109 protein-coding genes and 1 riboswitch (2 of these 110 running past the window's edge) are annotated in these 112,686 nt (G+C 62.8%); of the genes, 49 read left to right on the top strand and 60 right to left on the bottom strand.

Annotation, left to right across the window (positions count from 1 at the left end; genetic code table 11):
* On the bottom strand, positions 1-1,000 hold the 5' portion of the coding sequence (locus BKX98_RS14890; protein ID WP_066141561.1) for a LacI family DNA-binding transcriptional regulator. 35 nt of this gene lie to the left of the window's left edge; the window shows 1,000 of its 1,035 coding nt (coding positions 1-1,000); its start codon is at positions 998-1,000; its stop codon lies beyond the left edge, outside the window.
* Positions 1,001-1,239: 239 nt separating this feature from the next.
* On the opposite strand from BKX98_RS14890, the gene BKX98_RS14885 reads away from it, so the two are divergent.
* Positions 1,240-1,920 carry a metal-dependent transcriptional regulator gene (locus tag BKX98_RS14885; protein ID WP_038990933.1) on the top strand — a complete coding sequence of 227 codons (681 nt, stop codon included), beginning with the start codon at positions 1,240-1,242 and terminating at the stop codon, positions 1,918-1,920.
* Between the two features lie 310 nt (positions 1,921-2,230).
* A complete protein-coding gene (locus tag BKX98_RS14880) occupies positions 2,231-3,076 on the top strand; it encodes an HNH endonuclease family protein (RefSeq protein ID WP_233125398.1) in 846 nt (281 codons plus the stop codon).
* 97 nt (positions 3,077-3,173) lie between these two features.
* Here the strand turns inward: BKX98_RS14880 and BKX98_RS14875 are convergent, their stop codons facing one another.
* From BKX98_RS14875 to BKX98_RS14840, 8 genes are all read right to left on the bottom strand, one after another.
* Positions 3,174-4,049, bottom strand: coding sequence for a metal ABC transporter permease (locus BKX98_RS14875; protein WP_073707835.1), 876 nt, complete (start codon positions 4,047-4,049; stop codon positions 3,174-3,176).
* Complete coding sequence (locus BKX98_RS14870) at positions 4,046-4,801, bottom strand: metal ABC transporter ATP-binding protein (protein ID WP_066141569.1); 756 nt, start codon at positions 4,799-4,801, stop codon at positions 4,046-4,048. The genes BKX98_RS14875 and BKX98_RS14870 overlap by 4 nt, the downstream gene beginning before the upstream one ends.
* On the bottom strand, positions 4,798-5,754 hold the full coding sequence (locus tag BKX98_RS14865) for a metal ABC transporter substrate-binding protein (protein ID WP_073707834.1): 957 nt from the start codon (positions 5,752-5,754) through the stop codon (positions 4,798-4,800). Before BKX98_RS14865 ends, BKX98_RS14870 begins: the two co-directional genes overlap by 4 nt.
* 112 nt (positions 5,755-5,866) lie before the next feature.
* Positions 5,867-6,832 carry a formimidoylglutamase gene (gene hutG, locus BKX98_RS14860; RefSeq protein WP_073707833.1) on the bottom strand — a complete coding sequence of 322 codons (966 nt, stop codon included), beginning with the start codon at positions 6,830-6,832 and terminating at the stop codon, positions 5,867-5,869.
* Positions 6,833-6,910: 78 nt separating this feature from the next.
* Positions 6,911-8,866: an SH3 domain-containing protein gene (locus BKX98_RS14855; RefSeq protein WP_073707832.1), complete on the bottom strand. Its 1,956-nt coding sequence runs from the start codon at positions 8,864-8,866 to the stop codon at positions 6,911-6,913.
* Positions 8,867-9,011: 145 nt separating this feature from the next.
* The gene (locus BKX98_RS14850; protein WP_073707831.1) at positions 9,012-9,665 is read right to left on the bottom strand and encodes a peptidyl-tRNA hydrolase; all 654 of its coding nucleotides are present in this window, start codon (positions 9,663-9,665) and stop codon (positions 9,012-9,014) included.
* Positions 9,666-9,735: 70 nt separating this feature from the next.
* A complete protein-coding gene (locus tag BKX98_RS14845; RefSeq protein WP_143181148.1) occupies positions 9,736-10,083 on the bottom strand; it encodes a cupin domain-containing protein in 348 nt (115 codons plus the stop codon).
* A gap of 512 nt (positions 10,084-10,595) precedes the next feature.
* Positions 10,596-11,405 (bottom strand): hypothetical protein, encoded by an 810-nt coding sequence (locus BKX98_RS14840; protein WP_143181147.1) that lies wholly within the window; start codon positions 11,403-11,405, stop codon positions 10,596-10,598.
* Between the two features lie 503 nt (positions 11,406-11,908).
* Here BKX98_RS14840 and BKX98_RS14835 point away from each other — a divergent pair.
* Complete coding sequence (locus tag BKX98_RS14835) at positions 11,909-12,700, top strand: MerR family transcriptional regulator (protein WP_073707828.1); 792 nt, start codon at positions 11,909-11,911, stop codon at positions 12,698-12,700.
* A 47-nt stretch (positions 12,701-12,747) separates the two neighbouring features.
* Here BKX98_RS14835 and BKX98_RS14830 read toward each other — a convergent pair whose 3' ends face one another.
* Positions 12,748-12,954 carry a helix-turn-helix domain-containing protein gene (locus BKX98_RS14830; protein ID WP_038993340.1) on the bottom strand — a complete coding sequence of 69 codons (207 nt, stop codon included), beginning with the start codon at positions 12,952-12,954 and terminating at the stop codon, positions 12,748-12,750.
* Between the two features lie 227 nt (positions 12,955-13,181).
* Here BKX98_RS14830 and BKX98_RS14825 point away from each other — a divergent pair, with 227 nt between their 5' ends.
* Positions 13,182-13,664: an Lrp/AsnC family transcriptional regulator gene (locus tag BKX98_RS14825; protein WP_073707827.1), complete on the top strand. Its 483-nt coding sequence runs from the start codon at positions 13,182-13,184 to the stop codon at positions 13,662-13,664.
* A 74-nt stretch (positions 13,665-13,738) separates the two neighbouring features.
* On the opposite strand, the gene BKX98_RS14820 is transcribed toward BKX98_RS14825, so the two are convergent.
* Both BKX98_RS14820 and BKX98_RS14815 read right to left on the bottom strand, forming a co-directional pair.
* Positions 13,739-14,884, bottom strand: coding sequence for an MFS transporter (locus BKX98_RS14820; RefSeq protein ID WP_158024708.1), 1,146 nt, complete (start codon positions 14,882-14,884; stop codon positions 13,739-13,741).
* Between the two features lie 62 nt (positions 14,885-14,946).
* Positions 14,947-15,351, bottom strand: coding sequence for a low molecular weight phosphatase family protein (locus BKX98_RS14815; RefSeq protein WP_038993337.1), 405 nt, complete (start codon positions 15,349-15,351; stop codon positions 14,947-14,949).
* Positions 15,352-15,519: 168 nt separating this feature from the next.
* Between BKX98_RS14815 and BKX98_RS14810 the strand changes: the two genes are divergently transcribed.
* Positions 15,520-15,768, top strand: a complete 249-nt coding sequence (locus BKX98_RS14810; protein WP_073707825.1) for a hypothetical protein — start codon at positions 15,520-15,522, stop codon at positions 15,766-15,768.
* 123 nt (positions 15,769-15,891) lie between these two features.
* On the opposite strand, the gene BKX98_RS14805 is transcribed toward BKX98_RS14810, so the two are convergent.
* The 3 genes from BKX98_RS14805 to BKX98_RS14795 all read right to left on the bottom strand — a co-directional run bounded on the left by BKX98_RS14805 (position 15,892) and on the right by BKX98_RS14795 (position 19,872).
* Positions 15,892-17,415 carry an APC family permease gene (locus tag BKX98_RS14805; protein ID WP_073707824.1) on the bottom strand — a complete coding sequence of 508 codons (1,524 nt, stop codon included), beginning with the start codon at positions 17,413-17,415 and terminating at the stop codon, positions 15,892-15,894.
* Between the two features lie 153 nt (positions 17,416-17,568).
* On the bottom strand, positions 17,569-18,441 hold the full coding sequence (locus BKX98_RS14800) for a universal stress protein (protein WP_073707823.1): 873 nt from the start codon (positions 18,439-18,441) through the stop codon (positions 17,569-17,571).
* A gap of 3 nt (positions 18,442-18,444) precedes the next feature.
* A complete protein-coding gene (locus BKX98_RS14795) occupies positions 18,445-19,872 on the bottom strand; it encodes an NAD(P)/FAD-dependent oxidoreductase (protein WP_073707822.1) in 1,428 nt (475 codons plus the stop codon).
* Positions 19,873-19,977: 105 nt separating this feature from the next.
* Between BKX98_RS14795 and BKX98_RS14790 the strand changes: the two genes are divergently transcribed.
* Positions 19,978-20,625 carry a TetR/AcrR family transcriptional regulator gene (locus BKX98_RS14790; protein WP_038993333.1) on the top strand — a complete coding sequence of 216 codons (648 nt, stop codon included), beginning with the start codon at positions 19,978-19,980 and terminating at the stop codon, positions 20,623-20,625.
* 2 nt (positions 20,626-20,627) lie between these two features.
* Positions 20,628-20,837, top strand: a complete 210-nt coding sequence (locus BKX98_RS14785) for a hypothetical protein (protein WP_083586954.1) — start codon at positions 20,628-20,630, stop codon at positions 20,835-20,837.
* Here BKX98_RS14785 and BKX98_RS14780 read toward each other — a convergent pair.
* The 8 genes from BKX98_RS14780 to BKX98_RS14745 all read right to left on the bottom strand — a co-directional run bounded on the left by BKX98_RS14780 (position 20,834) and on the right by BKX98_RS14745 (position 26,745).
* Complete coding sequence (locus BKX98_RS14780) at positions 20,834-21,022, bottom strand: hypothetical protein (RefSeq protein ID WP_038993331.1); 189 nt, start codon at positions 21,020-21,022, stop codon at positions 20,834-20,836. The genes BKX98_RS14785 and BKX98_RS14780 overlap by 4 nt on opposite strands.
* 164 nt (positions 21,023-21,186) lie before the next feature.
* Positions 21,187-21,558, bottom strand: coding sequence for a hypothetical protein (locus BKX98_RS14775; protein ID WP_073707820.1), 372 nt, complete (start codon positions 21,556-21,558; stop codon positions 21,187-21,189).
* Between the two features lie 359 nt (positions 21,559-21,917).
* A complete protein-coding gene (locus BKX98_RS14770) occupies positions 21,918-22,163 on the bottom strand; it encodes a hypothetical protein (RefSeq protein WP_073707819.1) in 246 nt (81 codons plus the stop codon).
* A gap of 199 nt (positions 22,164-22,362) precedes the next feature.
* Entirely contained in the window at positions 22,363-22,851 is a 489-nt protein-coding gene (locus tag BKX98_RS14765; RefSeq protein WP_052254055.1) for an Lrp/AsnC family transcriptional regulator, read from the bottom strand.
* 152 nt (positions 22,852-23,003) lie between these two features.
* Positions 23,004-24,260 (bottom strand): MFS transporter, encoded by a 1,257-nt coding sequence (locus tag BKX98_RS14760; RefSeq protein WP_073707818.1) that lies wholly within the window; start codon positions 24,258-24,260, stop codon positions 23,004-23,006.
* A gap of 7 nt (positions 24,261-24,267) precedes the next feature.
* Positions 24,268-25,401, bottom strand: a complete 1,134-nt coding sequence (locus tag BKX98_RS14755) for an NAD(P)/FAD-dependent oxidoreductase (RefSeq protein ID WP_073707817.1) — start codon at positions 25,399-25,401, stop codon at positions 24,268-24,270.
* Positions 25,402-25,719: a bifunctional 3-phenylpropionate/cinnamic acid dioxygenase ferredoxin subunit gene (locus BKX98_RS14750; protein WP_038993327.1), complete on the bottom strand. Its 318-nt coding sequence runs from the start codon at positions 25,717-25,719 to the stop codon at positions 25,402-25,404.
* A 96-nt stretch (positions 25,720-25,815) separates the two neighbouring features.
* Positions 25,816-26,745: an N-acetylglucosamine kinase gene (locus BKX98_RS14745; protein ID WP_073707816.1), complete on the bottom strand. Its 930-nt coding sequence runs from the start codon at positions 26,743-26,745 to the stop codon at positions 25,816-25,818.
* Between the two features lie 171 nt (positions 26,746-26,916).
* On the opposite strand from BKX98_RS14745, the gene BKX98_RS14740 reads away from it, so the two are divergent.
* Entirely contained in the window at positions 26,917-28,050 is a 1,134-nt protein-coding gene (locus BKX98_RS14740; RefSeq protein WP_038993325.1) for a mandelate racemase/muconate lactonizing enzyme family protein, read from the top strand.
* A 60-nt stretch (positions 28,051-28,110) separates the two neighbouring features.
* Positions 28,111-28,809 carry a FadR/GntR family transcriptional regulator gene (locus BKX98_RS14735; RefSeq protein ID WP_073707815.1) on the top strand — a complete coding sequence of 233 codons (699 nt, stop codon included), beginning with the start codon at positions 28,111-28,113 and terminating at the stop codon, positions 28,807-28,809.
* A gap of 88 nt (positions 28,810-28,897) precedes the next feature.
* Here the strand turns inward: BKX98_RS14735 and BKX98_RS14730 are convergent, their stop codons facing one another.
* From BKX98_RS14730 to BKX98_RS14715, 4 genes are read right to left on the bottom strand one after another with little or no spacing between them, the layout of a single operon-like run.
* Complete coding sequence (locus BKX98_RS14730) at positions 28,898-29,290, bottom strand: universal stress protein (RefSeq protein ID WP_073707814.1); 393 nt, start codon at positions 29,288-29,290, stop codon at positions 28,898-28,900.
* The gene (locus BKX98_RS14725) at positions 29,287-30,816 is read right to left on the bottom strand and encodes a tripartite tricarboxylate transporter permease (RefSeq protein ID WP_038993322.1); all 1,530 of its coding nucleotides are present in this window, start codon (positions 30,814-30,816) and stop codon (positions 29,287-29,289) included. Before BKX98_RS14725 ends, BKX98_RS14730 begins: the two co-directional genes overlap by 4 nt.
* A 24-nt stretch (positions 30,817-30,840) precedes the next feature.
* Positions 30,841-31,419, bottom strand: coding sequence for a tripartite tricarboxylate transporter TctB family protein (locus BKX98_RS14720; RefSeq protein WP_233125397.1), 579 nt, complete (start codon positions 31,417-31,419; stop codon positions 30,841-30,843).
* Between the two features lie 37 nt (positions 31,420-31,456).
* Positions 31,457-32,455, bottom strand: coding sequence for a tripartite tricarboxylate transporter substrate binding protein (locus BKX98_RS14715; RefSeq protein WP_073707813.1), 999 nt, complete (start codon positions 32,453-32,455; stop codon positions 31,457-31,459).
* A gap of 150 nt (positions 32,456-32,605) precedes the next feature.
* Here BKX98_RS14715 and BKX98_RS14710 point away from each other — a divergent pair, with 150 nt between their 5' ends.
* The 6 genes from BKX98_RS14710 to BKX98_RS14685 all read left to right on the top strand — a co-directional run bounded on the left by BKX98_RS14710 (position 32,606) and on the right by BKX98_RS14685 (position 41,020).
* Positions 32,606-33,496 (top strand): LysR family transcriptional regulator, encoded by an 891-nt coding sequence (locus BKX98_RS14710; protein WP_038993320.1) that lies wholly within the window; start codon positions 32,606-32,608, stop codon positions 33,494-33,496.
* A 138-nt stretch (positions 33,497-33,634) separates the two neighbouring features.
* A complete protein-coding gene (kdgD, locus tag BKX98_RS14705) occupies positions 33,635-34,573 on the top strand; it encodes a 5-dehydro-4-deoxyglucarate dehydratase (protein ID WP_073707812.1) in 939 nt (312 codons plus the stop codon).
* Between the two features lie 49 nt (positions 34,574-34,622).
* Positions 34,623-36,224, top strand: a complete 1,602-nt coding sequence (locus tag BKX98_RS14700; protein ID WP_073707811.1) for an aldehyde dehydrogenase (NADP(+)) — start codon at positions 34,623-34,625, stop codon at positions 36,222-36,224.
* A 3-nt stretch (positions 36,225-36,227) separates the two neighbouring features.
* Positions 36,228-37,556 (top strand): enolase C-terminal domain-like protein, encoded by a 1,329-nt coding sequence (locus tag BKX98_RS14695; protein WP_073707810.1) that lies wholly within the window; start codon positions 36,228-36,230, stop codon positions 37,554-37,556.
* A 122-nt stretch (positions 37,557-37,678) separates the two neighbouring features.
* Complete coding sequence (locus tag BKX98_RS14690; protein ID WP_073707809.1) at positions 37,679-38,620, top strand: AEC family transporter; 942 nt, start codon at positions 37,679-37,681, stop codon at positions 38,618-38,620.
* 450 nt (positions 38,621-39,070) lie between these two features.
* Positions 39,071-41,020, top strand: a complete 1,950-nt coding sequence (locus BKX98_RS14685; protein ID WP_073707808.1) for a S8 family peptidase — start codon at positions 39,071-39,073, stop codon at positions 41,018-41,020.
* Between the two features lie 95 nt (positions 41,021-41,115).
* Here the strand turns inward: BKX98_RS14685 and BKX98_RS14680 are convergent, their stop codons facing one another.
* The 7 genes from BKX98_RS14680 to BKX98_RS14650 all read right to left on the bottom strand — a co-directional run bounded on the left by BKX98_RS14680 (position 41,116) and on the right by BKX98_RS14650 (position 49,939).
* A complete protein-coding gene (locus tag BKX98_RS14680; protein ID WP_143181146.1) occupies positions 41,116-42,903 on the bottom strand; it encodes an L-lactate permease in 1,788 nt (595 codons plus the stop codon).
* A 370-nt stretch (positions 42,904-43,273) separates the two neighbouring features.
* Positions 43,274-44,071: a dioxygenase gene (locus BKX98_RS14675; RefSeq protein WP_073707806.1), complete on the bottom strand. Its 798-nt coding sequence runs from the start codon at positions 44,069-44,071 to the stop codon at positions 43,274-43,276.
* A 129-nt stretch (positions 44,072-44,200) separates the two neighbouring features.
* Positions 44,201-45,274: an ABC transporter ATP-binding protein gene (locus BKX98_RS14670; RefSeq protein WP_073707805.1), complete on the bottom strand. Its 1,074-nt coding sequence runs from the start codon at positions 45,272-45,274 to the stop codon at positions 44,201-44,203.
* Complete coding sequence (locus tag BKX98_RS14665) at positions 45,271-46,305, bottom strand: ABC transporter ATP-binding protein (protein WP_073707804.1); 1,035 nt, start codon at positions 46,303-46,305, stop codon at positions 45,271-45,273. The genes BKX98_RS14670 and BKX98_RS14665 overlap by 4 nt, the downstream gene beginning before the upstream one ends.
* Entirely contained in the window at positions 46,302-47,291 is a 990-nt protein-coding gene (locus tag BKX98_RS14660; RefSeq protein ID WP_073707803.1) for an ABC transporter permease, read from the bottom strand. Before BKX98_RS14660 ends, BKX98_RS14665 begins: the two co-directional genes overlap by 4 nt.
* A complete protein-coding gene (locus tag BKX98_RS14655; protein WP_083586952.1) occupies positions 47,288-48,331 on the bottom strand; it encodes an ABC transporter permease in 1,044 nt (347 codons plus the stop codon). The genes BKX98_RS14660 and BKX98_RS14655 overlap by 4 nt, the downstream gene beginning before the upstream one ends.
* Positions 48,332-48,361: 30 nt before the next feature.
* Positions 48,362-49,939, bottom strand: coding sequence for an ABC transporter substrate-binding protein (locus BKX98_RS14650; protein ID WP_198934386.1), 1,578 nt, complete (start codon positions 49,937-49,939; stop codon positions 48,362-48,364).
* A gap of 280 nt (positions 49,940-50,219) precedes the next feature.
* Between BKX98_RS14650 and BKX98_RS14645 the strand changes: the two genes are divergently transcribed.
* Positions 50,220-51,212 (top strand): 2-hydroxyacid dehydrogenase, encoded by a 993-nt coding sequence (locus BKX98_RS14645; protein WP_073707801.1) that lies wholly within the window; start codon positions 50,220-50,222, stop codon positions 51,210-51,212.
* 275 nt (positions 51,213-51,487) lie between these two features.
* Here BKX98_RS14645 and BKX98_RS14640 read toward each other — a convergent pair whose 3' ends face one another.
* On the bottom strand, positions 51,488-52,438 hold the full coding sequence (locus BKX98_RS14640) for a LysR family transcriptional regulator (protein ID WP_073707800.1): 951 nt from the start codon (positions 52,436-52,438) through the stop codon (positions 51,488-51,490).
* Positions 52,439-52,541: 103 nt separating this feature from the next.
* On the opposite strand from BKX98_RS14640, the gene BKX98_RS14635 reads away from it, so the two are divergent.
* Genes BKX98_RS14635 through BKX98_RS14625 form a run of 3 tightly spaced genes read left to right on the top strand, consistent with a single transcriptional unit; the run spans position 52,542 to position 55,241 of the window.
* A complete protein-coding gene (locus BKX98_RS14635) occupies positions 52,542-53,822 on the top strand; it encodes a glucarate dehydratase family protein (protein ID WP_073707799.1) in 1,281 nt (426 codons plus the stop codon).
* Positions 53,816-54,787, top strand: coding sequence for a 2-hydroxyacid dehydrogenase (locus BKX98_RS14630; RefSeq protein WP_073707798.1), 972 nt, complete (start codon positions 53,816-53,818; stop codon positions 54,785-54,787). The genes BKX98_RS14635 and BKX98_RS14630 overlap by 7 nt, the downstream gene beginning before the upstream one ends.
* Before the next feature lie 10 nt (positions 54,788-54,797).
* The gene (locus BKX98_RS14625) at positions 54,798-55,241 is read left to right on the top strand and encodes a MarR family winged helix-turn-helix transcriptional regulator (RefSeq protein WP_073707797.1); all 444 of its coding nucleotides are present in this window, start codon (positions 54,798-54,800) and stop codon (positions 55,239-55,241) included.
* Between the two features lie 62 nt (positions 55,242-55,303).
* On the opposite strand, the gene BKX98_RS14620 is transcribed toward BKX98_RS14625, so the two are convergent.
* The gene (locus tag BKX98_RS14620; RefSeq protein ID WP_083586948.1) at positions 55,304-58,519 is read right to left on the bottom strand and encodes a DEAD/DEAH box helicase; all 3,216 of its coding nucleotides are present in this window, start codon (positions 58,517-58,519) and stop codon (positions 55,304-55,306) included.
* A 140-nt stretch (positions 58,520-58,659) separates the two neighbouring features.
* Positions 58,660-58,781: riboswitch (SAM riboswitch) on the top strand.
* 31 nt (positions 58,782-58,812) lie between these two features.
* Between BKX98_RS14620 and BKX98_RS14615 the strand changes: the two genes are divergently transcribed.
* Positions 58,813-59,358, top strand: coding sequence for an OsmC family protein (locus BKX98_RS14615; protein ID WP_066141679.1), 546 nt, complete (start codon positions 58,813-58,815; stop codon positions 59,356-59,358).
* A gap of 90 nt (positions 59,359-59,448) precedes the next feature.
* Here BKX98_RS14615 and BKX98_RS14610 read toward each other — a convergent pair whose 3' ends face one another.
* On the bottom strand, positions 59,449-60,156 hold the full coding sequence (locus BKX98_RS14610; protein ID WP_073707796.1) for a FadR/GntR family transcriptional regulator: 708 nt from the start codon (positions 60,154-60,156) through the stop codon (positions 59,449-59,451).
* A gap of 24 nt (positions 60,157-60,180) precedes the next feature.
* A complete protein-coding gene (locus BKX98_RS14605) occupies positions 60,181-61,857 on the bottom strand; it encodes an L-lactate permease (protein ID WP_073707795.1) in 1,677 nt (558 codons plus the stop codon).
* Positions 61,858-62,003: 146 nt separating this feature from the next.
* Here BKX98_RS14605 and BKX98_RS14600 point away from each other — a divergent pair, with 146 nt between their 5' ends.
* The 3 genes from BKX98_RS14600 to BKX98_RS14590 are packed head-to-tail and all read left to right on the top strand — an operon-like array spanning position 62,004 to position 64,866.
* Positions 62,004-62,768, top strand: a complete 765-nt coding sequence (locus tag BKX98_RS14600; RefSeq protein WP_073707794.1) for a (Fe-S)-binding protein — start codon at positions 62,004-62,006, stop codon at positions 62,766-62,768.
* A gap of 17 nt (positions 62,769-62,785) precedes the next feature.
* Complete coding sequence (locus tag BKX98_RS14595; protein WP_083586969.1) at positions 62,786-64,237, top strand: LutB/LldF family L-lactate oxidation iron-sulfur protein; 1,452 nt, start codon at positions 62,786-62,788, stop codon at positions 64,235-64,237.
* Positions 64,234-64,866 (top strand): LUD domain-containing protein, encoded by a 633-nt coding sequence (locus tag BKX98_RS14590; RefSeq protein ID WP_038993305.1) that lies wholly within the window; start codon positions 64,234-64,236, stop codon positions 64,864-64,866. Before BKX98_RS14595 ends, BKX98_RS14590 begins: the two co-directional genes overlap by 4 nt.
* 93 nt (positions 64,867-64,959) lie before the next feature.
* Here the strand turns inward: BKX98_RS14590 and BKX98_RS14585 are convergent, their stop codons facing one another.
* Positions 64,960-65,754, bottom strand: a complete 795-nt coding sequence (locus BKX98_RS14585) for an IclR family transcriptional regulator (protein WP_073707792.1) — start codon at positions 65,752-65,754, stop codon at positions 64,960-64,962.
* 170 nt (positions 65,755-65,924) lie between these two features.
* Here BKX98_RS14585 and BKX98_RS14580 point away from each other — a divergent pair, with 170 nt between their 5' ends.
* From BKX98_RS14580 to BKX98_RS14570, 3 genes are all read left to right on the top strand, one after another.
* Positions 65,925-67,838: an FAD-dependent monooxygenase gene (locus BKX98_RS14580; RefSeq protein ID WP_073707791.1), complete on the top strand. Its 1,914-nt coding sequence runs from the start codon at positions 65,925-65,927 to the stop codon at positions 67,836-67,838.
* A gap of 162 nt (positions 67,839-68,000) precedes the next feature.
* Positions 68,001-69,119 carry an MFS transporter gene (locus BKX98_RS14575; protein WP_233125396.1) on the top strand — a complete coding sequence of 373 codons (1,119 nt, stop codon included), beginning with the start codon at positions 68,001-68,003 and terminating at the stop codon, positions 69,117-69,119.
* A 125-nt stretch (positions 69,120-69,244) separates the two neighbouring features.
* Positions 69,245-69,688, top strand: a complete 444-nt coding sequence (locus tag BKX98_RS14570) for a DUF4190 domain-containing protein (protein WP_141357255.1) — start codon at positions 69,245-69,247, stop codon at positions 69,686-69,688.
* Positions 69,689-69,799: 111 nt separating this feature from the next.
* Here BKX98_RS14570 and BKX98_RS14565 read toward each other — a convergent pair whose 3' ends face one another.
* Positions 69,800-70,348 carry a YceI family protein gene (locus BKX98_RS14565; protein ID WP_073707789.1) on the bottom strand — a complete coding sequence of 183 codons (549 nt, stop codon included), beginning with the start codon at positions 70,346-70,348 and terminating at the stop codon, positions 69,800-69,802.
* A 222-nt stretch (positions 70,349-70,570) separates the two neighbouring features.
* Here BKX98_RS14565 and BKX98_RS17075 point away from each other — a divergent pair, with 222 nt between their 5' ends.
* Positions 70,571-70,729: a hypothetical protein gene (locus BKX98_RS17075; protein WP_158024707.1), complete on the top strand. Its 159-nt coding sequence runs from the start codon at positions 70,571-70,573 to the stop codon at positions 70,727-70,729.
* A gap of 149 nt (positions 70,730-70,878) precedes the next feature.
* On the opposite strand, the gene BKX98_RS14560 is transcribed toward BKX98_RS17075, so the two are convergent.
* Genes BKX98_RS14560 through BKX98_RS14545 form a run of 4 tightly spaced genes read right to left on the bottom strand, consistent with a single transcriptional unit; the run spans position 70,879 to position 74,474 of the window.
* Positions 70,879-71,856, bottom strand: a complete 978-nt coding sequence (locus BKX98_RS14560) for a glycine betaine ABC transporter substrate-binding protein (RefSeq protein WP_038993303.1) — start codon at positions 71,854-71,856, stop codon at positions 70,879-70,881.
* The gene (locus BKX98_RS14555) at positions 71,853-72,581 is read right to left on the bottom strand and encodes an ABC transporter permease (RefSeq protein ID WP_073707788.1); all 729 of its coding nucleotides are present in this window, start codon (positions 72,579-72,581) and stop codon (positions 71,853-71,855) included. Before BKX98_RS14555 ends, BKX98_RS14560 begins: the two co-directional genes overlap by 4 nt.
* Positions 72,578-73,840: an ABC transporter ATP-binding protein gene (locus BKX98_RS14550; protein ID WP_083586946.1), complete on the bottom strand. Its 1,263-nt coding sequence runs from the start codon at positions 73,838-73,840 to the stop codon at positions 72,578-72,580. Before BKX98_RS14550 ends, BKX98_RS14555 begins: the two co-directional genes overlap by 4 nt.
* Positions 73,833-74,474, bottom strand: coding sequence for an ABC transporter permease (locus BKX98_RS14545; protein ID WP_073707787.1), 642 nt, complete (start codon positions 74,472-74,474; stop codon positions 73,833-73,835). The genes BKX98_RS14550 and BKX98_RS14545 overlap by 8 nt, the downstream gene beginning before the upstream one ends.
* Positions 74,475-74,693: 219 nt before the next feature.
* Here BKX98_RS14545 and BKX98_RS14540 point away from each other — a divergent pair, with 219 nt between their 5' ends.
* From BKX98_RS14540 to BKX98_RS14525, 4 genes are all read left to right on the top strand, one after another.
* On the top strand, positions 74,694-75,551 hold the full coding sequence (locus tag BKX98_RS14540) for a fumarylacetoacetate hydrolase family protein (protein ID WP_038993298.1): 858 nt from the start codon (positions 74,694-74,696) through the stop codon (positions 75,549-75,551).
* Positions 75,552-75,660: 109 nt separating this feature from the next.
* Positions 75,661-76,722: a GTP-binding protein gene (locus BKX98_RS14535; RefSeq protein WP_073707786.1), complete on the top strand. Its 1,062-nt coding sequence runs from the start codon at positions 75,661-75,663 to the stop codon at positions 76,720-76,722.
* On the top strand, positions 76,712-76,834 hold the full coding sequence (ykgO, locus tag BKX98_RS14530; RefSeq protein WP_073707785.1) for a type B 50S ribosomal protein L36: 123 nt from the start codon (positions 76,712-76,714) through the stop codon (positions 76,832-76,834). Before BKX98_RS14535 ends, ykgO begins: the two co-directional genes overlap by 11 nt.
* Positions 76,835-77,062: 228 nt before the next feature.
* Positions 77,063-78,553, top strand: coding sequence for a sodium:alanine symporter family protein (locus BKX98_RS14525; RefSeq protein WP_066141715.1), 1,491 nt, complete (start codon positions 77,063-77,065; stop codon positions 78,551-78,553).
* Between the two features lie 86 nt (positions 78,554-78,639).
* Here BKX98_RS14525 and BKX98_RS14520 read toward each other — a convergent pair whose 3' ends face one another.
* Positions 78,640-79,485 carry a CoA ester lyase gene (locus BKX98_RS14520; RefSeq protein WP_073707784.1) on the bottom strand — a complete coding sequence of 282 codons (846 nt, stop codon included), beginning with the start codon at positions 79,483-79,485 and terminating at the stop codon, positions 78,640-78,642.
* 608 nt (positions 79,486-80,093) lie between these two features.
* Between BKX98_RS14520 and BKX98_RS14515 the strand changes: the two genes are divergently transcribed.
* On the top strand, positions 80,094-81,575 hold the full coding sequence (locus BKX98_RS14515) for an amino acid permease (RefSeq protein ID WP_121867362.1): 1,482 nt from the start codon (positions 80,094-80,096) through the stop codon (positions 81,573-81,575).
* Positions 81,576-81,792: 217 nt separating this feature from the next.
* On the opposite strand, the gene BKX98_RS14510 is transcribed toward BKX98_RS14515, so the two are convergent.
* Together BKX98_RS14510 and BKX98_RS14505 are read right to left on the bottom strand one after the other, a co-directional pair.
* Entirely contained in the window at positions 81,793-82,257 is a 465-nt protein-coding gene (locus tag BKX98_RS14510) for a DUF4262 domain-containing protein (RefSeq protein WP_158024706.1), read from the bottom strand.
* Between the two features lie 167 nt (positions 82,258-82,424).
* Positions 82,425-83,600, bottom strand: coding sequence for an NADP-dependent malic enzyme (locus BKX98_RS14505; RefSeq protein ID WP_073707782.1), 1,176 nt, complete (start codon positions 83,598-83,600; stop codon positions 82,425-82,427).
* 380 nt (positions 83,601-83,980) lie between these two features.
* Between BKX98_RS14505 and BKX98_RS14500 the strand changes: the two genes are divergently transcribed.
* The 4 genes from BKX98_RS14500 (at position 83,981) to BKX98_RS14485 (ending at position 87,682) form a co-directional block, all read left to right on the top strand.
* Entirely contained in the window at positions 83,981-84,370 is a 390-nt protein-coding gene (locus BKX98_RS14500; RefSeq protein ID WP_066141726.1) for a helix-turn-helix domain-containing protein, read from the top strand.
* Positions 84,367-85,224: a hypothetical protein gene (locus BKX98_RS14495; RefSeq protein ID WP_073707781.1), complete on the top strand. Its 858-nt coding sequence runs from the start codon at positions 84,367-84,369 to the stop codon at positions 85,222-85,224. Before BKX98_RS14500 ends, BKX98_RS14495 begins: the two co-directional genes overlap by 4 nt.
* A gap of 151 nt (positions 85,225-85,375) precedes the next feature.
* Entirely contained in the window at positions 85,376-86,617 is a 1,242-nt protein-coding gene (locus BKX98_RS14490; RefSeq protein ID WP_073707780.1) for a PLP-dependent aminotransferase family protein, read from the top strand.
* Positions 86,618-86,731: 114 nt separating this feature from the next.
* A complete protein-coding gene (locus BKX98_RS14485; RefSeq protein ID WP_073707779.1) occupies positions 86,732-87,682 on the top strand; it encodes an intradiol ring-cleavage dioxygenase in 951 nt (316 codons plus the stop codon).
* A 108-nt stretch (positions 87,683-87,790) separates the two neighbouring features.
* On the opposite strand, the gene BKX98_RS14480 is transcribed toward BKX98_RS14485, so the two are convergent.
* Genes BKX98_RS14480 through BKX98_RS14470 form a run of 3 tightly spaced genes read right to left on the bottom strand, consistent with a single transcriptional unit; the run spans position 87,791 to position 91,303 of the window.
* Complete coding sequence (locus tag BKX98_RS14480) at positions 87,791-88,561, bottom strand: IclR family transcriptional regulator C-terminal domain-containing protein (RefSeq protein ID WP_073707778.1); 771 nt, start codon at positions 88,559-88,561, stop codon at positions 87,791-87,793.
* 19 nt (positions 88,562-88,580) lie between these two features.
* Positions 88,581-90,431 (bottom strand): bifunctional sugar phosphate isomerase/epimerase/4-hydroxyphenylpyruvate dioxygenase family protein, encoded by a 1,851-nt coding sequence (locus tag BKX98_RS14475; RefSeq protein WP_073707777.1) that lies wholly within the window; start codon positions 90,429-90,431, stop codon positions 88,581-88,583.
* Positions 90,431-91,303 carry a shikimate dehydrogenase gene (locus BKX98_RS14470; RefSeq protein WP_073707776.1) on the bottom strand — a complete coding sequence of 291 codons (873 nt, stop codon included), beginning with the start codon at positions 91,301-91,303 and terminating at the stop codon, positions 90,431-90,433. Before BKX98_RS14470 ends, BKX98_RS14475 begins: the two co-directional genes overlap by 1 nt.
* A 152-nt stretch (positions 91,304-91,455) precedes the next feature.
* On the opposite strand from BKX98_RS14470, the gene BKX98_RS14465 reads away from it, so the two are divergent.
* On the top strand, positions 91,456-92,796 hold the full coding sequence (locus BKX98_RS14465; protein ID WP_073707775.1) for an MFS transporter: 1,341 nt from the start codon (positions 91,456-91,458) through the stop codon (positions 92,794-92,796).
* 70 nt (positions 92,797-92,866) lie between these two features.
* Here BKX98_RS14465 and BKX98_RS14460 read toward each other — a convergent pair whose 3' ends face one another.
* Positions 92,867-93,799 carry a LysR family transcriptional regulator gene (locus BKX98_RS14460; RefSeq protein WP_073707774.1) on the bottom strand — a complete coding sequence of 311 codons (933 nt, stop codon included), beginning with the start codon at positions 93,797-93,799 and terminating at the stop codon, positions 92,867-92,869.
* Between the two features lie 64 nt (positions 93,800-93,863).
* Complete coding sequence (locus BKX98_RS14455; protein ID WP_038993273.1) at positions 93,864-94,634, bottom strand: 3-hydroxybutyrate dehydrogenase; 771 nt, start codon at positions 94,632-94,634, stop codon at positions 93,864-93,866.
* A gap of 248 nt (positions 94,635-94,882) precedes the next feature.
* Between BKX98_RS14455 and BKX98_RS14450 the strand changes: the two genes are divergently transcribed.
* On the top strand, positions 94,883-95,587 hold the full coding sequence (locus tag BKX98_RS14450) for an NUDIX domain-containing protein (protein ID WP_052254047.1): 705 nt from the start codon (positions 94,883-94,885) through the stop codon (positions 95,585-95,587).
* Positions 95,588-95,600: 13 nt separating this feature from the next.
* Here the strand turns inward: BKX98_RS14450 and BKX98_RS14445 are convergent, their stop codons facing one another.
* On the bottom strand, positions 95,601-96,737 hold the full coding sequence (locus BKX98_RS14445; protein WP_073707773.1) for an acyl-CoA dehydrogenase family protein: 1,137 nt from the start codon (positions 96,735-96,737) through the stop codon (positions 95,601-95,603).
* A 118-nt stretch (positions 96,738-96,855) separates the two neighbouring features.
* Between BKX98_RS14445 and BKX98_RS14440 the strand changes: the two genes are divergently transcribed.
* Complete coding sequence (locus tag BKX98_RS14440; RefSeq protein ID WP_073707772.1) at positions 96,856-97,365, top strand: GNAT family N-acetyltransferase; 510 nt, start codon at positions 96,856-96,858, stop codon at positions 97,363-97,365.
* Here BKX98_RS14440 and BKX98_RS14435 read toward each other — a convergent pair.
* Positions 97,362-97,730, bottom strand: a complete 369-nt coding sequence (locus BKX98_RS14435) for a helix-turn-helix domain-containing protein (protein ID WP_038993270.1) — start codon at positions 97,728-97,730, stop codon at positions 97,362-97,364. The genes BKX98_RS14440 and BKX98_RS14435 overlap by 4 nt on opposite strands.
* 84 nt (positions 97,731-97,814) lie before the next feature.
* Here BKX98_RS14435 and BKX98_RS14430 point away from each other — a divergent pair, with 84 nt between their 5' ends.
* The 5 genes from BKX98_RS14430 (at position 97,815) to BKX98_RS14410 (ending at position 103,544) form a co-directional block, all read left to right on the top strand.
* Complete coding sequence (locus tag BKX98_RS14430) at positions 97,815-98,423, top strand: NAD(P)-dependent oxidoreductase (protein WP_073707771.1); 609 nt, start codon at positions 97,815-97,817, stop codon at positions 98,421-98,423.
* A 131-nt stretch (positions 98,424-98,554) separates the two neighbouring features.
* Positions 98,555-100,219, top strand: coding sequence for an ABC transporter substrate-binding protein (locus BKX98_RS14425; RefSeq protein WP_073707770.1), 1,665 nt, complete (start codon positions 98,555-98,557; stop codon positions 100,217-100,219).
* Positions 100,220-100,225: 6 nt separating this feature from the next.
* On the top strand, positions 100,226-101,158 hold the full coding sequence (locus BKX98_RS14420) for an ABC transporter permease (RefSeq protein ID WP_073707769.1): 933 nt from the start codon (positions 100,226-100,228) through the stop codon (positions 101,156-101,158).
* The gene (locus BKX98_RS14415; RefSeq protein WP_073707768.1) at positions 101,155-101,952 is read left to right on the top strand and encodes an ABC transporter permease; all 798 of its coding nucleotides are present in this window, start codon (positions 101,155-101,157) and stop codon (positions 101,950-101,952) included. The genes BKX98_RS14420 and BKX98_RS14415 overlap by 4 nt, the downstream gene beginning before the upstream one ends.
* Positions 101,949-103,544, top strand: coding sequence for an ABC transporter ATP-binding protein (locus BKX98_RS14410; protein ID WP_073707767.1), 1,596 nt, complete (start codon positions 101,949-101,951; stop codon positions 103,542-103,544). The genes BKX98_RS14415 and BKX98_RS14410 overlap by 4 nt, the downstream gene beginning before the upstream one ends.
* 205 nt (positions 103,545-103,749) lie before the next feature.
* On the opposite strand, the gene BKX98_RS14405 is transcribed toward BKX98_RS14410, so the two are convergent.
* On the bottom strand, positions 103,750-104,370 hold the full coding sequence (locus tag BKX98_RS14405; RefSeq protein WP_073707766.1) for a M23 family metallopeptidase: 621 nt from the start codon (positions 104,368-104,370) through the stop codon (positions 103,750-103,752).
* A gap of 59 nt (positions 104,371-104,429) precedes the next feature.
* On the opposite strand from BKX98_RS14405, the gene BKX98_RS14400 reads away from it, so the two are divergent.
* Positions 104,430-104,675 carry a type II toxin-antitoxin system prevent-host-death family antitoxin gene (locus BKX98_RS14400; RefSeq protein WP_073707765.1) on the top strand — a complete coding sequence of 82 codons (246 nt, stop codon included), beginning with the start codon at positions 104,430-104,432 and terminating at the stop codon, positions 104,673-104,675.
* A 535-nt stretch (positions 104,676-105,210) separates the two neighbouring features.
* Here BKX98_RS14400 and BKX98_RS14390 read toward each other — a convergent pair.
* The 3 genes from BKX98_RS14390 to BKX98_RS14380 all read right to left on the bottom strand — a co-directional run bounded on the left by BKX98_RS14390 (position 105,211) and on the right by BKX98_RS14380 (position 107,575).
* Positions 105,211-105,525, bottom strand: a complete 315-nt coding sequence (locus BKX98_RS14390) for a HigA family addiction module antitoxin (protein ID WP_038993262.1) — start codon at positions 105,523-105,525, stop codon at positions 105,211-105,213.
* Positions 105,500-105,781 carry a type II toxin-antitoxin system RelE/ParE family toxin gene (locus BKX98_RS14385; protein ID WP_038993261.1) on the bottom strand — a complete coding sequence of 94 codons (282 nt, stop codon included), beginning with the start codon at positions 105,779-105,781 and terminating at the stop codon, positions 105,500-105,502. Before BKX98_RS14385 ends, BKX98_RS14390 begins: the two co-directional genes overlap by 26 nt.
* A gap of 105 nt (positions 105,782-105,886) precedes the next feature.
* Positions 105,887-107,575, bottom strand: a complete 1,689-nt coding sequence (locus BKX98_RS14380; RefSeq protein ID WP_073707764.1) for a long-chain-fatty-acid--CoA ligase — start codon at positions 107,573-107,575, stop codon at positions 105,887-105,889.
* Between the two features lie 15 nt (positions 107,576-107,590).
* Between BKX98_RS14380 and BKX98_RS14375 the strand changes: the two genes are divergently transcribed.
* Positions 107,591-108,781 carry a DNA topoisomerase IB gene (locus tag BKX98_RS14375; protein WP_158024705.1) on the top strand — a complete coding sequence of 397 codons (1,191 nt, stop codon included), beginning with the start codon at positions 107,591-107,593 and terminating at the stop codon, positions 108,779-108,781.
* 51 nt (positions 108,782-108,832) lie between these two features.
* On the opposite strand, the gene BKX98_RS14370 is transcribed toward BKX98_RS14375, so the two are convergent.
* Together BKX98_RS14370 and BKX98_RS14365 are read right to left on the bottom strand one after the other, a co-directional pair.
* Entirely contained in the window at positions 108,833-109,933 is a 1,101-nt protein-coding gene (locus tag BKX98_RS14370; RefSeq protein WP_073707762.1) for an alanine racemase, read from the bottom strand.
* Positions 109,934-110,041: 108 nt separating this feature from the next.
* On the bottom strand, positions 110,042-110,830 hold the full coding sequence (locus tag BKX98_RS14365) for an IclR family transcriptional regulator (RefSeq protein ID WP_073707761.1): 789 nt from the start codon (positions 110,828-110,830) through the stop codon (positions 110,042-110,044).
* A gap of 104 nt (positions 110,831-110,934) precedes the next feature.
* Here BKX98_RS14365 and BKX98_RS14360 point away from each other — a divergent pair, with 104 nt between their 5' ends.
* The 3 genes from BKX98_RS14360 to BKX98_RS14350 all read left to right on the top strand — a co-directional run.
* Positions 110,935-111,390, top strand: a complete 456-nt coding sequence (locus BKX98_RS14360) for a VOC family protein (RefSeq protein WP_073707760.1) — start codon at positions 110,935-110,937, stop codon at positions 111,388-111,390.
* Positions 111,391-111,553: 163 nt separating this feature from the next.
* A complete protein-coding gene (locus tag BKX98_RS14355) occupies positions 111,554-112,258 on the top strand; it encodes a CoA transferase subunit A (protein WP_038993256.1) in 705 nt (234 codons plus the stop codon).
* A 2-nt stretch (positions 112,259-112,260) separates the two neighbouring features.
* A protein-coding gene (locus BKX98_RS14350) for a CoA transferase subunit B (protein WP_073707759.1) crosses the window boundary here: on the top strand, positions 112,261-112,686 show its 5' portion. Its footprint extends 225 nt past the window's final position; only the first 426 of its 651 coding nucleotides appear in the window; the start codon lies at positions 112,261-112,263; the stop codon falls past the right edge of the window.

Genomic DNA, 112,686 nt, shown 5'->3' with positions numbered 1-112,686 from the left:
ACTCACGCGCGGTGAATCGGCTGATGAATTCTTGCGGCTCCGGGCTCTTGCCGGCCATCACTTCCTGCAGCGCAGTGACCGCGGCGCGGCCCATGCTGGTCAGGTCGTGGCTGATCGTGGCAATCGGCGGATCGTGCATGAGCATCGCATCCACCTCGTCGAAAGAGATCACCGAGAGCTGCTTTCCGATCCGGATGCCGGCTTCGCGCCACACGGTCAGCGCGCCAATGGCCATCGGCGCATCAGCGATGACCACCGCGGTGGGCTGCAGTTCATGCTCCAGCAGCCAGCGGGCGCCGTCCGCACCGGAGGCGGCACGGAAGTCGCCGGCAAAATGCAGGGCGGGATTGATGCTCAGGCCGTTGGCCGCCATCGCCGAATCGAAGGCACTGTGGCGTTCGCGGGCGGTGGAGGCGTGGTCCGGGCCGCCGAGGAAGGCGATGCTGGTGTGGCCCAGGAGCTTGAGCTGCGCGATGGCTTCTTCCAGGGCGCCGGTGCTGGAGGCGGTGATCGAGGGGATGCGCTGCTCTGGAAGGGTCCGGTCCACGAAGACCAGCGGGGTTCCCGAGGCGATGATGCGCTGCATCATCGGGCTGGGCCGGTCGGCGTCTTCGTCGAGGCCCTGGGGCACGACAATCAGCCCGTCGACGCGGCGCGAGAGCATCGCTGCGAGAAATTGGTCCTGCTGCTCGGTGTCTTCGTTGGCGTTGCCGATGAAGGTCATCATTCCCGCGGCGTGCGCCTGCTGCTCGACAGCGTGGGCAAGATCGGAGAAGTAGGGGTTGCGCACATCGGAGATCAGCAGCGCGATGGTGTCGGTTTTAGTGGAGCGCAGGGAGCGGGCCTGGGCGTTGGGAACGAATCCCAGTTCCTTGGCGACGGCTGCCACCTTTTCCCGGGAAGCGGCCGAAGTGGCGGGGTGGCCTGAGAGAACGCGCGAGGCAGTAGCGGAGGAAACTCCGGCTGCAAGCGCCACATCTTTGATGGTGACAGCGTTCATGGCGATAAGCCCCTTTGCTTATTGTGTAATCGATTCCATGGAATCGATTACACAGTTTTCCGCACAAAGAAAATTAAGTCAATACACTGCGCTTGCCTATCAATAATCCCTACCCAGCGACTATATTTTTTCGGGCTGGTGACTAGTTGCTTTAAGTTGCCTCGGGAGTTCAAGGCCAAACGTCCCATAACCAAAGTCACGTCGAGCCAGCAGGCGCAGCGGTCGCTAAGATGGTTCTTGTGTCGGTCAACCAGCTTTCAGATAGCGCGCAGAATTACCTCAAGATCATTTTCGGCCTCACCGAGTGGTCCAGTGATCCGGTCACCGCGAGCATCATTGCCAGCAAATCGGGAATGAAGCTCTCCACGGTGTCCGGCGCCTTGAGCAAATTGCGCCAGCAGGGCCTGCTCGACCATGCGCCCTATGGAGCCGTGACGCTCACCAAGCTGGGACGCGAGTATGCGCTGACCATGGTCCGCCGCCACCGCCTGATCGAAACATTCCTGGTGCAAATGCTTGGCTACCGCTGGGACCAGGTGCATGACGAGGCCGAGAGCCTGGAACATGCCGTATCCGACTTCATGATCGAACGCATCGACAGCCTGCTGGAGCATCCCACCCGCGATCCGCATGGCGACCCCATCCCGACCGCCGAAGGCCGCATTTCCATTCCCCAGGCTTTCAACTTGGGCGAAGCCGTCGATGACGCCCGGGTGGAGGTCGAGCGCATTGCCGATGATGATTCGCAGCTGCTGCAGCATTTCTCCGATCACCGGATCGTTGTCGGCGCGCAGCTGCAGGTAACGCCCGGCGAGCAGTTCTCCGAGACGGTGAATGTCCAGGTCTGCGCGACTGGGGAAACCTTGCGCTTGGGCTCGCGTGCGGCTGCCGCGGTGTGGGTCTCGCGTTCCTCCGAATAGCCTTTCCGTTCAATGCCCTCGGCTCATTGAACTGGCGGCGTCGTCACCTTTCAACGCCAACAGATAATTTGTCCGTTTCATGGATTACAGTGTTGACTAGCCCGGGATACTGCAATGTACAAGTTTTACATGGGGGTGCATTGCGGCATCCTTGGCCATCCATCACTTCGCGTTTCATTTGAAAGACTCCGCCTTGCCTAAAAAACTTTTCGCTGCGCTCTGCGCTGCAATATTGGTGCTTGCTGGATGCAGCGCACCGGCAGATCCTTCTGCACTTCAGATCAATCAGCTCGCACAGGCCGACAACCTGTTGGCAACAGACCAGCCGTTGCAGGTGGAACGGGTTGCCACCAGCAGCAAGAAGGTCAAGCCCGGGGCGAAGCTCAATGGTCCCAAAGCCACCGCAATGCTGGCGACCTTGCCGGTGAAGGGCAAGGCAGCAGCCACCGGATACAACCGGAACAAGAAATTCGGCAATGGCTGGAAGGACTTCGACAAGGACAAGTGCGACGAGCGCCAGGACACCTTGTCCCGGGACATGTCCAAGGTGAAGTTCAAGGACCGCAAGAAGTGCACCGTAGCTTCGGGCACGTTGCATGACAGCTACACCGGCAAGAAGATCAATTGGAAGGTCAAGTCAGGCAGCGTCGACATCGACCATGTGGTTTCCCTGAAGAACGCGTGGATTTCCGGCGGCCAGAAACTGTCGCAGGCCCAGCGCCAGGCCCTGGCCAATGACCCGCTGAACTTGATGGCGTCCAGCGCCTCAGCCAATCGCCAGAAGGGCGACAAGAACACCGCCGAATGGCTCCCGAAGAACAAGTCCTTCCGGTGCCAGTACGTGGCAACCCAGATCAGCGTCAAGAAGAAGTACGCGCTGTCGGTGACCAAGGCGGAAAAGAATGCGATGGCCAAGGTGCTGAAGACGTGCCGCAACCAGAAGGCCGCAAAGGTCACCCCGATCAAGCCAGCCGGTTCCAAGCCCAAGGCTTCGCCGAAGAAGGACGTGAAGAAGGCGCCTTCGGTGGTCAAGGGCACCGTGCATCCGGGCGCCTACTGCAAGAAGACGGATCAGGGTAAGCGCGGCAAGTCCAAGGCTGGCAAGTACTACACCTGCAAAACCGATGCCAACGGCAAGCTGCGCTGGCGAGTCTAGCGACCGATTTCAGGTTCTCGTCTAGTCTGCTGATCCACCAGCCAGTGCGGCCCCACGGGCGGATCCTTTCCCGTCCGTGGGGCCTTCTGCATTTCGCCTACACTCGGGCGGCCAGCGCTTTGCGCCGTCCCTTGCGGGCCAGGCGGGTGGCGATGAGCCCCTGCTTCGGGCTGAAGAGATAGGCGATTGCGAAGATCATTGCCTGGGCCAGCACCACCATTCCACCGGTTGATGCATCGAGGTAGTAGCTCACGTAGACGCCCAGGATTCCGGCACAGGTTGCCAGTACCGGTGCGATCACCAGCATCTTCCCGAAGCGGTCGGTCAGCAGGTAGGCCGTGGCGCCGGGAATGATCAGCATGGCGACGACCAGGATGACGCCGACAGCCTGCAGCGCCACCACTGAGGTCATGGCCAACAGCCCCAAGAGCACGGCACCGATCAGCCGCGGGCTCATTCCCAAGGCATGCGCGTGCGTCTGGTCGAAGGTAAAGAGCGTGAAGTCCTTGCGCTTGAGCACCAGGATGGCGAAGGTGATCGCGCCAAGCAGCACTACCTGCCACAGGTCGCTGGCCGAGACACCCAGCAGATTGCCGAAGATGATGTGATTCAGATCCACATGGCTCGGGGTGACCGAGATCAGCACCAGCCCGATGGAGAAGAGCGTGGTGAAGACGATGCCGATGGCCGCATCTTCCTTCAGTTTCGTCGTGTCGCGCACTCCCCCGATCAATGCCACCGCGAGGAATCCGAAGACTAGGGCGCCCAGGGCAAAGGGAGCGCCGGCGATGTAGGCCAGCACTACCCCGGGCAAGACGGCATGCGAGACCGCGTCGCCCATCAGCGACCAGCCGATGAGCACCAGCCAGCAGGACAGCACCGCGCACAGGGCAGCGGCGATGATGGTCACCAGCAGGGCGCGCACCATGAAGGTGTAGCCCAAGGGCTCGGCCAGCAATTCAATGAGGTTCATTTCCCGCCTCGTTTCATGGGATCCAGGCCAAAGGCCAGGGCCAGGTTCTCCGCTTGCAGCACCACGTCCGGATCTCCGTGCATCAGGACCTTGCGCATCAGCAGCACCGCTTCATCGGCCAGTTCCGGCAGCGCATGCAGGTCATGGGTGGAGATCAGCACGCTGCCGCCGTCATCGGCTACCTCTCTCAAGAGCTTGGTGATGGTCGCTTCGCTGCGCTTGTCCACGCCGGCAAAAGGCTCATCGAGCAGCATGATGCTGGCGCCCTGGGCGATGCATCGGGCCACGAATGCGCGTTTCTTCTGGCCTCCGGAGAGCTGGCCGATCTGCCGATCGGCGAAGTTGGCCAGCTCCACCCGTTCGAGGGCCTCGTCCACGGCGGCGTGGTCCTTCTTCTTGGCTCGCCGGGTCCATCCCATCTGCCCGTAGCGTCCGGTCATCACGACCTCGCGCACCGAGATCGGGAAGCTCCAATCCACGGCCTCGCTCTGCGGCACATAGGCCAACTGGCCGCTTTTCCGTGCCTGCAGCGGGTCGGTGCCGTTGATGCGCACGCTGCCGGTGTCTGGCTTGATCTGCCCCATGATGGTCTTGAACAGTGTCGACTTGCCCGAGCCGTTCATCCCGACCAGTCCGCAGACCCGTCCGCGGCCCAGCTGCAATGAGGCGTGGTCCAGGGCCAGCACGGGGCCGTAGTGGACGGTCGCGCCCGTTACGTCGATGGCCAGGGCGGTGCTTTGCTTCGCATTCATGGTGTTTCGCCTTTCAAAGCACGGGCAATGGTTCTGGTGTCATGCGTGATCAGGTCCAGGTAGCTGGGCACCGGACCGCCAGGTTCGGAGAGCGAGTCAACATAGAGAGTTCCGCCGTAGACGGCATCGGTGGATTCCACGACTCGTTGCATGGCTGCATCGGAGACCGTGGATTCGCAGAAGACCGCGGGAACATCGTTGCCCCTGACATAGTCGATGGCCGCGGCGACCTTGCGCGGCGTGGCCTGCGATTCCGCGTTGACCGCCCACAGGTACTTTTCGGCCATGCTGGCATCGCGCGCCAGGTAGCTGAAGGCTCCCTCGCAGGTCACCAGCACACGCTGGCGTTGGGGGATTTCCTCCAGCGCCGCCTCGAGCTCGTCATGCACGTCTTGAAGCTTGGCCTGGTAGGCCCTGGCGTTCTCCCGATAGCTGGATGCATTGGCCGGATCCAGTTCGCTGAAGGCCTCAGCGATGCGCTCTACATAGATCTTGACGTTCAGCGGGCTCATCCAGGCATGCGGGTTGGGCTTTCCGGCCCCTTCTTCCTGGACGATATCGATCGGCTCAATCCCCCGGCTGGCGGTTACGTGCGGGGCGTCATTGTCTTCGACGAATTGCTGGAACCAGGCTTCGAGGTTCAAGCCGTTATCGAGGATGAGGTCTGCATGGGAGGCGCGGCGCAAGTCATCCGGTGTCGGCTCGTATCCGTGGATCTCTGCGCCAAGTCGGGTAATTGATTCAACGCGCAAATGCTCGCCCGCGACGTTCTGGGCGATGTCCTGCAAGACCGTGAAGGTTGTCAGCACCACCGGCCGGTCGTCCGGGCTGGCTGCGGGCTCAGTGCTGGGCTTGGACGCGCAACCAGCGAGGGCGAGCAGGCAGGCTAGGACGGCGGCCAGCAGCCCCACACGTTGCCCCGCGCCTGATCGACGTTTCGCCGTTTGCACCATTGCACACCATTCCGATTCTCGCACTGGCGATTAGTTCGCCCCCCTCAATCATAATGTTTGATGGGTCGAACATTGCAAATTCGCGTCGGCAGATTTCGCTGTGGGTGCTGTCTCAGACCCCCAGCAGGGTATTGACAAGACGGGCGGCAGTGCGTGCGGTACGCCCGTCAATATCCAATCCCGGGTTCAGCTCCACCACGTCAATCAATGCCAATTTGCCGCTGCCCGCCAGCATTGCGCAAAGCTCGTGTATCACTTCCAGGGGCACCCCGAAACCGGCAGGGGCACTGACCCCCGGAGCCACCGACGCAGGCAGCACATCGAGATCGATGGTCAGATACAGCTTGTCGATGCCCGCCAGGAAGTCCTCGACGAATCCCAGGACGGCAGGTAATTGACCTGCCGTGCACTGCTCGTCAAGCAGGTAGCGCACGCCCAAGCTGCGAGCCCGTTCGAAGAGCACCGGTGTGTTGCTCGGCTTGCTGATTCCCACTACCGCGTAGTTGAAATCGCGCCCTTCGGCCTGCAGATCCCGGGCGATGTCCAAGAACGGCGTGCCGCTGGTCCGGCGCGGTGCGCTGCGCAAATCGAAATGCGCGTCCAGGTTCAAGATGCCCAACCGGGTTTCCGGCTCGTCCCTGAAGTGCTTGAACAGACCGGTGAATGAACCATAGGCCGTTTCGTGGCCGCCGCCGAGCACCACTGGCAGCATTTCTCCAGCGAGCAATGCGCTCACCGACTGCGCCAGTCGCTCCTGCCCCGATTCGAGCTCGTCACCAAGCACCTCGATATCGCCAGCATCCACCAGCGGGCGCGGCTCGTGAATGGCCAGCGAGCCCAGGGCGGCGCGCAGCGCCTGCGGACCCTGAGCGGCACCAACCCGGCCCTCGTTGCGCAGCACGCCCGCATCAGATGCGAAACCGAGCAACGCAGCAGGCCGCCGCCCATTGGGGGTGCCAGCAGGCTGGCGGTTCACCTGCTGGTGCCATCTCAAATGCTGCTCGCCGGTGCCGTCATTGCGTCCAATCCAGATAGCAGGTGCCCGGTCAACCGCCAGCTGCGGCTCGAAATTCTCCATGCTTCCAGCTGACCAGATGCACCCCGAGCGCGCCATGCCTTCTGCGGTTCTCCGTCTGAAACACCGGACAGAAGACGTTTATCGGGCACTCAGCGCGCGGTAGTCCAGCGGCCCTTTCGTGGCCGCATTGCCGTAGACCTCAACATGGATGTGATCCATGTGCCGGGTGGTGTCATTCCAGTTGCCGGTGAACTGGTTTCCGTACTTCCCGGAATCGGAATACGGGGTCCAGCCAGTGGTGGGAAGCCAGATCCGGTCCTGCCAGATCAGGTAATAGATCCCCAGCTGGATGCGGTTATCCAGCAGGAACTGGGCCAATTTATCGCCTTGGGCGACGCGCGCCCGGTTCTTGTAATCGCGGATCATCAGGTCCACGGCCTTTCCGGAGCTATGCCCGGACGAACCGCTTCGAATGGTGTGGATGGCGCTGACGGTATCGCCGGTTCTCCCCTTCAGCGCGGCAATGACCCGTTGCGCATCAGGCTGCAAGACGCCCGGCTGGCTCTTGGAGAGGTAGGTTTCTCTGACCCAACCGCGTCCTTGAGGCGCGGAAACTTCGGCCCAGCCGGCATCGCTGCGCATGAAGGTGACCTTCTGCCCGGCTGGCAGCACGGCTTTGCTCCGGTGGCTGACTCCCGAGCCGGCCCGCAGATTGACGTTGGCCGTGGTCCAGCGGTATTCGGTGGTCGGGGCCGGTGCCGGTCGCGGCGCCTGGGGCTTGCTGGTAGCCAGATAGCCATTGCTGATCCATCCGGTGCCCTTCGTCGTGGATACGCGTGCCCAACCGTTGGCCGTACCCAGGATGCTGACCTGCTGCCCCTTGGAGATAACCGCCAGCGATTTATAGCCGGTGGAGTACCCGGAGCGAAGGTGCACATTGGAAGTTGTCCAGCGCTTGGCAGCCTTCAGCGGCGTGTAGGCCTTGGCCACCAATGCGCTGGATGGAACCCACCCAGTCGTCTTGGAGGTTTTCACCCTAGCCCAGCCGTTCGATGTTCCGTGCAGGGTGAGCGTGGATCCGGCGGCTACCGTTCCAAAGGACCTGGACGTTCCCGAAGCGCTGGCGCGCACGGCGGTGCTGGACAGAATCCAGCGTGGTGCTGGGTCGGCAGGCTTATAGGCGGTGCTGGACAGGATGGCGGTTGGCACCCAGCCGATGCCACGGGTGGACTTGATCTGGGACCAGGAACCTCTGGTTGTGTACAAGCCGACTTTCTCGCCCGGCGCGAGGCGTCCGAGGGAAGCCGAGGAGCTGTGATTCGATCGGCGCAGGACGCTGCTGCTGAGCAGCCAACGGTTCCCTATCGTCTTTTGGGTTGCTACAGGCTGGGTAGACAGTTGCTTGGCAGGGAGCCATCCGCGTTTCCCGGCGGTAACTACATAGCTCCACGAGCCTGAGGTGCGCAGCCACTCGACTTTGGCTCCCGCCGGAACACTTGCCACGCGTGCCGCTTTGGCCGAGGTGGACTTCCGCAGGACCTGGGCGCTTTTTGAATACCGGTGCACGGGTGCCGGCAGTGAGCTGGACAGCTGGCTTGTTGGCACGAAACCGGTGACCTTGCCGATCTTGATCCGGCTCCAGGAGCCAGTTGCGCCCAGACGCTGCACCTTGGCTTTGCGCATGGCTCCGGCCAGGGCCGGAGAGACGGACGTTGCCTTCTTGCGGACCGGCTGGAAGGAAAGCAGATAGCGGGTGGCTGAGCTCTTGGGCTTGGCCGGCGCTGCGGGCGAGGTCAGGTACTTGGCCGAGACCCAGCCGGACTTCTTCTTGTAGGTTGCTTGCACCCAGCCGGAAGAACCCCCGGAGACGAGAACCTTGGCGCCCTTGGGAATGACCAGCAGCGACGCGGAGTGGACCGATGGCGATTTGCGCAGATTCAAGTTGGCGGTGGTCTGCTTGGCGACTGCCGCCGGAGCCGCAGCAAGCTGGGCGACACCGGCTGGAGCCTGCATTGATGCGCTGGCGCCAGCTGCGGTGCCAAAGGCCAGGAGCAGGGCCAGCAGCAGGCCCAGGACGCGATTCGTATATTTCAATGTGGGTGCTTTCGAGCAAGGGCAAACTGCCGATTCCTGCGGTCAGCAGAAGTCCAAGGCATTCCGCTGTGGGCGGCGATATTGCGATCGCCAAGAAAATAATGACACAGCAATGGCGATTTCGCCCTGCCGTGATCCGAAGAAGCTAGCTCGCCTTGGACATGACGAAAGCAGTCACGGAACCCGGCTCGATTTCGGTTCGTCCGGCGTCCTGGATGACAGGCCCGGCAGCCTGCCGAGACAATTGCTCGAAGTCCTTGCGTGGCAGGTGCCTGATGCCTACCGGTGCATGGGATTGCAGCCACGCTTCGACAGATTCGGCGGGGGCCTCGGTCAGCCATGCGAACAGCGCGTGTGCTGCCTGCGCGGCAGCCTTTCCGGTGGACATCTCCAAGGACTTGTTCAGCACGATGTTGATCTTCGCGTCCAGGACTTCATCGGCCTTTGGCAACTGCGTGCCGGAGACCTGGAGCTTGGCGATCAGCTTCGGCAAGTCGGCGGCCGGCAATGGGGGCAGGCCGACAGCTTGCGCCTTGCCCACTTCGCTGACCATTTGCTCGGGGAACATCTCCAGCACCTTGGCGAACATCTTGGGATTGGCCCGGCGCACCGACTTGGCGAATGCCTGTGAAGCCCACTGCTGCCAATCCGGGTTCTGCGGATCTTGCAGGTAGGCAATCACGGCTGCGCGGGCCACCGCCGAGAGGCCCTCATCCTCGCTCGACGGATCCTCCTTGTCGATTCGCAGGATGATGGGCTGTACCAATTCCCCGGGGTCACGATCGCGCAGTTCAGTCATGGTTTTATTCTATGGCGAATGAGAGAACCGAATTTTCGGACTGCAAAGCTTCAGCTTGCAACTCTAACTACTATGCGCTGAGGAAGGTCACCGTAATGCGCGCCGGGATCTGCGCGTACACCGCGTGAAGGACGTTGGCTTCAACGAAGATGCTACCCCCAACAGCCAACGGGTAATTGCATCCCTCCACCGTGAACTCGATTTCCCCTTCAATTACAGAAACGATGATCGGGGTGCGCGCTACGTGCTCTTTCAGCTCAACATTTGAGTCGAAAGCTATTTCCGTAACCTGTGCTTTCTCGCCGGCAAAAATTCTCTTGGCCGAATACTTTCCTGGCTTGATTGGATTGCGTTCGGCATTGCCCGCAGCTGACAACGAAATCAGCTCGAATTCTCCGCCCATAATATTTTCAGTCAAGGCAATTCCCGTCTTTCGGTGTGATTGAATCCACGTCGAATTAACTACCAGCATGCTCCTTTTTCGATCCGGGAGCCAACTGCCGCTTGATTCCTATCGCCCTTTGCGTTGCTGCCCGTCGTGTCGACAGCCGCCAATAGAAGCAACGTATTGATCTCGACGCAGTGACACTCATTCAAGGCCCACGGCGTGCCGGGTTCCTGCCAAGATCCACGCTCGAATCAAGACGCTGCTTCACCTTCTCGCATTGCAGAGTCGCTCACTTTGGTTCGCAGTCTAGAGATTCTCGTCTTGGCCTTGGAAGCTGCCGTCGGGCTCTCTCCTGCCAAGGTAACTGCAGTGTCAGGCGCGCATCATGCCTCGGCGTTGCTCCTGGCATGCGTAGCAAATTTCGAGACTTCGCTAGCGTCAGTATTTCAGTATTCCCGTCATAGAACACACATGCTTGCCACTTCCGAGGGATCGCAACACCCAATTACTCAGCGACCGCATCGTCGTTTGCCGGGAGCCTCCTAGCGTCGCCGAACTTTGCGCACGATCAGCAGCACGACGCTGGTCAGCATGGCAGTGGCCAAACTGACCAGAAGAGGAGTCTGCCACGGAACATCCAGAACGCTCCCGGTGAATTCTTTCCAAAAGGAGCCAATAGAATCCCAGCCTGTTGCCTTCGATTCGATAACTCGAGCGGTGCTTTCCACAACGGCCGGCATGACCCATTGGATCGCCAGCGCGAAGACCCACATCAGCAGGTTCATGATTCTCAAGAATCCGACGAAGCCCAAAATGAGGCCGAGGAGCAGCGGCCCGGCATACCAGAGGTAGACATAGTAGGACTGGGCGCCGGCAACGAGCGAAGCGATGATCTGCAGCCAATAGCTCACACCCACCGTTAGCGTCGCATAAAACAGCACCGCTACGGGCAGCCGCAATTTAGTAGCCAGGAAGTACCAGGCTTGGCTGATCAGCAGCAGGCCCCCGAATACCCAAAGATGCCGGATGGATGCTGAGGACAGTTTCCCGCCCAAGAGCCCGGGCTCCACTGCGAGAAGGCCTTGGAATCCGAGACCCAAAAGCCCCAGGATCATGCCCACGGCTGTCACGACAGTGAACGCTGTACGCCCATACCCAATGCGCCGGGCAAACCAGCTGCCCCAGAGGGTTATGACGGAGAAAACTACCAACAGCCCTTGGGCGTCGTCGCTGGCATGCGGGAGAATCGACCGGTCTTCTTCCCCAATCCACAACCACGGCAACACAACGATCGCAGTGATCAGCAATCCAGCGACCAATTGCATCCACCAGTTGTGCCAGATGCGTCTCATTGAACCCACTCTTACTCCTCAGTGTTCCTACGCGCTCATTGTTCCAGAGCCAGCGCGGAGCATCGCGAATGCCGGCAGGCGTTTCCCCCAAGTTGCTCCAGACAGCAGACTCCCGCACCGGGAACTGTGCCGGGAACGCCAGATGGCCCGTGCGCATTCCACCCAACTGGAATGCCCACGAGCCATCTGGACTACTGCTTTCACCGTGCCTTGGCGTGGGTGGCCACTGCTCCTGGATTGCGTAAATGCAGGTGGTTTACGTCATCAGGCGGTCTTCGTTGAATTCGGCGGTAACCCGTTCAACTTTCTCTACTTTCAGTGAACAACACATAGATCACCGTGTGCAATAGGCAAGAATGCAATTAGTCAATATGATCAACTGGACAAGAAATATATCGCGATTATTCGCCAATTTGCCGTGAGAGCTGAATCACAAAAATCAGTTTGAACCTGCCAGCAAAGCACTTGACCTTGACGTAACGTCAACCAGTAGCGTGGTAGCCATGAACGATTCAACTGGCCGTCGGAAACAAGTCCACCACTCGATCGCACAGGTCTCGAAATCCGCTGGAGTCAGCAGCCGCACTTTGCGGCACTACGACCAGATCGGCTTGCTGGAACCTGATCACGTGGCCGCCAACGGGTATCGCTTCTATACCGACAGGCAGCTGGTGCGGCTCCAGCGGATTCTCTTGCTGAAGCAGTTGGGCATGAAGCTGGAAACCATCGCTGAAATCCTGGACGAGCAACGCACTGAATTAGCCGCGCTGCGCACCCACAAGGAACAGCTCCACAGGCAACGTGAGGCGCTGGACCGGCAAATCGCGGCCCTGGATCACAGCATTTCAACACTAATTACAGGAGGAACAATGGAACCGGAAAAGAGCTTTGACGGCTTCAACGAGCAGTACAAGCACGAGGTATCCGCACGCTGGGGCGCCGACGCCTACGAAACATCTAATCGCTGGTGGCGCTCCGAATCAGGAGACGAGCAAAGCGCATTCATGGAAGAGGTCAAAATCATAAACCAGGCCTGGATCGAGGCAGGCAAGAATTCCGTCCCAGCAGACAGCGTCGAAGCCCAGGAACTAGCCGCTCGCCATGTGCGCTGGCTTCAGAGCGCCAAGGGCACCCCGCTGGATTCCGGTGATCCGGCCCAGCGCAAGGCATATATCTGCAATCTCGGCGAGATGTATGTGGCTGATCCGCGGTTTGCAAAGAACTACGGCGGATATGCCGAACTCGTTCGCGATGCGTTGCAGATTTTTGCCGAACGCACTATCCAGCTCGACTAGCCCGTGGCTGTTTCCGATGCGCTCGGGAACAGCCGCGGCCAGCGCTGTCAGCTATGGGTTTCGTTCGCAATATCCTCGCGGGCCTGCGCGTACCGCTCCTGGATATAGTTCTCCAAGGCGACGCGTTCCACGCGCCACATGCCGCGCCCGCCTATTTGGATGGCCGGCAGCTCGCCACTTTTCACGAGAGCCCGAACCTGCGGCAGCTTCACATTCAGTTCCTCTGCCACGTCTTCCAACCGCAAAAACCTCATATCAACAGGTTACTGTGATTAGCGTCCATTTGATCCCAGCCTGCTGAATTTGTGGATAAAGGATGGCATTCCGCCCGGCCATTCGCCCTAGTGGCCGCAGTAGCCGAGTCGCGCGCAACAATATCAGCCAATCCGCGCAACACATTTGGGATCCACTGGTCATTTTGACTAAAATCTAGGTTGGCACCTATGCACGCGCAACACAACCTGTCCCAGGAGACCACCACATGAATTCGGATACGTATCAGCTCGATGAAACCGACCGGCGTATCCTTACGGCACTCGATGCAGATCCGCGCGTGCCCATCATGATGCTGGCCCAGCAGCTGGGACTTGCCCGCGGCACCGTGCAGACCCGTTTGGAACGTCTGGCCCATTCAGGCGCCCTGCGTCCGAACACCTCGCGAATCCTTCCAGCGGCCATGGGCCGAGGCGTCAGCGCTTTCGTGAGCGCCGAGTTGAACCAGGCCAGCTTGAATGAGGCCATCGCCGCGCTGCGCCAGATCCCTGAAGTTCTCGAGTGCGTCGCTCCTGCCGGCGATACCGACCTCTTGATTCGCGTGGCCGCGACCGACCCGGATGACCTCTACCGTGTTAGCGAAGAGATCCGCTTGTGCCCGGGCATAACCCGCACTTCGACCTCGATGATCCTGCGCGATGTCATCCCGTTCCGCACCACCGAGCTGCTCAAGAAGCTGAGCAAGGACTGAATCCAAGCGAGTAACGGGCAGAATCGCCAATCCCGTTGCCGGCACCGAAAGGTCGCCGGCAACGGCGTTTGTTTTTATGAGCTGGATGGCACTTCCTGGAGCTTGGCAGCGGGCAGGTATTTCGCCGAGCGGAGCACCTGCAGCATTGACAGCACGCAGAGCACAGCAAGCATCGAGATGAATAACGCCGGGTGCGCGACCGTCCGCCAGAGTGCAAAGAATGTCGGGAAAGTGAAACCGATGAAACAGCACATGTAGAACCTGCCGGTGAGCTTGCCAACGTCCGCGCTGCCGGCAAGATCCAGGACCTGGCTCAGCCCAGCAACCAGCAAGATGCCATTGGCAGAACCGGCCACGGCGAAGGCAATGATTCCCAGGATTTCTGAACCGCTGAGCGACACGGCGATCATCAACAGCAGCGCCGCCAGCGAGGTAGCCAGCCCAGCCATGATCAGCCTGATCTTGCCCAGGTCCTTGAATCTCTTGACGAATGGCTGGATCACTGTGCCCATGCCCATGGTGACCGCGACAGCCAAGGTGGTGTAGAACAGGCTGGACTCGCCCGCACCACTGCTCAGCGCGGGGACTACCGCAAAGCCTGTCGCTGCCATGCCGAAGACCCATGGGGCTGCGGGCAGGACAACACGGTAGAACCGCTGGAGGTTTGCCGGGGTTGTCGCTTCACCCCGCGAACTGCGCCCTGCTGGTTCAAGCGCAGGAGCTTCACGGGTTGTGAACATCAGCAGCAGCCAGGCATAAGCAGTGGCGGCATGAACGATATACGCCAGTTCCGGGCTGCCGCTGGCTCCGACGATGGCCCCTGAAATGACCGGGCCAAGGGCGAATCCAAGCGATGTGCACAGCGCGGCGCGCGTTGCACCGGCGGCGCCGGGACTGAGCAATTTCACCCAGCTGGTGATGGCGACCATGGCCAAGCCCATGCCGAAGCCGGTGAAGATGCGGCCCGCATAGAGGCCGGACTCGTGAAGCGATCCGACCATGAGCCCGAAGGATCCCAGAATCGAGCAGGCCAGGGCGAGCAGCGAGAAAGGCTTGCGTCCGTATTTGTCGGCCCAGGGGCCGCCGAATGCCAAGGCAGGGATCATGCCTGCCAGGTAGCTGCCCATGACCAGCATCGCCTCGAACTCGCTGAGTTCGCGGAATTGCTGATACCAGCTGATCAGCGAAACGTACTGGTTGGCGCACCATCCGGTAAGCACCAGGCACACGCCGGGAAGCCACCACGGAGTTGTCTTACGGGCAGCATCGAGAACAGTAATTTCTACCGCTCCAGCTCGTGGAACAGTTCACGCACGCGGTCGGCGATCTCATCGCGGATCATGTTCATCCGTTCCGCACCGGTGATGCCGTCTTCGCTGGGTTCATAGGTGACCCAGCGTTCGGTCTTAATCGACGGATCGAATTGCGGATTCGCGTCGGTTCCAAGGATCACCACGCGGTCGACTTGCTCGACAACGCGCGGATCAATGGCCTTGGGCGTGCCCTGGGACATGTCGGCGCCGGCCTGCGAGAGCGATTCAACCGCTTCCTGGTTGATGCCCGAACCTGGGTTGGTTCCAGCCGAGTAGCTGGTCACCTTCCCCTCAGAAATGTAGTCCATCAATGCGGCGGCCATTTGCGATTTGCCGGCATTGCGGGAGCAGATGAAAAGTACCGAGTTAGCCATGAACCTATTGAACCATTGACCCGCAGGTTGGTGGCCTTTCAACGGAAAGGTTGCGAAATGTGCCGTGCCGCGCCCCATTACGCAAGATCGTTGTCCTGCCGCTATGGCTAAAAGCTGTGGATGTGGCTACGGTTATGACTACTCAGCCCACGGCAACAGGAGGAAAAGGTGCTCGCAGCGCATAAGAAGATCATTGTCACCGGCGTAGTCGTGATGCTGATTGGTGTTCTCCTCAGCAGCTTCATTCCGGCCTTGATGTCGTGGGGCCTGAATTCCGGCTATGGCGGAACCCTATTGGCCAGCGTCCCGCTGAGTTTCATTAACGCATTGATCAGTAACGCGCTCACCCCGTTTGGCGCCGTGCTGGCAGCCATCGGAGTAGCCCTGCACATGGCCGGGGCCAAATCCAACGTCTAGTCCCGTTGCTGGCCTGAGCTCGCGGAACCTAGAACTGCGGTAGTTTGCTGCCCTCAAGCAGCAACCCCAATGACCGGCCCATGATCTGCTCATGGGCGGGCCATTGGGTTTGCGGCTCTTGTGCTACTTCAGCAGCTTGCGGGTCCTGATGGTTTCACCCCTGAAGAATGCAGGGTTGCGCAGGCGCATCCACAGCATGATGGCCACGCCGAGCAGCAGCACGCCAACCCCGAGGATGAACACCATGCCTACTCCCCCGATTTCGGAGCCCGAGCCGTACTCCGGATTCATGGATTCAATGGCAGTGGCAAAGAACATCACCAGCAGCACGATGCCGCCGATCAACGGCGCCAAGAACTTGCAGAAGAAATTCCGGGCATTATCGAACAGCTCACCGCGGAAGTACCAGACGCAGGCCAACGCGGTCAGCCCGTAGTAGAAGCAGATCATCAGGCCCAGTGCGGTGATGGTATCCCATAGCGCGTTCTCCGAAAGCAGCCGGGTGATCACATAGAAGCCGGCAGCTGCCGCGGCGGCAGCGAAGGTCGCCACCGACGGGGACATGAAGCGCGCGGAGATCTTCGCGAAACTGGAGGGCAGCGCCTTGTAGTAGCCCATGGCCAGCAAGGTGCGCGCCGGCGAGACCATAGTGGACTGCAGCGAGGCAGCCGAGGAAGACAAGATGGCCAGGGACATCAGCATGGCCAGCGGGCCCATGATCGGACCGGAAAGCACAGCGAAAATCGATTCCTGGTTCTCCGGGTTGCCTGCGCCCAAACCGGTGGTGCCCACGCCGGCCCAGTAGATCACCCCGAGCGACACGGCCAGGTATAGCGCGATGATCACCAGCACTGTCCAGGTGGCACCGCGTCCGGGAACCTTCTTCGGATCGGTGGTTTCCTCGTTCATGGTCAGCGTGACATCCCAGCCCCAGAAGACGAAGATGGACAGCGAGATGCCCGCGGCGAAGGCCGAGAAGGTATCGATGCCGGCGGGGTTGAACATCTGCCAGGTAATCGGCGTCGGATCATTGGGCTGGCTGGAGGTCAGCGCCATGATGGCAAAGAGCAGCAGCACCGCGACCTGGAACCCGACCAGCACGTACTGGAAGACCTTGGTGGCGTTCATGCCCCGATAGGAAATCCAGGCGGCCACCGCAATGAACACCAGCGTGGTGGGAATGTTGATCCACAAGTTCGTGGTCAGCTCGGCAATCCAATCCTGCCCGGTGAGCTGGGCAAGGAGGATGTAGAAGAAGTCCACGGCCACGGCCGCCAGATTGGAGAGCACAATCACCGTCGCGGCGATCAGGCCCCAGCCGCCCATCCAGCCGATCATCGGCCCGAAGGCACGTGTCGCCCAGGTGAAGGAGGTGCCCGAATCCGGCATGGCGCTGTTCAGCTCGCGGTAGCCCAGGGCCACCAGCAGCATCGGCAGGAAGCCGGCCAGCAGGATCGCCGGCAGGCTGGTGCCGACTTCGGCCACGGTGGCGCCGAGCCCCGCGGTGAGGGTGTAGGCCGGGGCGATGCAGGAGATGCCGATAACGACAAGTCCCAGAACGCCCACGGTGCCCTTGGGCAGTCCTTTTTCGTGCAGTCCGCTCTCGGAGCGTGCAGGCGGCGATGCCTGCCTCAGGTCTTGCGACATGGTGGTTGCCTTCAAACTTTCAGCGGGGTGTGCGTGCGTCGGCTACAAGTACCGAGCCACCTTCCGTCAGGGGTCAGTGAGGCGCCGTCCGCGCAGTTTCGCGGCAGGCGTCCGGGGAATATAAGGGGTGGTGCAGGATTTTTGCGGTGTTTCCTAGCGGGCCGCATCAAGGGTCGGGATGACGCCGATGGGCACGTTGAGCTGGCCGAGTATCCGCTGGGCCTTGGGCCCGATGAATAGACGGCGCGGAGCGGCCAGCCGGGCGGAACCGAGCAGCGCCAGGTCCCCGTCCTGCCAGGACAGCTGGGCCGTGGCTTCATCCAGTCCCTGCCCGGAGACCACCTCGATGGCCGCATCCAGGCCCAGGGACTCGGTCAGTTCCTCCAGATAGCTGCGGGTCTTGGCCAGGTGGTCGCCCAGCTCTTGCTCGGAGTTGGCCAGCTCCGCCTGGGAGATGAGCGTGGCCACGCGCAGCGGCAAAGCGCAGGCGGCGGCGATCCGCGCCGAGAGGCCGATGACCTCGCGTGCGCCGGGCCGGTCCCCGACGAAGGCGGTCAGCCGGGTGATCTTCCCGTTGGCCGCGCGCAGCGTGGCCAACGACGCCGGCGAGGACATGAATACTGCCATCGGCGATGAATGCAGCAGCGCGTTGGCAATCGCCCCGGGGCTGAAGAAGCCGGCGCGGTGGCGCTTGCGCCCGCCCAGCACAATCCCGTGAGCCCCGAATTCCTCGCCCAGGGCGATGAGCCCCTCGGCCACCGAGGGCACCGAGCGGGCTACCGCCGAGGCGGCGATGCCCTCCGGCACCAGGGCCAGGGCTTCGGCCGCCCAGCGGTCCACCTGGGCGGAGAGGATGGTGGAGAATCCATGATCCCCGCCGGGGTAGACCGCATTGAACGGGGTGGAGGCTGGCAGCACGATGGCGATCTTCAAGGATGCATCGCGGGTGCCAGCCACCAGGGCGCTGGCCAGTTCGATGGCTTCGGCACCGCGCTGGTCAGCGGTGTAGCCTACAAGCAATTTCATGGCTTAGGCGTTCGCCTCTTCCTTGGCACCGGTCAGCGTGGCCACCCCGTCATAGCTCTGGTCGTAATCGGTGCCGTCCAGTGCGGCAATGATGCGTGCGGCCGAGCGCCGGCCCATGCGCACCGCGCCGTCCACGTGCTGGAACCCTTCGCCGGCCAGGTCGGAGGAGGAGAAGTAGATCGGTCCGACATTCTCGTTCTGCGCCGGGCCGAAGCGGTGCAGGCCGCCCAAATCGTAGCTGGTGGCGTAGGCTCCGCGAGTCCATTCCTCGGCGGCGAAGTCCGAGAGGTAGAAGACCTTGGGATCCAGGGCCTTCTCCCCCAAGTAGCCGGCCATGGACTTGAGGATCTCCGCGCGGCGCTGCTGCTCGTCCAGTTCCCACATGGCGTCGGCCTTCAGATCCGAGATGAAGCCGACCAGGGTGCCGGTCTCTTCGCCGATGTAGGTGTTGTCGTAGATTTCCTGGACCAGGTTGGCCGGACCGAAGCAGGTGCCGGAGAGCCCCTCTTCGCGCCAGAACGGGGTGCCGTAGACGGCGTGCACCTTGATCACCAGGCCCATGGACTGGTGCTGGTGGGTGACCTGCTGCTTGCGCGGCAGCGCCGGAACGTAGGAGATGCGCGAGTACAGGTTCGGCGGCACCGCCAGCACGGCCTTCTTGGCCGAGACGGTTACGCTGCTTCCGTGGGCCACCACGCCGCCGTCGAACCATTCGAGCTTGAGCACCGGGTTGCCCAGGAAGACGATGTCCTCGCCCAGCTTTTCGGCCAGGGTCTTGGAGACGCCCTGCATGGTGCCCACGATGCGCCGGTCCAGGATGAAGTCCTCGTCGACCAGGTTGTCGAAGGAGCCGGCCGAGGACGCCATGAGCACCGCCTGCAGCGCGGAGAAGGTGTGCGCCGGCTTGGTGAGCATGCCCCCGGCGATGAACAGTCCCACGTTGTTGCAGGCCAGTTCGTCGGCGGAGTGCTGGCGCAGGAAGTGGTGGAAGGAGATCTTGTCCAGTTCTTCGGCCTGCGGGTGCTCCCATGGCCTGTCCGGATCCATGCCAGCGGCCAGTTCGTTCATCAGCGCTACCAGCTTGTCCATTTCGGCTACGGTGCTGGCGGCTACCGGGAAGTCCTCCCCTTCGTAGGCGATCCGTTCGCCGTCCTCGGTGAGGTAGACGCTCTTGCCGGCCTTGTAGCGTTCGAAGGTCTCGATGCCCAGCTCGTTGATCAGCGAGTAGAGTCCGGTCTGGTCGGGGCTGATCCACTGGCCGCCGATTTCGATGGTCGCCCCGTCCATCTGCTCGGTCCAGGTGCGGCCGCCCACGCGGTCGCGGGCTTCGAGCACGGCAACGGACTTGCCTGCCTTGCTCAACTCATAGGCCGCTGTCAGCCCCGAGGGTCCCGCACCGATGACGACGACGTCGCGTTCGAGATGTTCCATGATCGCTCCCTTGCACAATTAAATGAATATGGTTCATTTACCTGTCATATAGCATAGGGTACGAACATCCAGTTGTGAAGCACCCCACGTCAGGAAGAGGTCCGCATGAGCGAAACGGAAGCGAGACGAGCCGGGCGCCCACGCAAGGCGGTGCTGAACCGGGAGCGCATCACCGAGCATGCGCTGGAACTGGTTTCCGGGGACGGCTACGAGTCGCTGACCATGCAGCGGCTGGCAAAGTCCCTCGGCGTCTCGCCCTCGGCGCTCTACAACCACGTCGATTCGAAGCACGACCTGCTGCAGTGGATCCAGGAATGGGTCATGGCCGATATCGACACGTCGGTCTTCGATGAGGCGGGCATCAAGGAAGCGCTGCTGAAGTGGGCTACGAGCTACCGCAACGTCTTCGCCCGGCACATTCCGTTGATCCCGGTCATTGCGGTCCTGCCGGTCACCGATTCACCGCGCACCCTGGGCATGTACGAGCGCGTGGCCGAAGCACTGGCGGACTTCGGCATGGCGGAGAACGAGATCGTGCCGACGATTGTCGCACTGGAGTCGTTCATTTTCGGCTCGGCCATGGACACCGCCGCGCCCCATGACATTTTCGATACCAGCAACCACCAGGATCTGACTCCGCATTTCACCAGGGCCGTGGCGGCGCAACGCCGCTCGAAGCTCGATACCAGCGATGATTCGTTCCAGCGCGGGCTCGCGGCTCTGGTATCCGGCCTGCTGGCCAACGGAAGCTGATCATGGATAAAGAGCCGAAGCCGCGGATCACCGGCAAGCAGTGGGCTTCCATTGCACTGGTGGCTATTGCACTGGTCTTCATCCTGCAGAACCTGACCTATGTGCGCGTGGAATTCTTCCTCTTCCACACCGCCGCGCCGTTGTGGCTGATCCTGCTGATCACCTTGGCGGCAGGCTACGCCATCGGGCGGTTCTCCAAGCGACGGAACTAGTCGTCGAGGATGGCCCACTCCCCTACTTGCTCGTTGTCGGAGTCGTAGACGTCCTCCTGGGCGCCGGCAACGATCGGATACATCGTGATGTTCGTCGACCAGTCCCGCAGAATCTTCTGCAGCTCTTCCAACGGTTTGAGCTGCATGTTCTCGGTATCGAAGTTGACTTCCAAAACAAAACGCATGGCCTGCTCCCATCCTTGTCGGTTGCCGCCATCCTATGCCCGCAAGGCCAGAAATACGAGACTTGCCGCAAGTCCCAAGGCAGAACCGATGCCAATCGGGGACGCACGAAAAACGGGACCCCGAGTTGCCCCGGGATCCCGTCTTCTGAAAATGCTTGGGAAAGCTACTGTACAGCGCTCATGTAGCTCAGCGACTGGAGCGCTTCGTTGCCGCCGACCTTGTACAACGCCAGGACCAGGCCGCCGAACACGACGCCCATCAGGGCAGAAAAGCCAAGGGAGATCTTGACCAGCGAACGGACCTCGCCGCGGCTGATCTCGGCTTCATCGTTCAGGTAGCGAGCTGCGCCTTCGGTGAAGCTGGCTGCCGGGGTCAATGCGGGAACCGGAGCGGTGAGCAGATTCGAGGCAGTGTCGATTGCCCCGCTGCGCAAATAGGCAACAGTCATGCGGTTCTTGCGATCCTGGCGAAGCTTGACGATGTTGGCGCCGTGGCGTGCCAAGAGGATGTCTTCACCGAGTGGGATCGAGGCCATTGCTGCTGCTCCTAAAGAATTATCATTTTGCGCATTTCCAGTCATATCCATCATTTCCGACCATTTATCTATTGAGAAGTGGTTTGTTCAGAAGCCCACACGACCTTGTGATGCAATCCGCATGATTCTGGGGCTAAATCGACTTTTCTGGTGACGGGGAGCATAGTTTCCAATAATTGTTCCGGGTTAGTTATTGGCTGGTATTTCGTAGGTCACAGGGAATTGCGACTGATGACATTTCATGGATTATTCGTCGTCGATAAATGCGCAGACCAGCGCGTGAAATGGTTGGCGGCACGGCAGAGCCCCAGTCCAAAAGTGGACTGGGGCTCGGCACGATCAGCGCAAAGGGCCAAACCCTATGCGGTCTTCAGATCCTTGCCGTCCTGCTTGCGCTGGCGCTTCGCTGCGCGGATCTGCAATGCCAGGTCGTGGTTCGACAGGTCTTCCGGCGAGGCAACGCCGCGCTTGCGGGCCTTGGCAATCAGCGCCTGGCGGATTTCCGCCTGATGAGTGCGCTTGTACCGGATGACCAGCACAGCAGTTGCAACGGCCAGAACAATCAACGTCACCACTGCGGTGATCAGAGTTGCGTCAAAATTCATGGACTTCTCAACCTCCCCATTCATTCAGTCGCAGCTGCGGCAGGTTCCACTGCCGTGCTGGAGAACCGGTCCCCAGCAGCCAACGGGCCGCAGCCATGCTAAGAGAAGAACATCAAGTTTAGCATGTTTCTTCGAGCAATGCCGTGAGGCAGACCGCTCCTGCGAACATCGAACGGTCGAGAAACGGCAAGAATGCGGGTCAGAACTCTCCGCTGCCGTGTCCGTGTTCGAACACCAGCGAGGTCTGCGTCGTCGCGACTGCGGGATTCGCAGAAAGGTTGTCGAGCACGAACTGGCGCACGTCCGAGGAGTTGCGCACCGCGACGTGCAGGACGAAGTCGTCGGCACCACCGAGGAAGAACAGTTGCCGCACCCCGGGCTTGCTTCGCATGTCATTGGCGAAGTTCGACATCAGGTGACGGGCTCCGGGCCGGATCTTCACGAAGATCAGCGCTTCCAATTCGCGGCCCAGCACCGCCGGGTCCACTTCAATGGTGAAGCGCGAGATGACTCCCGAATCACGCAAGGCGTTCAAGCGCGCCAGGCAGGTCGACGGCGCGATGCCCAGCTCTTCGGCCAGGGAGTTGTTGGTCCGCCGCGAGTTCTTCGCAAGCAGCGCCAGCAACTTGCGGTCAATGCCGTCAAGCTGCGTCGCACGGCTTTCCCGTCCTGGTTCGTTCAGTGGCATTCGGCCGCACCTGCTCCTCGTTATTGCGGATCGCTGGATTCATCATACGACCTCGGATGGCGCCCCTTGGCGCTTTTCCCCACCAGTTCCCGGCGACGCGCAGCTTCCTTGCCGGCGGGCTGCACGATGCCGCAAGCTGGTTGGCCCAGGATTTACGGAACGCTCTTGATCTGGCGTACCAGCACGGCGCCGAGGAGGCTGATCACCACCGAGCACAGGAACAGGGTCGGGTAGCCGCCAAACCAGGTCACCGTCAGCCAGGCGATCAGCGGCGCGACCACCTGAGGCAGGGAGTTGGCAATGTTGATCATGCCCAGGTCCTTGCCGCGAGAATCGGCATTCGGCAAAACCTGGGTCAGCAGCGCGAAGTCCACCGCCAGATACGCGCCGAAGCCGATGCCCAGGAGCACTGCGGCGATGATGGCGGTGGTGAACGAGGTAGCGAAGGTGAGCACGCCTGCCGCGGCGGCCACGATCACCGAGGAGAGGATGACGTATTTCTTGCGCTTGCCATCCTTGTCCGACAGCTTGCCGGAAATCACCGAGGAGAAGATGACGCAGAAGGCGTAGATCGCCGTCAGCACCAGCACTCCCTGAGCCGGCTCCGGATGCTTGATGGCGTCCTGCAGGAAGAACAGCAGGTAGACCAGGCAGAGCTGGCAGCCCAGATACAGCAGGAAGCGGGTCAGCCAGGCCCAGCCGAAATCGCTGTGCTTGACCGGGTTGATCCAGAAGCTGCGCAGGAATTCCAGCGGCTTCAGCGGCTCCAGCGCGCCCTTGGGCAGCGCGACGTCTTGGCGCATCAGCACGAAAGGGATGGAGCAAAGCGCCACGGCGGTTGCGACAATCGCGTAGCCGAAGACCAGATTGCTGGCAGCGACCATGCCGATCACTGCACCGATCAGCGAACCGCAGGTTTGGCCTAGGGCCACCAGCCCGCCAACCATGCCGCGCTGCTCCACCGGCACCTTGTCCGGGATGGCCGCGAAGATGGCTGCCAATGCTGCATTGCCGGCCGCTTGCATCAGCGCCCAGCCGATGACCAGCGTGCTGACGGTGTGCGCCGTCGACATCAGCAGCAGGGCCAGTGCAGCGCAGATTGTTCCGAAGAACACCCACGGAATGCGCCGCCCGAATTTCGAGGTGCTGCGGTCGCTCAGGGCGCCGAACAGCGGGTTGGCTACCAGCGAGACGGCCGCGCCGACACCGGTGACCAGCGAAAGAATCGCATTCTTCTGGCTGGCGTCCAGCTGTTCGGCGTGCAAGCCGAGCAGCACCTGGATCGGTGCGAAGAAGCCGACATTGATGCCGATGTGGACAATGACCACCGCGGCGATCCAGCCGGGGCCAACTCGTTTGATGGGCGTCCGCAGGGCCGCGGGAACGTCCATCGGTTCGGCTGCACTCATAAGTTTCCTACCGGCCTAACTCGCGCGGACCCACGGTTGGGTCCTTCAATTGTTCAATGCTTGGAGTGGCTGACTTGGCGATCAGCCGTTTCACTGCCTTGGCCATCAGGCCTCCATCGATCATCGAGGCTGACACCAATGAGCCATTGGCATCGAGACCGAAGACCATCTGGATCTTGCCTCGCCGGTTCAGGCGGGTCACGGTGCTGGCGGCCTGGCTGAAGTCGCCGACCGTTTCCACGTGCATTTCGTGGCGGTCGCTCCAGAACCACGGTACCGATCGCTGCACAGCGGCAGTGCCCATGATCGTCGCCGCCGCCTGGGCTGCATCTTCCATCGCGGCTTCCCAATGCACGGTGCGCGGCTGGTTTTCTTCCCGGGCGGCGTCGCCGATGGCCAGCACCTGCGGGCAGCTGAGCGACCGCTGCTGCGCATCCACCAGGATCCCGTCATCCACCTCCAGGCCCAGCTGCTCGGCGAGCGCGGTTTCAGGTTCGACTCCGATGGCCGCCACGATCAGCTCTGCCTCATGGCGCTGGCCGTTGACCAGGACATGGTTCGGACCGAGCTCCGTGAGCGCACCGGTCACGGTGGTGATGCCGTGGTTGGCATGGTCTGCGTGCAGCTGTTCGGCAAGCTCCTGGCCCAGCACATGGGCCAGCGGCGCGTTGGAGTTGGAAACCAGGGTGACCTGCGCGCCGAGCATCTTGGCGGTGGAAGCGAATTCGGCCCCGACCAGTCCCGCTCCGATGACCAGCACTCTCTGGCCGAACATCCCGGATTCCAGGACCTCGGAGATCCAGGCCGCGTCGGCCGCGCTGTGCAGGCTGCGCGCGTGGTGCCCGCCGGGGATCTCCAATGCCTTGGGCCGGGTGCCGGTCGCCAGCACCACCCAGTCATCGGCCGCCTGAGGCAGCTGCAGGCGCTCCACCTCTTCCTGGATCAGCCCGACATTATTGCCCTGGTACCAGGACACCGGCGCGAAGGGTTCTGCCTGCAGGGACTTGCTCAATGGCGGGCGGTCGTACGGCAGGCCCTGGGCATCGCTGATCTTGATGGATCCGGAGTAGTTCTGCTGCACCAGGTGGCGGGCCAGAGCGTATCCTGCGACCCCGCCCCCGATGATGTGCACGGAAGGCATTTAGACTTCAAGCTCCAAGAAGCCATCCACAACGTTCACCGTGTAGGTCCGGGCATCTACGGTAGCTGGCATGCACAGCACCTTGCCGGTCTTCAAGTCGAAGCTCGATGAGTGCAATGGGCACTCCACCGTGCAGTCTTCGATCCAGCCATCGGAGAGCGACGCGACTTCGTGAGTGCATTCATCCTGCAGGGCATAGAAGTTGCCGTCTTCGGCGTGGAAGATCGCGATGTCTTCGCTTGCGCCGCTGTCTTTGGCTTCAACCAGCAGCGATTCGCCTTCTGGGACAAGATCTACGGGACCAACTCGGAAACTCACGATGACTCCTTAATAATCACTAGGTTCTGAGCTAATCTTGTCACTTATTGTTTGCCAGCACCTATTTGATGGCCCGTGTTCACCGCTGTCCACGACTTACTGTTGCGCACGAAAGCGCGATACGAGCTGATGCAATGGGTGGTCCTCCGGCAAGAGCGCCAGACCTTGGGCCCCATCCAGCCCATTGCCCGTCGAGTCCTGGACGCTTGCAGCCGGGATGAGCAGCTGCAGCTGCTGCTCGAAGCTGTTCCTGACGTATTCCCCGGCGAGCACTCCCCCGATGGCCGCGATTGGAAGCGGTCCTGCGCCCCGTTCCAATCCCGCGCGGCGCACTGCCGCCGCGGCGGAACAGGCCAATTCCTCTCCAGCCCGCGCGCAGATTTCGGCGGCTACGTCATCGGCGGCCGCCAGCCGGGCAACATTCTGCGCGAAGGCGGCTACGGTTGCCACCTTGTTGGGCATGGCCTGCAGCTCGATGTACGCCTCGGTCAGGTCGGGCCAGAGCTGAGCGAGCTCTTCGGTCAGCGCGGTGGCTGGCCCCCTACTGTCGAAGCCCCGCATGGCGGCGCTCATTGCCTGCTGGCCAATCCAGTAGCCGCTGCCGGCATCTCCCATGATGTAGCCCCAGCCATCGACTCGCGCAACCGAGCCAGGGCCCACCGCCAGGGTGACAACACCGGTTCCGGCGGCAACGACCGCACCTTGGCGGTCGCCCAGTGCTCCGAGATAGCTGGTCACCGAATCATGCGCCAGCGCAATATCAGTGATCTCTGGGGATCCAATGAGTTCAAAGAGCTGCCGTGCGTCGTGTTCGGCTTTCACCAGACCGGTAGTGCCGACACTGATGGTCGTGAATGCCCTGGGGTTCTCCGCTATCGCCTGCTTGATGACCCGCGCCAGTTGCGGCAGAACCGGTTCGCTGGTTTGCACGCCGGGAAAGCGCAGCTCGTTGATCTCGCCGCGGTGTTCGAAGCGGATCTTGATCCCGGTCTGACCGCCATCTACTGCCAACACTTCTTGAACCATTGATGTTCTCCCTTTGCGCTTGCCTTCAGCCTACTTCGGCGCTGGAACGTACAGGATCCTGAACATGGAAAACCGGCAAACGATGGTAATTCAATATCTTGTATTACAAGTTTTAAACTTGTAACATAACTTATGCCACGTTTCGCCCACACCACTCGCAGGAGTCAAACCATGAGCTACACCCCGGACGCCATCCGCCACGTCAAGCTGTCCACAGCACGGCTTCCACTGGCCACCCCCATTTCAGATGCGAAGGTCTTCACAGGCCGCCAGAAGCCCATGACAGAAGTGGTCTTCCTCTTTGCCGAGATCTTGACCGAACAAGGGCATGAAGGCTTCGGATTCTCCTACTCCAAGCGGGCGGGCGGACCAGCACAGTATGCCCACGCCAAGGAAGTCGCCCAGACGATGATCGGCGAGGATCCCAACGACATCGCCAAGCTCTACACCAAGCTGCTGTGGGCCGGCGCTTCGGTGGGCCGCTCCGGCGTGGCCACCCAGGCACTGGCGGCGCTGGATATCGCGCTCTACGACTTGAAGTCCAAGCGCGCCGGACTGCCGCTGGCCAAGTTCCTCGGATCGCACCGCGACTCGGTACGCACCTACAACACCTCCGGCGGTTTCCTGAACGCCAGCATAGAAGAGGTCAAGGATCGGGCGACCCAGTCCATCGAGGAAGGCATCGGCGGCATCAAGATCAAGGTCGGCCTGCCGGACAACGCCGAGGACTTGCGCCGCGTCGCCGCGGTCCGCGAGCACATCGGCCCGGATGTCCCGCTCATGGTCGACGCCAACCAGCAATGGGACCGGGCAACCGCACTGCGCATGGGGCGCCGGCTCGAAGAATTCAACCTCGTCTGGATCGAGGAACCGCTGGATGCCTACGATGCCGAGGGACACGCAGCATTGGCCGCCGCGTTGGATACGCCGATTGCCACCGGTGAAATGCTGGCTTCCGTATCCGAGCACGAACGCCTGATTTCAGCACGCGCCTGCGACATCATCCAGCCCGACGCTCCGCGCGTTGGCGGCATCACCCAGTTCCAGCGGCTGGCAACCCTCGCCGACCAGGCCGGCCTGGACCTGGCACCGCACTTCGCCATGGAAATCCACCTGCACCTGGCGGCGACCTACCCCCGCGAACCGTGGGTGGAGCACTTCGACTGGCTCGACCCGCTGTTCAATGAGCACTTGGAAACCAAGGACGGCCGGATGCTGCTGCCGCAGCGTCCAGGGCTGGGCTTCACGCTCAGCGACCAGGCCCGCGCCTGGACCACCGAAACCGCTGAATTCGGCACCGCCTGAGTGCCCGGACTCCCGCGCCGGAACCGCCTGCTAGGCGGTTCCGGCGCTTATCCTTTAACCATGCACAGCGACAAACCCAATCTGGCATCGGCCCTCGTCAGGCACCTGCGCGAGCAGATCAGCGGCGGTGCCATCCCTCCGGGACAGAAGCTGCCCAGCGAGAATGAGCTGATTGCCGAGCACGGGGTATCGCGCACCGTGGTCCGCGAGGCCATCACCCGGCTGCAGGCCGAAGGCCTGGTCTACACGCGGCGCGGTGCCGGCAGTTTCGCGCTGACTCCCCCGCCGGCTGCCGAGCCTTCCCAGCCCGCCGCGCCGCGCACCGTCGCCGAGCGCCGCCAGCTGCTCGAATTCCGCACGGGATTCGAAAGCGAGGCCGCCGCCCTCGCCGCAGCGAACCACCAGCCAGCCGACCTCAAGCGCCTGGATGCGGCCCTGCACGCCTTCGAGCAGGCCACTGGCCATGCGGCGCAGAGCATGCAGTGCGACTACGAGTTCCACCTGGCCATTGCGCAGGCCAGCGCCAACCCCTATTTCAGCCATGCGGTCCAGGGCTTCGGCCCGGCCATGATCTCCATGCCGCGCCAGCGCATCGAGTCCTCGGCGGACAGCCAGGGCGGGAGCCTGGATGCTGTCAGCGCAGAGCACCGGGGCATCCGCGATGCCATTGCCGCGGGCAACCCGATGGCCGCCGCGGCAGCCATGCGGGTGCATCTGGGCAATTCGTTGCGGCGCCTGGCCTTCGAGGCCGGTGCCTAGCCTTCCAATTCCGGGCACAGCACAGCGGCCGTATCGGCGGGAGACTCTCCTGCCGATGCGGCCGCTGCGTTCAGGCCGGGCCTGGCTGCTATCCTGCCTTGACTGCCAGCACAGGGTGCTGGGCCTGCAGCAGGATCCGCTGGGCGTTCGAGCCCATGATGAACTTGCCCACCTGGGTTCGCTGGCGTAACCCGATCACAATCAGCGACACGTCATGCTCATCGGCCAACCCCAGGAACTCCTCGGTCAGATCATCCCGGTAACTCGATTCGAGCACGGTCGCCTCCACACCCTGCTCCCGGGCTTCAGCCAGCACCCGTGCCAGGTCCTCCGGTGCTGCAGTATTCTTATCCACCAGCGACCCCTCACGCGAGGAGTTCACTACCAGCAGCGGCTCCGCGCGCAGCTTCGCTTCCTTGATGGCCGCGGCAACCGCGGCCTCCCCCACAGCACTGGGGACATATCCGACGATGATACTCATGCGTTTTCCTTTTCCTTCTGGACTGCGGCCACCGCAGACCGGCTCTTGCGCTGTTCCATGAAGCTCTTGGCCATCGGCCACACGGCGACTGCCACGAAAAGCACCAGCAGCGTGGCGGAGATCGGCCGGGCGAAGAAGCCCAGCAGGTCGCCCTCCAGCACCAGCAGCGAACGGCGCAGGTTCGATTCGAGCAAGCTGCCGAGCACGAATGCCAGCACCAGCGGGCCCGGTTCGAAACCGAACTTCTTCATCAGGTAGCCCACGGCGCCGAACAAGACCACCAGCAGCACATCGAACATCGAATTGCGGATGGTGTAGGCACCCAGCAGGGTGATCAATGCCGTGATCGGGGCGAGGATCGCCGCCCGGATCCGCAGGATCCGCACGAACACGCCGATCAGCGGGATGGACATGATCAGCAGCAGGATGTTGCCGATATACATCGAGTTCACCACGCCCCAGAACAGCTCTGGGTCATTGGAAATCAGCTGCGGGCCCGGGGTGACACCCTGGATCAGCAGCGCACCGAAGATGATCGCCATCGTCGCGTTTGCCGGGATGCCCAGGGTCAGCAGCGGGATGAACGAACTGGTAGCCGCGGCGTTGTTTGCCGTTTCCGGGCCGGCCACGCCCTCGATGGCTCCCTTGCCGAACCGCGAGGGGTCCTTGGCCCGCTTCTTTTCCATGGCGTAGGAGGCCAGCGAGGAGATGGTCGCTCCGCCGCCGGGAAGGATCCCGAGGAAGAAGCCCAGTACCGAACCGCGGCCGATCGCCCCGGAAGCCTGCTTGATATCCTTGCCCGCAGGCCAGACATTGGAGACCTTCATGGGTGCCGCCACTGCACGGTGGCGTTCCTCGAGGTTGTAGAGAATCTCGCCGACACCGAAGATGCCCATGGCAATCGGCACGAAATCGATCCCGTCAGCCAGCGACAAATTGCCGAAAGTGAAGCGTTCGGCCCCGGTGAACGTATCGCGGCCCACCGTGGCCAGGAACAGACCGGCGGCCGCGGCGATCAGCGCCTTGATCTTGGAGCCGCCGGAGATCGTGGCGACCAGCAGGATGCCCAGCAGCGCCAGCGCCGTGTATTCCGGCGGACCGAAATCCAGGGCGAAGCTGGCCACTACCGGGGCCAGAAAGGTCAATCCGATGATGGCCACGGTGCCGCCGATGAACGAGCCGATCGCGGCAATGCCCAACGCGGTGCCCGCCCGGCCTTGCTTGGCCATGACATATCCGTCGAAAACCGTGACCACCGAGCTGGCTTCGCCGGGAAGGCGCAGCAGCACCGACGTGATAGTCCCGCCATACTGGGCACCGTAGAAGATGCCGGCGAGCATGATGATCGCGGTCACCGGTTCCACCCCGTAGGTCAACGGGAGCAGGATAGCGATTGTCGCTGCCGGACCCAGGCCCGGCAGCACGCCGATGAGCATGCCGATCACGACGCCCATCAGGCAGTAGAGGAAGTTGGTGGGGTCCAGCACGGTGGAGAAGCCGTTCAGGACCGGTTCGAAGAATTCCATGATTGCGTACCTTCAGGTATGCGGCTAGAACAGCCGGGGAATGGTGGTGCCCAGGGCAGCGATGAAAATGGCGTAGAAGACCGCGACGATCAGCACGGAGTACAGGGTCGCCGAACGCCACCGCTCACCGCCCAGCCAGCGCATCCACACGAAGCACATCAGCAGCGAGGGAATCTCGAAGCCGATGCGCGGCATCAGCACCACCATCAGGATCAGCGTGCCGAAGCCGATGGCCGCGTACCAGCTCAGCACGCTGAACGTCTCACCGTCCTTGCCTCCATGCCGGCCGACAATGATCTGTGCGACGGCCAGCACGGCGGCCACCAGGCAGATGATGAACGGCCACATCCCGGCTTTCGGCGAAGACGGGGTGCCCAATCCCAGGCCTGCGGACAGCGCCATGCCGGCGATTCCGAGGGCGAGCACGACGAGGCTGGAAACCAGGTTCGCCACGCCTCCGGCAGCTTCCGGACTTTCGGCTTCCCACTGGGCTGCCAGCTCCTCCGGTGTTTCAGCTTCCGGCACCGAGTCGGCTGGCGGTGTCGCCGGATCCGGTACATGCTCTTCATGCCGGTCGGGGCGCTTGGATTCCATGGTTTTCATCTTTCCCACTCTCGGATCGGCTCATGCGGTGCGCTGGCTACTTGGTGGCCAGCGAGATGCCGTGCTCTTCGGTCAGTTCCTTGTACTTGGCTGCCAAGTCGTTCCATTCGTCTACGACTTCCTCGCCGGTGATCTCGTTGGCCGTGAGCATGTTCTTCTCGTTGAAATCCGCATAGGCCTCGGTGCCCACGGCTTCCTTGATCGAGTCGACCAGCTTGGTCTTGGTTTCCTCGTCCAGTCCCTTGGGCGCGGCGACTGCGCGGTACTGGGAGACCGGGACCTCGTAGCCGGACTCGATGGCGGTCGGCACGTCAGGCAGGTATTCGTTGCGTTCCTTGGAGAAGATCACGATCGGAGTCACGGTGCCGGCGTCGATCTGCGGCTTGGCTTCGCCCAGCTGGACGGTCGAGACCTGGACCTGGTTGCCCATCACGGCGGTCAGCGCTGGCGAGCCCGAGTCGAAAGGCACCATGGTGCCCTCGATGTCGGCCTGGGCCAGCAGCAGTTCCTGGGCCAGCTGCGACCCGGTGCCCACGCCGGTGGTGCCGAAGTTCAGCGACTTGCCGCTGCTCTTGATGTCATCCAGCGATTTGAGGCCCGAGTCCTTGCTGGCCACCATCACATAGTCATCCTGCGACAGTCCCATGAGCACATCCAGGTCATCGAGGGAGACCGCTTCTTCTTCGGATACAGCCAGCGGGGTAATGGTGATCAGCGAAGCGTTGAGCAGGATCAGGTTCTGCCCGTCGGGCTCCATCTGCGCTACTTCCTGGGTGGCCAGTGCCCCATTGGCGCCCGGCTTGTTGACTACCGGCACGGCCACGCCCAAGGAGTCCTTCATCCCGTCGGCCGTGGCGCGGGCGATGAGGTCTGTCGAGCCGCCAGCCGCCTGGCCGACGGTCAGTGTGACCGGACCGGAGGGGAAGCTGGACTCGGCGGCGGAGCCGCCCACGTTGCCGCCGCACGCGGTCAGGGCCAGCGCGGTACCGGCTGCCGTGAGGCTGAGCAGGGCGCGTCGGGTCAAGCGAGTAGTCATCGTGATTGCTCCTAAGTTTGTCGAGTGCGGACCAACAAGCAATGAAACCATGCAGCGGCTCATCGCTGTGTCCTTCGTTACAGACTAGAAAGCGGATATGATGCATGTCCAAGCTCATAAATGCATTGAATGATTCCCGAAAGGTATTGAATGTTCACCCTTGACCAAGCGCGCAGTTTTGTCGCGGTGGCGGAAGAATTGCACTTCGGCCGCGCGGCGGAACGGCTGAACATGACCCAGCCGCCGCTGAGCCGGCAGATCCAGAAACTCGAGCGCACGGTCGGCGTCGAACTGCTCGAGCGCGACAACCGCCGCGTGGCGCTTACCGCGGCCGGCCACGCCTTCCTGCAGGATGCCCGGCGGCTGGTCGTGGCCGCCGAACGCGCCCCTGACAACGCCCGCCGCATCGCTGCCGGCCAGCTGGGCGAGCTGCGCATCGGCTTCACCGCGGCATCGGGATTCAGCCTGCTCGGCACGCTGTTGGAGGAAATCTCGGCGCAGATGCCGCAGGTGCATCTGGAGCTAGCGGAGATGGTGACCGGCGAGCAGGTCGATGCCCTGCTGGATGGCGACATCGACTTGGGCCTGGCCCGCCCGCCTTTCGATGAGAACCTCTTCGAGTCTGCACTGCTATTGACCGAAGGGCTTTACGTGGCAGTCCCGTCCGGCCACCGGCTGGCCAAATTGCAGCGCGAGGTGCTGTTCGAGGACCTGCGCCATGAACCGCTGATCATGCACTCCTCCACCAAGGCCCGCTACTTCTATGACCTGGTGGTGCGCCGCATCGAGATCGAGCACAAGAACGTGCGCCATACCGTCAGCCAGGTGCTGACCATGATCGCACTGGTCTCCGCAGGGCGCGGCATCGCCTTCGTCCCGGAGAGCGCCAAGCTGCTGGGCGTGGGCGGGGTCAGCTACCTGAGGCTGGGCGAGGTCACCGATGATCCGGTGCAGCTGCACGCCATCTGGAGCAAGTCCTCGCGCAATCCGGCGCTGGAGCGGCTGGTCTCGATTGTGCGCCACACGCTGCACGCCGAATGATGCACACCAGGTATCAAACAATACAAATATGGGCTTGGACAGGCATCATTGAAGGTTCCTAGGCTGAGGGTGATACCAACGCACCACCCCAGCTTTCCCGCTTCACTTGATGCAGGAACCCAGTCAAAGGAACGAATCATGGCCCAGTACACCCCCGCCGAACTTGCCGCCAAGCTCAAGGACGGCCTGCTGTCCTTCCCGGTCACCGCGTTTGACGCGAATCTGGAAATCGACGAGGCCGCGTACCGCAACCACCTGGCCTGGCAGTCCAGCTTCGACGTCGCTGGCCTGTTCGCCGCCGGCGGCACCGGCGAAGGCTTCACGCTGACCCCGGAAGAAGCAGCACGGGTAGTCCGACTGGCTGTCGAGGAAGCGGGAACCAGCGTTCCCGTCCTTGCCTCGGCCGGCGGCTCCACCAAGCAGGCCATCCAGAATGCGCAGGACGCCGAGGCCGCGGGCGCCGAAGGCCTGCTGCTGCTGCCGCCATACCTGACCGAATGCGACCAGGAGGGCCTCTACCAGCACGTATCGGCCATCTGCTCCGCAACCAAGACCGGCGTGATCGTCTACAACCGTGCCAACGCCATCTACTCGGCTGATACCGTTGCCCGGCTGGCAGACAACCACGAGAACTTCATCGGCTTCAAGGACGCGCTGGGCGATATCGAGCACCTGACCAAGGTGTACGCCAAGAACGGGGACCGCCTGTTCTACCTGGGCGGGCTGCCTACCGCCGAGACCTTCGCGCTGCCGCTGCTGCAGCTGGGCATGAGCACCTACTCCTCGGCCATGTACAACTTCGTTCCGGAATTCGCGCTGGACTTCTACAAGGACGTCCGCGCCCAGGACCTGCAGGCGGTCAACGAGAAGCTGAACCGCTTCGTACTTCCGTACCTGGAAATCCGCGACCGAGTCAAGGGCTATGGCGTGTCCATCGTCAAGGGCGGGTTGAAGGCCATCGGCCGCGACTCCGGCTCGGTGCGCCCGCCGCTGCAGGATCTGACCGAGCAGGACCTGGCGGACCTGTCGGCGCTGATCCAGAAGGCAGGCATCGTTCCTGCCGGTGCAAGCCTCTAACGGGCATTCGCACTTCAGGCACACCAAGAATTCGACTCAGGAGTAATTCATGAGCACCACAACGCAGAACCTGGCCGGCCAGTCCATCCTCGCCGGAACCAGCACCGAAGGCAGCGGCCGGACGGTCAACGGCTACAACCCGGCGACCAACGAGCCGCTGGAACCTGCCTACAGCCTCATCGATGAGCAGCAGCTGAAGCTTGCCACCTCTGCCGCGGCCGAGGCCTTCGATTCCTTCCGCTGTCTGGAACCGGCGAAGCACGCTGACTTCCTGGATGCCATCGCGGATAACATCGAGGCAGTGGGCACCGAACTGGTAGCCCGCGCCATGGCCGAGACCGGCCTGCCCGAGGCGCGCCTGATCGGCGAGCGCGGGCGTACCACCGGCCAGCTGCGGCTGTTCGCCCAGGTCATCCGCCAGGGCGACCAGCACGGCGTGCGCGTGGACCCGGCACTGCCCGGGCGCGCCCCGGCAGCGCGCGTGGACATCCGCCAGCGCAAGATCCCGGTAGGCCCGGTGGCGGTCTTCGGCGCATCGAATTTCCCGCTGGCCTTCTCCACCGCCGGCGGCGACACCGCTTCGGCGCTGGCTGCCGGCTGCCCGGTGGTCTTCAAGGCGCACAATGCCCACCCGGGCACCAGCGAAATCGTGGGACAGGCGATCACCAAGGCGGTCAAGGATGCCGGCCTGCATCCGGGAGTCTTCTCCCTGGTCTACGGCCCGGGTGCTTCCATCGGCCAGGCGCTGGTGAAGGATCCAGCCATCAAGGCCGTGGGCTTCACCGGTTCCCGCGCCGGCGGTACCGCACTGATGGCCGCCGCCGCTGCCCGCCCGGAACCCATCCCGGTGTACGCCGAGATGAGCTCCATCAACCCGGTCATCTTCTTCGACGGCGCACTGGCCGAGGACCCGGCAGCGCATGCCGCCGCCTACCTCGGATCGGTCACCGGTTCCTCGGGACAGCTGTGCACCGCACCGGGCCTGGTCTTCGTCCCCGAGGGCGAGGCTGGCGACGAATTTGTGCGCGCCATCAGCGGCCAGGCACCGGAGACTTCCGGGCAGACCATGCTCACCGAAGGAATCTACCGCTCGTGGGTCAAGGGCACCGAGACCCTGTCCGCCCAGGAAGGCGTGGAGCTTGTAGGCCGTGGCACGGACGGGTCCACCGAGAACGCCCCGGCCCCGGTCGTCTACTCCGCCGGCATCAGCCAGCTGCTGGAGAACCCGGTGCTGCAGGACGAGATCTTCGGCGCCGCCTCGCTGGTCATCCGCTACGGCAGCGGCGAGGAACTGGCCACCGCGCTCTCCCGCCTGGAAGGACAGCTGACCGCCACGCTGCAGCTGACCGAGGCGGACCACGCCACCGCGGCCCAGGTCATTCCGACCCTGGAGACCAAGGTGGGCCGCATCCTGGTCAATGGCTGGCCGACCGGTGTCGAGGTGGGCCATGCGATGGTCCACGGCGGACCGTTCCCCGCCACTTCCGACCCGCGCACCACCTCGGTGGGCACCCTGTCCATCGAGCGCTTCCTGCGCCCGGTTGCCTACCAGAACTTCCCGGAGGCGCTCTTGCCCAAGCCGATTGCGGCAGGCAACCCGTGGAACTTGACCCGCCGTATCGACGGCGTCCTGCAGGCGAAAGGCGAATAATCCATGGCTGCACAACCCACCATTGCCTCGGTGAAGGTCATCCCGGTTGCCGGGCATGACTCCATGCTGCTGAACCTCTCCGGTGCGCACGGGCCGTTCTTCACCCGCAATATCGCCATAGTCACCGACTCCGAGGGCCGCACCGGCCTGGGCGAAGTGCCTGGCGGCGAGGCGATCCGGTCCACCATCGAGGAAGCCGGTGCACTGCTGGCCGGTGCCCCGGTCGCCATCTACCGTTCGCTGCTGCGCCAGGTCTCTGCCCGCTTCGCGGACCGCGACGCGGGCGGCCGCGGTGCGCAGACCTTCGACCTGCGCACCACCGTGCACGCCGTCACCGCACTGGAATCGGCGCTGCTGGATCTGCACGGCCAGTTCCTCGGCGTGCCGGTGGCCGAGCTGCTCGGCGACGGGCAGCAGCGTGACGCGGTGCCGATGCTCGGCTACCTGTTCTACGTGGGCAACCCGGACACGACGGACCTGCCGTACCTGCGCGAACCGCAGGGCAAGGACGACTGGGAGCGCCTGCGCCGCGAAGAAGCCATGACCCCTCAGGCCGTGGTGCGCCTGGCCGAGGCGGCACAGGCCCGCTACGGATTCAAGGACTTCAAGCTCAAGGGCGGCGTCCAGTCAGGCGACGCGGAAGTCGACGCGGTAATCGCCTTGAAGGAACGTTTCCCTGACGCACGCATTACCCTGGATCCCAATGGCGGCTGGCTGCTCGAAGACGCCATCCGGCTTGGCAAGCGCATGCGCGCAGTGGTGGCCTACGCCGAGGATCCTTGCGGTCCCGAGGGCCGCTTCTCCGGGCGCGAGGTCATGAGCGAATTCCGCCGCGCGACGGGGCTGCCTACCGCGACGAACATGATTGCCACCGACTGGCGCGAAATGGCGCACGCGGTGCGCACCAATGCAGTGGACATCCCCCTGGCGGACCCGCACTTCTGGACCATGTCGGGTTCGGTGCGCGTTGCCCAGCTGTGCAACGAGTTCGGACTGACTTGGGGGTCGCACTCGAATAACCACTTCGATATCTCGCTGGCCATGTTCACCCAGGTCGGCGCCGCCGCTCCGGGCGAGATCACTGCCCTCGATACCCACTGGATCTGGCAGGATGGCCAGGGCCTGACCGAGGAGCCGTTGGTGATCCGGGACGGGGAGATCAAGGTTCCGCAGCGCTCCGGTCTGGGTGTCACCCTGGACATGGATCGCGTCGCCGAGGCCCATGAGCTGTATCTTGAGCATGGGCTGGGTTCGCGCGACGATTCGGTGTCCATGCAATACCTGATTCCCGGCTGGACCTTCGACTCGAAGAGTCCCGCGCTGGTTCGCTAATGGGTCGCGACGTAATCTGAATACTGCGCCGTGGACGGTTGAGTGGGCTTTTGCCGCTTAACCGTCCACGGCTTCGATAAGCCCCGGTTATGGATTCACCAGTTCCGGGCGGGAAAGGCAATATGCAAGGAGTTCTACAGGGGTTCTCCGTTGTCTTGATCCTCATCGGCATCGGCCTGCTGACATCCATCGCCCTGCCTCGGAAACGCGCGGCGATTGCCCAGGGGCTGACCCCGCTGATCTTCTACATCACCAACCCCGCCCTGATGTTCACGCTGCTTGCCAGCACCGATCTGCGCGCGGTCGTTGGAGTCTTCACCCCGATAGCCTTGCTGGTTGCCGTGGTGACCGGCGCCGCCTATGCTTTGGTCGCGCGGCTGGTCTTCAAGACTCCAGCTCATCGGTTGCCGGCTGCTGCCATGTCAACGAGCTATGTGAATGCCGGAAACATCGGTGTGCCACTGGCACTGTACGCGGTGGGAAGCACCAGTCCCGTCGTGTCGGTGCTCATCGCGCAGTTGCTGATTATCGCTCCGGTCTACCTGTGCATGTTCGCGGTGCTCTCCCGCGCCAATTCCGGTGCCGCGGATAGCTCGCACGGCGGGAAAATGATCCTCAAATCCATTGCCAACCCGGTCACTATTGCGACCTTCCTCGGTGCGGTGTTCTCCTTCTTCGGCCTGGAACTGCCTGAAGTCATTCATGCGCCGGTGCAAATGATCGGCGACGCGTCCATTCCCCTGCTGCTGATGTCCTTCGGCATGGCGTTATACGGCCAACGCCCGTTTTCAGACAAGGACTTGAGAGGCGAAATCTACCTGGCGACCGCGTTCAAGGTGTTCTTCATGCCGCTGATCGCCTGGCTTGCAGCCCGCTTCGCTTTTGGCCTCTCCGGAATCGAACTGCTCGGAGTGGTGATCATGGCGGCGCTTCCCACCGCGCAGAACGTCTTGCTGTTCGCCCAGCAATTCAAGCTGCCTGTCGCTGTGCCACGTGAAGTGGTCCTGGCAAGCACCTTGCTGACATTCCCCAGCGTACTGGTCATCGCCTTCCTGCTGAGCTAGGCACGCGCGGCTCCGGGCAGCCGCGGAATGCCGAACCCGGAGCGAAACTTTTTATTCAAAGAATTAGCCTTGCTTCTCTGAAGTTCCTCGCGCAGGATCCAACGCTCGCAAAGCCGTGACCAGAAATCATCGACTACTGCCAAGTAGCTACTCTAGGCTGATGACATCATGCGAATAATTACGCGTTTGACTTAGTCAGCTCGGATCTGAAAATTTTGCGCTTGCTGAAGTCGCAGATAACCATCATTCATTTTCCGAATCCGCGAGTCCGCCGGGATCGACGCACAGAAATATGTGAAACACCTTTTTAGTACATGTGCAAATATAAAAGATTTATTTGAGAAGTACTTCCTTTAGGAGTTGAAGAGCAGTTACGCTCCTACCGGCACACACCACATCGATTGATCACCGACTTTTGTGCGCCCAAAAACCCCAATAAGGAGAACATCAATGGCACGTTTTTCCACCCCTCTTCGGAGGACCTTGGCCGTCTCGGCGGCCGTAGTGATCGGCATGAGCGGCTTCGGCATTGGCGCCTTGCCGGCCACCGCCTCCCCCGTTCCGATTCCCGCTGAAAAGTCCCTCCCCAAAGCCAGCGCAGACAACAAGGTCAAGATCGGTTCTGTTGAATCAGGCGAAGCCTACGACAAGTTCATCGTCACCTACAAGGCATCAGCCAAAGAAGCGGGCAAGTCCTCCCGCGCCAAGGCCTGGGGCAAAGCAGCCAAGGCAGCCGGCGTGTCCGTCAAGGAAATGCGCGCCATGGCCACCGGCAGCTTCGTGGTGAAGGCCGACAAGAAACTCAAGGGCGATAGTGCCAAGGAGTTCATGGCCGATATCGCGCAGTCCGGCCTCGTGGAATCGGTGGAACCAGATGCCATCATGAGGATCTCCATGACTCCCAACGACACCCGCTACGGCGAGCAGTGGCACTACAGCGGCACCAACGGCATGCGCTTGCCGTCGGCGTGGGACGTCGCCACCGGCGAAGGCAGCATCGTCGCTGTCCTGGATACCGGCATCACCTCGCATTCCGACCTGAATGCCAACGTCATTTCCGGCTACGACTTCGTCTCCAGCTCCGCGTCGGCCCGCGACGGCAACGGCCGGGACGCCAACCCGCAGGATGAGGGCGACTGGTACGCCGCCGGTGAATGCGGCGGCAGCTACTCGGGCAGCTCCTCCTGGCACGGCACCCACGTGGCCGGCACCGTAGCCGCGGTCACCAACAACTCCAGCGGCGTGGCTGGTGTTGCTCCGGATGCCAAGATCCAGCCTGTGCGCGTCCTGGCCAAGTGCGGCGGCAGCCTCTCCGACATCGCCGATGCCATCATCTGGGCCTCTGGCGGTTCGGTCCCAGGCGTTCCGAATAACCCGACTCCGGCTGACACCATCAACATGTCCCTTGGCGGTGGCGGCGCGTGCGGCTCCACCTACCAAGCAGCCATCAACTCGGCGGTGTCCCGTGGCACGTCGGTGGTTGTTGCCGCCGGCAACGAAAGCCAGAACGCTTCGAATTCCCGCCCGGCCAACTGCGAGAACGTCATTACCGTAGCGGCAAGCAACCCATCGGGCGCTCCGTCGTACTACACGAACTACGGCTCGGCCATTGATGTCACCGCGCCAGGCGGCGACACCCGCTACGCTGGCCAGGGCGTGCTGTCCACGATCAACACCGGCACCACCACCCCGTCCAGCCAGGGCTACACCTTCTACCAGGGCACGTCCATGGCCACCCCGCACGTAGCGGGCATGGTCGCGCTGATGAAGTCGGTCGACCCGTCGATGTCCCCGGCCGCAGTGGAAACCGCATTGAAGCAAGGCACCCGCGCGATGCCAGGCGGTTGCAGCATCGGTTGCGGTGCCGGTCTGGTGGATGCTGCCAAGATCATGAACGCCATGGAAGGCACCGGCCCCACGCCAACCCCGGATCCGGAGCCTAGCGGCAACCTGCTGAAGAACGCGGGCTTCGAGAATGGTTCGGAATACTGGACTGCTAACCGCGCCGACACCTTCGAGACCGGCTCGGCTGCCCGTTCCGGCAACGGCCTGGCTGGCCTGAATGGCTGGGGCAACTCCAACACCTACACCTTGGACCAGAAGGTCACCATCCCGGCAGATGTCTCCGCTGCGCAGCTGGAGTTCTACCTGCATGTGCTGACCAACGAAACCACTGCGTACAGCCAGTATGACAAGCTGACCGTACAGGTCCTGGACGGCTACGGAACCTACAACATGGGGACCTGGTCCAACCTGGACGCCAGCTCGAACTACGAACTGCAGACCGTCGACCTGGGCAACTTCCGCGGCAAGACCGTCACCCTGCGCTTCAAGGGCGTGGAAGACAGCTCGCAGGCCACCCTGTTCCGCATCGATGATGCAGCGGTAGCCACCAGCTAGCCCTGAATCTCCATCTGGTTACCAATTAAGTGCAGTGGGGCGTCGGAATCATCCGGCGCCCCACTGTTCTTCGCTTTCTAGCTCATCTGCGGTGCCTAGCGCAGATCGACTGCTCGACCTGCAACCGAATCACGCTTGAGCATCCATGCCCCGATGCCGGCCAACGCCAGCAGGAGGAGCACCAGCATGACTGTTCCGGGATTCAGGCCAATGCCGTAGACGAACAGGTACGCGATGACGCCGCCGGCAAGGCAGTAGTAGCTGGTGACCAAAATGGTCTTGCGCAGCAGGTCGCCTTCGCGGCCCAGCAATCCCACAGTTGCCGATGCAGCCACGATGTTGTGAATCGAGATGGGGTTGCCACCGGCCCCGCCAACCGCCTGGGCTGCCACAATCGATTCTGGAGCAACACCGATTTGCGCACCGGTGGAGAACTGGAACTGCGAGAAGGTCAGGTTGGAGATGGTGTTGGACCCGGCGACGAATGCACCCAAGGCGCCAATCCACGGCGCGATCAGCGGCCACACGCCACCAGAAACCGCCGCGGCGCCCTCGGCCAGCGTCACCGGAATACTGGCCAGACCAGAGTTATTCAGCTCGGGGCCGGACTGGATCAGGATACGCACCAGGGGCACTGCGAAGAGCAGCGCTACCGCGGTGCCCCACAACTGCGCTGCCGAAACCTTGAAGGCACGGGCGATCTGCGCGCCGCTCATCTTGTGCATGGCGAAGGCCAGGCAGGAGGCCAAGATCAGCATGAATCCAGGCAGGTAGAACGGCTGGATCGAAGTGGTGATTCCCGTGCCGAGGATGTCGGCAACCGGAATCTGGAGTCCTGTCAGGAAGGTCTTCACTTCCGGAATCACACGGGTCAGCACTAGCAGCACGCCCATCAGGATGTACGGTGCCCAGGCGCTCTTCATGCTGATGGTAACGGTGTTGTCTACGGCGTTTTCCGGATCGAGCTTGCCGTTCCAACGCTCGTTCCAGCTGGCTCGTGGTCCGAAGTCGAAGATCTCCTTCGGCATCAGGAAGCCGCGGCTGGACGTGAACATCACCAGTGCCAGGCCAACCAGCGCACCGAACAGCGACGGGAACTCCGGGCCGAGGAAGCGTGCGGTCAGAACCGAAGGCACGGTGAAGGCCAGTGAAGCGTAGATGGCGAATGGCCAGATTTTCAAGCCGTCGCTGAAGCGGCGTTCCGGCCCGAAGAATCCAGTGAGCATGCAGACCATGATCAACGGGATCAGCAGGCCTATAATGCCGTGCATGAATGCAACTTGGAAACCGATGCTGCTGATGAATTCGGGCATGGTCAATCCGAGGACATTGATGCGTTCGGCCACAGCAGGATCGCCGCCAAGCCCCTGGTTCACACCGATCAGAATCGGGGTGCCCACAGCACCGAAGCTGACCGGGGTGCTCTGGATGATCAGGCCAACCATGACCGCGGCCATCGCCGGGAAACCCAAAGCGAGCAGCAGCGGTGCAATCACCGCAGCTGGAGTGCCGAATCCGGACGCGCCTTCGATGAAGCTGCCAAAGAGCCAGCCGATGATGATGGCCTGCACCCGTCGGTCAGCTGAAATGTTATTGAAGCCCGCCCGGATGGTGTTCATCGCGCCACCGACCGTCAGGGTCGCGAGCAAGAGCAATGCGCCGAAGACGATATACAGCATGGTTGATGCGATAACAAGGCCTTCAATGGACGCTGCGAGCACCCCGTTGAAGTCCATTTTCCACACCCAAAGCGCGACTACTACCGCAACGACGTATCCAACGGGCATGGCGTATTTTGCGGGCCAACGGAGCCCGGCGAGAAGAATACCCACCACAAGAATCGGTGCCAGTGCCAACAGTGCGAGCACACCTAAGTTGTCCATATCCATGGTCCTTTCTGACCATACTCGCGCAGAAATCCACCCACGCGTGGACTCGATCGTTGCAGCAAGATGACCTATATATGGTCAGACCACTATGGTCTGACCATAAGAGCATAACGTGAAACACGTCACCATGGTGAGCCTCGTCACGAAAACCGCGGATGCAGAACATATTCACGGGCTATTTATCCAGACAGCGACTTGGGTTGACCTTGTTCTTCTGGTCCAGGTCCCCCCCGCGAGCCGGCGCCGCAAAATTTCTAAGATTTCCACCAGCCCCCATGCCTTTCACCTCGATGGAGCTGTTTAAATGCAGAAGTGCGGCACCTTGCGGTGCCGCACTTCCTGCCGGTCAAGCTTCATGCAGCGATTAGCTCAAGGTCCAGGAGCGCTTGGACAGCCCATACCAGAAACCGTCAATAGCGGTCTTGGCATCGATGCCGCCCGAGGCGTAGGCAGCTCCCAGCGCAACGTACAGCGGAGCCCAGTGTTCCGAGCGCGGATGTGCTTCGCGCGCTGCCGGAGCCTTGTGCAGGAAGTCCAGGATGGAGTCCACGTCGCCGCGGGCCATGGCCTCTTCGGCCCAGTGGTCGAACTCGCTGGAGGCCGTTGGCGGGGCTACGTCCGGCCCACCGGCCGGGTTGAACCAGCGCAGGTTATGGGTGGTGAATCCGGAGCCGACGATCAGGGTTCCCCTATCCCGCAAGGGGGCCAAGGACTTGCCCAAATCGAAAAGCCCCGAGGGATCCAGGGTCGGCATGGACATCTGAACCACCGGCACGTCGGCATCCGGGAACATTTCCTTCAGCGGCACGTAGGCGCCGTGGTCCAGGCCTCGGGACTCATCGCGCTCCACGTGGTGCCCGTAGGCGGAGGTCAGTCGCTCGACTTCATTGGCCAGATCCGGTGCCATGGGCGCGTCGTAGCGGACGTCGTAGTACTTCTGGTCAAAGCCCCAGAAGTCGTAGACCAATTCGTTCTTCTGCCGGGTCGCGCTCAGCGTCACCGGGGCATTTTCCCAGTGCGCGGAGATCATCAGAATATCTTTGGGCTTCTCGAAGGTGCCGGACCAATCGGCCAGTTCACTGGTCCAGCGCTGGTCATCGGCCAGCGGCGGAGCACCGTGGCTGAGGAAGAGGACGGGAGGGGTATCGGATCGCTGAGTCATAATTCAAAGCTACCAATCATTAGTTGAAGCGTCAACCTTTTGGACTCGTTTGCCGTTCCTGCCTCCAACCTACTGTGCACTGGGGCCATCGTCCATAACTCATGGACGAAGGCCCCAGCACCCGGGGCACTAGGCTCCCCGGCCCCTCTGCCCGGACTCAACCACTTCCACCGGGAAGTGGCATTCGGTGCTGTGCAATCCTTGCACCGGACCATCGCCAGGCATCCCCAAACGAATAGTTCCTCCCTGCTCACGCACCCGCACTTGGGGCCGTTCGGCACTGCACACCGGCTGCGCCTTCCAGCACCGGGTACGGAAACGGCACCCCGAAGGCGGATCCAACGGCGAGGGCAGCTCACCGCGCAGCACAATCCGCTCGGCCGGCCGCTGCGCCGGATCCAGCTTCGGCGATGCGGACAGCAACGAAGCAGTATACGGATGCAACGGCGAATCAAACACCTGCTCGGTCGTCCCGGTCTCGATGATCCTGCCCAGATACATCACCGCCACCCGGTCAGTCACATGCCGCACCACCGACAAATCATGCGAAATGAACAGGTAGCTGACACCCAGCTCTTGCTGCAACTCGTTGAGCAGGTTCAGAACCTGGGCCTGCACCGAGAGGTCCAGCGCGGACACCGGCTCGTCCAGGATGATCAGCTCCGGGTTCAATGCCAATGCCCGTGCAATGCCCAATCGCTGGCGCTGCCCTCCGGAGAACTCCTGCGGGGACTTGTCCGCATCGGTTCGGCGCAACCCCACCAAATCGAGCAGCTCATGTAGCCGCCGCTGCTTGGCAGCCCCGCGATACAGATCGCGGTGCGTAGCAAAGGGCTCGCTGATGATCTGCCCGGCGCTCATCCGCGGGTTCAGCGAGGCGAACGGGTCCTGGAAGACCATCTGCACCCGGCGCCGCCACGTCAGCAAGTCCTTGCCGTGCAGGGCGAAAGGATCCTTGTCGTCAAAGAGCACCTGTCCCGCGTCCGGGGTTTCAAGCATCATCAAGGTGCGCGCCAGCGTGGACTTGCCGCACCCGGATTCGCCCACCAGGCCCAGGGTCTCGCCGCGCTTGATGCTCAGGTTGATGCCGTCCAGGGCGCGCAGTTCGCGGGAGCCCGACGCGCCGGCTGAAACGTGGAAGACCTTGCTCAGATCCTTGACCTGCAGCACGGTATCCGAGCGCTGGATAGTTGCGGTGCTCATGCGGGAATCTCCTTCTCGGTGGAGCCGGTTTGGCTGACGGTGGCGTGCGGCACCTGCTCGGCGAAGTGGCAGGCTGCCCGTTGGCCCGGACCGGTTTCCCGCAACGCCGGGCGTTCTGCCCGGCACAGCTGGGACGCGAGCGGGCAGCGGTCCTGGTAGACGCACCCGGCGGGGATGCGGCTGAGCTCCGGAGGGCTGCCCGGGATCGAGGACAGCGCCTGCCCGCGCTGCCCTTGGCCGGGCACCGATTCCAGCAAGCCCTTGGTGTAGGGGTGGGTGGGATTGGCGAAAACCGTTTGCACGCTGCCCTGTTCCACCACGTTGCCGGCATACATGATGCACACGTCATCGGCTTCTTCGGCTACTACCGCCAGGTCGTGGGTGATCAGCACCAGCGCCATGTCGGTTTCGGTACGCAGGCGCTTGAGCAGCGCCATGATCTGCGCCTGCACCGTCACATCCAGGGCCGTGGTCGGCTCATCTGCAATCAGCAGGCGCGGGTTCAACGCCACCGCCATCGCAATCAAGATGCGCTGTCGCATCCCGCCGGAGAACTGGTGCGGATAGGAGTTAACCCGGGTTTCCGGCTCCGGGATTCCCACCCGGCGCATCAAATCCACGGCTTCGGCCTTGGCCTGCTTCTTGCCCATGCCGCGGTGGATCCTGAAGGCTTCGCCCAGTTGGGTGCCCACCGTATAGACCGGATTCAGCGCCGCCAGCGCATCTTGGAAGACGATACCCAGCCCGGGACCTGCCACCTGGCGGCGCCGTGAACTGCTCATCTGGTTCAAGTCCTCGCCCAGCAGCTCGGCGCTGCCGCCGGATACCTGGGCGACCGGGTCCAGCAGCCCGGCGATCGCCTTGGCAGTCATGGATTTGCCGCACCCGGACTCCCCCAGCAGGGCCAACGTGGTGCCGCTGCGGGCGGTGAACCCCACGTTGTTGACCACCCGCAAGGTGCCCTGCGGGGTACGGATATCAACATCCAGGTTCTGGACCTGCAGCACGGCCTGATCGGTGATGGTGCTCATTTTGCATCCTTTACTATGGTCTTCAGCGCCTTGGCCGAACGCTTATCCAAGGTCAAACGCCACCGCTGGGCCGGGTCGGTGGCGATCCGCAGCCACGCGGCCAGCGCGTTGGCCGCCACCGCGGTGATCACGATGGCCAGGCCCGGCAGGATCGAGAGCCACCACGCGGTCTGCAGATACTGGCGGCCCTGGGCCACCAGCAGACCCCAGGAAACTTCCGGCGGCTGGATCCCGATGCCCAGGAAGGACAGCGAGGATTCGGCCAGCATCACGAAACAGAATTCCAATGTCGCCAAGGTCAGCAGGGTTGGGGTGACCACCGGGATCACATGCCGGGCAATGATCGCATTGGGCTTGGTGCCGAAGGTGCGGGCGGCATCCACGAAAGTCCGCGACTGCAGCTCAGCGGCCTCGGCCCGGGCGGTACGCAGGTAGATCGGGATGCGGGTGATCGCCAGGATCAGCACGATATTCGCTGCCGAAGGGCTGAAGACGAACAGCACCACCACGGCGAGCAGCAGTGAGGGGAAGGACATGATCACATCGGCGATGCGCATCGAGACGGTCTCGCGCCGGCCCCGGTGATAACCGGCCCACACACCCCACAGCGAGCCAATCAGCAGGGCAATGGCCACCGCCGGGATCGCGACCATCATCGTAGTGCGGGTGGCCACCACAATGCGGGCGAGCACCGAACGGCCCAGCGAATCCGAGCCCAGGATGTAGGCCCACCCGTTGGCCGGGTCGAAGGGGGGCTTGTTCATGAACATCAAATCCTGCTTGGTGGCCAGCTCGCCCATCAACGGCGGACCGAAGATCGCGGTCAGCGCCACCACTGCCAGGACTACGGCCGCTACGGTGGCGACCTTGTCGCGCAGCAGCAGGTTCAGCATGCTCGGCTTGCTGCCGCGCGCCAGCTTGGTCCGCGGTTGCTTGGCGTGCGGTTCCTCGGCTTGCGGGCCTTGGGGGTTCATCGTCTGCGTCATGGCAGGCTCCTTGTCAGCTCGTGCTCCGTGGCGTCGGCGCGCTCAGCGGCAACGGCCGGTGCCGGCTGCGACGGGCGATGCCGGGACGCATCGCGCCGGGCGCTGCGCCGCGCCCGCTTGCCGGCGCTGGGCCGCACCCTCGGGTCGAGCAGCGCGTAGCCGAGGTCGATCAGGATGTTCAATGCGAAGATCGCCACCGCGGTGAGCAGCACGCAGGCCTGCAGCACCGCGAAATCGCGTTGCAGGATCGAATCGATCATCAGCTTGCCGATGCCAGGCCAGCCGAAGATGGTTTCCACCACCACCGCGCCATTGACCAGTCCCACGGTCAGGTCCCCGGCCACGGTCAATGCAGGTGCCGCGGCGTTGCGCAGCGCATGGCTGGTGATCACCCGGCGCTGGGTCGCGCCCTTGGAACGCGCCAGCTTGATATACGGTTCGGACAGGGCCGAGACCATGGCCCCGCGGATCACCTGCACCAGCGTGCCGAAGGGCCGCATCAGCAGCGTGGCCACCGGCAGGAACCAGGCGGCCGCCCCGACCACCCCGGAGGTCGGCACCCAGCCCAAGCTGATCGCAAAGACCCAGATGCCCACGATAGCCAGCCAGAAGTCCGGGATGGATGCGGCGATCATCGAGGTGAAGCTCGCAAAGCGGTCCAGCAGCCCGTTGGGCTTCAGCGCGGCAATCGAGCCGACCACCACTGCCAGCACGATGGCCAGCAGCATCGTCATCGCCGCCAGCTGCAGTGTTGCCGGGAAGGCGCGCAACGCCATGGCTGCGGCGTCTTCCCCGGTGCGCATCGATGCGCCGAAGTCCAGGCGCAGCAGTCCGCCGAAATATTGGGCCATCTGCGCCCAGATCGGCTGGTCCAGGCCGTTGCGTGCAGCAAAGTCCTCGCGCATCGCCTCGGTCGCGTTCAGCGGCAGGTACAGCGCCGCCGGGTTGCCGGTCATGCGGGCCAGCGCGAAGACGCCGATGACCACGACGACCAGGGGCAGCGCGGAGGAGATAATCCTCTTTCGCAAATAGGTCAGCATCTCACATCCTCGTTTCACTCATGGCGGCGCCTACTTGCTGGAGACTTCGGCCAGGCGCAGCTCGTCGCCTGTCGAGGAATTCGGGGTGTAGTCGATATTCGCCGCGACCCCGAGCATGCCGGTCTGGTGGGCGATGTGCGCGAACTGCACCACCTCGTCGTTCTGGTACTTGAAGACCTTCTCGAAGGCCGCCTGGCGGTCTTCGCCGGTGGCGGCATCCGCGGTGGCAATCAGCTCGTCGAGCTCCTTGGTGCCAAAGGCCGACTGGGCGCCCTTGGTAGTCATGTACTGGTCCACGGTGAAGGCGGCGTCGCCGGCCTGGTTGCCGTGCTGGGTCATCAGCATGATCGCCCCGTCCTCATCGGTGGGGAACGGACGGACCTGGTAGGTCAGGTGCTGGCTGGTCTCCAGCATCTTCAGGTTCACTGTCAGCCCGACCTGGGAGAGCTGTTCCTGGATCACCTGGGCCAGCTCCTGGATCTTGGGGAACTGGGCGGTGCGCACGATCATGTTGATCGGGGCTGAGACGTCCTCGCCGGCGGCCTTGGCTTCTTCGACCAGCGCTTTGGCCTTCTCCGGGTTGTATTCCCAGACTGGCAGGTCTTCGCTGTGTCCCACCACGCCGGCGGGGACCAGCTGGGCGGCGGCCTTGTCGCGTCCGCCGTACAGCGAGGCGACAATGGATTCCTTGTCGATGGCGTAGTTGATGGCCCGGCGCACGCGCTCGTCGTTGAGCGGGGCCTTGTCATTGTGCATGCGCAGCGCCACGGTTTCGTTGTTCGGGTAGGAGACGCCCAGCTCGCCGATGTTGTCTTCCGGGCTCAGGCCGGTGGCGATATCCGCCTCTCCGGAGGTGATCATGGCCGCGCGGACGCTGCCTTCGGAGCGCCACTGGTAGTTGGCCTTGGCGAAGGACGAGGCTTCGCCCCAGTAGTCGGCATAGGCGGAGACATCGATGGACTGCCCGGCTTTCCAGTCATCAATCTGGTAGGGGCCGGTGCCAATTGGTTCGCGCACCTTCTCGGTGGCGGAGGTTTCCTCCGGGACGACTTCCAGGAAGGACAGGCGCAATGGCAGGATCGGGTCCTTCTTCACCGCGGTGACTTCCAGGGTGTAGTCGTCCACGACCTTCAGCTTCAGGTCGTCGTCTCCGAAGACATAGCCTTCAACGTTGCAGCCCAGCTTGGAGTTGACCGCACGGTCAATGGTGGCGGCGGCATCGGCGGCGGTGAAGTCGGAGCCGTCATGGAATTTCACGCCCTCGCGCAGCTTCAGCGTCCAGGTCTGGTCATCGTCGCTGGACCACTCGGTGGCCAGTTTCGGCTCAAGCTCACCGCTGGAAGGGTTGCGTTCGATCAGCGGCTCGGTGATGGTCGAGCGAACCACCACGCCGGTGCTGGTCAGGTTCGATTCGCAGGCTTCCAGCGTGGGCGGTTCCTGCTGCAACACCACGCGCAGGGTGTCGCTGGCGGTGCCGGAGGCAGGTGCGCCGGCAGCCTGTTCCGAGTTGGCTACCGAGCAGCCTGACAGGGCGGTGGTGCCCAGCAGGGCGGAGGCGGCGACGGCCAGAGAGAGCCTGCGGGTGCGGGGGTGGTTGGTCAACATCATTGTGATCCTTCGCGAAGAGTGATGGGTTCAGTGAGTGGAGCATCCGGCGTGGCAGGACTGCCGGCGTTGATTCAAAAGCTTTGACCGATGAACCCGCATGGTCAAGGGAAAACAGGTCCCTTCGGTGGCGCCCGGCGAGCGCCGCAGTGGCGATCCGCGCCTTTGGCAAATGTGACTTGCGCGACATTTCGGGGTTATTTGACGATCAATGCCTCAACAGCATTGATCCATCCAATCTGCGTGTTGGACGTGAATTGATTGGTCTTCCTAGGATGCTGGTATGCCCACAAATACCAGCGCCATGACGCACTCAAAGAACTCCCCCATCACCGGCGACGCCATTCTGCGCGTGGGACCGGTGAATCCAGAGGTGGCCCAGGCCCTGCAGGCCGACCTCGGCGCGCAGGTGCTGCCCGAGCCAGGCCCAGAACGCGAAGCACTGCTCGAGGAGCACGGAACGCAGATCCGCGTGGCCGTCTGTTCCGGACGCATCGGGGTGGACTCGGAGCTGATGCAGCGCCTGCCAAATCTCGAGGCGATCATCAATTTCGGAGTGGGCTACGACGCCACCGATGTTGCCCAGGCCCAGGCCCGCGGCATCGTAGTCAGCAATACCCCGGACGTGCTGACCGAGTGCGTGGCCGATACTGCGCTGGGACTCTACCTGTCGACGCTGCGCTCGCTCGGCGCTGCCGAACGCTTCCTGCGTGCGGGCGCCTGGGCTGCCGGAGAGAATTTCCCGCTGGCCACCCGGGCCAGCGGCACGAAGGTAGGCATCCTTGGCCTGGGCCGCATCGGCCAAGCAATCGCAAACCGTCTGGAAGCCTTTGGGTGTGAAATCCACTATCACAACCGCTCGGAAAAGCCCGATAGCCGTTATGCCTACCATCCCTCGGCCCTCGCCTTGGCTGAGGCCACCGATGTGCTGATGATCGCCGCGGCCGGTGGATCCCAGTCCGCTGGGCTGGTGGACCGCGAGGTCATCGAAGCCGTCGGTCCGCGCGGATTCATCATCAACATTGCCCGCGGTTCGGTCATCGACGAACCAGCGCTGGTCCAGGCCCTGGCCAATAAGGACATTGCAGGGGCAGGGCTGGATGTTTTCACCAAGGAACCGAGCGTCCCCGCCGAACTGTTGAACCTGGACAATGTCGTGCTGCTGCCCCACGTGGGCAGCGGAACCCACGAAACCCGCGCCGACATGGCAGCCTTGGCCCTGGGCAATTTGCGCTCCTACCTAGAGGATCGCACGCTGCTCACTCCGATCTCCTGATCGGATCCCCAGCTCGATGCCGGCCCACCGGCATCACCACTTCTGCCGAAGCGGCGACGAGCGGCCGATTCTGCCATGCAAGGCCGGCCGCTCGCCGCGGATTTTGGCAGGAGAATCAACAACCTCCCAGCGCAGCGAACTTCCTTGGCATCCAGAGCAGAGATTGCTGAACCCGGCACAGCTCTCAAAAGCAGTGCGCTGGCACTGCTGCCGGCTGTTGCCGGGCGGGCCGCCTTCGTTCGCCGCCCCGGCTGGCAACTGGCGAAACCCGTTGCCTATTTCCCTGCGCTGCTGCCGTCACCCGCTTTCCGAGGGGTCGCATCATTCCCCTGCAATTCGGCCAGGTAGAGTTCGCGCAATCGCTGCGCCGCGGGATTCCCGGCCTCAGACTCCCACGCCAGGAAGATGTCCGAGTGGTTCAGCTCCTCCATCCCGCCCGGACCCACCAGCTCCTCGAAGACCACCCCCGGCGGGGCAAAGTCGCGGGCACTGGCTGGCACCAGGGAGACGCCCAAGCCCACCGAGACCAGCGCCATCAGCGCTGGGATCTGGCTGGCCACCTGGGTGACCGTGGGGCTGACACCCACCGAATCAAACAGCCGCAGCACCAGATCGTAGAAGTAGCGCGCCTCGTGGGTGGAGTACATCATCAGCGGCAGGCCGACCAGTTCCTTGATCAGCACCCCCTTGCCGGTTTCCAGGTGGTGCCCGGCCGGCAGCGCGACGACCAGCCGATCCTTCTTGACCAGGCGAGTTTGCACGCCCGGCCGGTGCACCGCCGGGCGCAGCAGCCCCAGGTCGATCTGTCCCTTGCTCAGCGCATCGAGCTGGTCGATGGATACACCCTCGCGCAGCACCAGCGTGATCTCCGGCAGTTCGCGGGCCGCAAGCGCGAGCAGCTGCGGCAGCACCGACTGGCCGGCTACCGAGGTGTAGCCGAGGATCACGGTGCCCGATTCCCCGGTGGCGACCTTGGAGACTTCCAAACTGGTTTTCTGGCACAGATCCAGGATGCGCCGCGCGTTGGGAAGCAGCACCTGTCCTGCCGCGGTCAGCGCCACCTGCCGCGAGGTGCGGGTGAACAGCTTGGCATCCAATTCGCGTTCCAGCAGCTGGATTTGCCGGCTGAGCGGGGGCTGGGTCATATTCAGCCGCTCCGCCGCGGCGCCGAAGTGCAGCTCCTCGGCCACGGCCACAAAAGATTCCAGCTGGATCAGCGAGAACATCAATTCACTCCTTGAATTGCTGGTTGCCAATTTTAGCTTGGACAGGTATCGATTCACTTTCTAGGGTGATTCTAAACGTCCCTTACCGACTGGAGCTACCCCCATGACGCAATCCCAATCCCACCGAATCGCCGATATCCATATCACTCCTGTCGCCTTCGCCGATCCACCGCTGCTCAATTCCGTGGGCGTGCACGAACCGTATGCATTGCGCTCCATCGTGGTGCTGCACACCGAATCCGGCCACTACGGGCTGGGCGAGACCTATGGAGACAGCGCGCACCTGGCCCGGCTGGAACGCGCCGCCGGGTTCCTGCGCGGCACCGACGTGTTCAAGCTCAACCAGATCGCCGAGCTCGTGGAGGACTCGCTGCGCGGGGACCAGGGCCAGGGCGGGCACGGCACAGGCGGCATGGTCACCACCACTTCGCTGGCCGACCGGGTGCTTTCCGCCTTCAATGTCGCCGCACTGGATGCGCAGGGCAAGATCCTGGGACTGCCGGTGAGCACGCTGCTTGGCGGAGCGGTCCGCGATCGTGTGGACTTCAGCGGCTACCTGTTCTACAAGTGGGAACGCCACCCGGGGCATGAGCCGGACGGCTGGGGCGAGGCGCTGGACCCCGAGGGCATCGTGCGCCAGGCACGCACCATGGTCGAACGCTACGGATTCAAGGCGCTGAAGCTCAAGGGCGGGGTCTTCCCGCCCGAGCAGGAGGCCGCCGCAATCGAAGCACTGCACCAGGCCTTCCCCGGATTGCCGCTGCGTCTGGACCCCAACGGGGTGTGGAATGTGGCTACCGGGATCGAGGTGGGCCGGCGGCTGGACGGCGTGCTGGAATACCTGGAGGATCCGTGCCTGAGCGCGGAAGACAACGCCGCGGTGCGCCGGGCCATCCCGATGCCGTTGGCGACGAACATGTGCGTGGTTTCCTTCAATGACCTGCCCGAAGCGATCGAACGCAAAGCCATAGACATCGTCCTGTCGGACCACCACTTCTGGGGCGGACTCAGCCGTTCCGCGCTGCTCGCCGGCATCGCGCGCACCTTCGGCCTGAAGCTGTCCATGCATTCGAATTCGCATCTGGGCATCAGCTTTGCGGCGATGGTGCAGCTGGCTGCGGCGACCGAGAACATCGACTACGCCTGCGACACCCACTGGCCGTGGAAGCGCCCGGACGAGGATGTCATCCTCCCCGGGGCGCTGGAACTGGCGGGCGGTGCCGTCGCGGTGCCCGAGGCACCGGGCCTGGGGATCGAGCTTGACCCGGAGGGGTTGGCACGGCTGCACCAGCAATACCTGGACTGCGGGCTGCGCGAACGCGACGACACCGGCTACATGCGCCGCATCGACCCGTCCTTCGAGCTGGCGAGCCCCCGATGGTAGCGCCGTTGCGGGTAGTCGTCACCGACGCCATCGTCGCCCGCTTCGAGCCGCTGTTCCGCAGCCTGTCCCCGCACCACGACTGGCACTTTGCCGCCTCGATGGCGCCGGGGCCGCAACTGGAACTGATAGCCGAGGCCGACGTGCTGGTCTGCGCCCGGCTGAGTGCCGAGCAGGCCGCGGCTACCCGCGCCGGGCTGGTTCATGTCACTGGTTCCGGCACCGACCGGCTGGCACTCGACCGGCTCTCCTCCGGCACCACGGTGGCGCGCACCGCGCATCACGAACGGGCCATCGCCGAGCACATCCTGATGGTCATCCTGGCCGCGCAGCGCCGCCTGCTTGAGGTCACCGCGCAGTTGCGCGCTGGCAGCTGGCAGACCCTGGCCACCGATCCGCAAACGCCGCTGCACCGTACGCTCGCCGAGCTGACCATCGGCTTCGTGGGGCTCGGTGCCATCGGCACGCAGGCTCTTGAACTCTGCGGCAGCCTGGGTGCCCGCTGCGTCGCCGTGCGACGCACCGTCCCGGAGGAGCTCCCGCCCCGTGCGGCCTGGGTGGGCACCATGGATGCATTGCCACGCCTGCTGTCCGAGGCAGACGTGCTGGTGCTGTGCGTGCCGCTGACCGATGAGACCACCGGGCTGATCGGCAGCGAGCAACTAGCCGCACTGCGCCCCGGGGCAGTGCTGGTCAACGTCGCCCGTGGCCCGGTGCTGGACCTGGCTGCGTTGCACGAGGCGCTGGATTCGGGCCGCTTGGGTGCCGCGGCGCTGGATGTATGGTGGCAGGCTCCGGAGGGTATGCAGGCACCGGAGGACACCCGGCGCCTTGCCAACCATCCCCGAGTCATCGCTACCCCGCATTATTCAGGCCATTCGAACGACACCTTCACACGCCGGGTGCAGGAGATCTGTGCGAATATCGATGGCTACGCGAACTGCCTGCCCGTGCGAAACGCTGATTAGAATAGGAGATATGCAAGAAGAAGAATTGATGCAGACGGTCGAAGAAGAATTCACCGCCATCTTATTGCGTGCCCGCCAGATGCTGATCCGCCGTGCCAAGATCATCCACCCGGATCTGCAGGACCCAGGGTACCGCTTGCTTGCAGTGGTCATCCGTGACGAGGCCCAGCAGCAGGGATCGCTCGCAGAGAAGCTGCGCTTGGACAAGGCAACCATATCGCGCCTCGTGCAGCACCTTGAATCCTTGGACCTTGTCACCCGTACCCAGGATCCTTCCGATGGCCGGGCCCAGCTGGTTTCGGCAACAGATATAGCCAAGGAAAAATGGCGTTCGAGCGGCAACACGCTGCGTCAGGAACTGCGCCGCCAGCTCAAGGAATGGGAAGCATCCGAACTGAAGAACTTCGGAGATCTCCTGCACCGCCTCAACCACAGCTTTGACGAAATTCTCTAAACCGCTAGAGGAGCCGAAGCCTTGGAAACCCTACAGTTTCCAAGGCTTCAGCTTTTTAAGCATCAATCCATCAGTGCCAAGAAATCATCGGCAGAAAGCGCGGCGCTCTGAGCCCCCTCGGCAGTGTCGCCCAAGACATCGTTGAACAGCTGCGTCTTCTTGGCCTGCAGCGCGAGCACCTTGGATTCGATGGTGTCCTTGGCTACCAAACGATACACATAGACGGGCCGGGTCTGCCCGATGCGATGGGCACGGTCAATCGCCTGTGCTTCGGCCTGGGGGTTCCACCACGGGTCAAGCAGGATGCAATAGTCCGCTGAGGTGAGGTTGATGCCGAATCCTCCGGACTTCAGCGAGATGAAGAAGACCGGGAAATCCCCCTCGCTGAAACCGTCAATCAGTTCCTTGCGCCGCGGTCCACTGGTGGAGCCGTCAAGGTAACCGTGCTCAATGCCCAATTCCTCGGCGACGTCGCGTGCCCTGGACAGGAAGCTGGTGAATTGGCTGAAGACCAGGATCTTGTGTCCCTCGGAAACCGCATCCCCCATGAGCTCGCGCAGCATTTCCAGCTTCGCGCTGGGCGCATTGCCTTCGCCCACCAGCGAGGGATCCAAAGCCAGCTGGCGCAGCAAGGTGAGCGACTGGAGAATCTGGAAGCGATTCGAATCGATATCGCCAACCAGGCCCAGCACTTCTTGCCGCACGCGCTGGAAGCGTCGGTCATAGGCTTTCCGGTGCCCTGGCTCCAGCTCGACTTCCAGGACCTGTTCAGTCTTTGCCGGCAGCTCGGGAACGACCTGTTCCTTGGTGCGGCGCAGCACGAATGGTCGCAGACGGTTCTTCAAGCGTTCCATCCGCTCTTGGTCCCCGTCGGCGATTGGCTTCTGGTAGTTGTCCTTGAAGGACTTCGCACCACCCAGCAGGCCAGGTGCGGCCAGCGAAACCAACGCCCACAGTTCCATGAGGTTGTTCTCCATGGGCGTGCCCGTGACCACGAATTTGCACGGCACCGGCAGCTGCCGGGCCTGCTTGTAGCCCTTGGACGCGTGGTTCTTCAGCTGCTGGGCCTCGTCCATGATCATCACGTTGAATCCAGCGGCCTCGAAATCCTCATAGGCCAAGCGGAAGATCGTATAGCTGGTCACCACCAGCTGCGCATCACCGATCTGCGCAGCCAAATCCTGGCCGCTTTTCTTTGCGGTTGAGGTGATGCCGGTGACGCTCATCTGCGGGGCGAAACGCTGCGCCTCATTGATCCAGTTGCCCACCACCGAGGTAGGGGCAAGCACCAGGAATTTCTGGCTGGGATCTTCAATGCGCGCCTGTTCCAGGCAGGCCAGCAGCTGGACGGTTTTGCCCAGACCCATGTCGTCGGCGAGGACTCCGCCCAGGCCGTGGGTGCGCAAGAAGTCCAGCCAGGACAGGCCGTGGCTCTGGTAGGGGCGCAACTGCGCATTGAAGGTATCCGAGAGCTCAACAGGCTTCATCTCTTCGCCGCTTTGCAATGCCTTCATGGTCTGCAGCCACTGGTTGTGCTGGGCTTCGATAATTCCCAGATCCACCAGTTCCTGCCACCAGTCGATGCTCAACTTGTGGATGCGAATCGTATCGCCCTGCACCGTGCCCAGCTCCTCGGCTTCGGAGATCAGCTGGCGCAGCTGGGCAAAATCCGCACCATCAATCGGGATCACCGTCAGGTCATCGAGGATGAGGTATTCATCTTGCTTGGTCAGGGCTTCGAGCAGCAGCGCGAACGGCACTTTGATCTCGCCGAGGAGCACTTCCACGGACAGATCGAACCAGTCCCCCGTGCTTTCACCCGCTTCGACGCTGACCGTCGCCGGGGCATCGCTGATCCGGTACTTCGGCAGCCGGTTCTGCTCCTCGATGATGACATCGGGATGCTCTTCCAGCAGCGGAAGTGCGTGGACCAGGAAGTCGATGGACTCAGAGGTGCTGAATTTCTTCGGAGGGAAGATTCCTGATGAGGTCAGTTGCCCCAGCGAACCCAGCTCGCCGAGCTTGTCCTGCACCGAAGCGGCAATTTCCTTTTCCACGGCATGCTGGCGAGGCCCCTTAGATGAGTACTCCCAGGAATAGCGCACGGTCAGCGGGGCTTGGATGCTTTCCAAGGACAGCTTGAGGCTGGGGCGCGCGGGAACCGGGATGCGGTAGCTGCCATCTTCGCTCTTCAGCGGCGCCATCACGCGCAATCGGTCCAGATGCTGGGTCTCGAAAAGCTCGATGGCTCCATCCGGAATGATGTGCGCACCGGATTCGATGAACGCCGCCAGTTCCTTCGTGACAGGTTCAGCGAACTGCGCCAATCCGAGTTCCTTGGCCTTCGGCAAGGGGCTGGAGGCGTAGGCCAGCAGGCTCGGTGGCGTACCGATCGGCAAGAGGTGGTGGTGCTCTTCGCGCGGCCCGCGCAGCTTGCCTTCCATGCGCAGGCCCTGTTCAGTGCGGCGCACATCCACGTGCGCCATGGCTGGTATCTCGCTGAATTCCACCGGGAGCTTGGCAGCGGAACCGCCGTTGACGATCTGCACTCCGGCGTCGCGCAGAGCCTCGAAGGCATCCAGCAGGTCCTGGCCAGGCAGATCCATCAGCGAGATCCAGTCCTTGGGATCCCACGAATGCCGGTAGGTGCTCTGTTCTACGTGTTCACGCAGCCGGTCCAGTTCAACGACCGCTCGGCGCTGCTTCTTGGAGAAGCGCTCATCGAAGGCGACGTTGCGCCAGCTGACTCCAGTCTGGACCCAAGGGCTCTTGGTGCCCCGGCGGGCCGGCCGCGCCTGCAAGGTCAGCGCGTCCGCGCCTCCGTAACGGGGTTCGCTGACCACTTTCAGGATCAATCCCAGCGGTTCCTCGGCGATCGGCGGCTCATCAGAAATTACCGGAAGCAGGCGGTCAAGGGTCCGCTCCCACTGCGGCTTGCTATTGCGTTTCCATGCGAAAGGGTCCACCCCGGAGTCGGAGACGAAGAAGCCCTGGTCCTCTTCGGTAGTGACTTCAATGAGCAAGGCGGCGACATCCTCGCAGGATTGAACGCCCGGATGCTTGCTGCAGAAGCTGGTGAAACTGATATTGCCGCGGTTGATTTCCAGCTCGGCCATCACCGATTCGCGCAGCACCATTGCGGAAATGCGGGAATATCCCGGCTTCATGTCCCGGTGGACGATCTCCACTTTTCCCGAATCGCAGAGGAACTGGCCCAGATTGTATTCGGATTCGGTCACCAAGGTCTGGGCCGCAGAAAGTGTCAGCTGGAATTCCATACTCGCCGTTCATTGTTCGTGCAGTGGGCGCCCGAGAGCTCGATTCCATCTTAGCGAGCAGCCAGACAAGTTGCCCGATGACGAAAAGTTACCCCTGCCCTTTACGCGCTGGCACCGCAACCGATAGAAAAGAAGCACAGAATCACGAGTTCCACTCTTTGAGCCCTGGCTGAGTGGACGGCAACCCTCCTGCGTCATTGTGCGGGGTGCCCCAGGTGAAGATTCGACGCATCTTGAACGCCAAGGTGCGTAAGCGATGGCGCCCCTTGCGCCAGAAAGGGGATTAACTCCTCATGTCTAATGCAGCATCTACCCTGACCGTATCCGAAGACCGCGCACAGCGCCTGCAGGAAGCAGGCAAGGGCTGGGGCGAACGCATCTCGGCGGCCCCGCAAAGCGCCAAATTGACCTTTACCGTCGAGGGCGAGGGTTTCGATTCGGTAGCCAGCAACATTGTCTCCGGGAAGCACACTTTCCAGGTCGACGAACCAGCTGCCCTGGGTGGCAATGATGTCGCGGCAAGCCCGGTGGAATATGCGCTCGGCGCGCTGATCTCCTGCCAGGTTGTGGTCTACCGCTTGTACGCGCAAAACCTCGGCATCCAGGTGGACGAGGTGAAGATCCAGGCCAACGGCCACCTCGATGTCCGTGGCCTCTTCGGCATTGACAAGTCCATCCGCCCGGGCTTCTCGTCGGTGGAACTGGACATCCAGATCACCGGCCCCGAATCGGCCGAACGCTATGAAGAACTGCGCCAGGCAGTGGATGCCCACTGCCCGGTACTGGATCTGTTCGCCAACCCGGTACCGGTGACCACTGCGGTGAGCATCGCCAGCTAGCAGATGCGGCAATGGCGCCCCGGGGCCGGATCGGAAAAATTCCGAACCGTTATCCGGGGCGCCATGCGCATGCTGAACTCTTGCTTATCCCTACCGCGTCTGCGAGTAGAACCAGTTGATGTGCTCTTCGAGCAGCTGGGCTGCCCGTTCGCGCTGATTCGTCGCAAAGGCGTGGTGGATGGCCTTGTGCTGGCGGCGCAGCACGCGCACCACCGGTTGCCAGGCCTCGTCGCTGGGCACTGAGTCCGAGACATAGTCGCTGATCGAATTGCGCAGGGATTCCATCATGGATTCGACCACCGAATTCCCGGCCATGGAGGCCAGCAGCACATGGAATTCGGCGTCAATGCGGTGGAAGGCCTCGCGCGAAAGCTGCGGATCGTCCATGCGCATGATCAGCACCGCGGTGCGGTCGATCACCTGCTGGGCATAAACCGGGTCGCGCGGGTTCATTTGCGCGGCCCAGGTTTCCAGCAGGATGCGCGATTCGACAATTTCGCGGACGTTGATCCCCTTGGCTGCCAAGTGCAGCCGCAAGGCCTGCGAAATGCCGGCCGAGGGGTTGGAGATGATCACCGCTCCGGAGTTGGGCCCGGAACCGGTGGAAGTCCTGATAATGCCCATCACGTCAAGGATGCGGATGGCATCGCGGACTGATGCCCGCGAGATCCCATGCCGCTCCGCGAGCGCACGCTCGCCGGGAAGCTGGTCTCCTACGGAGAGCTTCTCTTTGCGCAGATCCTCTTCAATCGCTTGGAGAACGATCTGGTACGCACGCGGAGCTGGGTTCATTGACATCGGATCTATTTTAGCGGTTCATGGCTAGGGCAGCATCCAGGACAGAACCGGGGTGGACTGCAGGTAGACCAAGCAGCACAGCACCAGCAGCATGCCTACGGACCAGCCGGCAACCTTCTTGAGGATCACCGATTCCTGGCCTTCCATCTTCACCGAGGTGGCGGCGATGGCCAGGTTCTGCGGGGAGATCAGCTTGCCGACCACGCCGCCGGAGGTGTTGGCGGCAACCAGCAGGTTCGGATCGATGCCGGCATTGATGCCAGCGGTTTGCTGTAGTTTGGCGAACAGCGCGTTGGCCGAGGTGTCCGAGCCGGTCACTGCGGTGCCGATCCAGCCCAGGATTGGCGAGAGGAAGGCGAAGAACGCGCCGGTTCCCGCCAGCCAGGTGCCGATGGTGATGGTCTGTCCGGACAGGTTCATCACGTAGGCCAGGCCGAGGACCGACAGGATGGTCAGTGCCGCGAAGCGCATGTTGTAGATGGTCTTGCCGATTTCGGCAGCACCCTCGGCGAAGGTCATCTTGTATTCGCCATTGCCGTCGTTCAACGAGTAGACCAGGGCCACGATCAGGCCGGTGATCAGCAACAGGGTGCCCGGGGAAGACAGCCACTGGAAGTTGTAGACGGTGGAGGTGACCGCTTCGCCTTCGGCGTTCAGGATCTTGCCATCCAGGCCCGGCCAGCCGAACTTGATGTCGGTGCTTGCCAGCCATGCAGGAATGTCCACGCCCAGCTTCCACAGCTTGGCCACGCCGAAGATGACGATAACCAGCAGGTATGGGAACAGAGCCATCCAGGTGTTGCCTGCGTGCAGCTTGGTGTTCGATTCGTGCGGAAGCGCAGCGGCTTCAGCGGTCAGTACGCGCTGGCGTGCTTCGTCGGCGCCCTTCGGGGTCCAGAAGCGAAGCAGGATCACTGCCGCGGCCAGGCCGATCAGCGAGGCGACGATATCGGTCAGCTCGTAGGAGAAGTAGGTGGAGCACAGCCACTGCGCGACACCGAAGGAAATGCCGATGGTCAGCGTTGCCGGCAGGGTCTGGCGCATGCCGCGCCAGCCATCGAGGATCAGCACCAGGATCGATGGGACAAACAGTGCCAGCAGCGGGGACTGGTGGCCAACGATGGCGCCGATGTCGGCAGCCGGGATGCCGGTCAGCGCGCCTGCGGTGGTAATCGGAATGGCCACGGCGCCGAAGGCTACCGGGGCGGTGTTGGCGATCAGCACGGCGCAGGCAGCGCGCAGCGGGGAGAGGCCCAATGCCAGCAGCATGGTGGCGGTAATCGCCACAGGTGCGCCGAAGCCTGCCAACGCCTCAAGCAGGCCGCCGAAGCAGAAAGCAATCAGCACGGCCTGGATGCGCACATCGCCGCCGCCGATGACGTCGAAGACCCTGCGCAGGTCCTCGAAGCGGCCGGATTTGACGGTCACCTGGTAGAGGAAGATCGCCATCACGACGATCCAGACAATCGGGAAGGCACCGAACACCATGCCCATGACCCCGGAGTTCAACGCGAGCCCGACGGGCATGTGCCAGCCGAAGATCGCGACGATGATCGCTACAGCCAGCGACCCCAGGCCGGCCCAGTGGGCCTTGACCTTGATGATCGCGAGGAGCACGAAGAATGTGAGCAGCGGGATGAGTGCAACCAGCGCCGATAGCGCGATGCTCCCCGCAATGGGGTCTGTCGTGGGTGTAAACACGGTGTGGGCGTCCTTACTCGAGATGGTCTGACCATATGTGGTCCGACCACCTAGAGTACAAGGTGAGAGCTATCACAACAAGTCTTGACTATTTCGAAGAACCTCGCATAGTATGGTCTGACCACACCCCGAAAGAGTCATTTATTATGCGAATTGCTCTCTTTGCCACGTGCATTGTGGATGCTATGTATCCGGAAACAGCCAAGTCGACCGTGAAAATCCTGGAACGCTTGGGCCATGAAGTCATTTTCCCCAAGGCGCAAGCCTGCTGTGGGCAAATGCATATGAATTCCGGATATATGCCTGAAGCGCTGCCCGTCGTCGAAAACCACATTAATGCCTTCGACACCGAAGACTATGATGTCGCGGTCGCCCCCTCGGGTTCCTGCGTCGCTTCGGTCAAGCACCAGCACCCGTACCTGGCCGAGCGCCTGGGCAAGCCCGAGCTCAAGGACCGCGCAGTTGCCGTCGGCAAGCGCACCTACGAACTGAGCCAGCTGCTGGTGGATGTCCTGGGAATCACCAACGCGGCAGAGCAGCTGGGCAGCTACTTCCCGCAGACCATCACCTACCACCCTTCCTGCCACGGCATGCGTTCGCTGAAGCTCGGCGACCGCCAGCTGGATCTGCTCAAGACCGTTGGCGGCATCACCGTCAACGAGCTTCCGGAAGCCGACCAGTGCTGCGGCTTCGGCGGCACCTTCGCGATCAAGAACTCCGATGTTTCCTCGGCGATGCTCGAAGACAAGATGAAGAACATCTGTTCCACCGGCGCTTCGGCCTGCGCAGGCGGCGACGCCTCCTGCCTGATGCACATCGGCGGCGGCCTTTCGCGCACCGGAGCCAAGCCAAAGACCCTGCACCTGGCCGACATCCTGGCCAGCACCATGGAAGAGACGGTGTCACTGTGACCCAGGTATTCCTCGGCATGCCAGCCGGCGGGCAGGGCAACCTGTTCGAGACCGAGCCATTCCCGAAGGCGGCGCACCGCGAACTGGGCAACACCCAGATGCGCAAGAACCTGCGCCACGCCACCCACACCATTCGCGACAAGCGGCTGAACGTCGTCGGCGAGCTCCCTGATTGGGAAGAGCTGCGCGACACCGGCAGCGCCATCAAGAACCTGACGATGGCCAACCTCGAAGAGCGGCTGGAGGAGTTCGAGAAGAACTTCACCGCCCGCGGCGGCGTCGTCCACTGGGCCCGTGACGCGGCCGAAGCCAACAAGATCGTCACCGAGCTGGTCAAGGCCACCGGCTCGAATGAGGTAGTCAAGGTCAAGTCCATGGCCACCCAGGAAATCGGCCTGAACGAGCACCTGGAAACCGAGGGCATCGACGCGTACGAAACCGACCTCGCCGAGCTGATCGTCCAGCTGGGCAACGACAAGCCAAGCCACATCCTGGTTCCGGCCATCCACAAGAACCGCACCGAGGTGCGCGACATCTTCCTGAGCCAAATGCCGGTGGTGGATCCGAACCTGACCGATGAGCCGGCCAAGCTGGCCGAGGCCGCGCGCAAGCACCTGCGCAAGAAGTTCCTCGCCGCCAAGGTCGCCATATCCGGCGCGAACTTCGCGCTGGCCGACACCGGAACCCTGGGCGTCGTGGAATCCGAGGGCAACGGCCGAATGTGCCTGACCCTGCCGGAAACCCTGATCACCGTCATGGGCATCGAGAAAGTCCTCCCCCACTGGGAGGACATCGAGGTCTTCATGCAGCTGCTGCCGCGCTCCTCCACCGGCGAGCGCATGAACCCCTACACCTCGCTGTGGACCGGGGTCAGCGAAGACGACGGCCCGCAGAACGTGCACATCGTGCTGCTGGATAATGGCCGCACCCGGGCCCTGGCCGACCGTTTCGGCCGCACCGCACTGAACTGCATCCGCTGCTCGGCCTGCATGAACGTGTGCCCGGTCTACGAGCGCACCGGCGGCCACGCCTACGGCTCCACCTACCCGGGCCCGATCGGCGCGATCCTCTCCCCGCTGCTGACCGGCATCGAGGTCGAGGAAAACGGCTCCCTGCCGTACGCGTCCTCGCTGTGCGGCGCCTGCTACGACGCCTGCCCTGTGAAGATCAACATCCCTGAAATCCTCGTGCACCTGCGCGGCGACGATGTGGATGCCAACCGCGACAAGCACAAGATCCCTACCCAAATGGATCTGCTGATGAAGGGCGGCTCCTGGGCACTGGGCAAGGGCAAGAACATTGGCCTGCTCGAGAAAGCCCTGCCGCTGGGCCGGCTGGTGTCCGGCAAGGACAAGAAGATCAAGAAGCTTCCGGGCATCGCCGCAGGCTGGACCGCCAGCCGCGACATTCCAGCCCCGCCAAGCAAGTCCTTCCGCGACTGGTGGAGCGACGAAAAGGAGTCCAAGTGAGCGCAAAAGACGAAATCCTCGGGCGGATCCGCTCGGCGCTAGCCGATGCGCCCGTCGCGCCCGAAGTTCCACGCGAATACCGCAAGACCTCGGACATGGGCGAAGCCGAGCTCATCGAGCTGCTGGTCGACCGCCTGGTGGATTACAAGGCCGGAGTGGACGTCATCGACGCCGCGCAGATCCCGGAATTCGTGGCCGCCAAGCTGGCCGGCGCCTCCAGCGTCGTCTACCCGCACGGACTGGACACCAGTTGGCTCTCCGCGCTGGGCGAGAGCGTTGAGCAGCGCGTGGATGCCCCGGGCGCACGCCTGGGCATCGCCGAGCTGGATGAAACCAGCGCCGTGGTCACTTCCTCGGCAGTGTCGGTTGCCGAATCGGGCACCATCATCCTTGATGGCGAGCCGAACCAGGGACGCCGCGCGATCTCGCTGGTGCCAGATCACCATGTGTGCATCGTGCCGGTTTCCTCGATCGTGCGCCTGCTTCCGGAAGCCATGCCTCGGCTGACGATCACCCGTCCGCAGACCTGGATCTCCGGTCCGTCGGCCACCAGTGATATCGAGCTGGAACGCGTCGAAGGCGTACACGGCCCGCGTACGCTGGACGTCCTGATGGTCCGCGGCCTCTAAGGCCAGCTCACCAAGCTATCGCGGCCGGTTCCCCTCCTAAACCTCCAGGGAACCGGCCGCGAGTTTTTAATGCCTTCCAGCTGCCATTGCCGGTTACTGCCCGGCAATGAAATCTTCCAAGCTGGCTTCAATGCGCTCACGCGCCGCGAAGACCGCCGAGGGCAGCCCAGCCTCGAACATCTGGAGGAAGCGCACCGGCGGGATGGAAACGCTCAGTCCCGCGACCACCTCGCCGGCCCCGTCCCGCATGGCCACGCCCAATGCGTTGGCGCCGACTTCGGTCTCTTCCAAGTTCACGGCAAAGCCCCGCCGGTTGGCCGTAATAAGCTCCTGCTCGAAACCGGCAAACCAGGACTGCGGGAAGTCGGTGCCGTTGATCCTCGATTCGAGAAGGTACAGGTCCTTGACCGCTGGGAGACCCAGTTGGGCGAGCATTGCCTTCCCAGCCGAGGCGGAATGCGCCGGCATCACCTCGCCTTGCCGGTCCCCCACGCGCACGGCGCGCGAGCCTTGTACGGTGGCCAGGAAGCGCACTTGCGTGCCCGCGCGGACCATCAGGTTCACGGTCTCGTCCAGCTCATCGCTCAGTGCCTGCAGGTGCGGATGCACGCGGCGACGCAGCTCTGCCGTCCAGCTCATTCCCGCCGGAGCCACACCCAAGGCCGGGCCGGGAATGTATCGATGAGCGGCATCCTGGTCGGCAAAACCGCGGTACACCAGCATGGCCAGCAGCCGGTGGGCCGTGGAGCGCGAGATGCCCAATTCCAGCGCCGCATCACTCAGGCGCAGGGTGCCGAAATCGCGCAGCAACTCAAGCAGGGCCAAGGCATTATCCACCGAGGCAATGGGATAGGACGGCCGCTTCCGGCGGTATCTCTTGAACTGCATGCTCCGAGCTTACGCGCTGCATGCGGCCCGCTCCGAAGTGCGCCGCATGGCCCAGGATTCTGCTCTGCAGAACAACATGGCCTGAGATCGCGGGAAAGCAATAGCCTCAAGGCAATCCTTTTACCTTTCCACAGCGGCATCACGGCGCTGTCAACCTGCAAAGGCCGAACATGCAGTACTACCTCAATGGCTTCCGCACCGGAAGCCCCGATATCCAGCCAGCGCAGCGCGAGCACGACCCGGAGGTACTCCCCACTCAGGTTGATGTGCTCATCGCGGGAACCGGTCCGGCCGGGGCCATCTTGACTGCGCAGCTCGCCGAGTTCGGCGACCTGCACACCCTGGTCATCGAGAAGAATGGCGAACCGCTCCTGATGGGCCACGCCGATGGCGTCGCCTGCCGCACGGTGGAAATGTTCAACGCCTTCGGCCTGGCAGACCGCCTGCTGCGCGAAGGCTACAGCGTGAACGAGACCGTCTTCTGGGGCCCTGATGCCAAAGACCGTTCGCAGATCACGCGCAATAGCCGGGTCAAGGACGTTGCCGAAGGCCTGAGCGAATACCCGCACCTGATCGTGAACCAGGCCCGCCTCCAGGATTTCCTCTTCGACAAGGCCTCCAAGAGCCCAAGCCGTACAGCTCCCTACTATGGAGTAGAGCTGATCTCCGTGGAAAACACCAATGACGGGGACTATCCTGTGGCGGCCACCGTCCGGCGCAACGGCGAAGAGCAGCAGATCCAGGCCAAGTACGTGGTGGGCACCGATGGTGCCCGGTCCGCTGTGCGCCGGTCCCTGGGCATCAAGCTCGAAGGCGATGCCCGCAACCATGCGTGGGGCGTCATGGATATTCTGGCCACCACCGACTTCCCGGACATCCGCTTCAAGGCAGCCATCCAGTCCGCCGATGGCGGCAACATCCTGTTGATCCCACGCGAGGGCGGATACATGGTCCGCATGTACGTGGACATGGGAGACCTGGACCCAGAAGACCGCGAGGCGCGCAGCCGCTTCACCTCGGACCAGCTGATTGCCACCGCGCAGCGGATCATCCACCCCTACTCGCTGGACGTGAAGGAAATCGCATGGTGGTCAGTCTATGAAGTCGGCCAGCGCGTGGCCGCCCGTTTCGATGACCTGGATGCCAATGCGGCCCCTGATGCGTCACCGCGCATTTTCATCGCCGGGGATGCCTGCCACACCCACTCGGCCAAGGCCGGCCAGGGCATGAATGTTTCCATGCAGGACACTTTCAATCTCGGCTGGAAACTGGCAGCCGTGCTGCAGGGCCGCGCCCACAGCTCGCTGCTGCGCACCTACTCCGAAGAACGCCAGGCCATCGCCCGGGAACTGATCTTTTTCGACACCCGCTGGTCCAAGACCATGTCGACCGCGCCCAAGGATCCCGGCAAGCCCGAAGCAGGCGGGCTGGATCCAAACCAGGTCCAGGAGCAATTCCAGTGCGGTGGCCAGTTCACCGCGGGCTTCGGCACCCGCTACACGCCCTCCCTGCTCACTGGCGGCACCGAGCACCAGCATCTGGCTGCCGGCTTCCCCGTCGGCGAGCGCTTCCACTCTTCGGATGTCACGCGCATTGCCGATGCGCAGCGCATCGGTTTGGGCCACACCGCCCAGGCAGATGGACGGTGGCGCCTGTACGCATTCGCGGACCGCGATGCCCAAGGTGCTTCGCCGAAGTATGATGCCTTGATCCAGTTCCTGGTCGAGGATCCGGACTCGCCGCTGCGGCGCTTCACGCCTGCAGGCGCTGATGTCGACGCGGTGTTCGACTTGCGCGGCGTGCACCAGGGTTCGCACACGGAGACCACCGTTGCGGATCTGCCGGCGCTGCTGGTTCCGGCCAAGGGCAAGTACGGCCTGCGCGACTATGAAAAGGCCTTTGCCTCGAAACTGGTTGATGGCGGGGAGGAAATCTACGAGGTTCGCGGCATCGACCGCGTTGCGGGGGCGCTGGTGGTCGTTCGCCCGGACCAGTACGTGTCCATGGTGCTCCCATTGGATGGCACCTCGGCTCTGACGGAGTTCTTCGCCCGATTCATGGCCGGAACCGTGGTGACTGCCTGACTTGCAGCTCGTCTTGTGCCCTGCACCACTGTCATGAATGGCAGTTGTGCAGGGCGCACTCTGCTTACATGGGTAGGTAAGCAGAAGAAATAGAAGCGAAAGGCCGGAATGCGGCAAGATCAGGACCTCCAGTCTCGGGCACATGGCGTTCCCGATTCTGCTTTGCGCTTCATAGGCTTCCTCTCCTTCTTCGACCGCTATGGCACCCCGCCGATGCTGGTCGCTTTGTCGGTCGGCACCTCGCTCAGCTTCGCGCAAGCGGTCCAACTGGTAGCGTCCTATGCCTTGTTCTATGCCATTGGCCAGCCGATCTGGGGCATGCTCAGTGACCGCTTCGGGCGCTTGGCGGTGTTGCGTGCTGCGCTCATCGGAGCCGCGCTGGCCGCAATCGCAAGCATCCTGTTCACCAACTACCTGCCGCTGCTCATTGCCCGCTCCATCTCCGGACTCATGTTCGGAGCGCTGTACCCGACCCTTTTGACGCTGTTGGGCGATACCCGCACCGGTGTAGAACGCGCCCGGGGCCTTTCCGATCTGCAGGTCTATTCCTCGCTGGGCACGACCTTGGCGACGTTGGCTTCGGGAGCATTGGCGTCCTATGCCAATTGGCGGCTGGTGTTCTTCTTGCCTGCACTCGGTTGCATTGCTGCCCTGTATTCCCTGCGGAAGTCCGCGGAGCCGGAGCGTTCCCGGTCCGGGTTCAATTTCCGTGCCGCGTTGCGTCCAATGAATTTGGCCCTCTACGGCATCGTCTTCCTCGAAGGCGGCCTGCTGATGGGCTTGCTGACCTATATCGTCCCGGCCTTGCAGGAATCAGGTGTCTCCATCGGCCTGGCCGGAGCGCTGGGCTGCGCTTTCGCTGTGGGAGTCATCTTGGGCGCGCGCTTGATGCGCCGATTGGTGGCACGTTTCAGCCGAACGTGGCTTATCGGCGCTGGCGGACTGGTGCTTTGCGCGGCGTTCCTCCCCTCAGCATTCGCACCATACCCTGCCTCGTACACCGTCACGGCATTCCTGCTGGGCGCCACGAATGCCATCATGCACTCGTCCATGCAGGGCTGGGCAACCGATATCTCGCCAGACGCGAGGGCCACCACCGTTTCGCTCTTCGTCTTTGCCCTGTTTGCCGGAGCTTCTGCGGCGACCTACCTCACCGCGGATCTGGCGCAGCATGGCGGCTACGGCCAGATCTTCGGCTTCGGGTTGGCATTCAGCCTGCTGCTCGTGGCGTTGGCCACCGGCACCCATGCGCTCTGGCGCCGAAAGCATCCTGCAAGCTAGGCATCCTGGCAGGTTCGAGCCTTCATTTCGTTGCGGAAAGTTCCTATTGCTCAGGCGCTTTGGCCATCTGCATGAGAGAATCTTGAACTAGGCGCATGAGCTTCACGAACGGAAAGCAGGTTGTCATGACCAGTCCAAGCGAAGAACCGAGAAACCCTTATTCTTCGGGACAGCAGGGGCAGAACCAGCAGTACCAGCAACCTGGCTACTACGAGCTCAATGGGGTGCCTCAGCAGCCGTACTACAACCAGCAGGCTCACGGCCAGCCGGGCCCATATCCCCCGGGCAACTTCGGCTATCCGCCTGCAGCCCATTTCGAAGGCGCCCAGTTGGCGCAGACTTCGATGATTCTTGGCATCTTGTCCCTTTTCGTTGCAGGCGTGATTCTTGGGCCGATTGCTATTTCCAAAGCCAACAAAGCCGAGAGGGAATTCAACACGGCAGCCACGGTCGGCAAGGTGACCGGCTGGATCGGCACCATTTTCGGCATCCTTTGGGTTGCGTATTTCGCTTTCATGTTCCTCGGCTTGCTCGCCTTTTCCATGGAACCTTCATTCAGCGAGTTCTAGGCACCTCGCAATTACGCTCTTAACGGCAAAGCCCCGTCTCACTTTCGTGAGCCGGGGCTTTCCGGTATCGGCCCTTACGCCGTCATCCCCATGACGGCTTTCGGGAAACTATTACTCTGCGGTTGGCAGTACGAACGAAGCGTCGATTTCGATCTTGACCTTGTCGCTGACCAGAACGCCACCGGCTTCCAGTGCTGCGTTCCAGGTGATGCCGAATTCCTTGCGGGAAATGGTGGTCGATGCGAAGAAGCCAACGCGGGTTGCACCGAAGGCGTCAACAGCTTCGCCTCCGAGCTCAGCTTCGAATTCAACTTCCTTGCTCACGCCGCGGATGGTCAGGTCGCCAACGAGAACAAACTCTCCGGCGTCGCCCTTGACTGCGGTGGACTTGAAGGTCATGGTTGGGAACTGCTCAGCGTTGAAGAAGTCCTCGCCCTTCAGGTGAGCGTCGCGGTTGGCATCCTTGGTGTTAACCGATGCGATCTGGACGGTTGCCTCAACCGAAGAGTCGGCCAGGGTCTTGCCGGTGGTCAGGGTTGCATCGAACTCGGTGAAGCTGCCGCGCACCTTGGAGATGCCTGCGTGGCGAACCGAGAAGCCGATCTCGGAGTGCGATGCGTCGAGGTTCCAGGTTCCGGTGGTCAGTGCAGTTGCAGTCATGTCTACATCCTTTCGTCGGGCCGCCAAGTAGTTGACGCCTCAATTTGTTTTGCTGGTACCAGTATGACACTAATGAAGTTGAAGCGTCAACCACTTTTCGCAAGAAAAGTTCAAACCGGATCGTCGCAAGGTTCATTTTTTGAATCTGACTAGGAAAGTTTCCGATGAAATTATTTTTCAATCACCCCTTTACTCCTGCACGTTCATAGCTAGACTGAGGCCATGAACGCAAATAACCCAGACCCCAATCATGTCCAAGAGGAAGCCGAGCTATCTGCAGAGCTAGAGGAAATTTGGCAGGAAGAATCCATCACTACCGCTGCCAGCACCGAAATCGCCGATGAAGTCGACGGCGAGCTCGGCACCCGTGATCAGCCGTAGGCAGAGGGCATCCACCTATCTCCATCCCGCAAGCAAAACCATCGGAGCGGAACCAATCCCCAGTGAATCCTCGGCAACATTAAACTGGATCCCCGGCATCGAGATGCCGGGGATCCAGTATTTATTGCCTGCAATTTGAGTTGCCGGGATCAGGGTTCGGAGACCAGGCCCTCTCCAACCATCCATTCGAAGGCAACATCGGCTGGTTCACGTCCAACGACATCGACCTGGTAATTCAGCTCCATCAAGACCTGATCGGTCAGCAATGGAGCGATCTGGTCCATGATCTGCTGGATCTCCGGGTGCTCGTCAAGGAATTCTCCGTTGAAAGCCGGGGCAGCGTTGTAGCTCGGGAAATACTTCCGGTCATCTTCCAGGACGGTCAGGTTCAACGCCTTGATGCGTCCGTCAGTGGTGAAGACTTCGCCGAAGTTGCACGCGCCATTAGCGGTCGCCTGGTAGATGGCACCAACATCGTACAAACCGATATTGTCCTCGCTCACCTCAGAGCCGCGGTCGATGCCGTAATGCTCCAGCATCGGTGTCAGACCGTCGCGACGGGAGTTGAATTCCGGGTCGACGCAGAACGTCAGTTCGTCGGGATCCAGCTTCTGCAGCTCGGAAAGCTTGGTAATCCCCAGCCGCTTGGTCGTTTCCTCGTTCATCGCCAACGCATAGGTGTTATTCAACGGAGCCGGGTTCCCCCAGACGATTCCGTTGGCAACATCCTCATCATGCACCGCCTGCCACTGCTCCTCCTCGCCCACGACAGGCTTCTCATGGCCCAAGTACGTCAGCCAGGCGGTACCGGTGTACTCCCAGAGCACGCTCGCGTCGCCGGAAAGCAGCAGCTGGCGCGCCGGCTGGGACCCGGGAACATTGGTCAGGTCGGTGACATCATACCCAGCGGCTTCGAGTGCGATCACGGTGATCTTGCCCAGCAGCAGCTGCTCGGTAAACGCCTTGGATGTCACGGTCACGGACGTGCTTGCAGCATTGTCGACCAGCGGCTTGATCTCGGCCGGGCCGGCTGGGGGCACAGTGCCGGTCGAGGGGCTCAGCCCGCAGCCGGTCAGTCCGATCAGCGCGGCCATGGACAGGACAGCGAATTTCAGTTTGCGGTTCACGAAAGTCCTCTCGGTCGGGCCACCTGTTCGACGACGCGGCCAAGCCAGTCAACCGTCAAGGCCAGCAAGGCCACGAGCAGCGAACCGGCGATCAGCACCACATTCAGATTCAGGTTCACACCCGTGGTGATCAGGATGCCCAGCCCGCCGCCGTTGATGAAGGTGGCCAGCGTCGCGGTGCCGACCAGCAGCACCAGTGCGGTGCGGATGCCCGAAAGCATCACCGGGACGGCCAACGGCAGTTCAACCTTGAACAGCACCGCCATCTGGCTCATGCCGATTCCCCGTCCGGCTTCCACCAGGCGCGCATCAACTTGCTGCAGGCCGACAATGGTGTTGGAGAGCACCGGGAGGATCGCGTAGATCACCAGCGAGATGATTGCGGTTTTCGGGCCGAATCCCAGCCAGAACGCCAAGAGCACGATAACGCCGATGGCGGGTGCCGCCTGGCCGAAATTGGCTATGGCGCGTACCGCCGGGGCGGCCTTGCGCAGTCCCGGACGGGTCAGCAGCACGCCCAGCGGGATGGCGATCAGCAGGACGATGACCGCCGCGATGACCGTGATCTTCAGGTGGTCGAGGGTATAGCCCCAAATTGTTGCCGGATCCAGCGTTTGCCGTTCGGTCTCGGTCAGATCGGCTGTCACCAGCCAACCCACCAGGATGGCAAAAGCAGCTGCGATTCCGGCGATTTGCCAAATCAAGCTGCGGGTTTCGGATCTCATGCCGATTCACCACCCTGTCCGGCGGCGGCACCGTCGATGTCCACGACATTGATGGCACCGGAATTCAGGCCCACCGGAGCTTCATGGTCAGCATCCTCGGCATTGTTGGCGGCGGCGATCGCCTCCATGACGGTCTGCACGGTAATGACACCGGTGAGCACATCACGGCGCCCGGTCACCAGGGCCGACTCGGAACTGGCCACCAGCATGGTGTCCAATGCGTCATTCAAGGTTGCCTGTTCGCCGACTACCGGCATGTTTTCGTCGTAGGTGCCCTCGATGATCTGGGCACGCGACAGCTGCCTGCGGTCCAGCCGGCGCAGCGGACGTCCTCGCGAATCAAGCACCACAGCGTATTTGCGTCCGGCGCCCTGCAGCTGCGAGAGCACATCCGAAGCGTTCTTGCCCGGGGTGGTGGTCAGCGCGTCTTCCAGCTCCACTTCGTTCACCCGCGTCAGGGTCAGCTGCTTGAGGCCCGCACCCGAGCCGATGAAGTTCTCCACGAACTCGCTGGCCGGATTGGCCAGGATCCGTTCCGGGGAATCGTATTGCTCCAGTTGCGCGCCTTCGTTGAAGATCGCTATCCAGTCGCCGAGCTTCACCGCTTCATCGAAGTCGTGGGTCACGCACACAATGGTCTTCTGGACCTCAGACTGGATATTGAGCAGCTCATCCTGCAGGCGCTGGCGAGTAATCGGGTCGACCGCACCAAATGGCTCATCCATCAACAGCACCGGAGGATCTGCTGCCAGCGCACGGGCCACGCCCACGCGCTGCTGCTGGCCGCCGGAGAGTTCCTTGGGGAAACGGTTCCGGTACAGTTCCGGGTCCAGCGAGACCAGCTCAAGCAGCTCGTCGACGCGGGCGGAGATCTTGTCCTTGGGCCAGCCCAGCATCTTCGGCACCATGGCGATATTTGCGGCCACGGTCATGTGCGGGAACAGGCCGCCGGCCTGGATCACATAGCCGATGCGGCGGCGCAGCTCGTCGCCGTTCATGTCAGTGACATCTTCGCCGTCGATGACAATCTTGCCGCTGGTCGGCTCGATCAGGCGGTTGATCATCTTCAGAGTGGTCGTCTTGCCGCAGCCTGATGGCCCGACGAACATCACGATGGATCCTGCGGGGATCTCGAGGGTCAGGCCGCCGACGGCCGACTTCTTCTGCCCCGGATAGGTCTTGGTTACTTCTTCGAGCATGATCGAAGCGCCGGTGATATTCTGGGCCACTGCGTTTTCGGAAATCTTATTTTCAGACACGGATACCTCGCGGGGTAGTCAGTCGGCCAATGCCGAGCAAAATCAAGTCAAGAATGAGCGCCAGGATGACGACGCCAACGACGCCGGTAACCACGGATTCCAGGGAGTTCGCGCCGCCAAGACGCGACAGTCCCTGGAAAATGAATCCGCCAAGGCCTGGGCCCAGGGCGTAGGAGACCACTGCGGCGACGCCCATCACCATCTGGGCTGAAATGCGTATGCCCGTGAGGATCACCGGCCATGCCATGGGTATCTCCACGGAGACCAGCGTCTTCAGCCGGCTCATGCCGATGCCGCGTGCCGACTCGATAATGGTTGGCTCGATGTTGTTCAGGCCTACGATCGCATTGCGCAGAATCGGCAAGGCCGCGAAGAACGTCACCACGATGACGGCCGGCGTGACGCCGAAGCCGACGGGAACAATCAGCAAACCAATCAAGGCGAAGGATGGAATGGTCAGGCCGATGGCGCTAATGCCGTTGGCCAAACCGGATAAGGACTTATTGCGGTAAACCAGTACGGCAATAAGGACAGAAATAATTGTCGCCAGGATCAGGCACTGCGCGACGAGCGAGAAATGCTGCCAGGAGGCGAAGAGGATATGGCGAGATCTCTCGCCAATAAAGTCACCCACATTAAAACCTGCTTCACTTTAGTTTCGTATCTAGATCTTTGTTTCAGGACTGGTCACTGGGACCCGAGCATGCCCTGAGTTTAGCCGGGTTGCTGTAGCCTGACCAAGCCACGTTTCGATAACACAACTCTGGCTTGGCCATATTCAGCGCGGATGGGAATCTCCTGGCAGGTACGAAATATGGTGCACTTTCAGTCGGAAGTGTAGTGAGATAGATTCATGAAACTTGCCACGCTCCGCCTCGCCAGCGAACCAGGCCATACCACCGCGGCTGTCATTGAAGATGGCCGTGCCTATTATTTGGACAACATCGATTCGGTGCAGCGTTTCCTGCGGCTTGAGGAAGCCGTCCAGCAGGAAGTCATTGCCCGGGCCCTGGTGGGCGATTCCATTGCCGAGGGCGAAGCCGACTACGCTCCGCTGATTCCCAAGCCGGAGAAAATCTACTGCATCGGTTTGAACTACAAGACCCACGCGGCCGAGGTCGGCGAAGAGCTGCCGAAGTATCCGACGGTTTTCGCGAAGTTCGCCTCCACCCTCTGCGGTGCCAATGACTCGATTGAAATTCCCGTTGAAGACCATCGAGTGGACTACGAAGCAGAGCTGGCCATTATTATCGGCAAGCCTGGCCGTCGCATCAGCCAAGAAGATGCGCCAGCGCATATTGCTGGCTATGCGGTGTCCAGCGACGTGTCGATGCGCGGCTATCAGGGCCGTACCCAGGAATGGCTGCAGGGCAAAATCTGGGACCACTCCACTCCCCTGGGTCCTTGGCTCGTGACCCCTGATGAGCTGAATCCTTCGGCGCGCATCAGCAGCAAGGTCAATGGCGCGGTGGTGCAGGACGAGCAGATCGATGACCTGATTTTCTCGGCGGATGAGTTGGTTTCCTACCTTTCGACGTTCAATGAATTGCGGCCGGGCGACGTCATCCTCACTGGCACGCCCTCCGGTGTCGCCTTGGGTCGCCGGGACGAGAATGGGCGCCACCCGTGGCTCAAGCACGGCGACGCGTTGGAGACCTCGATTGAGGGTCTGGGTACCTCGACGGTAGTTTTCCACGCGCCGCAGCACTGATATTCCCGCTGGTTCTCGGGGCCTGTCCGCATCGGCGGGCAGGCCACTGGTCGTTAAGCAACGCTTTTCTTTTTGTTATTGAGTCTCATTCTCATATAAGCTGTGATGCGTGAACCTCATTGTCCTCTCCGCACTTGACACCTCCAGCCGCGACACCGGCTTGGAGCACCTGCGACGCCACCACCCCGATGCCATCTTCCTGCGCTATGACTTCGTCGATGGCAATCGGCTGGTGCGCCATGTCTTTGGATCGGCGACCGCCGAACGCGCTGAAGCAGTGCTTGAGCATCCCTGCATTGGCTGTGCCACGAAATTCGAGATCCTGCCGACCATCAGGCGCCTGGCACCCCAGGATTCCGAAACCACCATGGTCTTGGGGCTGCCTTCCACCTGGCATAGCGCCTCGGTGCTCCAGATGCTCGAAACACAACTCGAACCACTGGATCTGCAGATCAGCAGCATCGCGCTGGCATTGGATCCAGCCGAATTGGAAAACCAGATGTGGGATCGGCATACCCTCTGGGAATCGGGATTCAACGCCATGGAGCACGATGCGCGGACTGCCGGAGAGTTCTTCTTCACCGAACTGATGCAGGCAGATACGCTCATTCCGGTTGAAGGCCTGGAAGCCCAGCTGCTGGAGGATGCTGCAGGTCCGCGGCGTGCTGGCGGCATCCGCTACGAAGCCGGTCTCGGCCTGGCACGGCAGATGGCGCCGCATGCGCAAATCTGCGTGCACGAAGGGGAACTCGGATCCTTCCACCCCGCCGCGGCACGCCAGCGCACCAGCGCCGGGCATCTGCCGCGAACACCCCTTGATGCCAGCAGTGCGCCGATCCGCCTGCACGCGGAACGTCCGCTCCACCCCGAGCGCTTCCGCCAAGCCCTGCCGTCCTTGGCTGAGTCCTGCACCTGCATCCGCGGCGTCCTCTGGGTAGCCAGCGCGCTGAGCGAGCGCGTTGCCATCGGCGGAGCCGGTCCGCGCATCTGGATGGAGAACACCGGGGCCTGGCATTCGCATATCGCCGTTTCAGAATTGCTGCTCTACGGATCCGAGCATGAAGCTTCGCAGATTGAAACGGTTTTCGAGCAGTGCCAGGTCACCGAGGAAGAGCTCAAGGGGCTGTTCAACTCCGCAAATCACGAGGGAGGTGAATGGCATGAAAGTTAGGAATTCCATCCGTGCACTGAAGAAGGCACCGGGATCGCAAGTGGTCAGACGACGCGGCCGCGTCTTCGTGATCAACAAGAAGAATCCGCGCATGAAAGCGCGGCAGGGCTGAAGCCCCGCAGCTTGCCGGCATCCACCGCAGTGGATGCCGGCGGAGCCTTTTCGGCCCAAACAGCTGATCCATTGGTGAAAATAAGTTAATGAACTGGACATGACCCGAACCAGCGCGCTTTGTGACACACCTCTCCCGAGTGCCATATGATGGCACTCACATAAGGGAATCGGCTTCTCGCCTGAGACTCTTCATCATCAGTCACTCGCACATAAGGATATTGAATCCATGGACGCTTTGGGCACTCTCTTCGGGGATATCTCTTCCGTCATTTGGGGACCGTTTGTCCTCATCCCGCTGCTTCTGGGCACCGGCCTGTACCTGACCATCCGCTTGGGAGGCCTGCAGTTCTTCAAGCTCGCCGCCGCACTGCGCCTTGGCCTGCTCAAGCGCAAGGACGCTGATGCCGAGGGCGACATCTCGCAGTTCCAGGCACTGACCACCGCGCTGGCCGCTACCGTCGGTACCGGCAACATTGTCGGCGTGGCCACGGCCATCGGCATCGGCGGCCCGGGCGCCCTGTTCTGGATGTGGGTCACCGGCCTGCTCGGCATGGCCTCGAAGTACACCGAGGCCTACCTCGGTGTGCGCTACCGCGGCACTGACGCCGCCGGCGAAAAGTCCGGTGGTCCGCAGTACTACCTCGAACGCGGCATCAAGGGACCCTTCGGCAAGTTCCTGGCATTGTTCTTCGCCATCGCCGCCACCCTGGCCTGCTTCGGCATCGGCAACATGACCCAGGGCAACTCCATCGCCCTGAACCTGGAGAACTCCTTCAGCGTGGCCCCATGGGTCACCGGCGTGGTCCTGACCGTGCTGTCCATCGCGGTGCTGGTTGGCGGCATCAAGTCCATCGGCCGTGTGACCGCTGGCTTCGTTCCGGTGATGATCGTCTTCTACGTGGCCGCAGCGATCTACATCCTGGTCGCCAACGTCGGTGGCATCCCTGCAGCTTTCGCTACCATCTTCACCGATGCCTTCACCGGCACCTCCGCTGTGGGCGGCTTCACCGGCTCGGCCATCATCATCGCCATCCAGTACGGTGTTGCCCGCGGCATCTTCTCCAACGAGTCCGGCATGGGCTCGGCCGCCATCGCCGCCGCGTCGGCGCAGACCACCCACCCGGTTCGCCAGGGCCTGGTCTCCATGACCCAGACCTTCATCGACACCATCATCGTGGTCACCTGCACCGGCCTGGTCATCATCACCACCGGCACCTGGAACCTGATCGACGAGGCCACCGGCGAGCAGATCTCCGCCGCGCTGATGACCGGACAGGCCTTCACCCACGGCCTGCCAGGCGAGTGGGGCCACTGGATCGTGACCATCGGCCTGGTCATGTTCGCCTTCTCCACCATCTTGGGCTGGAGCTACTACGGCGAGCGCAACATCGAGCGCCTGTTCGGCCGCAAGCTGGTCATGCCGTTCCGCGTCGTGTTCTCGCTGGTCGTCTACGTAGGCTGCACCACCGAGCTGACCGCAGTGTGGAACTTCTCGGACATGATGAACGGCCTGATGGCCCTGCCGAACCTGATCGGCCTGCTGCTCCTGTCGGGCATGGTGGCACGCGAAACCCGCTGGTACCTCAAGCATGACCCGAAGCTGGAAGCGAGCAAGGCGCAGATTGAGGACTTCATGATCGATCGTCCCGGCTGGGCCGAGTGGAAGGCCGGCGACGTAGTCGGCTCCTCGCGCAACCGCGGTGCCCACGAGGCATAGGCGCAGCTAGCGAAAAGGACCCGTCCGGCATCTGGTTGAATCCAGATGCCGGACGGGTCCTTTGCTGTTGGAAGAAGGTTAGTACCTTAGGCGTTCCACAAGCCGTAGGAGTCGGCCAGGTCGGCAATCTTCTGGGCACGGGCCAAGCGAGGCAGGTACGAGCCGTCGCCCACCGATGCGCCCGCGGCATGCGCTTCGAGCAGTTCCATGGCCCAGGACAGTTCGTCTTCGCTTGGTGCCAGTGCGGCGTTGATGCCATCAACGTGGTCAACGGACAGGGACAGCTTGCCGGTCATGCCCATGGAAGCGGTAACGCGGGTTTCCTCGGTCACCTTGGCCGCGTGGGCACCTGCTGGCGGTGGCCCGTCGATTGGGCCGGGCAGCTTGCCGACACGCGAAGCGATGACGAGGCGGCCACGTGCGTAGGCCAGGGCCATCGGCTCATCGGAGATGCCGGTGTCCTTGCGGAAGTCGTTGATGCCGAATGCCAGGCGGAAGGTGCCCGGAGCCGAAGCGATCTTCGTTGCATTCTCGATGCCCAAGGCGGTTTCGATCAAGGCCAGTACCGGTGTGCCCGCGCGCAGGCGCATCGCGCTGTAGGTCACTTGTTCAGGCTGCTCGGTCATGGCCAGCATGATTCCGCGCAGGCCGGGGGCACCGGACAATGCGGCAAGGTCATCGGCCCAGAAATCGGTGTCAATGCCGTTGACGCGCACCCAGGCAGTCATGCCATTGGACAGGGCGCGTACCACGTTGTCGCGAGCCTGGATCTTCTGATCATCAGGAACGGCAGCTTCCATATCGAAAATCACCGAGTCCGCTTCACATGCTAGTGAAGGGGCGAAAGTTTCCTCCTTGGCAGCATTGACCAAGAGCCAGGAACGGGACAATTTTGCAGGAAGAGCCGCAGCTCGACGATTTCGGAATGCCATAAGTCCTACACTACTCACTTGCCACGCATAGCTTCCACTGGCCATGTACAGTATTTGCTTCAAGTGAACCGGTTGCCTTGAAATACAACGCAAGAGCAACCGGGTTTCGTGGTGCTCCTGTGCGCCAGCCTGGCTGTTCTGCAGCGAAAAGTGCGCCTGGATTTCGTGGTGATCCTGATGTTCCCCTTTTACTGGATCTGCCGTTTCCGATATCCGACGGCAACGTGCACAAAGCTGGAAATGATCACCGATAATTCTGAATCAGCTAATCAAGCGCATCACGCTAATTCCATTCGCCGGAACCGGAGAAATTCCTTCATGGATATTCGATTGGTTTTCTTCCTTGCCCATTCCTGCCAGCTTTGCGACTGGCCACTTCGATTAATCGCTCCCAAGGGCCAGGCCTGCTCCCCCAGCTATTGTGCGAAGCAGCTTGCAGCATCCTTTGACCCAGGTGCATATAACGAATTTCACAACTGTTAAGCCTGCTCGCGCTCTGCGTTGACGGCCAAATATAGTCGGTCAATGCATCTGCGATAACCTCGTTCTGCGGTCTAGTCCTTCCTCCCAGCGGGCCGTCTCCTTCGAAAAACCGAAGGGATCTGCTCATGAAAGGTGCAGCCGTGGCGAACGATTCCACGCAACTGAAAACCGATTCCTCCGGAACGAAACTTGAGCGCGGCCTGTCCAGCAGGCATATCCAGCTCATGGCGATCTCCGGAGCAGTTGGCACCGGCTTGTTCATGGGCTCCGGCAAGACCATCTCGGCAGCCGGACCATCGGTCATCTTCGTGTACATGATCATCGGCTTCATGCTCTTCTTCGTCATGCGCGCCATGGGCGAAATCCTGCTCAGCAACTTGAACTACAAGACTTTCGCAGATTTTGCCGGAGACCTGCTGGGGCCTTGGGCCGCCTTCTTCACCGGCTGGACCTACTGGTTCTGCTGGGTTGTCACCGGCATTGCCGACGTAGTCGCCATCGCCCAGTACGTCGCCTACTGGTGGTCCGAGATCCCGTTGTGGCTTCCTGCGCTGTGCTGCATCCTGCTATTGGCCGGATTGAATCTGCCAACTGTCAAGGCCTTCGGCGAGACCGAGTTCTGGTTCTCGTTGGTGAAAATCGTCGCCATCCTGGCCTTGATTGTCTGCGGACTGGCCATGATCGCCACCGGTTTCAGCTCGTCAGAGGGAGACACCGCGTCCTTCGTCCACCTCTGGGCGCACGGCGGCATGTTCCCCACCGGTTTCATGGGCTTTGTCGCTGGCTTCCAGATCGCTGTTTTCGCGTTCGTTGGCATTGAATTGGTTGGCACTGCAGCGGCCGAGACCAAGGACCCTGAGAAGAATCTGCCCAAGGCGATCAATTCCATTCCGCTGCGCGTGATCCTGTTCTACGTCGGTGCGTTGACCGTCCTGATGGCCGTCACGCCCTGGTACAAGTTCTCCGCTGATGAATCGCCATTCGTCGGCATGTTCTCGATGGCCGGCTTGGCTGCGGCTGCGGGTCTGGTTAATTTCGTTGTCCTGACGGCGGCGGCTTCCAGCGCCAATTCCGGAATCTACTCCACCTCCCGCATGCTGTACGCCCTGTCCCAAGATGGAGATGCTCCGAAGAAGTTCAGCAAGCTGTCGACCACGCAGGTACCGCGCAATGCGTTGCTGTTCTCCTGCATGTTCCTGCTTGCCGCCGTGGTCCTGCTGTACGCGGGCGACTCGGTGGCCCAGGCGTTCACGTTGGTCACCACGGTGTCTGCGTTGTGCTTCATGTTCGTCTGGTCAATGATCCTGATCAGCTATTTGGCCTTCCGCAAGCGTCGCCCGCACCTGCATGATGCCTCGAAGTTCAAAGTTCCCGGCGGGATGGGAGCCCCATACATGGTGCTCGCCTTCTTCGTCTTCATCCTGTGGGCATTGACCACGCAGGCTGATACGCGCGCCGCGTTGCTGGCTACTCCGCTGTGGTTCCTCGTCGTTGGACTGTCCTACCTCAAGGTGCGCAAGTCCGATAGCCACCAGGCGTTGCGTGCAGCGCATCAGGCAAAAGTTCTCGCTGAAAACGAGGCAGCGGCGATTTACCGGGAAAGCTAGATGCTCCGCAAGAATTTCCTACGACGAATTGCGCTCCAGTACTGAGGCTCGAAACCCTCGGGCATCTGCCGGTACCGTCCAGCATGCGCCGCATGAGGGCCGGACGGACCATCCAATTCAGGCCTTCTGTGCAATTCAAGCATTAGCAAGTCCGACCCAGCACAACAAAAAGCTCATCACGCGCCCAGATATGCACCTCGCGGACTCTTGCTCCAGATCAAGCGACGCGGCGTAGATCCGCGGACAGCGTCTGCGGCTGGATATTGACGAAGTCCAACGGCATCATGCACTGGAGCCTCGAAACTGGGGCCTTACCAATAATCAGACGCGAGATGGGAAGCTCAGGCAATGCGGCCGAAGACTCCTTGAAGGTGAGCTTGCTGAACAAAGACGTACTGTGCTGGCCTTCCGAAAAGACCTGCCCGTGATCAACGACTTGCTCTGCAACATGGGAGAGCAAGGCGAAAACATCATCCCCGTCTCCCCCAACACTGGTGATTTCAGGATGCCCAATCGTGGTCAAGCCCAGCGTGTACCCAATTGCCTGCTGGTGCTTGGCTGAACCGCAGAGCACGATGGCATAGCCTTTCTCCTCTGTTTCATAGGCAGCGACGAGGCTGAGCAGGACCGTGTCGGGCAATGAGCTGCGCACAGTGAGGCGGAAGTCTGTAGGTTCTAGCATGGTGTCCCTCCTGGAATGATTCGGTTCCATCCAGTTTTGCGCTCATTCATCACCCGCAGCAGAATCTTTCGCGATTGTGGATAACTTCGCCCAACGCATCCAGGGGTGCCGGGCACGAAAAAACTGCCTGCAACGGTAGGTTGCAGGCAGCTTTTCGCGTGAAATATCTACTGGTTCTTTTCGGCTTCCGCAGCCACAGCCGCAGCCACGGCAGGCATTACGCGATCGTCGGTTGCCGAAGGAATGATGTAGCCCGGAGCGAGGTCATCGCCGACCAGGTTGGCAATGGCGTGGGCCGCCGCGACCTTCATGCCTTCGGTGATCTTCTTGGCGCCCGAGTCGAGGGCTCCGCGGAAGATGCCTGGGAAGGCCAGCACGTTGTTGATCTGGTTCGGGAAGTCGCTGCGTCCGGTGGCCACCACGGCTGCATACTTCGCGGCGACATCCGGCATGATCTCCGGGGTCGGGTTGGACAGCGCGAAGATGATGGCGTCCTTGTTCATCTTCTCCACCGCAGACTCAGCAAAGGTCGACGAGGAAAGGCCTACCACGACGTCGGCGCCATCCAGGGCCTCGGCCAAGCCGCCCATGACATCTTCGCGGTTGGTGCGCGCCGCCAGGTCGGCCTTGACCGGGTTCAGGTCGTCGCGTTCGCGGTGGATGGTGCCGCGCGAGTCGAGCACGATGACATCATCCACGCCGGCCGAAAGCAGCAGGTTGGTGACGGCGACGCCGGCCGAACCTGCGCCGGAGATGACGACCTTGAGCGAGCTGATGTCGCGGTTGGTCTGGCGGGCCGCACCGATCAGCGCTGCCAGCACCACGACGGCGGTGCCGTGCTGGTCATCGTGCATGACCGGGATGTCCAGGGCCTCGATCAGGCGCTTCTCGATTTCGAAGCAGCGCGGGGCGGAGATGTCTTCCAGATTCACTGCGCCGAAGCTCGGACGCAGGCGGATGACGGTCTCGACGATTTCATCCACATCGGTGGTGTCCAGCACCAGCGGAATCGAATCCAGTCCGCCGAATTCCTTGAACAGCGCGCTCTTGCCTTCCATGACCGGAAGCGAGGCGGCGGCGCCGATATCGCCCAGGCCGAGCACCGCGGTGCCGTCGGAAACCACAGCGACCAGGCGGGAAGCCCAGGTGTGGGTGGCGTGCTTGGCCGGATCATCGGCAATGGCTTGGGACACCTTGGCTACACCCGGGGTGTAGGCAATGGACAGGTCGCGCTTGGTATTCAGCGGCATCTGCGAGGAGACGGAAAGCTTGCCGCCGAGGTGGGCGTCGAAAATCTCTGCGTCGGTGATGGTGGACAGGTCTTTGGTGGATTCAACAGACATTGAATAGCTCTTCTTTCAAGAAAGTTCTGATTGACGAAAACGCAGTACCCACGAAATTGGTGGCAGAGCGTAGGAACGCGCATGACCATTCATCCGACCGCAACGGAGCGTGACCCACAGGCAATTAAGGAGGGTGTCAGGCTTCCATGTACACAATTCCCAATCGGGCTACGCCGGGTGAGGCTGAAGGATCCGTCATGGTGTGCCGGAAGATGGCTGGTCAGTACTTTCTTTAGACCTACGTTTTCCACCATACGGGAACCGTTTGGCGCAATTCAACCCCCTTTCGTCGTATGCGCGTCACAATTCAAGCGCCGCACGTTGCCGAGGCCCAGCGTCATGAGGTGCGGTTCAGGAGCATCTCGGGCAAAATTGGGGCCATGGCATCACCGACTTCAGCACTAGGCAGGGTCCGCACTTTCGAAGCGTTGGATGAGAAGACCACGGTACGATTGCGCCGTGCGTTGGACGAGTCGAATGACACGACAGTATTCGTCAACGGCACTGCCCTGCAGCTGCCCAAGGAAGCCCATCAGGCGCTGATCGAGGTGCTGTCGCGCTTCGCCGATGGCGAGTCGGTCAGCATCGGCACGCCCGAGTTGCTGCTCAATACTTCCCAGGCGGCCCAGATGGCAGGCATCTCCAACAGCTACCTGCGCAAGCTGGCCGATTCCGGGATCATCCCGGTGGAATACCGCGGCACGCATCGCCGCATCCGCCCGAGCGCCATCCAGGCATGGCTGGATTCGCGAGGCGAAACCGGAAAATGAGCAAGCCGGCCGGTTCATCCGCCAGCGCGCCGCAGGAAGTCGCTTGGTGGGATCGCCTGCTGATCCGGGTTCCCGGGTATTCGCTGTTCGCCTGGATGGGCGCCTACGGCATGCACCAGGCAGGCGACATCAGCTTGGGCACCGCCGCGCTGCTCTTTTTCACGCTCGCCCTTCCCCTGCTAGCCGGGTGGCAAATCTTCCAGGTCCTGCGCAGCCGCCGGCGCACCCAGGCGTGGCGCGACGCCCAGCGGATCTCACAAGGCAGGTTGGGCGTTCCCGACCTGTCCGAAATCCGCGCGAGCCTCGACCGGCTCACCAGAACCCGTGCGCTTCGCCCGGAACCGAAAAAGCCGCGTTTCGGCAGCCTGGCGATCTTCCTCATCATTCTCGGGGTGGCAGGGTTGGCCATCGCCGCAGGAATTCTGCTGGCCAAGCTCGGCGTTGCAGGCCTGTCGGCGTTCGCCATGGTCGGCATGCTGCTGGCCGCCATCAGGCCGTTGCAGCTCATGGGGGTGCAGAACCGGGCGCACCGCGCGGTGGTTTCCATTCCCGAAAAGCTCACGGAGATCCGCGAGCTGGTGATGCGCGAACGCCACGCACCCAGCGGGCAGCGCGCCACGCAAGCCGCCGATAGCGCACTGGATGCGTCATTGCTGATCATCGATGCTGCCATCGCCCTGTCCCGGTCCGGATATTTCCGTGCTTCTGCGGACTGCGTCGAGCTGCTGGCCCATTTGGCCACGCAGTGCTGGCTGGCGGGGAGCAAGCCCCGGAATCTTGCGGAGAAACTCCACAATCGCGTGAACGCGGCGCTGGCCCAGCTGGCCATCGAGGAGCGCCATGCCTCGAGCTGAGGCACGGAATCGCGTTGCTGGATGCCCAGGTCTTGCCAAGCCCTGAATTTCCTGCTGGAATACCAAAGTATTCTATTTGAAAACAATTCTTGTGCCGCACCCAGCGCAGGAATCACGCTCCCGCCAGCGGGAGCCCCGGCCGAGGAGAACCATGACCACCGCATCACAATCGCTGACTACTTTGCACGAGTCCCTGCTTTCCGAGCGCGCGGCGGGAATCAAGCAATCTGCGGTGCGCGACGTGTTCGAGCTGTCGCTGGACCCTTCGCTGGTATCCCTGGCCGGAGGCAACCCCTTCCTGCAGCTGCTCCCGCTGGAAAAGATCGGCGAGATGGCCCAGCGCATCATCGTCGAGCAGGGCCCCGAAGCACTGCAGTACGGCTCCGGGCTGGGCACCCCCGAACTGCGTGCGCAGATCATCGACGTCATGGCAGCCGAGGGCATCACCAATGTGGGCATCGAGGATGTCGTGGTCACCAACGGCTCCCAATCGGCCCAGGACATGGCCTGCAAGGTGTTCTGCAATCCCGGCGACACGGTGCTCTGCGAAGACCCGACCTATGTTGGCGCGCTGAACACCTTCGAGGCCTACCAGGTGACCGCCCGCCCGGTGGGCACCGACGAGAACGGGCTGATTCCCGCTGCCCTGCGCGAGCGCATTGCCGAATTGCGCGCGGCCGGCGAGCGCATCAAGTTCCTCTACACCATCCCGAACTTCAACAACCCTTCGGGCATCACGCTGGCTGCCGAGCGCCGCCAGGAAATCGTGGAGATTTGCCGCGAAGCCGGCATCCTGATCCTGGAAGACAATCCGTACGGCATGCTGCGCTACGAGGGCACCCCGGCGCCCACGCTGCGCAGCCTGGATCCGGAGAACGTGATCTACATGGGTTCCTTCTCCAAGATCTTCGCACCGGGCCTGCGCATCGGCTGGGCCGCGGTGCCTACCCACCTGTTCCGCCGCTTCTACCTGGCCGGCGAGGCGGTGGCGCTGTGCCCGCCGACCTTGAACCAGATGATCATCAGTGCCTACCTCAATGAGCATGACTGGAAGGGGCAGATCACCAAGTACAACGACCTGTACCGTTCGCGCCGCGATGCGATGCTCGCCGCCTTGGCCAAGTACCTGCCTGCTGTGGTCACCCACACCCACCCGGAGGGCGGATTCTTCATCTGGCTGACCCTGCCCGAAGGCATCGACACCTACGCGCTGCTCCAGCAGGGCGTGAAGGCAGGGGTCATCTTCATTCCTGGGGCCGCTTTCAGCCCCTCTGGCGAGGCCAGCAACAAGCTGCGCTTGGCGTTCTGCTCGGTCGACGAGGAAACCATCGCCGAGGGCGTGCGCCGGCTCTCGCTGCTGCTTGAGCAGGCCATCGCCTCCAACCAAGGCTAGCGGCCAACCCTTCTCAGAATACCCACAGTGCCTCCTGTGCTGGGCCATGATCCGTCTGCATACGGTAGTGAACACGGCAAACAGCCCCATTTCACCTGGCTCAAGGAGTGCACCATGAATCCCCCACCGCGCTGGTTCGGAAACCGGCCGCTGCCGAGGCCCGAAGAAGATCTCGAGGACCAGGGGCTGTCCTTCGACGTCGGCACCCTGATCGAGCGGCGCAAGGTTCTGGCCGGTGTGGGCGTGGGCACGCTCGCGTTCGCCCTGGCCGCCTGCTCCCCCACCGGCAGCAAGGGCACCGCTTCGTCCTCCACCGCTGCGGAGATCCCTGACGAGACGGCCGGCCCCTACCCGGGCGACGGGTCCAATGGTCCGGACGTGCTGGAGCAAAGCGGAATCGTCCGCAGCGACATCCGTTCCAGCTTCGGCACCAGCACCACCACGGCCGAGGGCATCGAAATGACCCTTGAGCTGAAGATCGTGGACATGGCCAATAACAACCAGCCCTTCGCCGGTGTGGCAGTGTACGTGTGGCACTGCGACCGGTCCGGGGAATACTCCATGTACTCCAGCGGACTGGAAGATGAGAACTACCTGCGCGGGGTCCAGGTGGCCGATGCCGACGGCATCGTACGCTACACCAGCATCTTCCCGGCATGCTATGCCGGACGCTGGCCGCACATCCACTTCGAGGTGTACCCGGATACCGATTCGATCACCGATCACACCACAGCGATCGCCACCTCGCAGGTCGCCTTGCCGCAGGAGACCTGCACCGCGGTGTACGCAACCACCGGCTACGAGCAGTCGGTGAAGAATATGCAGGGGGTGGGCCTGGACTCGGACAATGTCTTTGGCGAGGATTCGGGAGCCGCCCAACTGGCAACCGTCACTGGGAACACCGGCTCCGGCTACACCGTCAGCCTCACGGTCAATGTGGATACGAACACCGAACCTGCCGGTGGCGGGGCTCCGGGAGGCATGCCTCCCGGCAACGCCCCGGCAATGCCTGATGGGCAGCGGCCGGGCAACGCCCCGACAGCTCCGGCACCGTCCGGCTCGTAGCGGTCGTGGGCCGCACCCCATCGTGGTGCAGCGCCACGGTGTGCCTGCCAGCTTGGCCGTAGCGGTGACGGTGCTCCCGTCGCCGCGGCGGCTGAACCGGAGGGATGCTCAGGCCAGCCGGCCGCCGAAGTCGTCTGCGATCGCCGTGGCGGCTTCGCGCAGCTTGGGCAGCAGGATCTGCTTGATGGCCTCGGGGTTGTTGCGCCCGGCCTGGACCGAGATGTTCAGCGCCCCTAGCAGCTGGTTCTTGCGGTAGACCGGCACGGCCAGACCGCGCAACCCCTCGTCGAGTTCCTGGTTGACCAGGGACCAGCCCTGCTCGCGCACCGTGTCCAGTTCCCTGCGCAACGCATCCAGGTCCGCCACCGTATGCTCGGTGTACCGCTGGAGCTGCACGCGCTCCAGGAAGGATTCCTGCTCGGCCTCGGCCAGCTGCGCGATCAGCACGCGTCCCATCGAGGTCGCCCAGGCCGGCAGCCGGTTGCCGATGGACACGTTCATCAAATGCAGGCGCGGCGCGGCGACGCGTTCCACATAGAGGATGTCCTGGCCTTCGAGCACGCACAGGGACGAGGTCTCCTCCAGTTCGTGCGCCAGCGATTGCAGGTGGGCGGTGGCCGCCTGGGGCAGCGTGAGCCCGGAGAGGTAGGAAGCTCCGATGTCCAGCACCCGCGGGGTCTGCCGGAAGGTGCTGCCCTGCGCTTCCAGGTACCCGAGATCTGCCAGGGTGAGCAGGAACCGCCGGGCCGAGGCCCGGGTCTGGTCCGTAGCGGCCGCGACCTGGGAGACCGTCAGCTCGGTGGCGCCGGCATTGAATGCCAGCAGCACGGCCAAGGTCTTTTCGGTGGATTTAACGAAATAATCCGGCCGCTGTTCCACTCGACGGTCCCCCGTGTTCCTAGTTCCTGCTCCAGCGGTTGCTCTCGAATTGCGCAGCCAGCCGGACCGGCGCATTGGGCGCCCCGTACCCATCGTAGCCAGCGCGGCGCTCAACCACCTCGAAGAACATGTTCCCGAGCGTCTTGGTGTAGAAATGCAGGAACTCGCCCTGCTCATCCCGGTCATAGAGCAGATTCAGCTCCTTGAGCGTAGCCAGCAGCTGCCCGTCCAGCTCGAAGCGGGCGGCCAGATCCTCGTAGTAGTTGGCCGGCACCGGCAGGAATTCCATCCCCCGGGCACGGGCGGAACGCGCCAGCTGAACGATGTCGCCGGTGCGCAGGGCCACATGCTCCGGGTACTCGTGATGGCGCTCGATGGCTTTTTCCAGCCCCTGCGGCACGATGTTCAAGGCCAGCCGGACGCAGGAGTCGGCGGTGCGCAGCACCTGGGAACGCACCAGCCCCATGGGGCTGGGCACCTCGGTGCCCGGCATCATTTCCAGGTTGAGCACGCTGCTGTAGAACAGCACCGATTCATCGAAGCACTGCCAAGGCTGGGCCAGGTTGATGTGGTCGATACCGTCCACCGCAGGATTCCCGGTTTCCGGCGCGGCCTCGCCGGCGTCCAGGAATTCGCGTTCCCAGTTGCGCGTATTAGCTGGGGAGCTGAAGAAGACCTCGGTTTCATCCGGGGCCAGGAAGCCGGGCAGCTCCTGCTCGTGGTGCGTCTGCTGGCGCGGGACCTTGGTGGCCAGCAGCGACGTGCCGCGTGCGCCCCCAGCGCCCGGATCAGGAACCTGCACGCCGAAGCCGGAGACCGCCGCTTCGACGCCGCGGCTGCGCTGGGAGTTGATGATGATCCGGGCCTCGCCCGAAGCCCACAGCTGCACCGGCTTGCGCCGGTGCTGGCCCTTGAAGGCAAAGCCCAGCTGCGCCAGCATCCCTGCCACGCGCTCCGGGTCCTCGGTGCGGATCTCGGCGAAGTCGAAGGCCGTGGCTTCCTGGGCCCCGGGCAGCGCCTCCAGCTCCAGGGCCGAGTGCTGCCCGCTGCCGGCCAGCAGCCCGGTGGTCTGGGACTGCAGCCACTTCAGCGAGCGCAGTCCGTCGATTGCGGTCCGCTCGACATTGGACTGGCGGAAGACGTCATTGAAGATCTCCAGGGAGACAATGCCTGCATAGCCGGATCGGACCAGGTGGAGCATGAACTCATCCAGCGCGAAACCGCCCTGGCCTGGGAAGAGCCGGTAATGCCGCGACCAGGAGAGGATGTCCATGGACAGTACCGGAGCGTCGGCCAGCTGCACGAAGAAGATCTTCTCGCCGGGGATCTGCGCGATCTGCGCCGGGTCATCCCCGCGCGAGAGAATGTGGAAGCTGTCCAGGCACAGCCCGAAGTTCGGCCGGTCCACACCCTGCACGATGCGCCAGGAATGCTGGTAGGTGTTCACGTACTTGCCCCAGGCCAGCGCCTCGTAGGCGATGCGCACGCCGTAGCCGGCGGCCAGCTCGGCCAGCTGGCGCAGCTGCGCGATGAACAGCTCATCATTATCGATGGTGGCGGTGGCGACGTTGGAGCACAGCAGCACCAGGTCCATGCCCAGCTGGTTCATCAGCTGGAACTTGGCTTCGGCGCGATGCAGGTTGGCCTGCAGCTGCGCTTCGGTGACGCCCTCGAAGTCGCGGAAGGGCTGGAACAAGTCCAGGCCCAGCCCCAGCCGGTCGGCCATGGCCCTGACTTCTTCCGGGGACATCGGGCTGACCAGCAGGTCCTGCTCAAAGATCTCGATCCCGTCGAATCCGGCCTTGGAGCAAGCCAGCATCTTCTCTTCCAGTGTTCCTGACAGGCATACGGTGGCGATTGATGTGCGCATCAGCGTCCTTCTTCCAGCATGGCCAGCAGGTGGGCGCGCATCCGCGCGGCATCCGGCTTGATTCCGGTAATGATTTCGAAAGCGTCCACCGCCTGGCCCACGGCCATGTGCCCGCCGTCCAGGACCTGGCAGCCCAACGCGCGGGCGGCGGTGATCAGCTCGGTGTCCACCGGGCGGTAGATGCAGTCGGCCACCCAGTGATGCGCAGTCAGCGCCGCGATATCCAGCGGCAGGCCCGGGTGGTGGTGCATGCCGATCGGGGTGGCGTTGAGCAGCCCGTCCTTGCCAGGCAGCAGGCCCGGCACCTCATCCGGGGTCGCGGCGAAGATCTGCGCCTGCGGGAAGTGGCTGCGCAGCTCGGCCACGCGGTGCTCGACCCGCTCCGCGTCCAAATCCACGATGTGCAGCTCGGTGGTGCCCGAGTCCAGCAGGGCGTAGGCCACGGCGGCTCCGGCGCCGCCGGCTCCCAGCTGCAGCACTTTGGCCAGGTTGGCTCCGGGCAGCCCGGTGGCCAGGGCGCGGGCGAAGCCGGAGGCGTCGGTGTTGTGCCCGTAGAACTTGCCGTCCTCGATGAGAACGGTATTCACCGCGCCGATCTTCCGCGCGCTGTCCGAGATCCCGTCGAGGTGCTCGAGCACCAGCTGCTTGCAGGGGTGGGTGATGTTGAAGGCGTTGTAGCCCAGCTCGGCTCCGGCGGCCAGCAGCGTCCCGACATCCTGCCCGGGCCGTTGCAGCACCGCGAGGTCGATCGGCCGGTACAGGTAGCGCAGGGATTGCGCGTCTGCTTCATGCTCGTGCATGGGAGGCGTGAGCGAAGGCATCACGCCCTCGCCGATCAGTCCCACCAGGAACGACTCGCTGGGTGTACTCATTTTCGTCGCTGCCCTTCAAAATTGGCATCAGGTCTTGCCCTGTTTGTGATTTGCATCTACTGTAAACCAATGAACACATTCCGAACAAGTGTACGGAATGCGCACACTTAGGACGAGTTCCCCTCCAAACCACTCGATCAGGGAGTATCCCGATGCAAGCTGCACACCAGGCAACGGCGCCCGACGGCACCGGAAGCCCCAAGCGCACTCCAGTCAAGGCGGCCGTCGCCAGTTTCATGGGAAGCGCCGTTGAATACTACGACTTCTTCATCTTCGGCTCCGCCGCCGCGCTCATTTTCCCGCATATCTTCTTCCCGGATACTTCCACCAACGCAGCGGTGATGTCGCTGGCGACCTTCGGCTTCGCCTATGTGGCACGCCCCATCGGCGCCATCTTCGTCGGGCACTTCGGCGACCGCGTCGGCCGGCAGAAGGTGCTGATGTTCACGCTGATCCTGATGGGCGCCTCCACCTTCCTGATCGGCTGCCTGCCCACCTTCGACCAGGTCGGCTGGCTGTCCCCGATCCTGCTGGTCTTCGCCCGCCTGTGCCAGGGCCTGTCGGCTGCCGGCGAGCAGGCCGGGGCCTCCTCCATGTCGCTGGAGCATGCGCCGGACCACCGCCGCAGCTTCTTCACCTCCTGGACGCTGACCGGCACCCAGGGCGGGCAGATCCTGGCCGCGCTGATCTTCATCCCGGTGGTCGCCCTGCCCGATGAGATCAAGTACGGCATCGGCTGGCGCATCCCGTTCTGGCTCTCTGCCCTCGTCGTGATCGTCACCTTCTTCATCCGCCGCTCGCTGCACGAAACCCCGGAATTCGAGGAAGCCAAGAAGAACAACGAGATCGCCAAGCTCCCGCTGGCAGTGCTGCTGAAGTTCCACTGGAAGGACGTGCTGCGCGTCATCCTCTGCGCCTTCATCGCCGCGGTGTCCACCGTCTACGGCACGCTGGCCATCTCCTACGGCAAGACGATCGGCAACATGGACGAGTCCATCACCCTATGGCTGGTGGTAGCCGGCAACATCGGCGCGCTGTTCACCCAGCCGCTGTTCGGCATGCTGGCGGACAAGATCGGGCGCAAGCCGGTATTCATCTACGGCGCACTGGGCTCCGCGGCCTTCATGCCGTTCTACCTGCGCTCCATGGAAACGGATAACGCGCTGGCGCAGTTCGGCCTCTCGGTGCTGGTCTTCTCCTGCGCCTATGCCGCGGCCAATGCGGTCTGGCCGAGCTTCTACGCCGAGATGTTCTCTTCCCAGGTCCGCTTCTCCGGCCTGGCCATCGGCACCCAGATCGGCTTCTTGATGGCAGGGTTCGCCCCGTCCATCGTCGCCGCCCTGGGCGGACTGGAAGCCAATGGGTGGGTGCAGATCAGCATCTTCACCGCGGCGATCTCGCTGATCGCCTCCGTGGCGGCAATGACCGCGCGCGAAACCTACCGGGTGCCCACCACGGAGCTGGGCAGCAAGGTCGAAAAGGTCTCCAGCTAGGGGGCAAGACCCAGCCACAGGCCCCAGCCGAAACCGGGCAGCTGCAGTTGCAGCTGCCCGGTTTCCTGCTTCAGGCGGAGTGGGACTCGTGATCCGCGGCGATCTGCAGCAGCATCTGCTCGGTGCGGCCCAGCACCTGCGCCGCCGGCCAGATGGCGTGCAGCTCGCGCAGCAGGGCGGGGCCGTCAAAGGCAATTTCCACCAGGGTTCCGGCCGCCAGCTGGCTTTCCACGGCCAATTGGCTGAGCACCGCCGGGCCCATGCCGCCGGCCGCGCACTGGCAGATGGTCGCATTGCTGTTGAATTCGGCCACCGGCTTGGGCCGCTGGGCATGGGCGATATAGTCCAGGAACGCGCGGGTGCCCGAGCCTTCCTCGCGCTCGATCAGCGGCGTGCTCTGCAGCTCGTGCAAGGTCAGCGGCTGCTCGCGCAGCGCCCATTCATGCCCGGGCGCGACCACAATCAGCATCTCGTCGCGGAACACCGGTTTGCTCTTGAGCCCCAGCGGTATATGCGGGGTTTCCACGAAGCCGAGGCCTACCTCGCCTTGCTGCACAGCACGGATGACATCCTGCGAATTCATGATCAGCATGCGCGGCGTGATCTGCGGCAGCACCTGGTGCAGCCGGCCGATCCACTGCGGGGCCAAGTATTCGGCCACCGTCATGCTCGCCCCGAACTGCAGCTCGGATCCCCCTGCATCGGCCAGCGACCTGGCGCCGGCGGCCAAGGCTTCCAAGCTGGCCAGCGCTTCCCGGGCCCATTGCACGGTGAGCACGCCCTCGGCGGTCAGCGTGGAGCCGGTGGTCTTACGGGTGACCAGCGAATATCCCAAGCGGCGTTCCAGGGTTTTCAAGGCGCGCGAGGCATTGGGCTGCGCCATGCCGGCCGCCCGGGCCCCGGCACTCAGGCTGCCGTGGTCGGCAATGCCCACCAGCAGTTCCAGCGAGGAAATCTGCAGCCAATGGGACAGGCTTGTCGATGAGGGCGAATCGCTTTCCATATCACGATCATATGCCTGCGGCAGCTCGATAGGACGGACTGGCCGCCTGCCGATGGCGTCGCCGTCACCTCGCGCTCCATCCGCCGTCCATGGCGTAGGACGCTCCGGTGACCATGCCCGCCGCATCAGCGCACAGCCAAGCCACCAGGGACGCCACCTCTTCGGGTTCCACCATCCGCTTGATCGCCGCCTCGGTCAGCATGATTTTCTGCACCACCTCGGATTCTTCGATGCCGTGGACCTTGGCCTGATCGGCAATCTGCTTCTGGACCAGCGGCGTGCGCACATACCCGGGGTTGATGGAGTTGCTGGTGATCCCGAAGTCCGCTCCTTCCAGCGCCGTGGCCTTCGACAGCCCTTCCAGCCCGTGCTTGGCCGCCACGTAGGCGCTCTTGAAAGCGCTGGCCCGCAGGCCGTGGATGGATGAAATATTGATGATGCGTCCGAAGCCGCGCTCGCGCATGCCCGGCAATGCCGCACGGATCAGCAGGAAGGGAGATTCCAGCATGAGCCGGTGGATCAGCCTCCAGGCTTCGGGATCAAATTCATGGATCGGGGCCACCCTCTGCACGCCGGCATTGTTGACCAGGATGTCGATATCCAGGCTGAGCTCTTCCAAGGATTTGGTATCCGAGAGATCCACGGCCCACGCCTTCCCGCCAAGTGCCCTCGCCGCTTGCCCGGCCGCCTGCTCGTCCACATCGGCAATGGTCACATCCGCACCGGCGCGGGCCAATGCCGTCGCGCTGGCCAAGCCGATGCCCGACGCGCCACCGGTAACCAAGGCCCGGCGCCCGGCCAGCCCTTCAGGACCCTGCCTGTTCTCTTCAGCCATGTGGCCCATCCTCTGCTTAGCTCCACTGGATCGTCCCGGTGCGCTGGCCGCAATTGCGTGCACCGCCCTTCGTTTCAACGTAAGCTCCGGCAAGGACACCGGTCAACGGCATTGGCTGTGCAGATTCCGCAGGCAAATGTGCAGGCTTGCACAGTGATTACCGTTGGATCTGCGTTGGCTGTGCGCCAGAAGCTAAGCTGGCATTCAAAGGCTATTTCGCAATCCACGAGCCAAGGACACCGTAAGCAATGACGACTTCCCCGATACCTCCGACCCCCGCTGAGGTCCCCATCCGCAAGGCAGCCAGCGTTCTGCTGCTGCGCGAGGCAGCCGCCGGATTCGAAGTATTCGTCCAGCACCGCGTGAACACGATGGACTTCGCGGCAGGCATGGTGGTCTATCCCGGCGGACGAGTTGATCTCCAGGACGGACAGGCGGCAGACGAGGCCGAAATGGATCCGGCAGTGCTCAGCGATCACGTCCAGCGTTGGGCGCACACCTCGGTCCTTGCCGAAGGCCGGGAACGCGCGCCGCACCTGGCCGGCGAGGTCCTCTTCGCAGCCCGGCGCGAAGTCTTCGAGGAAACCGGCCTGCTGCTGGATCCTGGCCAACTGCACCCATGGGCCAACTGGGTCACCCCAGCCGGATTCCCGCGGCGGTTCGACACCTATTTCTTCGTCGCTGCATTGCGCGCAGGCCAGGAACCGATCCACCAGACCACCGAAGCGGTGATTTCCAAGTGGACCAGCCCCGAAGCGCTGTTCGCTGCGCTTGAGCGCGGCGAGGTCAAAATGATGCGTCCCACCCAGCGCACCTTGCTGGATGCGATGGAGCTGGGCAGCATCGAGCAGATCATGTCCAGCAAGCCGGTGATTTCCCCAGTCCACCCGAATCCCGAGGATTCGCAGTCGTCACACCCGGTGCGGGACTCGGAGCGGCAACCCAGAGGCTAGCCGCCGCCCTGGCTCAGGATTCCAGCAGCGAGCGCCCGACGATCAGCGACATGATCTCGTTGGTGCCTTCCAGGATCTGGTGCACGCGCAGGTCCCGGGCGATCTTCTCCATCCCGTAGTCAGCCAGGTAGCCGTAGCCGCCGTGCAGCTGGATCGCGTTGTTGGCGGCATTGAAGCCGGCATCCGAGGCCATCTTCTTGGCCATCGCGCACAACCGCACCCGGTCCGGGCTCTTGGCGTCCAGGGCGGCCGCGGCACGGCGTAGCAGCGAGCGGGCGGCTTCCAGTTCCATGTCCATCTCGGCCAGCTTGAAGACCAGGGCCTCCTGCCTGGTCAGCGGCCCGCCGAAGGCCTGGCGTTCCTTGAGGTACAGCGCCGACTTCTCCAGCGCGCTCTGCCCGCCGCCCAGCGAGCAGGCACCGATGTTCAGCCGTCCGCCGTTCAGCGCCTGCATGGCCATGGAGAATCCCTGCCCTTCGGTGCCCAGCAGATTGCCGGCGGGGATGCGCACGCCTTCCATGATCACCTGGCGGGTGGGCTGCGCCTTCCAGCCCATCTTCTTCTCGTTCGGCCCGAAGCTCAGGCCCTCGGCATCTCCAGGGACCAGGAAGGCGCTGATGCCGCGCGAACCGGTATCGGCGGTGCGGGCCATGACGATGTAGAGCGCCGAGCTGCCAGCGCCGGAGATGAACTGCTTGACCCCGCTGAGCACATATTCGTCCCCGTCCCGGCGGGCCCGGGTCGACAGGGCCGCCGCGTCGGAGCCGACGCCCGGCTCGGTCAGGCAGTAGGAGCCGAGGTCTTCCATCGTGGTCATCGATGGCAGCCAGGCGGCACGCTGCTCGTCATTGCCGAAGGTGTCCACCATCCACACCACCATGTTGTGGATGGAAATATAGGCGGCCAATGTCGGATCGGCCTTGGCCAGTTCCTCGAAGACCAGCACAGCGTCGCTGCGGGTCAGGCCCGATCCGCCATGGTCTTCCGAAACATAGATGCCGCCCATGCCCAGCTGGCCGGCCTCGGCCAGCACATCCACCGGGAAGTGCTGTTCCTGGTCCCACTTCAGGGCGTTGGGAGCAATCCTGGTCTCGGCGAAATCATGAACCATCTCGATCAACGACTTCTGGTCATCGCTTACTTCAAACAACACCGGCTCCTTTGCCTGCACCTTGCGTCTTTGACCTCAGTCTATGTGACGCAAGATACACTTGGGGCGTATCAGTTGAATTCCGAAGCATCCATTTCGAAAAGTTGGGCTCACCCGCATGCAGATCCGCACTAGCACCGCCGAGGATTGGCCTGAGATCTACGGCTTCTACCGCAAGATCATGGATGAAGGGCAAACGTACGCGTTCCCGCAGGGCCAGTCCCTTGAGGAAGCCCGTCCGTGGTGGATGGAAGAGCCGCCAGGCCAAACGGCGGTCGCCGTGGATGAGGGCAGGATCATCGGTTCAGCGAAGATGGGCCCGAACAAGCCCGGAGCTGGATCCCATATCGCCACCGCTTCATTCCTGGTCGACCCGGAAGCCCGCAGCCGCGGCGTGGGGCGAGCGCTGGGCCGCTACGTGATCGAGTGGGCCCGGCAGGAAAACTACCACGGCATCCAATTCAACGCGGTTGTCGAAACCAATGAGGCGGCAGTGCACCTGTGGCAATCGCTGGGCTTCACGATCCTGGGCACCATCCCGGGAGCCTTCAATCATCCGACCAAGGGGCTGGTGGGCCTGCACTTCATGTTCCTGCCCCTGGAACCGGCCGCGTCGCCTGGGCGTTAGCCGCGCGCGTCAAACCGCTCGCGGGCGGCGAGCACCTTAGGCACATGCTCCTCTGACCACAGGCGCAGGATTTCCATGGGTTCCAGGATCCCCTGGCCCAAATCGGTCAGCTCATAGTCCACCCGCACCGGCACCTGGGCGAACACGGTGCGCTGCACCAGCCCATCGCGCTCCAGATTGCGCAGGGTATTGGTGAGCACCTTGGGCGTGACAGCTCCGATGCGTTCGCGTAACGCAGAGAAACGTTGCGGTCCGCCCGCCAGCGCCAGAAGCACCAGCGGTGTCCATTTATCGCCTAGACGCTGCATAATTTCACGTGACGGGCATTCCTGCATGAACACGTCGAAAGGTTCATGGCTATCCATGAGGAAACCTAGTTTCGTTGTAGTAGTCGGTATCTAAAGGATACCATTGTGTCGAAGCCATTTCCCTCAAAGAAAGAGAACACCATGAAGATTGCAGTATACGGAGCGACCGGCATGGTCGGCTCGGAAGTTGTTGCCGAAGCCATTTCCCGCGGCCATGAGGTCACCTCGGTCACCCGTTCGGGCAAGGAGGTCGAGGGCACGACCGCAGTGGCAGCCGAGCTGGGCGACGGCGCGGCCTACCGCGATCTGGGCAAGGGCAACGACGTAATCGTCATCGCCGTGCCGCCATCGCGCACCGGCGGCGACCACCAGGAATACCTGGATGCCTTCGAACAGATCACCGAAACCCTTGTTCCGGCCCGCCTGGTCGTGGTCGGCGGCGCCGGCGCCACCGAAGTCGAGGGCGTGCGCCTGGTCGACACCCCGGGATTCCCCGAGGAATATAAGGCCGAGGCCACCACCAGCGCCGAGGTCTACGACATGTTCACCTCGGTGTCCGGCATCACCTGGACCGTCGTGGCCCCGGCCCCGGTCATCATGCCAGCGCGCCGCACCGGCAGCTACACCCTGGGCACCGATTCGCCGGCTGGCGACTTCGTTTCCTCCCAGGACTTCGCCGTAGCGATCCTCGATGAGATCGAAACCCCGGTCCACGAGAACCGCCGCATGACCGTAGCCAGCGAAAAGTAGTCCGCTTCGCAGACTGCCACTGCCCGACATTCGCCAGATCGGAGCGGGACGCTCCGATCTGACGAATGCGTTCCGGATGACTAGAGTTGGTTTGGTCATCACCACTAGTTCATCGAGGTAAGCACTTCCCCATGCAACGAAACTCGCGCGCATCCCGGATCCTCGGCTGCGCTATCGCGCTCCCGCTCATTGGATCCCTGCTGGCCAGCTGCTCGGCTGGAGCCGGATCCGATTCCACCGAAGAGAATGTGAAGCCGGTAGCCGGCGGCACCCTGGTCTACGCGTCGGGGGATGCCGAGCCGTCCTGCCTGGACCCGCATGTGGGCGGCAACTACCCGCAGGCCCTGGTGGCCAGCCAGTACCTCGAATCCCTGTTCACCAAGGATGCGGACGGGAAGATCATCCCGTGGCTTGCCGAAAGCACCGAAGTGTCCGAGGACGGCCTGACCCGTACCATCACCCTGCGCGACGGCATCACCTTCACCGACGGCACCAAGCTCACCGCCGAAGCCATCAAGGCCAATATCGAGCACCTGAAGGATCCGAATACCGCTTCCTCCACCGGCTACCTGGCCGTGGGCAAGGTAGTGGACATCGAAATTGTTGATGAGCTCACCGCCAAGCTGACGCTCTCCTCCCCGGATAACGCGCTGCTCGAATCGCTGTCCATGCCGTGGACCGCTATCGAATCCCCCAAGGCGCTGGAACGCGACCAGGCCACCAACTGCGCCTCCCCGGTAGGCACCGGCCCGTTCAAGGTCGAGTCCTGGGAGCACCAGAAGGCAGTGAACCTGGTCCGCAACGACGACTACGTGCTGCCGGTGGGCGACACGGCGCGTGCCGATGACAAGGCCTATCTGGATGGCATCATCTGGCGCTTCATCCCGGAGGCCGCCACCCGCTACGCCGCATTGCAGTCCGGCGAGGTCGACGTGATCGACAACGCGCAGCCGGACACCATTGCCACCGCGACGAAGGACAACTCGCTGGGCCACCTGGATGCACCGCGCCCGGGCGCTTCCAACCGCATCGAGCTGAACAGCTCCAAGGCGCCATTCGATGACCAGCGCGTGCGCGAAGCGTTCATCCGCGCCGTGGATGCCAACTCCGGCATCAGCTCGCTGTACTTCGGCACCGCGCAGCGCAGCTACTCGCTGCTCTCCTCCGTGGAGCCGCTGGGCTACACCGACGAATCGCTCTTCGGCACCGATGCGGCCAAGGCCAATGAGCTGCTCGATGAAGCTGGCTGGACCGAACGCGACGCCGAAGGCTACCGCGTGAAGGACGGCAAGCGCCTGTCCCTGGACTTCCCGGTCTCCACCAACCAGTCGGTTCCCGCCGAGCAGTCGCTGTTCGAGCAGTTCCAGGCTCAGGCCAAGGCCGTGGGCTTCGAGGTGAAGATCCAGCTGCTGGACCTGTCCAGCTGGTACGGCGCCCTGGCCAAGCACGAATACGATCTAGTCTCCGCTCCGTACACCAAGGTCGGCCCGTCGGTGCTGCGCATCCTCTACCACTCCAATTCGACCGTGCCTGCGCCATCGGGCTACTTTGCCAACAACGCGCAGGTGAAGAACGAGAAACTGGATGGGATCCTGGCCGAGGCCGAGCAGACCAATGACGAGGCGCTACGCGCTTCGCTGTACGAGCAGGCGCAGAAGCTGGTGCTCGAGGGCTACTACGTGCTGCCGCTCTACGACCAGCAGAACCACTTCCTCTACGGCAAGAACGTGCACGGAGTCGGCGCCACCACCGCCGTGTCCTCGCCGATCTACTACGACACCTTCATCACCGAGTAGCAACCGGTGGGCACGATTGCTTGGGCCGGGCGCAAGATCGGCGGCGCGCTGGTGGTGCTGTGGCTGGTCGCCACCGCCATCTTCATCGCCATCCGGCTGATCCCCGGCGACCCGGCCGAAGCAATCATGGGCGGCCCCGGCTCCCAGGCCTCGGCCGAAGCGCTGGCCGCTGCCCGCACCGAGTATGGACTGGACCGGCCGCTCATCGCCCAGTACCTGATGTACCTGGGCAAGCTGGCCACCTGCGATTTCGGAACCTCCTATTCGCTCAAGCAGCCGGTGATCGGCATCATGGGCGAGGTCCTGCCCAACACCCTCTGGCTGGCGCTGCTCGCCCTGGCCGCCGCGTGGGTGCTGTCCCTGTGCTTCGCCGCCCTGGCCATGCGCGCCAACCGGGTGGGCGCCTGGGTGGGGAATATCGTGGAAATCATTGCCGCCGCGGTGCCGCACTTCTGGCTTGGCGCGGTGCTGATCATGCTCTTCTCCTCGATGCTCGGCTGGCTGCCGGCGGTGGACAACGGCACGACCCAGGGCCTGGTCCTTCCGGTGCTGACCCTGGCCTTGCCGCTAGCCGGATTCCTCACCCAGCTGATGCGCGATTCGCTTTCCGACGCCATGTCAAGCCAGTTCGCGCTGGCCTCCCGGGCGCGCGGCGAGAGCCGGCTGGCAGTCTTCTGGCGCCATGGCCTACGCCATGCCGCCTTGCCAGCACTGGGCCTGACCGGGTGGGCCTTTTCCTCGCTGCTCTCCGGGGCAGTGGTGGTCGAGGCGATCTTCGCCCGCCCGGGCCTTGGCCGCTCGCTGCTCTCTGCGGTGCTGGCGCGCGACATTCCCATGGTTACCGGCATCGCCTTGTTCTCCGCACTGGTGTACATCGTGGTCATGGCCATCACCGAAGGCCTTGAACGCGCCATCGACCCGGCAGGAGCGAGCTCATGAGCCGCACCGCGAAGATCCTCAGCATCGCCTTCATCGCCCTGTGGGCGCTGATCGCTCTTGCCCCTTCGGTGCTGGCCCCGGGCGACCCGTTGGCCGTCAACCCGGCCGAGGCATTCCAGGCGCCCGGCACCACGCACTTCTTCGGCACCGACGAATCCGGCCGCGACATCTATACCCGCGTCATCCATGGCGCCCGCGACTCGCTGGCCATCGGGTTGGCCGCCACCGCGCTGGGCATGGGTCTGGCCATCGTCTTGGGCACCGTCGCAGCGCTGTCCCCGCGCTGGCTCGATGAGATCATCCTGCGCGTGCTCGAAGCGCTGTATGCGATTCCTTCCCTGCTGATGGCACTGCTGATCATCGTCTTCACCGGTCCCGGAGTCGGACCAGCCATCGTCGCGGTAGGCCTGTCCACCGCACCGGGCTATGCCCGGCTGGTGCGCAGCCAGATCCGCACGCTGAAGAGCTCCGAAATGCTGGAAGCGGCCACCGTGCTGGGCCGCGGCACCTGGCTGCGCGTGCGCAACCACCTGGTCCCCAACGCCCTGAAGCCCCTGCTGGCACTGGTGACCCTCGGGATTGGCCAGGCGGTCATCTGGGCCGCGGCGCTGTCGTTCCTGGGCTTGGGCACCCCGCCCCCAGCCCCTGAATGGGGCGCCATGCTCTCGGCCGGGCGCACCTACCTGCACCTGGCCTGGTGGATGAGCCTGTTCCCCGGTCTGGCAATTGTTTTCGTGGCCGCCGGCGCCACCCTGATCGGCCGCGCGCTGGGCGGAAAGGCCAGGACCGCATGAACGGGCAAGCATTGATCACCGCCAAGAACCTGTCGGTCAGCTTCGGTTCCACCGTGGCGGTGAAGAACGTTTCCTTCACCGTCCAAGCCGAACGCTGCCTGGCCCTGGTGGGCGAATCCGGCTCCGGCAAATCCGTGACCGCACGCAGCCTGCTGGGACTCTCCGGCGGCACCGCGACCGCGGACGCGCTGGAAGTCTGCGGGCAGGATGCCCTGTCGCTGTCCGAGCGCAGCTGGCAGCAGATCCGCGGCAATTCCGTCTCGATGATCCTGCAGGATGCGCTGATGGCGCTGGATCCGCTGCGTCCAGTGGGACGGGAAATCGGCGACGCGCTCAAGGCCCACGGCAAGCTTCCCCGGGCCGAGCGGCAGCAGCGGGTCATCCAGGTGCTTGAGTCCGTGCGCATGCCCGAACCCGAACGTCGGGCCAGGCAGCGTTCCACCGAGCTTTCCGGCGGCATGCGCCAGCGCGCGCTGATTGCCCAGGCCCTGGCCGGCAACCCGCAGGTGGTCATCGCCGATGAGGCCACCACCGCGCTGGACTCGGCGCTGACCGCCTTGGTTCTCGCGCAGCTGCGCGAGCTGAAGGAGCAGGGCCGCGGCGTGCTGTTGATCAGCCACGACCTGGCCCAGGTCGCCCACCTGGCCGATGACATCGCGGTGATGCGCCAAGGCGAGATTGTCGAGGCCGGAGTCGCCGCGCAGATCCTGGGCAACCCGCAGCACGAGTACACCCGGCAGCTGCTGCGCGCCGTGCCCTCGGGCGTGCCGCGCTTCGCCCCCTTGTCGGCAGCCAGCAGGCCCTTGTCCGCACCGATGCAGAATGATGCCGCGCCGGCTTCCAGCGCGCTGTCCGCCAAGGGGCTGTCCAAGAGCTTCGGCAAGCACACGGCTGTCGAGTCGGCCAGCTTCGAGCTGCCCCGCGGCAAGACCCTGGGCATCGTTGGCGAATCCGGATCGGGCAAGACCACCACTGCCCGCATGGTCCTGGGCTTGCAGCCACCGGATGCCGGCACCGTCGAGCTGCTCGGCGAACGCTTCGCCCCGGCCCATGAGCCGCAGCGCCGGAAGCTGCGCGAGCAGATGGGTGCGATCTACCAGAACCCGCTGGGATCCTTCGACCCGCGCTATTCCGTAGGCCAGCTGCTGGCCGATGCGCTGAGCCGGGGCAAGTCCAAGCGCGCTGCCGAATACCGGGTCCCGGTGGCCGAACTACTGGAACAGGTTGAATTATCCCCTGGTTTGCTGGAGCGCAATCCGCGCGAGCTCTCCGGCGGGCAGCGCCAGCGCCTGTCCATAGCCCGTGCGCTGGCACCGAAGCCATCGGTGCTGGTCCTCGACGAGCCGGTCTCCGCCTTGGATGCTTCCATCCAGGCCACCGTGCTGGATCTGCTGGATAGGATCCAGGTCGAGACCGGGACCAGCTACCTGTTCATCAGCCACGATTTATCGGTCATCGAGCATATGAGCGATAACGTCGCGGTAATGCATCAAGGCAAGATCATCGAGCAGGGTGCGACAGCCCAGGTCTTCGCAGCTCCGCAGCAGGAATACACGAAGCTGTTGCTCTCGGCGATGCCGCGGTTGCGCTGAGCGCCTCTAACCGCGTCCCAGTATCGCTTGGGTCATTCGTGTTACTGGAGCTAGTCACACACCAACACCATCAGTGCGAGTATGTGTTGTGTGCTTGTTCTGCTGCGAATCGAAACATCTCTGGAACTGGATAATGTGTTTCACACATTAGACTCCCGTGCTAAGTATGCTGGCATCCATACTTGGCTTGACGGCCCTTGGGCCGTCAAGGAATTTCCAGAATCTTGCCGTTGCGCGGCAGCTGGCCGTCGAAAAGCATCGGCACCGCCTCGGCTGCGTGCACAGGCAGCCTGTCGATAGCCTGCACATGAACATGCGGTTCGGTGCTGTTGCCGGAGTTGCCGCATGCGGCAATGAGATCCCCGAGCGCGACGTGGTCTCCGACGCCAACTTCGAGGCTTCCCTGTTTCAGGTGGCATAGCGCAACGACCGCTGCACCGGTTTGGATCATCACGTGGTTCCCGGCGAGCGCCTGCCACCCGTGGGCAAGCCGTTGGCGTTGGGTCAGCGCATAGCCAATTGATGCCAGCCCGCGTCGGGCGCGATGGTCGGGCATCGAGGCATCCGCCGCGATCACGGTCCCGGCGCACGGCGCCAGAATGGGCACCCCGAAACCGAAAAAGCTCGTTGGCTCCTCTGTGCCTAACCAGGTCCTGGCGGTCACTGGCGCGGACCCTCCCTGCTCATCGACCTGGACGAAGTCGATGGCGTAGGATGAGGCGAACAGGGTTGTTCCGTGGCTGGGCACCCGGTCCGCCGGGCTGTTCTGGACCAGCCAGAGCCCGGTGAAGGGATAGTGCAGGTGCACCGCATTGCCGCCGCTCATAACAACCCCTGTAAGCCAAAACCCATGTTGCCTTCTTGTACAAGATCTACCATAGGTTCATGATTTCCGTAGCCCTCGCCGACGTCCGCAACCGCCAGGCCGATCTCATCGCCACAGCACAGCGTGAGCCTGTCGTGATCACCTCCCGCGGGGCTGGTCGACGCGCAGTCGTCGTATCTCCGGAGTTCTGCGATCGCGCGCTCCAGGCGTTGGAAGATCAAGCCGACATTCGTGCCGCGGCGGCCGCGCGCCAAGAGACCGAACCCATCTCCCACGAGGATCTGGCCGCCGAGGTCGGCCACTGATTCGTGGCGTATCGCATCGGAACCGGTGACTACCGAGTCGTTCATGACGTCGTGGACGATGAACTGGTTGTGTTGATCCTCAGGCGCGGGCACCGTCGAAAGGTCAATCGATGAGCGGCGATGGTTCCTCTTCGATCCCAATGTAGATCTCACGCACTCGAGCCCCAGCGTGGAGGCCAAAGGCACCGATTGGGACCTTATAGTACGGGACTTGGACAGTTCACTTCACGGTGGGCACCAACGACTTCAATTCGCGAGGGGCAAGCACTCGGCCCTCGGCAAAACCCGCCTTCAGCAGCCCCGATGACGACAGTGAGATGCACTTCAGCGACACGCGGAAAGTGGCGATCGATCAGCGTGACGCCGACGACCGTCCCCTCACTGCTTCGTATAGCCCACGTCTCCTTGGAGTGAGCTGCCTCGATGCAATCCTCGTTGGAATCCGGCCGCGCGAATCACTCGGGGACCGTGGCGAGCAACTTCGCGACGTCCTCAGGCGCCTGCCGGTCGCGCCGAACAACGAATCCTGTACTGGTCAGGCGACGGCTAGAGGTGTGATCGCCTCGATCTGCTCAGACACCCGGTCCCGGGCTAGCTCCAGCTCATAGTGCGCCTGCAGGTTGAGCCAGAACTGCGGGTCGATCCCGAAGTAGCGCCCAAGGCGCAACGCCGTGTCAGCAGTGATCGCACGCTTGCCGTGCACGATCTCATTGATGCGGCGTGGCGGCACGCCGATAGATACAGCCAGCTTGTTCTGGGTGATCCCGAACCCTTCGATGAAGTCCTCCATGAGAACCTCACCTGGATGAACGGGATCCCACTTCTCAGTGGTAGTCGACGAGTTCGACATTCTCGGCACCTCCTTCTGTCCAGCTGAAACAGATTCGCCACTGATCGTTGACCCGGATGCTGTGCTGCCCCACACGGTCGCCTTTCAGCGACTCCAACCGGTTGCCAGGTGGCACGCGCAGCGAGTCGAGGAATCGAGCGGCATGGATCTGCGTCAGCTTTCGAATGGCTGCCTTCTGGACACGGGGATCGACCGACGGCACCTTATCGCGATGCCAAAGTCGCTCAGTCGCCTTGTCGGCGAAGGATCTGATCACACCTACAGCATGCCACGCTTAACGCGATGCGTCAATAACGCTATACGTTAAACCAGAACTCAACCGCGCTCCCGCCACTCACGACTACCCGTAGGCTCTGAGTCCCTAGACCAGGTCCGACATCTGGTCCTTGACCTGCTTGCGCAGGATCTTGCCCAGCAGCGAACGCGGCATCTCGTCGATCTGCACGATGCGCTTGGGCACCTTGTAGGCGGCCAGCAGCTCGCGGCAGTGGGCGCGCAACGCGTCCTCGTTCAGCCCGGCGCCTTCTTCGAGCTGCACCGCGGCAACCACCATTTCGCCGCCACGGGCCAATGGCTTGCCGAAGACTGCGGCATCGGCAACATCGGCATGCTGGCGCAGCGCGATCTCCACCTCGGTCGGTGAAACATTGAAGCCGCCGGTGATGATCAGTTCCTTGGCGCGGTCCACCACCTGGGCGAAGCCGTCCTCGTCCACGGTGACCACATCTCCCGAACGCAGCCAGCCGTCCCCGGTCATGGCCTTGGCAGTTTCCTCCGGGTTGTTCCAGTAGCCCTGGAACACCTGCGGGCCCTTGACCAGCAATTCACCCGGTTCGCCCTGGGCCACTTCGCGGGAGGGATCCTCCACATCGACGACCTTCATCAGCGTCGAGGGGAAGGGCACGCCGATGGTGCCGGTGCGGCGGCTCGGGTGGAACGGGTTGCCCAGTGCCACCGGGGAGGACTCGGTCATCCCGTAGCCTTCCACCAGCAGGCCGCCGGACATCGATTCCCATAGCTCCACCACGTGGTCCGGCAGATTCATTGCCCCGGAGATGCAGTACTTGGCGCTCTTCAGCGACATCCCGCGTTCCTTGGCGGCCAGTGCGGTGCGTTCGTAGATGGGCGGCACCGCGCAGTACACGGTGGCCGGGGATTTCTTCCAGGCATCCAGGATCATGTCCGGGTCGAATTTCGGGAAGAGCACCAGCAGGCCCTGCTTCTTCACGCCGAAGGTCAGGTACAGGGTCATGCCGAAGGCATGGAACATCGGCAGGATCGCGTAGAGGATTTCCTCGCGCTCCTTGGCACCGAGCATCCAAGCCTCGCCCTGCAGGGCGTTGGAGTACAGATTGAAGTGGGTGAGCATGGCGCCCTTGGGGTGCCCGGTGGTGCCCGAGGTGTACTGGATGACCGCCAGGTCATTGACATCCGGATGCGGGTGGCTTTCATCCAGTGCCGGCCCGGAGAGCAGCTCCTTCCAAGCCACGGTGCCCGAGGTGCGGGCCGTGAGCGATGCCTTGGTCTCGCGCAGCTTCTTCACCGGCAGGTTCAGCGCCAGGCGCTTGACCGCAGGGAAAGCTTCGAGCAGGTTGACCGAGACGATCGAGTCGAGCTGCACGTCCTTGGGGAATTCCTGGAGGTTGGCCACGACCTTGTCCCAGGCAATCACGATGCGCGCCTGGTGGTCTTCGAACTGGTGGCGCAGTTCGCGCGAGGTGTACAGCGGGTTGTGCTCCACCACGACGGCGCCAAGGCGCAGGATCGCGTAGAAAGCCACCACGTGCTGCGGGCAGTTGGGCAGGACCAGTGCCACGCGGTCCCCGGCACGCACGCCGAGCTTGCGCAGGCCTTCGGCGGCCTTTGCCACCTGGTCCCCCAGATCGGCGTAGCTGGTGCGGCGGCCGAAGAACTCGGTGGCCGGGCTTTGGCCGGCTTCGCGAACCGAGCGCTCGAACATGCGGCTGAGCGGTTCGGTGGGCAACTCGATTTCGGCAGGGACTCCGGGCTGGTAATTCGCCACCCATGCGGGCGCAGCACTATTTTCCATATCTCCAATCATGCCTTGTTGCGTCCCTTGGCGCGATTCCAGGGCGGTTCAGGCGCAATCAACCCGCTGCAGGCCCCCGGTCCACCCGCCGGTGATGCGCATCCGGCGCGGGAGGGCTGGGATTTTCCTGCGAACGCCCGGTTCCGTGAAAGGATCGGCGGTAGTGTGTCCGTGATTCCACGGCTACTAAACCAACAGGAGGCTGCCATGGCGGCACGGCGAACCTCGCGGCTTCCCATCACGCGCCGACGCGCAGGAACCGGCTTCTTCTATCTGGAAGGCTCGCGCTCCGTTAAGGACCCGCGCCTGCTGGAGCGGATCAGGAAATTGTCGATTCCGCCGGCTTGGCAACAGGTCCAGATCGCGGCCAGTTCGCGGGCCAAGGTCCAAGCTCGCGGAATAGATGCGGCAGGACGCACCCAGATGATTTATCACCCGGAATTCCGTGATCGCCAGGATGCCGCCAAATTCGACCGGTTGCCAGCGTTCGGCCGTGCGCTGCCGAATCTCCGCCGTCAGCTGATGCGGGATTTGCGCCGGGGAAGCAGCGACAAGAACAAGGTCACTGCGGCCGTGATAATGCTGCTGGATCTTCACCTGCTGCGCATCGGCACGCATGCATACTCGCATTCCAACGAATCCTTCGGGGCTGCTTCGTTGCGATCCAAGCATCTGGCGGTCCAAGGGCATTGCGCCACCCTCGATTTTCCTGGCAAGAGCGGCCAGGAGCAGCATGTGAAAATCAGGAGCCGACGACTGGTAAAAGTACTGGCTGAATTGCGCGATCAACCGGGCTATGAGATTTTCCGCTATCTGGACGAAGATGGGAAGTCACGCTTGCTTCAGCCATCACAGATCAACCAGTACCTCGCCGAGCATTTGGATGGCGATTTCACGGCCAAGGACTTCAGAACCTGGGGCGGCAGCTTGGCAGCGTTCGAGGCATTGCTTGAGGCTCCCGCCTCAGCGATGGCGGCCGAAGATGCAACGAATCTGCGTAAGCTGGCCGTCGAGCAAGCCGCCAGAAAACTGGGCAATACTCCCGAAATCGCCGCCGGATCCTATATCGACCCGCGGGTGCTGGCATTGGCGGAAGATCCTGGGAAATTGTCGTCGCTGCGCCGTTCCAAAAGCCAGCTCAAGACCAAGAACCATTTGGATCCTGCGTCGCGTTGCATGCTGCGTTTTCTTGAAAGGACCGGGTAGGCGACGGCTCGGAATCAGCTGGTGCAGCTGCCTGGCATCAGATTGCGGAAACTAGAAGTTCAGCCCGCGGGCCGCCACATCCCATTCTTCGCTGGTGCCGTCCTCATGCACGGCCAGCACGGTATCAACCAGGTTTACTGCGACGCAGACGTGGTTGGGGATGACCTGCAGCTGCTGGCCATGGGCCGGCAGCGGTTGGTCTTCGGGCCACAGCACGGTGGCATGGTGCTCGGACAGCGCACTGATCCGAGCTTCCGGGCATTCGGCGATGCGCCCGTAGCCGGTAGCCCAAGCCGGGCGGTCTGCGCCGAGCATCTTGCTGCCGGCGTCCAGCACAATGCGCCGGGGAATCTGCGCATCGCCTTCATGCCGGCTGATCACGGTGGATGCGACAGAAAGCGAAATGTCCTCCCAGCGCACGCGCCCCAGCTCGAACTGCTGCGCATCGCCAAAGACATAGACCCCGGGACGCACCTCGGTCAGCACCGAGTTGTCGCTGAGTTCCGCCGTCGGTGTGGAACCGCCGCTGATCCGCTTGATCTTATGCCCTGCCTCGCGCAGCAGGAAAGCCGCCTCGGCCAAGGTCTTGTGCTCATCGTTCAGTGCCGCGTCAATGCCGTCCGGCGAGTAGCTGTGGCCGGGGAAGGTGAAGATCCCGTGCACGCGCATCCCCAAAGCACGGGCGACCTCGGCAATCTCGACTGCGCCTTGCGGGCTGGTGCCGCTTCGGTGATGGCCGCTGTCGATCTCGATGATGAGCTTGACCTTGGAGGCCTTCTCCCCCAGCATCTTGGCCATCTGCTGGACGGCTTCGACCGAATCGGTGCCGATGCTCAGCTTGGCCCGCCGCATCAGCTCCATGATCCGCTCTGCCTGGGATTCATTGACCCACAGCGGGTAGGCGATGAAGATCTTGGCGACCCCGTGCAACGCGAAGGCGAGGGCTTCGCCCACGGTGGCCACGGTGAGTCCGGCGGCACCGGCATTCATCTGGCGTTCGGCGATCTCATGCATCTTATGGGTCTTGGCATGCGGGCGCAGTTTCAGCCCTTGGCTTGCCACCCGATGGGCCACCCGGTCGATGTTCTGCTGGAGCTTCGCTACGTCAACGATGATCTGCGGGGTGTTGATGCCGGCTGGGATAATGCCCAAATTTTCTGTCCTTCTTGCACGTGTACTGCGTCGCAGGGAACCTGTGGAATTGCATTCCCGCCGATCTGAAAGACTACCGCAGGAAGCTTTGTATAGGGGAAGGAAGAACTAGCGCGGCAGCGTGCCTGGCCGGCTGGACAGCTTGGTGGACAGCTCATGGGCGTGGTGCAGCAAGAGGTTGCCCAGTTCCTGACGGCGGTCTTCTTCAAAGCGGGTGTGGATTCCGGTCAGGCTCAGCGCCCAGGCGGGCTGCCCGGAGTTGTCGAAAACTGCAGCACCCATGCCCCAGCTGCCCTCGACGATCAGTCCGGGGTTGACCGAATAGCCCAGCTGGCGGGTTTCGGCGACCTTCTTGCGCAGCTCGTCGCGCGAATGCGCCGGCCCGTATTCCGGCTCCAGGTCGGCGTTGCGCAGGTAGCGTTCGATCCCCTGCTCGGGCAGGAACGCAAGAATGGCGATGCCGGCCGAGGCGACACCGAGTGGGAAGCGCCGGCCTTCATACAGGACGAAGGAGCGGATCGGGAAGGCCCCGTCCTGGCGCAGCAGGCACACGGTTTCGTCCCCGCGGCGGGCCGAGAGGAACGCGCTTTCTCCGGTGGCCTCAGCGAGCGCTGCCACGTGTTCGCGGGCTAGTTCGCTGATGTCGTAGCGTTCGGCTGCCACCGCGCCCATGAGGTAGAGCTCGGGGCCCAGCAGCCAGCGGCCGGTGCGGTTATCGTGGTCGCAGAATCCTTCGGTGGCCAGCGCACTGAGCAGCCGGTGCACGGTGGGGCGGGCCAGACCGGTGCTCCGGGCGGCCTGCGTCGTGGTGATGCCCTCGGGCATGGAGGTGCTCACGGCGCGCAGCACGGCGGCCAGCCGTCCGACGACCTGGGTTCCAGCCGGGGAATTGCTCATGACCACATTATGGACGATGGGGGTTCGGGCCGGGTAAATTTCGGCTTCATACTTTGTCGCCGCACCCCTGTTGCTGTGGGGCCGATCGGCGGATAATTTGGCACATGGAAAAGACATGGCAGATCGTCATCGACTGCGCTGAGCCGCAAGCGATGGTCCGGTTCTGGACCGAGGCGCTGCGCTACGTTCCCGAGCCCGCTCCTGATGGGCATCCGACCTGGCGCGCCTACTGGCGGTCGATGGGTGTGCCCGAGGATGAATTGCCGCCCGGCGCCGGCGACGCTCCGGAGTCGCTGGTCGATCCGCACGGTGGTGGTCCCCGGATTTGGTTCCAGCAGGTGCCGGAAGCCAAGCACGTCAAGAACCGCCTGCATCTGGATTTGCTGGTCAGCGGCGGCCGCGGTGTCCGCTTCGAGCAGCGCCGGCAGATCATCACCGACGAGGCAGAGCGCCTAGTCGGTTTGGGGGCAAAGGTCCAGACCGTTCACGACATGCCCGAGATGGGCCATTTCGCCATTTGCATGCTCGATATCGAAGGCAACGAGTTCGACATCGTCTAGCTCTCGTCATACGCGTCCATGATATGGACAGGGTGTCCACTTCTCCTCACCATCCGACCAATTCACCGGCAAATCTCCGGGCCTATTGCATGCTCACCTGCGACTACGTACGTTAGGGACTAAGCAGATCCGAGCTCCACATAGTGGACACATGGAGGAATCGATGACAACGAAGTTTCAGGATGACGCAGCCGCTGCTTTGGCTGCCGTCGTCAAGGATGGCATGACCATCGCAGTAGGCGGATTCGGCCTATCCGGCATCCCGAACCGGCTGATCACCGCGTTGCGGGACTCGAAAGCAACCAACCTGACGATCGTTTCAAACAACATGGGCGTGGATGGCAAGGGGCTGGGCGTCCTGTTGGAAAACAAGCAGGTTTCCAAGGTCCTGGCCTCCTACGTCGGGGAGAACAAGCTGTTCGCCCAGCAGTTCCTTGATGGAGATCTGGAAGTTGAATTCTGCCCGCAAGGCACCTTGGCCGAGCGCCTGCGTGCTGGCGGTGTCGGAATCCCCGCGTTCTTCACGCCAACCGGCGTGGGAACGCCGATTGCCGAAGGCAAGGAAGTCATGGAATTCAATGGCAAGCCGGCGATCCTGGAACGCGGCATCTTCGCCGACATCGCCCTGGTCAAGGCGCACCAGGCGGATGCGGAAGGCAACCTGCGCTATCGGATGACCTCGAAGAACTTCAACCCGCTGGCCGCCATGTCGGGCCGGCACACCTTCGCCGAGGCCGAAGAAATCCTCGATGACTACCTGGACCCGTCATTGGTGGAAACCCCGGGAATTTTCGTGCAGACCCTGGTCCAGGCCGATGAGGTCAAGGACATTGAACAGCGCACCGTGCGCAGCCGAGAGGAGGCCTGAACATGTGGACTCGAGATGAAATGGCGGCCATCGCCGCCAGCGAGCTGACAGATGGCCAGTACGTGAACCTGGGCATTGGCATCCCCACCATGGTGGCCAATAACCTGCCGGACGGCGTATCGGTCAAGCTGCAGAGCGAGAACGGCCTGCTGGGCATGGGCCCCTTCCCCTATGAAGGCGAAGAAGACGCTGATTTGATCAATGCCGGAAAGCAGACCGTGACGATCCTGCCCGGCGGCAGCTTCTTCGATTCGGCGACCTCCTTCGGCATGATCCGCGGCGGCCACGTCCAGACCGCGATCCTCGGAGCCCTGCAGGTGGCCGCCAACGGCGATCTGGCCAACTGGACCATCCCGGGCAAGCTGGTCAAGGGCATGGGCGGCGCCATGGATCTGGTCGCTGGCACCCCGCGCGTGATCGTCTTGACC

Source organism: Glutamicibacter sp. 0426 (assembly GCF_001906485.1).
In the GTDB taxonomy this organism is placed as follows: Bacteria; Actinomycetota; Actinomycetes; order Actinomycetales; family Micrococcaceae; genus Glutamicibacter; species Glutamicibacter nicotianae.
This window is presented reverse-complemented; position numbering and strand designations above follow the sequence as displayed.

Bases quoted from the DNA above. Each gene is read 5' to 3' on its own strand.
- BKX98_RS14645 (WP_073707801.1), top strand. From the start codon at position 50,220: ATGCCCACAAATACCAGCGCCATGACGCACTCAAAGAACTCCCCCATC.
- BKX98_RS14660 (WP_073707803.1), bottom strand. From the start codon at position 47,291: ATGACGCAGACGATGAACCCCCAAGGCCCGCAAGCCGAGGAACCGCAC.
- BKX98_RS14565 (WP_073707789.1), bottom strand. From the start codon at position 70,348: ATGACTGCAACTGCACTGACCACCGGAACCTGGAACCTCGACGCATCG.
- BKX98_RS14570 (WP_141357255.1), top strand. From the start codon at position 69,245: ATGACCAGTCCAAGCGAAGAACCGAGAAACCCTTATTCTTCGGGACAG.
- BKX98_RS14400 (WP_073707765.1), top strand. From the start codon at position 104,430: ATGATTTCCGTAGCCCTCGCCGACGTCCGCAACCGCCAGGCCGATCTC.
- BKX98_RS14850 (WP_073707831.1), bottom strand. From the start codon at position 9,665: ATGACTGAACTGCGCGATCGTGACCCCGGGGAATTGGTACAGCCCATC.
- BKX98_RS14700 (WP_073707811.1), top strand. From the start codon at position 34,623: ATGAGCACCACAACGCAGAACCTGGCCGGCCAGTCCATCCTCGCCGGA.
- BKX98_RS14655 (WP_083586952.1), bottom strand. From the start codon at position 48,331: ATGCTGACCTATTTGCGAAAGAGGATTATCTCCTCCGCGCTGCCCCTG.
- BKX98_RS14640 (WP_073707800.1), bottom strand. From the start codon at position 52,438: ATGTTCTCGCTGATCCAGCTGGAATCTTTTGTGGCCGTGGCCGAGGAG.
- BKX98_RS14665 (WP_073707804.1), bottom strand. From the start codon at position 46,305: ATGAGCACCATCACCGATCAGGCCGTGCTGCAGGTCCAGAACCTGGAT.
- ykgO (WP_073707785.1), top strand. From the start codon at position 76,712: ATGAAAGTTAGGAATTCCATCCGTGCACTGAAGAAGGCACCGGGATCG.
- BKX98_RS14775 (WP_073707820.1), bottom strand. From the start codon at position 21,558: ATGGCCTCGATCCCACTCGGTGAAGACATCCTCTTGGCACGCCACGGC.
- BKX98_RS14460 (WP_073707774.1), bottom strand. From the start codon at position 93,799: ATGGAAAGCGATTCGCCCTCATCGACAAGCCTGTCCCATTGGCTGCAG.
- BKX98_RS14600 (WP_073707794.1), top strand. From the start codon at position 62,004: ATGCGAATTGCTCTCTTTGCCACGTGCATTGTGGATGCTATGTATCCG.
- BKX98_RS14555 (WP_073707788.1), bottom strand. From the start codon at position 72,581: ATGAGATCCGAAACCCGCAGCTTGATTTGGCAAATCGCCGGAATCGCA.
- BKX98_RS14505 (WP_073707782.1), bottom strand. From the start codon at position 83,600: ATGTCTGTTGAATCCACCAAAGACCTGTCCACCATCACCGACGCAGAG.
- BKX98_RS14510 (WP_158024706.1), bottom strand. From the start codon at position 82,257: ATGCTAGAACCTACAGACTTCCGCCTCACTGTGCGCAGCTCATTGCCC.
- kdgD (WP_073707812.1), top strand. From the start codon at position 33,635: ATGGCCCAGTACACCCCCGCCGAACTTGCCGCCAAGCTCAAGGACGGC.
- BKX98_RS14735 (WP_073707815.1), top strand. From the start codon at position 28,111: ATGCACAGCGACAAACCCAATCTGGCATCGGCCCTCGTCAGGCACCTG.
- BKX98_RS14870 (WP_066141569.1), bottom strand. From the start codon at position 4,801: ATGAATGCGAAGCAAAGCACCGCCCTGGCCATCGACGTAACGGGCGCG.
- BKX98_RS14670 (WP_073707805.1), bottom strand. From the start codon at position 45,274: ATGAGCACCGCAACTATCCAGCGCTCGGATACCGTGCTGCAGGTCAAG.
- BKX98_RS14610 (WP_073707796.1), bottom strand. From the start codon at position 60,156: ATGTCAATGAACCCAGCTCCGCGTGCGTACCAGATCGTTCTCCAAGCG.
- BKX98_RS14360 (WP_073707760.1), top strand. From the start codon at position 110,935: ATGGAAAAGACATGGCAGATCGTCATCGACTGCGCTGAGCCGCAAGCG.
- BKX98_RS14790 (WP_038993333.1), top strand. From the start codon at position 19,978: ATGAGCGAAACGGAAGCGAGACGAGCCGGGCGCCCACGCAAGGCGGTG.
- BKX98_RS14785 (WP_083586954.1), top strand. From the start codon at position 20,628: ATGGATAAAGAGCCGAAGCCGCGGATCACCGGCAAGCAGTGGGCTTCC.
- BKX98_RS14515 (WP_121867362.1), top strand. From the start codon at position 80,094: ATGAAAGGTGCAGCCGTGGCGAACGATTCCACGCAACTGAAAACCGAT.
- BKX98_RS14465 (WP_073707775.1), top strand. From the start codon at position 91,456: ATGCAAGCTGCACACCAGGCAACGGCGCCCGACGGCACCGGAAGCCCC.
- hutG (WP_073707833.1), bottom strand. From the start codon at position 6,832: ATGGAGAATTTCGAGCCGCAGCTGGCGGTTGACCGGGCACCTGCTATC.
- BKX98_RS14455 (WP_038993273.1), bottom strand. From the start codon at position 94,634: ATGGCTGAAGAGAACAGGCAGGGTCCTGAAGGGCTGGCCGGGCGCCGG.
- BKX98_RS14675 (WP_073707806.1), bottom strand. From the start codon at position 44,071: ATGACTCAGCGATCCGATACCCCTCCCGTCCTCTTCCTCAGCCACGGT.
- BKX98_RS14410 (WP_073707767.1), top strand. From the start codon at position 101,949: ATGAACGGGCAAGCATTGATCACCGCCAAGAACCTGTCGGTCAGCTTC.
- BKX98_RS14475 (WP_073707777.1), bottom strand. From the start codon at position 90,431: ATGCGCACATCAATCGCCACCGTATGCCTGTCAGGAACACTGGAAGAG.
- BKX98_RS14710 (WP_038993320.1), top strand. From the start codon at position 32,606: ATGTTCACCCTTGACCAAGCGCGCAGTTTTGTCGCGGTGGCGGAAGAA.
- BKX98_RS14490 (WP_073707780.1), top strand. From the start codon at position 85,376: ATGACCACCGCATCACAATCGCTGACTACTTTGCACGAGTCCCTGCTT.
- BKX98_RS14435 (WP_038993270.1), bottom strand. From the start codon at position 97,730: ATGGATAGCCATGAACCTTTCGACGTGTTCATGCAGGAATGCCCGTCA.
- BKX98_RS14405 (WP_073707766.1), bottom strand. From the start codon at position 104,370: ATGAGCGGCGGCAATGCGGTGCACCTGCACTATCCCTTCACCGGGCTC.
- BKX98_RS14430 (WP_073707771.1), top strand. From the start codon at position 97,815: ATGAAGATTGCAGTATACGGAGCGACCGGCATGGTCGGCTCGGAAGTT.
- BKX98_RS14865 (WP_073707834.1), bottom strand. From the start codon at position 5,754: ATGGTGCAAACGGCGAAACGTCGATCAGGCGCGGGGCAACGTGTGGGG.
- BKX98_RS14500 (WP_066141726.1), top strand. From the start codon at position 83,981: ATGGCATCACCGACTTCAGCACTAGGCAGGGTCCGCACTTTCGAAGCG.
- BKX98_RS14755 (WP_073707817.1), bottom strand. From the start codon at position 25,401: ATGCCTTCCGTGCACATCATCGGGGGCGGGGTCGCAGGATACGCTCTG.
- BKX98_RS14835 (WP_073707828.1), top strand. From the start codon at position 11,909: ATGAACGATTCAACTGGCCGTCGGAAACAAGTCCACCACTCGATCGCA.
- BKX98_RS14730 (WP_073707814.1), bottom strand. From the start codon at position 29,290: ATGAGTATCATCGTCGGATATGTCCCCAGTGCTGTGGGGGAGGCCGCG.
- BKX98_RS14585 (WP_073707792.1), bottom strand. From the start codon at position 65,754: ATGCAGTTCAAGAGATACCGCCGGAAGCGGCCGTCCTATCCCATTGCC.
- BKX98_RS14725 (WP_038993322.1), bottom strand. From the start codon at position 30,816: ATGGAATTCTTCGAACCGGTCCTGAACGGCTTCTCCACCGTGCTGGAC.
- BKX98_RS14805 (WP_073707824.1), bottom strand. From the start codon at position 17,415: ATGTCGCAAGACCTGAGGCAGGCATCGCCGCCTGCACGCTCCGAGAGC.
- BKX98_RS14765 (WP_052254055.1), bottom strand. From the start codon at position 22,851: ATGCCACTGAACGAACCAGGACGGGAAAGCCGTGCGACGCAGCTTGAC.
- BKX98_RS14425 (WP_073707770.1), top strand. From the start codon at position 98,555: ATGCAACGAAACTCGCGCGCATCCCGGATCCTCGGCTGCGCTATCGCG.
- BKX98_RS14875 (WP_073707835.1), bottom strand. From the start codon at position 4,049: ATGAACCTCATTGAATTGCTGGCCGAGCCCTTGGGCTACACCTTCATG.
- BKX98_RS14685 (WP_073707808.1), top strand. From the start codon at position 39,071: ATGGCACGTTTTTCCACCCCTCTTCGGAGGACCTTGGCCGTCTCGGCG.
- BKX98_RS14715 (WP_073707813.1), bottom strand. From the start codon at position 32,455: ATGACTACTCGCTTGACCCGACGCGCCCTGCTCAGCCTCACGGCAGCC.
- BKX98_RS14745 (WP_073707816.1), bottom strand. From the start codon at position 26,745: ATGGTTCAAGAAGTGTTGGCAGTAGATGGCGGTCAGACCGGGATCAAG.
- BKX98_RS14720 (WP_233125397.1), bottom strand. From the start codon at position 31,419: ATGAAAACCATGGAATCCAAGCGCCCCGACCGGCATGAAGAGCATGTA.
- BKX98_RS14595 (WP_083586969.1), top strand. From the start codon at position 62,786: ATGCCAGCCGGCGGGCAGGGCAACCTGTTCGAGACCGAGCCATTCCCG.
- BKX98_RS14525 (WP_066141715.1), top strand. From the start codon at position 77,063: ATGGACGCTTTGGGCACTCTCTTCGGGGATATCTCTTCCGTCATTTGG.
- BKX98_RS14450 (WP_052254047.1), top strand. From the start codon at position 94,883: ATGACGACTTCCCCGATACCTCCGACCCCCGCTGAGGTCCCCATCCGC.
- BKX98_RS14495 (WP_073707781.1), top strand. From the start codon at position 84,367: ATGAGCAAGCCGGCCGGTTCATCCGCCAGCGCGCCGCAGGAAGTCGCT.
- BKX98_RS14840 (WP_143181147.1), bottom strand. From the start codon at position 11,405: ATGAGACGCATCTGGCACAACTGGTGGATGCAATTGGTCGCTGGATTG.
- BKX98_RS17075 (WP_158024707.1), top strand. From the start codon at position 70,571: ATGAACGCAAATAACCCAGACCCCAATCATGTCCAAGAGGAAGCCGAG.
- BKX98_RS14740 (WP_038993325.1), top strand. From the start codon at position 26,917: ATGAGCTACACCCCGGACGCCATCCGCCACGTCAAGCTGTCCACAGCA.
- BKX98_RS14485 (WP_073707779.1), top strand. From the start codon at position 86,732: ATGAATCCCCCACCGCGCTGGTTCGGAAACCGGCCGCTGCCGAGGCCC.
- BKX98_RS14830 (WP_038993340.1), bottom strand. From the start codon at position 12,954: ATGAGGTTTTTGCGGTTGGAAGACGTGGCAGAGGAACTGAATGTGAAG.
- BKX98_RS14650 (WP_198934386.1), bottom strand. From the start codon at position 49,939: ATGATGTTGACCAACCACCCCCGCACCCGCAGGCTCTCTCTGGCCGTC.
- BKX98_RS14390 (WP_038993262.1), bottom strand. From the start codon at position 105,525: ATGTCGAACTCGTCGACTACCACTGAGAAGTGGGATCCCGTTCATCCA.
- BKX98_RS14520 (WP_073707784.1), bottom strand. From the start codon at position 79,485: ATGGCATTCCGAAATCGTCGAGCTGCGGCTCTTCCTGCAAAATTGTCC.
- BKX98_RS14415 (WP_073707768.1), top strand. From the start codon at position 101,155: ATGAGCCGCACCGCGAAGATCCTCAGCATCGCCTTCATCGCCCTGTGG.
- BKX98_RS14625 (WP_073707797.1), top strand. From the start codon at position 54,798: ATGCAAGAAGAAGAATTGATGCAGACGGTCGAAGAAGAATTCACCGCC.
- BKX98_RS14355 (WP_038993256.1), top strand. From the start codon at position 111,554: ATGACAACGAAGTTTCAGGATGACGCAGCCGCTGCTTTGGCTGCCGTC.
- BKX98_RS14680 (WP_143181146.1), bottom strand. From the start codon at position 42,903: ATGGACAACTTAGGTGTGCTCGCACTGTTGGCACTGGCACCGATTCTT.
- BKX98_RS14760 (WP_073707818.1), bottom strand. From the start codon at position 24,260: ATGAGTGCAGCCGAACCGATGGACGTTCCCGCGGCCCTGCGGACGCCC.
- BKX98_RS14800 (WP_073707823.1), bottom strand. From the start codon at position 18,441: ATGAAATTGCTTGTAGGCTACACCGCTGACCAGCGCGGTGCCGAAGCC.
- BKX98_RS14795 (WP_073707822.1), bottom strand. From the start codon at position 19,872: ATGGAACATCTCGAACGCGACGTCGTCGTCATCGGTGCGGGACCCTCG.
- BKX98_RS14815 (WP_038993337.1), bottom strand. From the start codon at position 15,351: ATGGCTAACTCGGTACTTTTCATCTGCTCCCGCAATGCCGGCAAATCG.
- BKX98_RS14620 (WP_083586948.1), bottom strand. From the start codon at position 58,519: ATGGAATTCCAGCTGACACTTTCTGCGGCCCAGACCTTGGTGACCGAA.
- BKX98_RS14440 (WP_073707772.1), top strand. From the start codon at position 96,856: ATGCAGATCCGCACTAGCACCGCCGAGGATTGGCCTGAGATCTACGGC.
- BKX98_RS14615 (WP_066141679.1), top strand. From the start codon at position 58,813: ATGTCTAATGCAGCATCTACCCTGACCGTATCCGAAGACCGCGCACAG.
- BKX98_RS14770 (WP_073707819.1), bottom strand. From the start codon at position 22,163: ATGAATTTTGACGCAACTCTGATCACCGCAGTGGTGACGTTGATTGTT.
- BKX98_RS14380 (WP_073707764.1), bottom strand. From the start codon at position 107,575: ATGGAAAATAGTGCTGCGCCCGCATGGGTGGCGAATTACCAGCCCGGA.
- BKX98_RS14780 (WP_038993331.1), bottom strand. From the start codon at position 21,022: ATGCGTTTTGTTTTGGAAGTCAACTTCGATACCGAGAACATGCAGCTC.
- BKX98_RS14540 (WP_038993298.1), top strand. From the start codon at position 74,694: ATGAAACTTGCCACGCTCCGCCTCGCCAGCGAACCAGGCCATACCACC.
- BKX98_RS14635 (WP_073707799.1), top strand. From the start codon at position 52,542: ATGACGCAATCCCAATCCCACCGAATCGCCGATATCCATATCACTCCT.
- BKX98_RS14580 (WP_073707791.1), top strand. From the start codon at position 65,925: ATGCAGTACTACCTCAATGGCTTCCGCACCGGAAGCCCCGATATCCAG.
- BKX98_RS14365 (WP_073707761.1), bottom strand. From the start codon at position 110,830: ATGAGCAATTCCCCGGCTGGAACCCAGGTCGTCGGACGGCTGGCCGCC.
- BKX98_RS14470 (WP_073707776.1), bottom strand. From the start codon at position 91,303: ATGAGTACACCCAGCGAGTCGTTCCTGGTGGGACTGATCGGCGAGGGC.
- BKX98_RS14825 (WP_073707827.1), top strand. From the start codon at position 13,182: ATGAATTCGGATACGTATCAGCTCGATGAAACCGACCGGCGTATCCTT.
- BKX98_RS14690 (WP_073707809.1), top strand. From the start codon at position 37,679: ATGCAAGGAGTTCTACAGGGGTTCTCCGTTGTCTTGATCCTCATCGGC.
- BKX98_RS14630 (WP_073707798.1), top strand. From the start codon at position 53,816: ATGGTAGCGCCGTTGCGGGTAGTCGTCACCGACGCCATCGTCGCCCGC.
- BKX98_RS14695 (WP_073707810.1), top strand. From the start codon at position 36,228: ATGGCTGCACAACCCACCATTGCCTCGGTGAAGGTCATCCCGGTTGCC.